Annotated in this window: 97 protein-coding genes and 2 pseudogenes (1 of these 99 only partly in view); 44 read left to right on the forward strand and 55 right to left on the reverse strand. The window is 70.9% G+C overall.

Going from position 1 to position 115343, the window contains the following annotated elements; translation table 11 throughout:
* Window positions 1–368 carry the 5' portion of a DoxX family membrane protein gene (locus DAETH_RS19885; protein ID WP_406585127.1) on the reverse strand. 253 nt of this gene lie to the left of the window's left edge, so the window shows 368 of its 621 coding nt (coding positions 1–368); it begins with the start codon at window positions 366–368; its stop codon lies beyond the left edge, outside the window.
* A gap of 280 nt (window positions 369–648) precedes the next feature.
* Between DAETH_RS19885 and DAETH_RS19890 the strand changes: the two genes are divergently transcribed.
* The 11 genes and pseudogenes from DAETH_RS19890 to DAETH_RS19940 all read left to right on the forward strand — a co-directional run.
* The gene (locus DAETH_RS19890) at window positions 649–1065 is read left to right on the forward strand and encodes a MerR family transcriptional regulator (protein ID WP_264778363.1); all 417 of its coding nucleotides are present in this window, start codon (window positions 649–651) and stop codon (window positions 1063–1065) included.
* Between the two features lie 40 nt (window positions 1066–1105).
* Window positions 1106–1576 (forward strand): putative iron-sulfur cluster-binding metallochaperone, encoded by a 471-nt coding sequence (locus DAETH_RS19895; protein WP_264778364.1) that lies wholly within the window; start codon window positions 1106–1108, stop codon window positions 1574–1576.
* An 84-nt stretch (window positions 1577–1660) separates the two neighbouring features.
* Window positions 1661–2608: an aldo/keto reductase gene (locus tag DAETH_RS19900; RefSeq protein ID WP_264778365.1), complete on the forward strand. Its 948-nt coding sequence runs from the start codon at window positions 1661–1663 to the stop codon at window positions 2606–2608.
* The gene (locus DAETH_RS19905; RefSeq protein ID WP_264778366.1) at window positions 2605–3384 is read left to right on the forward strand and encodes an SDR family oxidoreductase; all 780 of its coding nucleotides are present in this window, start codon (window positions 2605–2607) and stop codon (window positions 3382–3384) included. Before DAETH_RS19900 ends, DAETH_RS19905 begins: the two co-directional genes overlap by 4 nt.
* A 121-nt stretch (window positions 3385–3505) precedes the next feature.
* Window positions 3506–4435, forward strand: a complete 930-nt coding sequence (locus DAETH_RS19910; protein WP_264778367.1) for an NAD-dependent epimerase/dehydratase family protein — start codon at window positions 3506–3508, stop codon at window positions 4433–4435.
* A 90-nt stretch (window positions 4436–4525) separates the two neighbouring features.
* Window positions 4526–5002: a MarR family winged helix-turn-helix transcriptional regulator gene (locus DAETH_RS19915; RefSeq protein ID WP_264778368.1), complete on the forward strand. Its 477-nt coding sequence runs from the start codon at window positions 4526–4528 to the stop codon at window positions 5000–5002.
* Window positions 5003–5064: 62 nt separating this feature from the next.
* Window positions 5065–6000, forward strand: a complete 936-nt coding sequence (locus DAETH_RS19920) for a VOC family protein (RefSeq protein WP_264778369.1) — start codon at window positions 5065–5067, stop codon at window positions 5998–6000.
* Between the two features lie 24 nt (window positions 6001–6024).
* Entirely contained in the window at window positions 6025–6450 is a 426-nt protein-coding gene (locus DAETH_RS19925) for a DoxX family protein (RefSeq protein ID WP_264778370.1), read from the forward strand.
* Between the two features lie 14 nt (window positions 6451–6464).
* Entirely contained in the window at window positions 6465–7403 is a 939-nt protein-coding gene (locus DAETH_RS19930) for a VOC family protein (protein ID WP_264778371.1), read from the forward strand.
* Between the two features lie 104 nt (window positions 7404–7507).
* A complete protein-coding gene (locus DAETH_RS19935; protein ID WP_264778372.1) occupies window positions 7508–8125 on the forward strand; it encodes an NADPH-dependent FMN reductase in 618 nt (205 codons plus the stop codon).
* Window positions 8126–8466: 341 nt separating this feature from the next.
* Window positions 8467–9489, forward strand: a pseudogene (locus tag DAETH_RS19940) (LLM class flavin-dependent oxidoreductase); the annotation flags it as partial.
* Between the two features lie 205 nt (window positions 9490–9694).
* Here the strand turns inward: DAETH_RS19940 and DAETH_RS19945 are convergent.
* From DAETH_RS19945 to DAETH_RS20005, 13 genes are all read right to left on the reverse strand, one after another.
* On the reverse strand, window positions 9695–11197 hold the full coding sequence (locus tag DAETH_RS19945; protein ID WP_264778577.1) for an ISL3 family transposase: 1503 nt from the start codon (window positions 11195–11197) through the stop codon (window positions 9695–9697).
* Window positions 11198–11572: 375 nt separating this feature from the next.
* Window positions 11573–12319, reverse strand: coding sequence for an SDR family oxidoreductase (locus DAETH_RS19950; RefSeq protein WP_264778373.1), 747 nt, complete (start codon window positions 12317–12319; stop codon window positions 11573–11575).
* A complete protein-coding gene (locus DAETH_RS19955) occupies window positions 12316–13848 on the reverse strand; it encodes a carboxypeptidase M32 (protein ID WP_264778374.1) in 1533 nt (510 codons plus the stop codon). The genes DAETH_RS19950 and DAETH_RS19955 overlap by 4 nt, the downstream gene beginning before the upstream one ends.
* Complete coding sequence (locus tag DAETH_RS19960; protein ID WP_264778375.1) at window positions 13845–15230, reverse strand: dipeptidase; 1386 nt, start codon at window positions 15228–15230, stop codon at window positions 13845–13847. Before DAETH_RS19960 ends, DAETH_RS19955 begins: the two co-directional genes overlap by 4 nt.
* Window positions 15230–15994, reverse strand: coding sequence for an SDR family NAD(P)-dependent oxidoreductase (locus DAETH_RS19965; RefSeq protein WP_264778376.1), 765 nt, complete (start codon window positions 15992–15994; stop codon window positions 15230–15232). Before DAETH_RS19965 ends, DAETH_RS19960 begins: the two co-directional genes overlap by 1 nt.
* A 94-nt stretch (window positions 15995–16088) precedes the next feature.
* Window positions 16089–17111 carry a ketopantoate reductase family protein gene (locus DAETH_RS19970; RefSeq protein WP_264778377.1) on the reverse strand — a complete coding sequence of 341 codons (1023 nt, stop codon included), beginning with the start codon at window positions 17109–17111 and terminating at the stop codon, window positions 16089–16091.
* Window positions 17108–17854 carry a creatininase family protein gene (locus DAETH_RS19975; protein ID WP_264778378.1) on the reverse strand — a complete coding sequence of 249 codons (747 nt, stop codon included), beginning with the start codon at window positions 17852–17854 and terminating at the stop codon, window positions 17108–17110. The genes DAETH_RS19970 and DAETH_RS19975 overlap by 4 nt, the downstream gene beginning before the upstream one ends.
* Window positions 17844–18872 (reverse strand): GntR family transcriptional regulator, encoded by a 1029-nt coding sequence (locus DAETH_RS19980; RefSeq protein WP_264778379.1) that lies wholly within the window; start codon window positions 18870–18872, stop codon window positions 17844–17846. The genes DAETH_RS19975 and DAETH_RS19980 overlap by 11 nt, the downstream gene beginning before the upstream one ends.
* Window positions 18869–19915, reverse strand: a complete 1047-nt coding sequence (locus DAETH_RS19985; RefSeq protein WP_264778380.1) for an ABC transporter ATP-binding protein — start codon at window positions 19913–19915, stop codon at window positions 18869–18871. Before DAETH_RS19985 ends, DAETH_RS19980 begins: the two co-directional genes overlap by 4 nt.
* The gene (locus DAETH_RS19990; RefSeq protein WP_264778381.1) at window positions 19912–20910 is read right to left on the reverse strand and encodes an ABC transporter ATP-binding protein; all 999 of its coding nucleotides are present in this window, start codon (window positions 20908–20910) and stop codon (window positions 19912–19914) included. Before DAETH_RS19990 ends, DAETH_RS19985 begins: the two co-directional genes overlap by 4 nt.
* Complete coding sequence (locus DAETH_RS19995; protein ID WP_264778382.1) at window positions 20907–21773, reverse strand: ABC transporter permease; 867 nt, start codon at window positions 21771–21773, stop codon at window positions 20907–20909. The genes DAETH_RS19990 and DAETH_RS19995 overlap by 4 nt, the downstream gene beginning before the upstream one ends.
* The gene (locus DAETH_RS20000) at window positions 21766–22704 is read right to left on the reverse strand and encodes an ABC transporter permease (RefSeq protein ID WP_264778383.1); all 939 of its coding nucleotides are present in this window, start codon (window positions 22702–22704) and stop codon (window positions 21766–21768) included. Before DAETH_RS20000 ends, DAETH_RS19995 begins: the two co-directional genes overlap by 8 nt.
* Before the next feature lie 186 nt (window positions 22705–22890).
* Window positions 22891–24462 carry an ABC transporter substrate-binding protein gene (locus DAETH_RS20005; protein WP_264778384.1) on the reverse strand — a complete coding sequence of 524 codons (1572 nt, stop codon included), beginning with the start codon at window positions 24460–24462 and terminating at the stop codon, window positions 22891–22893.
* Window positions 24463–24780: 318 nt separating this feature from the next.
* On the opposite strand from DAETH_RS20005, the gene DAETH_RS20010 reads away from it, so the two are divergent.
* From DAETH_RS20010 to DAETH_RS20020, 3 genes are all read left to right on the forward strand, one after another.
* Window positions 24781–25860 carry a zinc-dependent alcohol dehydrogenase family protein gene (locus tag DAETH_RS20010; protein ID WP_264778385.1) on the forward strand — a complete coding sequence of 360 codons (1080 nt, stop codon included), beginning with the start codon at window positions 24781–24783 and terminating at the stop codon, window positions 25858–25860.
* Window positions 25861–25930: 70 nt separating this feature from the next.
* On the forward strand, window positions 25931–26686 hold the full coding sequence (locus tag DAETH_RS20015; protein WP_264778386.1) for an SDR family NAD(P)-dependent oxidoreductase: 756 nt from the start codon (window positions 25931–25933) through the stop codon (window positions 26684–26686).
* Window positions 26687–26797: 111 nt separating this feature from the next.
* The gene (locus tag DAETH_RS20020; RefSeq protein ID WP_264778387.1) at window positions 26798–28339 is read left to right on the forward strand and encodes an ATP-binding protein; all 1542 of its coding nucleotides are present in this window, start codon (window positions 26798–26800) and stop codon (window positions 28337–28339) included.
* A gap of 111 nt (window positions 28340–28450) precedes the next feature.
* On the opposite strand, the gene DAETH_RS20025 is transcribed toward DAETH_RS20020, so the two are convergent.
* Both DAETH_RS20025 and DAETH_RS20030 read right to left on the reverse strand, forming a co-directional pair.
* Window positions 28451–29593, reverse strand: a complete 1143-nt coding sequence (locus DAETH_RS20025; RefSeq protein ID WP_264778388.1) for a carboxypeptidase-like regulatory domain-containing protein — start codon at window positions 29591–29593, stop codon at window positions 28451–28453.
* A 245-nt stretch (window positions 29594–29838) separates the two neighbouring features.
* Complete coding sequence (locus DAETH_RS20030) at window positions 29839–30636, reverse strand: peptidase associated/transthyretin-like domain-containing protein (RefSeq protein WP_264778389.1); 798 nt, start codon at window positions 30634–30636, stop codon at window positions 29839–29841.
* A 626-nt stretch (window positions 30637–31262) separates the two neighbouring features.
* Between DAETH_RS20030 and DAETH_RS20035 the strand changes: the two genes are divergently transcribed.
* The 9 genes from DAETH_RS20035 to DAETH_RS20075 all read left to right on the forward strand — a co-directional run bounded on the left by DAETH_RS20035 (window position 31263) and on the right by DAETH_RS20075 (window position 42148).
* Window positions 31263–31733 carry a cupin domain-containing protein gene (locus DAETH_RS20035; protein ID WP_264778390.1) on the forward strand — a complete coding sequence of 157 codons (471 nt, stop codon included), beginning with the start codon at window positions 31263–31265 and terminating at the stop codon, window positions 31731–31733.
* 72 nt (window positions 31734–31805) lie between these two features.
* The gene (locus tag DAETH_RS20040) at window positions 31806–32288 is read left to right on the forward strand and encodes a hypothetical protein (RefSeq protein ID WP_264778391.1); all 483 of its coding nucleotides are present in this window, start codon (window positions 31806–31808) and stop codon (window positions 32286–32288) included.
* Between the two features lie 112 nt (window positions 32289–32400).
* Window positions 32401–33696 (forward strand): hypothetical protein, encoded by a 1296-nt coding sequence (locus DAETH_RS20045; RefSeq protein WP_264778392.1) that lies wholly within the window; start codon window positions 32401–32403, stop codon window positions 33694–33696.
* Between the two features lie 394 nt (window positions 33697–34090).
* Window positions 34091–37420: an ATP-binding protein gene (locus tag DAETH_RS20050; protein WP_264778393.1), complete on the forward strand. Its 3330-nt coding sequence runs from the start codon at window positions 34091–34093 to the stop codon at window positions 37418–37420.
* Between the two features lie 24 nt (window positions 37421–37444).
* A complete protein-coding gene (locus tag DAETH_RS20055; protein ID WP_264778394.1) occupies window positions 37445–39490 on the forward strand; it encodes a BTAD domain-containing putative transcriptional regulator in 2046 nt (681 codons plus the stop codon).
* Between the two features lie 78 nt (window positions 39491–39568).
* Window positions 39569–39766 (forward strand): hypothetical protein, encoded by a 198-nt coding sequence (locus tag DAETH_RS20060; protein ID WP_264778395.1) that lies wholly within the window; start codon window positions 39569–39571, stop codon window positions 39764–39766.
* Between the two features lie 184 nt (window positions 39767–39950).
* The gene (locus DAETH_RS20065) at window positions 39951–40322 is read left to right on the forward strand and encodes a hypothetical protein (RefSeq protein WP_264778396.1); all 372 of its coding nucleotides are present in this window, start codon (window positions 39951–39953) and stop codon (window positions 40320–40322) included.
* Window positions 40319–41431, forward strand: a complete 1113-nt coding sequence (locus DAETH_RS20070; RefSeq protein ID WP_264774679.1) for a transposase — start codon at window positions 40319–40321, stop codon at window positions 41429–41431. Before DAETH_RS20065 ends, DAETH_RS20070 begins: the two co-directional genes overlap by 4 nt.
* Window positions 41432–41539: 108 nt before the next feature.
* Complete coding sequence (locus DAETH_RS20075) at window positions 41540–42148, forward strand: hypothetical protein (protein ID WP_264778397.1); 609 nt, start codon at window positions 41540–41542, stop codon at window positions 42146–42148.
* Between the two features lie 1090 nt (window positions 42149–43238).
* Here the strand turns inward: DAETH_RS20075 and DAETH_RS20080 are convergent.
* The 7 genes from DAETH_RS20080 to DAETH_RS20110 all read right to left on the reverse strand — a co-directional run bounded on the left by DAETH_RS20080 (window position 43239) and on the right by DAETH_RS20110 (window position 53342).
* A complete protein-coding gene (locus tag DAETH_RS20080; RefSeq protein ID WP_264778398.1) occupies window positions 43239–44171 on the reverse strand; it encodes an NAD-dependent epimerase/dehydratase family protein in 933 nt (310 codons plus the stop codon).
* Window positions 44172–44638: 467 nt separating this feature from the next.
* Window positions 44639–44734 (reverse strand): FAD-dependent monooxygenase, encoded by a 96-nt coding sequence (locus DAETH_RS20085; RefSeq protein WP_319993765.1) that lies wholly within the window; start codon window positions 44732–44734, stop codon window positions 44639–44641.
* A gap of 52 nt (window positions 44735–44786) precedes the next feature.
* Window positions 44787–45413, reverse strand: a complete 627-nt coding sequence (locus tag DAETH_RS20090) for a TetR/AcrR family transcriptional regulator (RefSeq protein WP_264778399.1) — start codon at window positions 45411–45413, stop codon at window positions 44787–44789.
* Window positions 45414–45775: 362 nt separating this feature from the next.
* The gene (xylB, locus tag DAETH_RS20095) at window positions 45776–47257 is read right to left on the reverse strand and encodes a xylulokinase (RefSeq protein ID WP_264778400.1); all 1482 of its coding nucleotides are present in this window, start codon (window positions 47255–47257) and stop codon (window positions 45776–45778) included.
* Window positions 47254–48468 (reverse strand): xylose isomerase, encoded by a 1215-nt coding sequence (xylA, locus tag DAETH_RS20100; protein WP_264778401.1) that lies wholly within the window; start codon window positions 48466–48468, stop codon window positions 47254–47256. Before xylA ends, xylB begins: the two co-directional genes overlap by 4 nt.
* A 149-nt stretch (window positions 48469–48617) precedes the next feature.
* On the reverse strand, window positions 48618–50978 hold the full coding sequence (locus tag DAETH_RS20105) for a putative bifunctional diguanylate cyclase/phosphodiesterase (RefSeq protein WP_264778402.1): 2361 nt from the start codon (window positions 50976–50978) through the stop codon (window positions 48618–48620).
* A 90-nt stretch (window positions 50979–51068) separates the two neighbouring features.
* Window positions 51069–53342: a putative bifunctional diguanylate cyclase/phosphodiesterase gene (locus tag DAETH_RS20110; RefSeq protein WP_264778403.1), complete on the reverse strand. Its 2274-nt coding sequence runs from the start codon at window positions 53340–53342 to the stop codon at window positions 51069–51071.
* Between the two features lie 336 nt (window positions 53343–53678).
* On the opposite strand from DAETH_RS20110, the gene DAETH_RS24580 reads away from it, so the two are divergent.
* The gene (locus DAETH_RS24580) at window positions 53679–55196 is read left to right on the forward strand and encodes an HD-GYP domain-containing protein (RefSeq protein ID WP_319993762.1); all 1518 of its coding nucleotides are present in this window, start codon (window positions 53679–53681) and stop codon (window positions 55194–55196) included.
* 12 nt (window positions 55197–55208) lie between these two features.
* Here DAETH_RS24580 and DAETH_RS20125 read toward each other — a convergent pair whose 3' ends face one another.
* Window positions 55209–55976, reverse strand: a complete 768-nt coding sequence (locus tag DAETH_RS20125) for an SDR family oxidoreductase (RefSeq protein ID WP_264778404.1) — start codon at window positions 55974–55976, stop codon at window positions 55209–55211.
* A 138-nt stretch (window positions 55977–56114) separates the two neighbouring features.
* On the opposite strand from DAETH_RS20125, the gene DAETH_RS20130 reads away from it, so the two are divergent.
* Both DAETH_RS20130 and DAETH_RS20135 read left to right on the forward strand, forming a co-directional pair.
* Window positions 56115–56990 (forward strand): DNA repair protein, encoded by an 876-nt coding sequence (locus DAETH_RS20130; RefSeq protein WP_264778405.1) that lies wholly within the window; start codon window positions 56115–56117, stop codon window positions 56988–56990.
* A 73-nt stretch (window positions 56991–57063) separates the two neighbouring features.
* Window positions 57064–58098: an aminoglycoside phosphotransferase family protein gene (locus tag DAETH_RS20135; protein WP_264778406.1), complete on the forward strand. Its 1035-nt coding sequence runs from the start codon at window positions 57064–57066 to the stop codon at window positions 58096–58098.
* Window positions 58099–58214: 116 nt separating this feature from the next.
* On the opposite strand, the pseudogene DAETH_RS20140 reads toward DAETH_RS20135, so the two are convergent.
* Window positions 58215–58559: pseudogene (locus tag DAETH_RS20140) on the reverse strand (transposase); the annotation flags it as partial.
* A 150-nt stretch (window positions 58560–58709) separates the two neighbouring features.
* Window positions 58710–59621, reverse strand: a complete 912-nt coding sequence (locus DAETH_RS20145; protein ID WP_264778407.1) for an SDR family oxidoreductase — start codon at window positions 59619–59621, stop codon at window positions 58710–58712.
* Window positions 59622–59797: 176 nt separating this feature from the next.
* Here DAETH_RS20145 and DAETH_RS20150 point away from each other — a divergent pair, with 176 nt between their 5' ends.
* Window positions 59798–60397 (forward strand): TetR family transcriptional regulator, encoded by a 600-nt coding sequence (locus tag DAETH_RS20150; RefSeq protein ID WP_264778408.1) that lies wholly within the window; start codon window positions 59798–59800, stop codon window positions 60395–60397.
* Window positions 60398–60624: 227 nt separating this feature from the next.
* Window positions 60625–61410, forward strand: coding sequence for a DeoR/GlpR family DNA-binding transcription regulator (locus DAETH_RS20155; protein WP_264778409.1), 786 nt, complete (start codon window positions 60625–60627; stop codon window positions 61408–61410).
* A 471-nt stretch (window positions 61411–61881) separates the two neighbouring features.
* Here DAETH_RS20155 and DAETH_RS20160 read toward each other — a convergent pair whose 3' ends face one another.
* From DAETH_RS20160 to DAETH_RS20190, 7 genes are all read right to left on the reverse strand, one after another.
* Entirely contained in the window at window positions 61882–62511 is a 630-nt protein-coding gene (locus DAETH_RS20160) for a LutC/YkgG family protein (protein ID WP_264778410.1), read from the reverse strand.
* The gene (locus tag DAETH_RS20165) at window positions 62508–64007 is read right to left on the reverse strand and encodes a LutB/LldF family L-lactate oxidation iron-sulfur protein (protein ID WP_264778411.1); all 1500 of its coding nucleotides are present in this window, start codon (window positions 64005–64007) and stop codon (window positions 62508–62510) included. Before DAETH_RS20165 ends, DAETH_RS20160 begins: the two co-directional genes overlap by 4 nt.
* Entirely contained in the window at window positions 64004–64747 is a 744-nt protein-coding gene (locus DAETH_RS20170) for a (Fe-S)-binding protein (protein WP_264778412.1), read from the reverse strand. The genes DAETH_RS20165 and DAETH_RS20170 overlap by 4 nt, the downstream gene beginning before the upstream one ends.
* Window positions 64748–64839: 92 nt before the next feature.
* Complete coding sequence (locus DAETH_RS20175; protein ID WP_264778413.1) at window positions 64840–66336, reverse strand: rhamnulokinase; 1497 nt, start codon at window positions 66334–66336, stop codon at window positions 64840–64842.
* The gene (locus DAETH_RS20180) at window positions 66326–68410 is read right to left on the reverse strand and encodes a bifunctional aldolase/short-chain dehydrogenase (RefSeq protein WP_264778414.1); all 2085 of its coding nucleotides are present in this window, start codon (window positions 68408–68410) and stop codon (window positions 66326–66328) included. The genes DAETH_RS20175 and DAETH_RS20180 overlap by 11 nt, the downstream gene beginning before the upstream one ends.
* Before the next feature lie 49 nt (window positions 68411–68459).
* Complete coding sequence (gene rhaI, locus DAETH_RS20185) at window positions 68460–69650, reverse strand: L-rhamnose isomerase (protein WP_264778415.1); 1191 nt, start codon at window positions 69648–69650, stop codon at window positions 68460–68462.
* A gap of 79 nt (window positions 69651–69729) precedes the next feature.
* Window positions 69730–70089: a DeoR family transcriptional regulator gene (locus DAETH_RS20190; RefSeq protein ID WP_264778416.1), complete on the reverse strand. Its 360-nt coding sequence runs from the start codon at window positions 70087–70089 to the stop codon at window positions 69730–69732.
* 190 nt (window positions 70090–70279) lie between these two features.
* Here DAETH_RS20190 and DAETH_RS20195 point away from each other — a divergent pair, with 190 nt between their 5' ends.
* The 6 genes from DAETH_RS20195 to DAETH_RS20220 all read left to right on the forward strand — a co-directional run bounded on the left by DAETH_RS20195 (window position 70280) and on the right by DAETH_RS20220 (window position 76541).
* Window positions 70280–70573 carry an L-rhamnose mutarotase gene (locus DAETH_RS20195; RefSeq protein ID WP_264778417.1) on the forward strand — a complete coding sequence of 98 codons (294 nt, stop codon included), beginning with the start codon at window positions 70280–70282 and terminating at the stop codon, window positions 70571–70573.
* A complete protein-coding gene (locus tag DAETH_RS20200; protein WP_264778418.1) occupies window positions 70566–72095 on the forward strand; it encodes a sugar ABC transporter ATP-binding protein in 1530 nt (509 codons plus the stop codon). The genes DAETH_RS20195 and DAETH_RS20200 overlap by 8 nt, the downstream gene beginning before the upstream one ends.
* A complete protein-coding gene (locus DAETH_RS20205; protein WP_264778419.1) occupies window positions 72092–73117 on the forward strand; it encodes an ABC transporter permease in 1026 nt (341 codons plus the stop codon). Before DAETH_RS20200 ends, DAETH_RS20205 begins: the two co-directional genes overlap by 4 nt.
* Window positions 73114–74133 (forward strand): ABC transporter permease, encoded by a 1020-nt coding sequence (locus tag DAETH_RS20210; protein ID WP_264778420.1) that lies wholly within the window; start codon window positions 73114–73116, stop codon window positions 74131–74133. The genes DAETH_RS20205 and DAETH_RS20210 overlap by 4 nt, the downstream gene beginning before the upstream one ends.
* A gap of 79 nt (window positions 74134–74212) precedes the next feature.
* Window positions 74213–75205 carry a rhamnose ABC transporter substrate-binding protein gene (gene rhaS / locus DAETH_RS20215; RefSeq protein WP_264778421.1) on the forward strand — a complete coding sequence of 331 codons (993 nt, stop codon included), beginning with the start codon at window positions 74213–74215 and terminating at the stop codon, window positions 75203–75205.
* 202 nt (window positions 75206–75407) lie between these two features.
* Window positions 75408–76541, forward strand: a complete 1134-nt coding sequence (locus DAETH_RS20220; RefSeq protein ID WP_264778422.1) for a cytochrome P450 — start codon at window positions 75408–75410, stop codon at window positions 76539–76541.
* Here DAETH_RS20220 and DAETH_RS20225 read toward each other — a convergent pair whose 3' ends face one another.
* Genes DAETH_RS20225 through DAETH_RS20240 form a run of 4 tightly spaced genes read right to left on the reverse strand, consistent with a single transcriptional unit; the run spans window position 76542 to window position 81324 of the window.
* The gene (locus tag DAETH_RS20225; protein ID WP_264778423.1) at window positions 76542–77681 is read right to left on the reverse strand and encodes an amidohydrolase family protein; all 1140 of its coding nucleotides are present in this window, start codon (window positions 77679–77681) and stop codon (window positions 76542–76544) included.
* Entirely contained in the window at window positions 77681–79024 is a 1344-nt protein-coding gene (locus DAETH_RS20230) for a glutamine synthetase family protein (RefSeq protein ID WP_264778424.1), read from the reverse strand. Before DAETH_RS20230 ends, DAETH_RS20225 begins: the two co-directional genes overlap by 1 nt.
* Window positions 79025–80365 (reverse strand): APC family permease, encoded by a 1341-nt coding sequence (locus DAETH_RS20235; RefSeq protein ID WP_264778579.1) that lies wholly within the window; start codon window positions 80363–80365, stop codon window positions 79025–79027.
* A 44-nt stretch (window positions 80366–80409) separates the two neighbouring features.
* Window positions 80410–81324 carry an acetamidase/formamidase family protein gene (locus DAETH_RS20240; protein WP_264778425.1) on the reverse strand — a complete coding sequence of 305 codons (915 nt, stop codon included), beginning with the start codon at window positions 81322–81324 and terminating at the stop codon, window positions 80410–80412.
* Between the two features lie 240 nt (window positions 81325–81564).
* Between DAETH_RS20240 and DAETH_RS20245 the strand changes: the two genes are divergently transcribed.
* On the forward strand, window positions 81565–81774 hold the full coding sequence (locus DAETH_RS20245) for a hypothetical protein (protein WP_264778426.1): 210 nt from the start codon (window positions 81565–81567) through the stop codon (window positions 81772–81774).
* Between the two features lie 56 nt (window positions 81775–81830).
* A complete protein-coding gene (locus tag DAETH_RS20250) occupies window positions 81831–82787 on the forward strand; it encodes a tyrosine-type recombinase/integrase (RefSeq protein ID WP_264778427.1) in 957 nt (318 codons plus the stop codon).
* Window positions 82788–82820: 33 nt separating this feature from the next.
* Here DAETH_RS20250 and DAETH_RS20255 read toward each other — a convergent pair whose 3' ends face one another.
* Together DAETH_RS20255 and DAETH_RS20260 are read right to left on the reverse strand one after the other, a co-directional pair.
* Window positions 82821–83048, reverse strand: coding sequence for a hypothetical protein (locus DAETH_RS20255; RefSeq protein ID WP_264778428.1), 228 nt, complete (start codon window positions 83046–83048; stop codon window positions 82821–82823).
* Window positions 83049–83126: 78 nt separating this feature from the next.
* Window positions 83127–84491: a cytochrome P450 gene (locus DAETH_RS20260; protein ID WP_264778429.1), complete on the reverse strand. Its 1365-nt coding sequence runs from the start codon at window positions 84489–84491 to the stop codon at window positions 83127–83129.
* A gap of 291 nt (window positions 84492–84782) precedes the next feature.
* Between DAETH_RS20260 and DAETH_RS20265 the strand changes: the two genes are divergently transcribed.
* The 3 genes from DAETH_RS20265 to DAETH_RS20275 all read left to right on the forward strand — a co-directional run bounded on the left by DAETH_RS20265 (window position 84783) and on the right by DAETH_RS20275 (window position 87901).
* Window positions 84783–86231, forward strand: coding sequence for an NAD-dependent succinate-semialdehyde dehydrogenase (locus DAETH_RS20265; protein WP_264778430.1), 1449 nt, complete (start codon window positions 84783–84785; stop codon window positions 86229–86231).
* 313 nt (window positions 86232–86544) lie between these two features.
* Window positions 86545–87282 (forward strand): bacteriorhodopsin, encoded by a 738-nt coding sequence (locus DAETH_RS20270; RefSeq protein ID WP_264778431.1) that lies wholly within the window; start codon window positions 86545–86547, stop codon window positions 87280–87282.
* A 94-nt stretch (window positions 87283–87376) separates the two neighbouring features.
* Window positions 87377–87901 carry a hypothetical protein gene (locus DAETH_RS20275; protein ID WP_264778432.1) on the forward strand — a complete coding sequence of 175 codons (525 nt, stop codon included), beginning with the start codon at window positions 87377–87379 and terminating at the stop codon, window positions 87899–87901.
* A 4-nt stretch (window positions 87902–87905) separates the two neighbouring features.
* Here the strand turns inward: DAETH_RS20275 and DAETH_RS20280 are convergent, their stop codons facing one another.
* The 13 genes from DAETH_RS20280 to dinB all read right to left on the reverse strand — a co-directional run bounded on the left by DAETH_RS20280 (window position 87906) and on the right by dinB (window position 104610).
* Window positions 87906–89924, reverse strand: a complete 2019-nt coding sequence (locus tag DAETH_RS20280) for an HD domain-containing phosphohydrolase (RefSeq protein ID WP_264778433.1) — start codon at window positions 89922–89924, stop codon at window positions 87906–87908.
* A gap of 238 nt (window positions 89925–90162) precedes the next feature.
* On the reverse strand, window positions 90163–90543 hold the full coding sequence (locus DAETH_RS20285) for a type II toxin-antitoxin system VapC family toxin (protein ID WP_264778434.1): 381 nt from the start codon (window positions 90541–90543) through the stop codon (window positions 90163–90165).
* Window positions 90540–90806 (reverse strand): AbrB/MazE/SpoVT family DNA-binding domain-containing protein, encoded by a 267-nt coding sequence (locus DAETH_RS20290; RefSeq protein WP_264778435.1) that lies wholly within the window; start codon window positions 90804–90806, stop codon window positions 90540–90542. The genes DAETH_RS20285 and DAETH_RS20290 overlap by 4 nt, the downstream gene beginning before the upstream one ends.
* 230 nt (window positions 90807–91036) lie before the next feature.
* On the reverse strand, window positions 91037–94024 hold the full coding sequence (locus tag DAETH_RS20295; RefSeq protein WP_264778436.1) for an ATP-binding protein: 2988 nt from the start codon (window positions 94022–94024) through the stop codon (window positions 91037–91039).
* Between the two features lie 58 nt (window positions 94025–94082).
* Window positions 94083–96509 (reverse strand): hypothetical protein, encoded by a 2427-nt coding sequence (locus DAETH_RS20300; protein ID WP_264778437.1) that lies wholly within the window; start codon window positions 96507–96509, stop codon window positions 94083–94085.
* A 321-nt stretch (window positions 96510–96830) separates the two neighbouring features.
* The gene (locus DAETH_RS20305) at window positions 96831–97583 is read right to left on the reverse strand and encodes an ABC transporter ATP-binding protein (protein WP_264778438.1); all 753 of its coding nucleotides are present in this window, start codon (window positions 97581–97583) and stop codon (window positions 96831–96833) included.
* The gene (locus DAETH_RS20310; protein ID WP_264778439.1) at window positions 97576–98340 is read right to left on the reverse strand and encodes an ABC transporter ATP-binding protein; all 765 of its coding nucleotides are present in this window, start codon (window positions 98338–98340) and stop codon (window positions 97576–97578) included. The genes DAETH_RS20305 and DAETH_RS20310 overlap by 8 nt, the downstream gene beginning before the upstream one ends.
* Window positions 98337–99344, reverse strand: coding sequence for a branched-chain amino acid ABC transporter permease (locus DAETH_RS20315; RefSeq protein WP_264778440.1), 1008 nt, complete (start codon window positions 99342–99344; stop codon window positions 98337–98339). The genes DAETH_RS20310 and DAETH_RS20315 overlap by 4 nt, the downstream gene beginning before the upstream one ends.
* The gene (locus DAETH_RS20320; RefSeq protein WP_264778441.1) at window positions 99341–100228 is read right to left on the reverse strand and encodes a branched-chain amino acid ABC transporter permease; all 888 of its coding nucleotides are present in this window, start codon (window positions 100226–100228) and stop codon (window positions 99341–99343) included. Before DAETH_RS20320 ends, DAETH_RS20315 begins: the two co-directional genes overlap by 4 nt.
* 58 nt (window positions 100229–100286) lie before the next feature.
* Window positions 100287–101453, reverse strand: a complete 1167-nt coding sequence (locus DAETH_RS20325) for an ABC transporter substrate-binding protein (RefSeq protein ID WP_264778442.1) — start codon at window positions 101451–101453, stop codon at window positions 100287–100289.
* Between the two features lie 67 nt (window positions 101454–101520).
* Window positions 101521–102681 carry an ABC transporter substrate-binding protein gene (locus tag DAETH_RS20330; protein WP_264778443.1) on the reverse strand — a complete coding sequence of 387 codons (1161 nt, stop codon included), beginning with the start codon at window positions 102679–102681 and terminating at the stop codon, window positions 101521–101523.
* Window positions 102682–102707: 26 nt separating this feature from the next.
* On the reverse strand, window positions 102708–103373 hold the full coding sequence (locus tag DAETH_RS20335; protein ID WP_264778444.1) for a GntR family transcriptional regulator: 666 nt from the start codon (window positions 103371–103373) through the stop codon (window positions 102708–102710).
* Window positions 103374–103521: 148 nt separating this feature from the next.
* Window positions 103522–104610: a DNA polymerase IV gene (dinB, locus tag DAETH_RS20340; protein WP_264778445.1), complete on the reverse strand. Its 1089-nt coding sequence runs from the start codon at window positions 104608–104610 to the stop codon at window positions 103522–103524.
* A gap of 76 nt (window positions 104611–104686) precedes the next feature.
* On the opposite strand from dinB, the gene DAETH_RS20345 reads away from it, so the two are divergent.
* The 5 genes from DAETH_RS20345 to DAETH_RS20365 all read left to right on the forward strand — a co-directional run bounded on the left by DAETH_RS20345 (window position 104687) and on the right by DAETH_RS20365 (window position 112330).
* The gene (locus tag DAETH_RS20345) at window positions 104687–105967 is read left to right on the forward strand and encodes an FAD-binding protein (protein WP_264778446.1); all 1281 of its coding nucleotides are present in this window, start codon (window positions 104687–104689) and stop codon (window positions 105965–105967) included.
* Window positions 105968–106086: 119 nt separating this feature from the next.
* The gene (locus DAETH_RS20350; RefSeq protein WP_264778447.1) at window positions 106087–106812 is read left to right on the forward strand and encodes an alpha/beta hydrolase; all 726 of its coding nucleotides are present in this window, start codon (window positions 106087–106089) and stop codon (window positions 106810–106812) included.
* Between the two features lie 172 nt (window positions 106813–106984).
* Window positions 106985–109810: a sensor domain-containing protein gene (locus DAETH_RS20355; RefSeq protein WP_264778448.1), complete on the forward strand. Its 2826-nt coding sequence runs from the start codon at window positions 106985–106987 to the stop codon at window positions 109808–109810.
* A 207-nt stretch (window positions 109811–110017) separates the two neighbouring features.
* The gene (locus DAETH_RS20360) at window positions 110018–112003 is read left to right on the forward strand and encodes a putative bifunctional diguanylate cyclase/phosphodiesterase (protein WP_264778449.1); all 1986 of its coding nucleotides are present in this window, start codon (window positions 110018–110020) and stop codon (window positions 112001–112003) included.
* Window positions 112004–112174: 171 nt separating this feature from the next.
* On the forward strand, window positions 112175–112330 hold the full coding sequence (locus tag DAETH_RS20365; protein ID WP_264778450.1) for a hypothetical protein: 156 nt from the start codon (window positions 112175–112177) through the stop codon (window positions 112328–112330).
* 308 nt (window positions 112331–112638) lie between these two features.
* Here the strand turns inward: DAETH_RS20365 and DAETH_RS20370 are convergent, their stop codons facing one another.
* The 3 genes from DAETH_RS20370 to DAETH_RS20380 are packed head-to-tail and all read right to left on the reverse strand — an operon-like array spanning window position 112639 to window position 115239.
* On the reverse strand, window positions 112639–113154 hold the full coding sequence (locus DAETH_RS20370; RefSeq protein ID WP_264778451.1) for an IclR family transcriptional regulator: 516 nt from the start codon (window positions 113152–113154) through the stop codon (window positions 112639–112641).
* Window positions 113151–114557: a sensor histidine kinase gene (locus tag DAETH_RS20375; protein ID WP_264778452.1), complete on the reverse strand. Its 1407-nt coding sequence runs from the start codon at window positions 114555–114557 to the stop codon at window positions 113151–113153. Before DAETH_RS20375 ends, DAETH_RS20370 begins: the two co-directional genes overlap by 4 nt.
* A 13-nt stretch (window positions 114558–114570) precedes the next feature.
* Window positions 114571–115239 carry a response regulator transcription factor gene (locus DAETH_RS20380; protein ID WP_264778453.1) on the reverse strand — a complete coding sequence of 223 codons (669 nt, stop codon included), beginning with the start codon at window positions 115237–115239 and terminating at the stop codon, window positions 114571–114573.
* Window positions 115240–115343: the final 104 nt, after the last annotated feature.

Here is a 115343-nt window from a genome sequence, read left to right on the forward strand (position 1 = left end):
AGCAGCACCAGCGTCAGACGGAGCAGGCGGCCGGTGAGCAGTCCCAGACCGATGGCACACTCCCAGGTTGCCAGCACGGGAAGACTTACCTGCGGTGGAACCCAACCGAACGTCAGGAAGGAGATGGTCCGGGTCGCCAGAGCTTCCGCACTGCTGAGCCCCGGGAAGAACTTCTGCACCCCGAACCAGAAGAAGATCAGGCCGAGGGAGAGCCGCAGGAGGGTAATCCCGTGCCGGGCCCACCAGCAGACGAGATTGGCTTCCCACATGTTGAGTCGCCCGCCCAGGTCCGTCGGCCTGTCTTCCAGGGGAAGAAGATCTGGTGGCGGAACGAGGGGGAGAGATTTGATGGATGGCGTGTTCCTCATGGTGACCTCCGGGAGAACCGGGGGCCGTGCTCATCCCGAACAGCCCTCCGTGTCACTGAGGTGTAGGCGCCCCGCACCACATCAGATGTTGGACCTCCAGTTATTTAACCCTCCCTAAAGCCGGGACCCCAGACCACTGGGCCAAGGAATCCGGGTTGAACTGCGGGCTAGCCCTCTGGTGGACCATTCTGGCAACCCCTCTTCCCCACAGGGGAACCTTGGGCGCCGGACAGCATTGAGGTCATCCTGCCCGGGCCGAACAGGAACCTACACTGGGGCGGTGAGGTATGAGAGCGGTGGGGCTTCCATCGGACGGCTGGCGCAAATCACCGGGGAGACGGTCAAGACCCTGCGGTACTGGACCGATCTGGGCCTGCTGCCGTGCGAGCGGCGGGACACCGGCTACCGGGTGTATGGTCCCGATGCGACCTCCTGTGTCCGCTTCATCCGCTCGGCCCAGCAGGTCGGGTTCTCCTTGCAAGAAATCGCGCGTGTCCTGGGTGCCCAGGCCCAGGGCACCAAACCCTGCTCGGAGGTGCAGCAGGCCCTGGCAGCGCACCTGGTCGCCGTGCGCGTGCAGCTCGCCCAACTTCAGGCCCTCGAAGGCGTGCTCGTGGAGCGCCTGACCTATGCTCAGGCTCACCCGGACCCGGTGTGCGATTCCCCCGGGTGCGTGTACCTCAATCCTCAGGGCTGAAGCTTGACTCTCCCCCTGACGGGAGACTTTAGCCTGAGGCGTGGACGAGTCCTGCTGCCTTCCCACCCCACTGGAACAGGACCCGGCACGCTGTCCAGTCAGCGGTACGCCAGGCCGGATCACGCCCCTCGTCACCCTTAAAGCCCTGCTCACGCCAAGCGCGCTCGCCACCCTGGAACCGGACCAGACCTACCGCTTCTGCCCTGACCCCACCTGCGAGGTCGTGTACTACAGCCCCGCGCGGGCCTACCGCACCGCCGACCTGAAGGTCCCGGTGTACCAGAAGGACCCCGGAGATGACGTGCCCCTCTGTTACTGCTTCGGCTGGACGCGCGGGGCACTCCTGCATGCCTGGCAGATGGAAGAGGGACACGGTGTGGTCAGGGAGATCCGGGCGCACGTTCAGGCCGGTCGCTGCGGCTGTGAAGTCAACAACCCCCAGGGCTCCTGCTGCCTGGGGGATGTCAGTCGCGTGCTCAAGACCCTGGATCGGGAGCACGCCTCCTCATGAGAGACCGTACTTGGCCTTCGACGTGCTGCGGCGGCTCACCCACTTATCCAGCGAGATCGGCTTTAAGACCAGGAGGTTTCCAGCATGCACTACCGTGAACTCGGCAAGACCGGCATTCGGGTTTCAGAAGTCGGCTTCGGCGCCTGGGCCATCGGCGGCGACGCCTGGGGCCCGGTGGAGGATCAGGCCTCCACGCGCGCGATGGAACGCGCCCTCGAACTGGGCGTGAACTTCATCGATACCGCCGACGTGTACGGGAACGGCCACAGCGAGACGCTGGTGACGAAGCTTCTCAAGGGCAGGCGCGATCAGGTCGTTGTCGCCACTAAGGGCGGCCTGATGGGGCACCACCGCGACCCCAAGCGGGAACCCGTCTACGACGCGTCGGAGAAAGTCGTCCGAGCCTTCGAGGACAGCCTGAGGCGTCTGGAGACCGACTACATCGACGTGTACTTCGACCACATCTGGTGGAACGACCCCCGGGAGACCGAGGCCTTCGTCACGGCCTTCAGTCAACTCAAGCGTGAGGGCCGGGTGCGGGCGGTGGGCGTCTCTACCGATGATCCCGAGTACGTGCGGCACTTCAACCAGGGCAGGACGCTTGACGTGGTGCAACTTGATTACAGCCTGCTCAACCGCAAGGCGGAGGGGCACATCTTGCCGTACTGCCAGGAGCACGGCATCGGCGTGGTGGTGCGCGGACCGCTGCGCATGGGGATGCTCACCGGGAAGTTCTCGCAGGACACCCAGTTCCCGGACGGGGATATTCGGCGGAACTGGCCGCAGGAGGCCTGGTATCAGGAACAACTCGCGCAGGTCGAGGCGTTACGCTCCCTGGCCTCTGCCAAGCGGAGTCTGGGCCAGCTCGCCCTACGGTTCGTGCTGAACCACCCGGCGGTGTCGGTCGCCATTCCCGGCGCCAAGACCCCCGAGCAGGTCGAGCAGAACGTCGCGGCCTCCATCCGCCCACTCCTGAGCGAAGAGGACCTGCGGTTGATCGAACAAGTGACGGCAGGAGGGACCCCGGCATGAGCACGGAGAGTGGGGTGACCCCTCAGCCAGGTGCCCTGCTCGGCCAGGTCGCGCTGGTCACAGGCGCGAGCAGCGGGCTGGGCCGCGCCACCGCCCTTGGTCTGGCGCGCGGCGGCGCCGACCTGATCCTGCTCGCCCACGGCGAGGCGGACCTGCGGAAGGTGGCCGATGAAGTCCAGGCGCTCGGACGGCGTGCTGAGGTATCCGCCGTGGACCTGGCCGACAGCGCCGCCCTCCTGGATGCCGTGGGACCCGGCGTGGAGGGGCTCGGTCGCCTGGACATCCTGATCAACAACGCGGGCACCGACGTGCCCGGTCCCGTGGTGGACCTGGACGTGGAGGACTGGGACCGGGTGCTGGGCGTCAACCTGCGGGCACCCTTTCTGCTATCCAAGGTGGCGTTCGGGCACATGCAACGCGCGGGACGGAGTACCATCATCAATGTCTCGTCGGTGGCGGGCAAGCGGGGGTGGGCGGATGCGAGTGCTTACTGTACCTCAAAGTTCAGCCTCACCGGGTTCACGCAGGCGCTCGCGGCCGAGGGCAAGCCGCACGGCATCCGCGCTTCCGTGGTGTACCCGGGCGGCATGGCGACCCACTGCGGGACCTTCGACCCCAAATCACGCGGCGGGGAGCGCCAAAACACCCCTTCGCCTGCGGACGCGCTGCCTCCGGACCGGGTAGCGGACCTGCTCGTGTGGATGTGCGTAGCGCCCTCCGAACTGGTCCTCAACGAGGTGATCGTGACGCCCCTGAATGAGGTGGGGTGGCCGTGAGGGTCCCCGAGTGGGTCCTCGGCAGCTCAGGCCGTCCGACCGCACGATTCAACGGTGGTGGCGTTACCGGAGTCCTGAACAGTCCGTGGGGAGCGAGTGCAGGTTGGGGAGGCGCTAAACGATGAACGTCTTGATCACCGGTGCAGGGGGCAACTTGGGGCGAGTGCTGGCCCCCGCCCTGGCAGAGAGCGGGCATACGCCCCTGCTGATGGATTTCCGCCCTCTGAAGACTCCGTTCGCCTTCGTCCAGGGAGACGCGACCAACAAGGCGGACGTCTTTCGGGCAGCAGGAGGCATGGACGCCATCGTTCATGGGGCAGCCCTGCACGGCGTTCACCTCGCTCATCACTCCCGGGATGAGTTCTGGAAGCTGAATGTCGAAGGTACGTCCCACGTCTATGAGGCTGCGAAAGAACACGGCGTCAGGAAGGTCCTCCTGTGCAGCACCATGGGGGTCTACGGAGAGAGCGTTGTGGTCCCCGAGGACGGCTTCGCTGTCGTCACCGAGAACCTGCCCCTTCTTCCCAGGGACTTCTACGGATTGACCAAGGTGCTCTGCGAGGAGGTGGCGGGGTTCTACCAGCGTGCCCACGGCATCCAGACCATCTCGTACCGCCTGGGGATGTTCGTTCCAGAGGATTTCATTCGCTACGGCTTCCGGCTGCTCAAGGGCGGGGTGGACGACCGCGACGTGGCCCAGGCATTCCTGCTGGGGTTGCAGAACGACACCATCACCTGTGACGCGTTCAACATCATGGCGGAGGTGCCTTTTACGCGGGAACAACTCCCGGAGTGGCGAAGGGAACCGAGGGCACTGCTGGAAGCCGCTTACCCCGGTCTTTCGGCGCTGGTCGAGAAGCGCGGCGGGAACATCGACGAACTGGCGCGGATGTGGGGGGACGTGTACTGGTCCATCGAGAAGGCCAGGAACCTGCTGGGGTATCGGCCCCGGTACAACTTCCCGGAGTTCTACGCGGCCCTGAGAGAAGGACGTGAGGAGCACTATCCGTACGCGAATCTTCCCTGGTGGGGGGTCGGCCAGCCGCACTGAGCCCCATCGCCTGCACGCTGCCCCGGTGTGGCTTGCCCGATGGCCCATCCACCCTTGACGCTCGGTGTTTTAACACCTACCATAGCCGGTATGAGCGCGACGTTGCGCGAGGAGATTCAGCAACAGCGCCCCTTCCGCAGTCTGGAAGAGGAAGCGGCGCTCAACCTCTACCGCACCACCCAACTTCTCGACGACCAGAACGACGCCTTCTACCGCCAGTACGGCCTGACCTCAACGCAGTACAACGTCCTGCGTATCCTGCGCGGTGCGGGGCCGGAGGGGCTTGGCCGCAACGACATTAGGGAACGTCTCCTGAGCCGGATGCCCGATGTCACCCGCCTCCTCGACAGGATGGAGGAGGCCGGGTTGGTCAGGCGTGAACGCAGCGCCAGCGACCGCCGCTGCGTTCCCACAGTGCTCACCGGGAAGGGCAGGTCGCTGGTGGACGAGCTGGATGAGCCGGTCGCCGCCCTGAACCAGCGGCAGTTCGGGCATCTTACGCCAGGTCAGCTTTACTCCCTGATCGAGACCCTGACTCAAATTCGTTCACGATTGAATCCGGAGTAGGGTTGCCGTTTCGCTTCCCTAATAGGTGTTGTACTACCTAAGTGTTGAACAAGGAGTTGAGTATGATCAGGCCGCCGACCGTTCCCTACCGGCAACTGCCTCAAAGCCGCATCGGGGTGAACGCCCCGCACCACACCCTGCCCGGTACAATTCGCCTCGGGCTGGTCACCCTCCAGATCGCCGACCTGGGCGCCTCCCTCGACTTCTACACGCGTGTCATCGGCTTCACCCTTCACGAGCAGGGTGAAGGGGGCGGGCAGTACTTTGCTCGCCTCGGCACCCCCGACGGTCAGGTTCTGCTCGAACTCCGCGAGAAGAGGGGTGTCCGGTACGCCCCGCACCGCGGACGGCTGGGGCTCTACCACTTCGCCGTCCTGCTCCCCACCCGCGCTGACCTGGCCCGCTTCCTGCGCCACGCCCAGGGTCTCGGCGTGCACGTCGGGCAGTCCGATCACCACTACAGCGAGGCGACCTACCTCAAGGACCCGGACGGAATCAGCATCGAGGTGTACCGCGACCGTCCCCGGGACGAGTGGCGCGTCACCGAGGACGGCGAGATCGGCGGCGGCGGCGACCCCCTCGACCTGAAGGCCTTGATGGAGACTGCGGGCGACACGCCCTGGCAGGGTCTCCCCCTCGGCACCACCCTCGGGCACTTGCACTTCTATGTCGGCGACCTGGAGGGGGCCGCGCGCTTCTACCACGAGGGCCTCGGCTTCCCCAAGGTCACGTGGTCTTGGCCGGGCGCCCTGTTCCTCGGCGCGGGCGGGTATCACCACCACCTCGGCCTGAACACCTGGGCGGTGGGCTCGGCTCCCTCCGGCGAGGACGACGCCCGTCTGCTGAGCTGGGATCTGATCCTGCCCGACGACACCACCCTGCACGCCACCGCCGACAGCCTGGGACAGGCCGGTTTCCCCGGCACGCCCACCCCAGGCGGCCTGCTCGCCACCGACCCCTGGGGCATCACCGTCCGCCTCCGCACCGCCGCCCGGTAACTCACGCCCTCCCAGGAGACCACCATGACCACCCTTCCGCGCACCTCTGCCCCCAATCTCGCCCTCGGCCTGACCGTCCTGCGGGTCCTGATCGGCGTGATCTTCGTCGCGCACGGGCTCCAGAAGTTCTTCGTGTTCGGCCTCCCCGGCACGACCGGCGCCTTTACCCAGATGGGCGCCCCCCTGCCCACCCTGACCGCGCCCCTGATCAGCGCCCTCGAACTCGTGGGCGGCGCCGCGCTGATCCTCGGCCTGTTCACCCGCTTTGCCGGGGCGCTGCTCGCCGTAGACATGCTGGCGGCGATGCTGCTCGTGCATGGCAAGGTCGGCTTCTTCGCCCCGAACGGCGTGGAGTTCGTGCTGTCCCTGTTCGCCGCGAGTGTGGCCCTGGCCCTGACTGGCCCCGGTGCCTTCTCGCTCGACGCGCGGCGTGGCCCCAAGACGGCCTGAAGGAACGGACACCCATGACCAGCCCTGCTCACACGGCCACACCGGTCTCCCGCATCGACCCGAACCTGACCCTGGGAGAGGTCGCCCTGACCGTCCGCGACCCTGGCCCCATGACCCGCTTCTACGAGGTCGCGCTCGGCCTCACCCTCCTTGCCCGGGAAGGACAGGGCGCGGTCCTCGGCACGCCGGACGACCACCCGCTCGTCACGCTGGCGCACGGTCCCGCCGCGTCCCTCCCGCCGGAGAACGCGACCGGCCTGTACCACCTCGCCCTCGCGTTCCCCACCCGTCCCGACCTCGCCCGCTGGTTGAAACACGCTGCGGCCCTGGGGCTGCGGCTGGGGCAGTCCGATCACCACACACACGAGGCGTTCTACCTGAGCGACCCGGAGGGCAACGGCGTCGAGGTCTATCACGACTGGCCGCGTGAGCAGTGGCCCCTCAAGGATGGGAAATTCACCTCCTTCGACCGGAGCGCCATCGATATCCCGGGCCTGCTCGGCACTCTCGCTCCGGACGACGCGGGCTGGCAGGGCGCCCCCGTGGGGACGCGCATGGGCCACGTGCACCTCAAGATGGCCGATGCCCGCGCAACCCATGCGTTCTACGAGGGAGTGCTCGGCTTTGACATCACCGCCGACGCGATGGACGCGATCTTTGCCGGGGCGGGCGGGTATCACCACCACGTCGGGAACAATGCCTGGCACAGCCGCGGCGGGCCGCGGGCCCCCGAGGGCGCGCTCGGGCTGCGTCACGTCACCATCGAGCTGTCAAGCGTCCGGGAGTTGGAGACCGTGACCCGCAGGCTGCGGGACGCGGGGGTTCCGGTGACCGAAGACCACGCGGGCTTCCTCGTGCGTGACCCGGCGGGCAACCGGCTGCGGCTGCGGTCCGTGCCCTCGACGGTCGCCAGCGCCCTCGCCGCCAGTTCCCTGGCCCCAGAGTCCCCATGACTGAACCCAAACCCGGCTTTCTCCAGCGGCTGCTGCAACAGCTCTATGGCCGCCCGTCCGCCCCGCGACCGTCCGTCCCCCCGCCCCCACTCCAGGAGAAGACCATGACGAACCCCAGGATCGCCGTCATCATCGGCAGCACCCGCGACACCCGCTTCGCCGACAAGCCCACCGAGTGGTTCATGAAGCGCGCCTCCGCCAGGACCGACCTCGACTTCGAGGTCCTCGACCTGCGCGACTTCCCGCTGCCGCTGTTCAACGAGGTCGCCTCCAACGCCTGGGCCCCTACCCAGAATGAGGTCGGCCAGCGCTGGCAACGCAAGCTCGCCGAGTTCGACGGCTACGTCCTGATCGTCGCCGAGTACAACCACGCGCCGACCGCCGCCCTCAAGAACGCTCTCGACTACGCCTATCCCGAGTGGAACAAGAAGCCGGTGACCTTTGTGGGCTATGGGTCGGTGGGGGCGGCGCGGGCCATCGAGCACCTGCGGGGGATTGCGGTGGAGTTGCAGATGGCGCCCCTGCGGGCGGCGGTGCACATTCAGGGCGGGGACTTTTTCGCGGCGTGGCAACAGGGCAAGAGCCTGGACGAGGTGACGTACCTCGAACCCACCGTGACGGCGCTGCTCGAGGAACTGAGCTGGTGGACGAAGGCCCTCAAGACAGCCCGGGAGACGACGAGCCCGCCGCAGGAGATCCAGGTGTCCTCCTCCGGCGCGTGAGGGCCAAACCGGGACGGCTGAGGCCGGGGGTCTACTCATGCCCGCGTCCCTGGACACGCCGCAGGGCCTAAGTCGGACTGTCTCCGGGCGGGCATGGGAAAGTTTCCGTGCTTGCCCGGCCCCTTCTGGTTCAAGATCAGCAGGGACTGGGACACGCTTCTTCAGCCTCCTCACCACCGTTGAACCCGATGGGGACAAACACCGTGCATGGGCAGCGGCCCCGCCCGAACAGGCCAGGTCAGGAAGCACCGTGAGCAGGAAGCAAGAGGTGCGTCGACGGCGCCGGACACTGGCCCCATCCCCCACCCCTCGTTGGAAGCCCTAATCCCCGGAGGTACACGGTGCACGACAAACGAATCGGTTTCCTCACCTTCGGCCACTGGCAGGCGGCCCCGGGCTCACAGACCCCGACCGCCCGGGACGCCTTGCTGCAAACCGTCGAGCTGGCGGTGGTGGCGGAAGAACTCGGCCTGGACGGCGCGTTCGTCCGGGTGCATCACTTCGCGCGCCAGCTCTCGGCGCCGTTCCCGCTGCTGGCCGCCATCGCCGCGCGGACGAGCCGCATCGAGATCGGCACGGCCGTCATCGACATGCGTTACGAGAACCCCCTCGGCATGGCCGAGGAGGCCGCCGTCACGGACCTGCTGAGCGGCGGACGGCTGCAACTGGGCCTGAGCCGCGGGTCACCCGAGACGGCGTTTCACGGCTCGGAAGCGTTCGGATACGTCCCCGGTGAGGGCGAGACGGCCGCAGACCTCGCCCGGGCCAAGACGGCCCTTTTCCGCGCGGCCACCTCTGGCGCGGCCCTCGTGCATGCGGACGCGGGCGGCGTACCATCCCAGGCCCTGCTGGCCCTTCAGCCCCAGTCCCGGAGCCTGGGCGAACGCCTCTGGTGGGGCTCCGGGACCCGGCAGACCGCCACATGGGCGGGCCAGCAGGGCCTGAACCTGATGAGTTCGACGCTGCTAAGCGAGGACACCGGCATGCCCTTTGACGAACTGCAAGCCGAGCAGATCGCCGTCTTCCGCGAGGCCTGGCGAGAGGCGGGCTGGGAGCGCGAACCGCGGGTGTCCGTGAGCCGCAGCGTGCTGCCTATCGTCACGGACTTTGACCGCCAGGTGTTCGGCCGGGGCTCGACCCGGGACCAGATCGGGGAGCTGGAAGGCGTGCGGGCTCGTTTTGGCCGCAGCTACATCGGTGAGCCGGACGTGATCGCCGAGGAGCTCAGCCGGGACGCGGCGGTGCGCGAGGCGGACACGCTGCTGCTGACCGTGCCCAACCAGCTCGGCGTGGCGTACAACACCCGCCTGCTGGAGACCGTCGCCCGTGACGTGGCCCCGGCCACCGGGTGGCGCCCGACTACGCAGCGGGCGGCCCCGGGTGGGCCCGTGCTGTCGCGCCAGGACCAGGTCGCAGGAACCAGGGCCGCTGCCGGGCATCGTTCCTGCGGCGTGGAGACGGCAGCTTCCCCCCCCGACGTGAATGGCCGCGCACCTCAGCGAGAGGGTGCTGCTGATCCAGGGGGTGGTCTAAGGAAGCTGCCCAAAGGCTCTCCCGCAGCTCGTGCGATCAGGCCAGCAGGACGCTGCGCCGAAGCAACTCGAAACTCGCGCGACCATAGTGCCGCCGCTTGACCAGCTTGAGTTTCGTCACCTGCCCTTCCGTCTGCGCATTGCTCCACGACAGCGTCACAGCAGCAGAGATTGCTCCAAGATCGCGTTGCACACTGGCCGCCAGTTGTCGTATTTCCAGAATGGTCGCCGCGCCTGCCGTCTCCAACCACGCTCGGAGGTGGGGGCCATTCTCCTCCTTGACCTGCACGAAGAGCTGGCGGAATTGCTGAATCAGGGCATAGCCCTGACTCACGAGGGGGCTGTGCTCGCACAGCCCTGCACAAACTGCTGGTCTGCGGTCTGCATCCGTCAGGTCATCACGGGGGGTGGTCAGGAGCCGCGTCAACGCCGTCAGGTTGACGTCCTTGCGTCGTGCACGTGGACGAGCAGGCACAGACCGTTCCTGCAACCCCTGCTCGAGATCCAGGTGGTACCACATCCACCGAATGGGGTCGATGGAGCCCGTGTACCCCAGACTCAATAACTCCCGATGCACCCCAGCCGCCGAGTGGCCGCCCTGGTGCCACCTCTTCTCCACGTAGTCCCGGTGTTCGACGGTCAAGGGGCCCCGGCGATCCGGGCCGCCCTCGCCCCCTTTCAACCACCACCGCACTGTGGCGTACTTGACCCCGGTCTGTCGCGCGACCTGCCTGGAAGGGAGCCCCTGCTGGTCGAGCAACAACACTTCCCGGTACTGCTCCCGCCGTTTTTTCTGGCTGATCGGCATTGTTGCGGGCGGAGACGATGGGCTCGCTTCTGGGTTGGGCAGGTGGAGTTGTGCCTTGACCTGGGCGACCACCGTCATCCAGTGCTGGCGTTCGCGGAGCAGCCATTCCTGCACCACACCGCTGAGGTTGCACAGCAGGTGCCAGCGATCCGCGAGTTGCAGCGCCCGTGGCGCTGCGCGGGTGCCCGCACGGCTGTAGTCGCTGGCGCGATCCCGGGTGATGATCTCGATGCCCGGGTAGACGCTGAGCCAGTCGCGCAGCGCATCCGCGCTACGTTCCTTGATCACATCGACGACCTGGTGGCGCTCCAGGTCCACGAGGATGGTGCCGTACCGCACGCCTTTCCGTATGGCCCAGTCGTCCACTCCCAGGACCCGTGGCGTCGGATGCTGAGGGAGTGGTTGTCGTTTCATCGTGCGCAGCAACGTGTCTGGACTCGCGGACATGTGGAAGCGATCCAGCAGCACCGAGCCCGCCTCAGCCCCAACGGAGAACCCCAGGGCCACCTGGCGCTCCTGGAGACGCGCGCTGCGCTGGGCGTGCCGGGGAAAGTCGGCGCACGCTTCAGAAAAGGTCCGGGCAGCACAGCCAGGGTTGGCACACCGGAGCCGCCGGACTTTCAACTCGACCTGCACGGCGATGTCACTCCACGGGAGGTCTCGGGGGTGACGCCAGGAGTGGCCGTGAACGCGGGCACTGGGCGTTCCACAGTGTGGGCAGACCGCGGTCATTGGTTCCGCGCGGGCGTGCAAGATCAGGCCACCAGCGGTAAGGGTGACGTCGAGCAGGTGGCAACTCGACAAGGTGGAGGCCTGCCAGTCGCTCAGCAGGCTTCATGCTGCCTTGAGCAGCATGAAGCTGGGCCAGACCCGACTCACTTCAAGCTGCGGGAGAGCCCTTCGTAGCAGGCTCCTTAACTCATCCCCTGGTGGCCGTGCTCAGCGGCGGGAACCTTGACCCCGCCCTGCCGGTCGAACTGCTCACGGCGAGCGAGGAGTGACGGAACTCGCGCCCCTACCCATCACTGTAGTCGACGACGCGACCATTTGGCCCCTGCCGACCTGGCCGGACGCGGCTGACCCGGAGGCGGCCAGCGGCGCGCCCCCTCAGCCCTGCTCGAGGGGCCGGATCAGAATCTCGTTGACGTTCACCCGCTGAGGCTGCGTGACCGCGTACACGACGGCGGCGGCGATGTCCTCCGGCTCCAGCGGGGTCATCTGGGCGATGCGGCCCTCGTAGGTCGTCTTCGTCTCCCCGTGGGTGATGTGGTCGGTGAGTTCGGTGCGGACCACGCCGGGCTCGATCACGGTCACGCGGATGCCGTGCAGCCGCACCTCCTGCCGCAACCCCTCGCTGAAGCCGCCCACCCCCCACTTCGTCGCGCTGTACCCCGCCGAGGTCGGGCTGGCCCCCCGCCCCGACACCGAGGAGATATTGACGACGTGTCCGCCGCCCCGCGCCCTCATGCTGGGGATGGCCGCGTGCGTGGCGTACATCAGGCCGAGGAGATTGAGGTGGACCATCCGCCGCCAGTCCTCGGTGTCCGCATCCGTGACGGGCCCCAGGAGCATCACGCCCGCGTTGTTCACAAGGATGTCCACCCCGCCGAACGCCTGGGAGGCGTGTTCGATCACCCCCCGCGCCTGCCCCTCGTCGGACGCGTCGGCGACGACGACCTCGGCCTCGCCCCCCGCGTCCCGAATGCGCCCGGCGAGGGCTTCGAGCCGTTCCTGGCGCCGGGCCGTCAGGACGACCTTCGCCCCCTGCCCGGCCAGCGCGAGCGCCGTCGCCTCCCCGATGCCCGACGACGCGCCGGTGACGACAGCGACCTTGCCCTGAATAGACTCACTCATGCCGTTTCTCCCTGGGGGGTGAGGTGATAAAGCCCCGCGTACTTGCCGCGCAGATAGGCGAGGTAGGGGGCGGGGTCGAGGCCCTCCCCCGTGGCGCGTTCCAGCAGTTCGGTGGGGGAGTACGTCCGCCCGTGCCGGTAGACGTGCTCGGTCAGCCACTCGCGCAGGAGCCCGTATTCCCCGCGCGCCAGGTGCTCCTCCAGCCCGGGCACCCCCTTCCGCGCCGCCGCGTAGAACTGCGAGGCCATCACGTTCCCCACCGTGTACGTCGGGAAGGAGCCGAAGAGGCCCGCCGACCAGTGGATGTCCTGCAACACCCCGGAGGCGAAGTCGGGCGGCGTGACGCCCAGGTATTCCTGCACCTTCGCGTTCCACGCTTCGGGGAGGTCGCGCACGCTCAGGCTCCCCTCGATCAGGGCCATCTCCAGTTCGACGCGCAGCATGATGTGGAGGTCGTACGTCACCTCGTCCGCCTCCACCCTGATCAGGGAGGGCCGGACGCGGTTCACCGCTCGCCAGAACTCCTCAGCGGTCACGTCGGCCAGTTGTTCCGGGAAGACCTCTTGCAGACGTGGGAAATGGTGCGCCCAGAAGGCCCGCGAGCGGCCCACCCGGTTCTCCCACAGCCTCGACTGGCTCTCGTGGGTGCCGTAACTCGCGCCGCCGACCGCGTACAGCCCCAGCAGGTCCGAGGCGAGCACCGTGCGGGTGAGGGCCGGGTCGACATTCTGCTCGTACAGCGCGTGTCCCGTCTCGTGCAGGGTGCCGAAGAGGGCGCCCGGCAGGAAGTCGTGGCGGTAGCGGGTGGTGATCCGCACGTCCTGGCGGGTAAACGAAATCTCGAAGGGGTGGGCGGAGGCGTCCAGCCGTCCCCGGGTGAGGTCATACCCGAACGCCTGGGCCATTTCGAGGGCGAAGGCGCGTTGGCGGTCTTCCGGGTAGTCGCGGGTGAGGAAGTCGGCTCGCGGCTCGGGGGCGGCGCGAATCTCGTTCAGCAGGGGCAGGAGTCCCGCCCGTAGCTGTGCGAACAGCCCCCGCAACGTCCCCGCCGTCATGCCCGGCTCGTACTGCCTAACGAGGGCGTCGTAGGGGTGTTCCTCGTACCCGATGGCGTCCGCGAGGCGGCGGTTGAGGTCCACCATCCGTTCGAGTTCGGGGGCGAAGGCGGCGAAGTCGTTGTCCCCCTTGGACCGCACCCACACCGCCTGAGCGCGGTTTTTCGTTTCGGCTAGGTCTCGGGTGAGGCCCTCGGGGATGCGGGAGAGGAGGTCCACCGCCTCGCGCGTCTGCCGCACGGCGCGGGCTTGCCGGTCGTTCAAGGTTGAAAGGTTCGCCTCGGCCTCCTCCAGCGCCGTTCGCAACGCCAGGGAGGTCAGCCTTTCCTGGGCGATGGCGCTCACGGTGGCGAGTTGACTCCCCCGCGTCTCGGTCCCGCCCGGCGGCATCTGCGTTCGGGCGTCCCAGTTCAGGACGTTAATCACGCACAAAAGGTCGTTGATCTGGGCGAGTTGGGCGTTAAGTTCGTTCATACCGGGGCCACCTCCCTCACCGCGAGTTCCTGCCACAGCCGGGCCCACGCCCGCTGCCCCTCGTACAGCCGGGGAATGCGGAAGAACTCATTCGGCGCGTGGATGTCCTCGTCGCCCACGGCGAAGGAGAAGAACACCGTCTCCAGGCCGAGTTCACGCTGGAACACCTCGCAGATGGGAATGGAGCCGCCCATGCCGACTTCGAGGGGGGGCTGGCCGTAGACCTGGGTCAGCACTTTGCGGGCAGCCAGCAGGGCGGGGTGATCGGCAGGAATGCGGTACGCGCGGGCGCCGTGGTCGGAGGGGCGAACGTCGAGCGTCACGCCGGGCGGGAGGTGCGTTTCCAGGTGACGGACCACCGCCTCTGTCACCCGCTCCGGGTCCTGGTTCGCCACCAGGCGGCAGGTGATCTTGGCGTGCGCCTCGCTCGGCAACACCGTCTTGCTGCCCTCCCCGGTGTAGCCGCCCCACATCCCATTGACCTCCAGCGTCGGGTGGGTCCACAGGCGCTCCAGGGCGGAAGAACCAGCCTCGCCGAAAAGTGCGGGCGCTCCCACCTCGGCGCGGTAGGCCTCCTCGTCGAAGGGCAGGGCGCGGAGGCTCGCCCGCTCGTCGTCACTCAATTCCTGCACGTCGTCATAAAAACCGTCTACCGTTACCCGACCCCGCTCGTCGTGCAGTCCGGCGAGCAGCGAGGCCAGCGCGTGCAGCGGGTTCTGCACTGCTCCCCCGTGCCGCCCCGAGTGCAGGTCCTTGCCGGGGCCGCGCAGGGTGAGTTCGAGTCCGGCGAGGCCGCGCGAACTCACGGTCAGCGTGGGCACGTCCGCCCGCCACATCCCCCCGTCGGCGGAGAGCACCACGTCCGCGCGCAGCCGCCCCGCCTGTGCCCGCACGAACGGCGCCAGGTTGGGGCTGCCGACCTCCTCCTCGCCCTCGAAGAGGAACTTGACGTTGAGGGGGAGCGTTCCCCGCGTCTGGAAGAACGCCTCCGCCACCTGCACCGGGATCAGCAGCGGCCCCTTGTCGTCCGACACGCCGCGCCCGTGGACCCGTTCGCCCCGCACGGTCGGCGTGAAGGGCGGGCTCTGCCAGCGGTCCAGAGGGTCGGGGGGCTGCACGTCGTAGTGCCCATAGACGAGGACGGTGGGCGCATCCGGCGCCCCCAGCCACTCGGCGTAAACGACGGGATGACCGGGCGTTTCGAGGATGTCTACCGTTGAGAGTCCGGCGGTGCGGAGGCGGCCCGCGAGCCATTCAGCCGCGCGCCTCACGTCCCCCCGCCGCTCTGGATCGGTGCTCACGCTGGGGATGGAGGCGAAGGCGAGAAGGTCCGCGAGGCTCGCGTCCTTCCGCCCTTCGAGGTACGCCAGAACGTCCTCCATCACTTCCCCCCGTCCACGCTGAGCACCTGCCCGGTGATCCAGCCCGCGTACTCGGACGCGAAGAAGAGGACGGCGTGGGCGATGTCGTCGGGTGTCCCCAGTTTCTTCAACGCGATGCCCTCCACCAGCCTCCTCTGCCCCTCCTCGCCGTAGCTCCCCCACTGCCTTTCCGTCGTCGGGTTGCTCCGCACGAAGCCCGGCGCGACGTTGTTCACGGTGATGCCGAAGGGGCCGAGTTCGTGCGCGAGCTGCCGCGTCAGGCCGATCTGCGCGGCCTTCGCGCTCGCGTACGCCTGAATGCCGGTGAGGCTGACCCCCAGCCCCGCCCCGCTGGAGATGTTGACGATGCGCCCGGAGCCCCGGGCCTTCATCAGCGGCGCGGCGGCCTGCGAGAAGTAGAACGCGCCGTCCACGTTCACCCTGAAGATCGCGTGCCAGTCGTCCTCACTGATGTCTTCAAGGGGCCGTCCCACTTGGCCGAGCACGCCCCCCGCATTGTTGACGAGCACGTCCAGCCGCTCTCCCGCGCCCGCCTCCCGCACGAACTCCCGGACCATCTCGCGGTCGGCCACGTCCACCACACGCACGTTGAGCGGCAAGTTCCTTTCGAGCGCCTGCTGCTCGGTCATCGCCAAGCCGCTGCGGTTCACGTCGCAGGCCCAGACGTTCGCGCCGCGTTCGGCGAAGGCGAGGGAGATCGCCCGCCCGAAGCCGTGGGCCGCCCCGGTGACGATCACGGTCTGACCGTCGAAGCGGACGTTCATAGAGCCTCCGGAAGTTCATGTGCCGTGCGCAGGAACTTTCCGAGCAGAGCGAGCAGGAGAAAGAGGCGGGTTGCGGAGATGGACGCGATTCGCCTCACGCCCGCACCGCCATCACGGCGCGCAACTCGTCGAGGTTGGCGCTGCCGAAGTCCCGCCGCCCCTCCTCCAGGTCGTGCACGAGTTCGATCAATCGGGCGGTCAGGGGAGTCGGCACGCCCCACCGCTCCCCGAAGGCGACGATGGGGCCGAGTTGGGCGTCGGCTTCCGTGCGCCGCTTCCTCACGGCGAGGTCACGCCAGATACCGCTGTGCGTCTTGGCACTCCGCCGGTTGAAGGCCACCATGTCGTCGAGGGAACGCTGGGAGGTCTCTTCGGAGGCGCCGGGCAGGAAGGCTGTGGGATCGAAGCCGTTGAAGCTCTCCAGCCGGATCCCCCCGACAGTCGCCACCCGCAGCACCTCACGCGCGATCTCGCTGTAGAGGGCGCGGTACTCGGGCCGCGCGAGGGCGTCCGCTATGCCGTCGTTCGTGAGGGCCGTGGCGAACAGCTGCGCCCCGTAGGCGAGCTTGCTCCACAGGTAGCCGAGGATGTTGGGCGTCAGGACGGCGCCCGGCTCGAATTGCTGAAATGACGCGTACAGTTCCCGCGCCCGGTCACTCGTCTCTCCGCCGAGTTCCCCCAACACGACTGCGCCGCGCCCCCCGTAGTGGATGACGCCCGGCGAGAGGTAGTCGGCGCCGAAGTTGACGAAGCTGCCCAGCACGCGCTCCTGGCCGAAGTGTTCCGCCAGCGTGAGGGGATTGAGCCCGTTTTGCACGGAGACTACGCACCCACCGTCCGACAGGTGCGGCGCGAGGGCGACGGCAGCCCCCCCGGTGTCCTGCGCCTTGGTGCAGAGCAGCACCCGGTCCCACTGCCCTTCCAGCCGCTCGGGCGTGGCGGCGACGGCGGGCACGGTGAACTCGGTGATGGGGCCCTCGATCCGCAAGCCGCCCTTGTTCATCGCGTCCACGTGCTCCGCCGCACGGTCCACAAAGGTCACGCTATGCCCGGCTTTGACCAGATGTGCCCCGATGGTGCCGCCGATGGCTCCCGCACCCCAGACCAGCAGCCTCATTGTCGGCCTCGCCCGAAGCCGACGGGAGCAGTTGGCCGGTCCTCGCCCCAGCCGCCCTCCAGCAACTCGCGCGTCTCCTGCACGGCCACGTCCCAGATCGCGTGCATGTCCTCGTCGGGGCGCTGGTACTTGCCGCCGTAGTTGCCCTCTCCCAGGTACTCGCGCAGTTCGCGGGGAGGCAGGAGGCGCAGGCGGTCGAGGTCGGTCATGACCTTTTCCTCGTCCGGCAGCACCACGCCCTCCAGCCGCGTCCAGGGGAAGTTCTCCATCCACGAGGCATGCGAGGCATTGGGGTCGGTGGCCTGCACCTTCTCCCACACGCGCGGGGCGTTCCACCAGTTGTGGAACTTCACCCGGGCGTCTGGGTGGTCGGCCATCCACTCGCCCACGAAGCCCTGCGCGGGCGAGTTGCCGCCGTGCCCGTTCACGATCAGGATGCGGCGGAAACCTTGCTCATGCAGCCCGTCGAGGATGTCCCGCACGACGGCGAGATAGGTGCTCACCCGCAGAGTCACACTTCCCGGGTAGGCGCGGAAATACGGCGTGATCCCGTACGGCAACACGGGGAAGACGGGCACGCCCAGGGGTCCCGCAGCCTCCTGCGCCAGCTTGAAGGGCAGGATGTTGTCCACGCACAGGCTGAGGTAGGCGTGCTGCTCGGTGCTGCCCAGGGGCAGGACGCAGCGGTCGTCGCGGGTCAGGTACTCCTCGACCTGCATCCAGTTCATGCGGTCAATTTGCATCGGGGATCCTTTCTTGCTCTTGGGCGCTCAAATGCAGCCGCCGCTCCTCGATCAAGGGGAGCAGGGTCGCCTCCACCGCGCGGGGGTCGGGGACGTGGCGGTACTCGAAGGCCTGGGTGCCGCTGGGAAGCTCGGCCACCACCCGCTCCGAGCCCGTCGCGTAGACGATCACGTCGCTGCCGCGCAACAACTCGGAAAGCCCCGGGCTGTGTAGGGTGACGGCCTGAACATGGTCGATGTGCGGGGCGAAGCGGGCCACCCCCGCCCGCATGGTGGGCAGGAAGTCCTCGAAGGTGACGACCAGCCCCAGCCGCGTGAGGGGACTCAGGGCGGCGAGCGCCGTGCGGGTGAAGTCCGCCGGGATGAACTGCACCGACACCACCGGGGGCCCGCTCAGCAGGTCGCGTACCTGCGCCTCGCGGTGCCCGAGGGTGATCACGAGGTCGGCCTCCGAGACGCGTGCCGCCACCGTGTCATCAAGCAGGTCCTGCACGGTGAGGGCCTCGATGCGGTCGTGCGGCGGAAGCTGCCTGCGCAGCTCGTCCACGTAGAAGCGCGTCGCCTCTGGAAAGATGCCGACGAAGGCGAGGCGCAGGGGCCGCCCGGAGGGGCGCGGACGGCTCAGCCCCGCCCCCAGGACCTGCGCGACCTCCTCGGGAGAGAAGCCCAGCCTCTGTGCCTCCGCGAGCAGCCGCTCGACCGCCCGGTGCAGCGCCGCGAGGTCCCGCGCCGGATTGCCCTGCCCGTCCGCGACGAAGGTGCCGCGCCCGGGGTGGGTGGTGAGCAGCCCCTTTTGCCCCAGCTCCTTGTACACGCCCGCCACCGTCACGTGCGCCAGTCCCAGGTCCTGCGAGAGTTCGCGCACGGAGGGCATCTGTGCCCCGCGCGGAATCTCCCCGCAGGCCACCCCGTACTCGATCTGCCCGCGCAATTGCACCCCCACGGGCACGGAGAGCGAGCGGTCGATGTGGAAGGCGAAGCGTGGCGCCGTCTCCTGGGCAGGGGCGGAATGGTTCATCCGGCGACCTGTCCAGGACGAGGGTCGTACAGGTGGCACGCGACATACTGCCCGGGGTCCGTCTCCAGCAGCGCGGGCTTTTCCACCACACATCGGCCAAAGGCGTGCGGGCAGCGCGTGCGGAAGGGGCAGCCGCTGGGCACGTTCAGGGGGCTGGGAATCTCCCCCTCCACAGCGGGTGCGTCGGTGCGGTGCGCGGGGTCGAGCCTCGGCGCGGCGGCGAGCAGGGCCTGGGTGTAGGGGTGCCCTGGCCGCCCGAACACGTCGTCCGTCCCCGCTACCTCCACCACCGATCCGAGGTACATCACCGCGACCCGGTGCGAGAGGTGGCGGACCAGCCGCAGGTCGTGCGCGACGAACAGCACCGTCAGCCCCAGCCGCTCCTGCAACTCCAGCAGCAGGTTCACGACCTGGGCCTGCACGCTCACGTCGAGGGCGGAGACGAGTTCGTCCGCGACGAGGCACTGCGGCTCCACCGCCAGCGCGCGGGCAATCCCGATGCGCTGCCTCTGCCCACCCGAGAATTCGTGGGGGAGCCTCCCCTCCGCCTCCGGGGGCAGGCCGACGAGTTCGAGGAGTTCGCGCACCCGACCGGGAATCTCGCCCGGTGGGCGCATCCGGTGAACGCTCAGCGCCTCGCGTAACGTCTGCCCCACGGTCATGCGCGGATTGAGGGACGAGAAGGGGTCTTGGAAGATCATCTGCACCCGGCGGTTGTAGGCGCGCAATTCGGCTCCGCGCAGACGCAGCACGTCCCGCCCCTCGAAGGTGATATTCCCCCCATCCGCATCGTACAGCCGCACCAGACAGCGCGCCAGAGTGGACTTGCCGCACCCCGACTCCCCCACCAGCCCCAGCGTCTCGCCCCGCCGCACGTCGAGGTTCACGTCGTTCAGCGCCCGGACCACCCGCCTGGGCACACCGCGCAGGCGGTCGAGCGGCGAGTACGGCGCCGGGAAGAACTTGTTCAGCCCCCGCACCGTGAGGATGGCCTCGCCGGGCGCGTTCTGCTCGGCGGCGACCACGTTCTCGTAGGCCGTCACGCGCGCACCTCCGGCCTGGGCAGTTCGGCGTGGTGGACGCAGGCGCTGAAGCGGCCGGGGGCGACCTCCTCCAGCGGCGGCTCCCCGACCTGGCACTTCAGGGTCGCGTAGGTGCAGCGCGGCACGAAGGGGCATGCGTCGCCCAGCGCGAGCAGGTTGGGCGGCGCGCCCGGGATGGGCTGGAGGGGAACGCGGCGGTCTCCGCCCTCCGGCAGCGAGCGCAGCAGCCCCAGGGTGTAGGCGTGCTTCGGCGAGCGGAAGAGATCGAGAACGGGCGCGGTTTCCACCAGCTTCCCCGCGTACATCACCGCCACCCGGTCGCAGGTCTGCGCGACCACCCCGAGGTCGTGCGTGACCAGGATCAGGCTCATGCCCATCTGGTCGCGCAGCCGAAGCAGCAGCCGCAGAATCTGATCCTGGATCGTCACGTCGAGGGCAGTGGTGGGCTCGTCCGCCAGGAGCACTCTCGGCTGGGAGGCGAGCGCGATGGCGATCATGGCCCGCTGGCGCATCCCCCCTGAGAACTGGTGCGGGTAGTCGCGCAGCCGCGCGGCGGGGGCGGGAATGCCGACGAGTTCGAGGAGTTCGGCTGCCCGCTCCCGCGCCGCCCGTCCCGTCAGCCGGGCGTGCTCGCGCAGGTTCTCGCCGATCTGCTCGCCCACCGTCAGCACCGGGTTGAGGGCCGTCATCGGCTCCTGAAAGATCATGCCGATCTGCCCCCCGCGCACGTCCCGCAGCCGGGCCTCGGGGAGGGCGAGGAGATTCTGCCCGTTCCAGCGCACCTCGCCGCTCACCTGGGTGGGCGGGCGGTGCAGCCGCAGCAGGGCGCGCAGGGTCACGCTCTTGCCCGACCCCGACTCGCCGACCAGCCCCAGTACCTCGCCGGGCCGCAGGTCGAAGGACACGCCGCGCACGGCGTCGAGGGGACCGCGCGGGGTGGCGAAGCGCACCTGGAGGTCGCGCACCGAGAGCGTCGTGTCCACCGCGACCGTCATGACCGGGGCCTCAGGGCGTCCGCCAGGCCGTCGCCGATCAGGCTGAAGCCCACCCCCGCCAGCGTCAGCGCCAGGCCGGGGAAGGTGGAGACCCACCACGCGCTCGCCATGAAGTTCTTGCCGTCCGCCACCATCACGCCCCACTCGGGGGTGGGGGGCTGCGCGCCCAGGCCGAGGTAGCCCAGCGAGGCGCCGAGGAGAATACCCAGGCTCATGTCGGTCATCAGGTAGACGATGGCAGGCGTGATCGCGTTCGGCAGCAGGTGCCGCAGCAGCGTCCTGGCCGAGCTGTAGCCCATCACTCGCGCGGCCTGGGCGTACTCGGCCCTTTTTTGCGCCAGCACCTCCCCGCGCACCAGCCGCCAGTACGTCACCCACCCCACCGCGCTCACCGCGAGGTAGAGGTTGAGGAGCCCCGGCCCGAGCACCGCGACGATGGCGATGACGAGCACCAGAAAGGGAAACACGACCACGAGGTCCGCCAGCCGCCCGAACACCGCGTCCGGCCAGCCCCCCGTGAAGGCCGTCAGCGCGCCCGTCAGGCTCCCGAACACGAAGGGGAAGAGGGTGGTGAAGAGCGCGATCTGGAGGTCGATGCGCGCCCCGTACACCACCCGCGAGTACACGTCGCGCCCGAAGTTGTCGGTGCCGAAGAGGTGTGCGGCACTCGGCGGCTTGAGGATCGCCGCGTAGTCGAAGTCGGTCGGACTGTGCGTGGCGACCACGGCGGGAAACAGCGCCGCGAAGATCAGCACCCCCAGGATGGCGAGCCCCGCGAGCAGGGTGGGCCTGGGCCGCAAGCGCCCCCGGGTGGGGGAGACCGGGAGAGGAGCGGTGGCCGCCGCGTCCGCTCCCCTAAGCATGCTGCGCCCTCGGGTCGAGGCGGGCGTGCACGAGGTCGGTCAGCAGGAACACCAGCGAGACGAGCACCGCGAAGGTCAGCGTCAGGCCCTGGATCACCGGGTAGTCGCGCCCGAAAATCGCGTCCACCATCAGCCGCCCGACGCCGGGGATGGCGAACACGGTCTCCGTGATGACCGCCCCGCCGATCAGGGCGCCGATGTTCAGCCCCAGCAGCGTGACGGTGGAGATCATGGCGTTCCTGAGGACGTGCCGCGTCATGATCACCCGGCTCCTGAGTCCCTTGGCACGCGCGAAATCCACGTACTCCGCCGTCAGCACCTCGATCACCGAGGCGCGCAGGGTCCGCATGAGGACCGCCGCGAGGTTGAAGCCCAGCGTCAGGGCGGGCAGGAAGAGGGCATACAGGTGCTCCCCGAAGGTGTCCCCGTACCCGCCGATGGGAAACCACCCCAGCCGCGCCCCCAGCAGCGTGAGCAGTTGCAGGGCGATGTAGAACACCGGCAGCGAGAGGCCGACCTGAAACACCGCCCGAATCACGCCGTCCACCCAGGTGTTGCGCCGCACCGCCGCCAGCACCGCGAGCGGCACCGCGAGGAGCGCCCCGAGAACGGCCGCGTACAGGGTCAGGAACAGCGTGACGGGCAGCCGCTCGGCGATCAGGCGCAGCACCGGCACCTTGAGGCTGGTGCTGATCCCGAAGTCGCCCTGAAGCAGCCTTCCGACGAAGCGCGCGAACTGCACCGGCAGCGGCTGGTCGAGGCCGAGTTCACGCCGGGTGCGCTCGACGATCTCCGGCGTGGCCCGGTCCCCCAGGATGGCGCTCGCGGGGTCGCCCGGCAGCAGCCGCACGAGCGTGAACACCAGCACCGCCGCCAGGATCAGCGTGGGAATGATTTGCAGCAGGCGCGTGAGGACGTAGGTCCATCGCATAAAGAACCTCTGGGAGCGTGATTCGGGAGTCCGGCGCCACCTCGTTCGAGCGCCGAGCAAGAGCTTGATTCCTCCTCCTCCCTTGTGGGGGAGGTTGGGACTCGCAGAGCTGCGCAGCAGAGGGGGTAAGTGGGCAGGGCGTCCAAGAGAACCAGTCCCCTCACCTCTTCATCTCCTACCCGCCCCTCACTTCTCCAGCGACGCTGCCGTGAAGATGTTGTTCCCCAGCGGAATCTGCACGAAGCCCCGCACGTTCTTGGCGAGCGCGACCGGGTAGGGCGTCTCGTACAGGAAGACGATGGGCGCGGCGTCGTTGTAGATGGTCTGGATGCGGCGGTACTGGCCAGCGCGGTTCTGGCGGTTCGTCTCCGCCTGGCTCTGCCCGAAAAGCCGCTCGATCTCGGCGTTCCTGAAGCCGGTGTGCAGGCTCTCCACGTTGTCGTAGATGGCGAAGTAACTCGTGATCTGGCTGGGGTCGTTGATGTCGTTCGTCCACCCGGCGGTGCGCATCTGGAAGTCGTTGGCGCGGTAGCGGGCCGTCTTGGTCGCCGCGTCCACCTGCTCGATCTTGAGTCTCACGCCCACCTGCCCCCACATCTGCTGGAGGGCGGTGAGCAGCGCGAGGTCGTTGGCGCTCCCCGAGGTGGCGAGGCAGGACACCTCGAAGCCGTTTCCGTAGCCCGCCGCCTGGAGAAGCTGCCGCGCCCGCGCCGCGTTGTACGGGTAGCCCCGCTGCGGGGCGAAGAGCGGGGTGGTGGACGACATGAACGAGCGCATCGGCTTGCCCGTGCCGTACGTCACGACCTGGATCAGCGCGTCCTTGTTGGTGGCGAAGTTCAGCGCCTGCCGCACCCGCACGTCCGACAGGGGATTGGTCGCCCCGTTATTGAGCTTGGGCCGGTTGTTCATGGTGATGAAGTTGACCTGCGTGGAGGGGAACAGCTCCATGTTGATCCTGGCGTTGGCCTTCAGCTCCGCCACGCGCGACAGCGGGATGAACTCGGCGCCCTGGAGTTCCCCGGACTGCAACTTGAGGATGCGGGTGTTGTCGTCGGGGACGATCTCGAAGCGCACCGCGTCGAGGTAGGGCAGGGCCTTGCCGTCCTCGCCCTTCTGCCAGTAGTAGGGGTTGCGCTTGAGAGTCATGTACGAACCGCGCTTCCACTCGCTCAGCACGAAGGGCCCCGACCCGATGGGCTTTTCCGCGAACGCCCGGGCCTTCTCCGCGTCGTTCTTGCCGGACGCGGCGTTGAACAACTTCTGCGGCATGATCGCCGCGTTGAAGGTCGCCAGCGCCGCCGTGAGGGTGGGGTCGGGCTGCTTGAGGTTCAGGGTCACCGTGTTTCCCTGCGCCGTGACCGAATTGATCGAGGCGAGCGAGCCGTTCCACGCGCCGTTCTGCGGATTGCGCGCCCGGTCGAGGGACCACTTCACGTCGCCCGAGGTGAGCGGGCTGCCGTCCGCGAACCGCAGGCCGGGCCGCAGGGTCAGCGTCATCGTCTTGCCATCGGGGCTCAGCTTGTAGCTCGACGCGAGGCCGGGCCTGACCCGTTTGCCGTCCGGGGTGGGCTGGAGCAGCGTGTCGTACAGGTTGGTCAGGATCCAGATGTCGAGGTTGGCGTCGTTGAGCACCGGGTCGAGAAACAGCGAGTCCGCGTATCGGCCGTATACCATCGTCCCGCCGCGCGTCACGGCGAGCGAGGAGCCGAGGGTCAGGGCGGCACCGAGGGCGAGCGTCAGACGGGTGAATCGGTTCATGCGGGCCTCCACGGGAGAAGGACGGGGAAGAACGAACGCTGAGCGCACCCGGGGTGTGGCGCGGTGGAGGTGTAGGGTGTTATGCCAGACTGTAACGGTCGGCCCGGCAGTGGTCAAGCGTTCCTGCCGCCCGGCGGATAGACCGCTCAGCCCACCGGGGAGAACAACGGGAGAGCCACCCGGTCTGCGGCGTACCGCCCTCATTCGGCATAACACTTCCCCAACACTTTCCCGCCGCGCCCCTCCGGCTTGCGGCCCGAAGTCGAGGACGGGGGCCGTCTCCCCGCGCCCCGGCCCTCCCGCCGCTACAGTCTTCCCATGCAGGCCGTCCTCTACCGCGAGTTTCAGACCCGCCCCGAACTCGTCAGCGTCCCCGACCCCGCGCCTCCGGGGGACGGGGTGGTCGTGCGGGTCGGCGCCACCGGGGTGTGCCGCAGCGACTGGCACGGCTGGATGGGCCACGACCCCGACATTACCCTGCCCCACGTGCCGGGCCACGAACTCGCCGGGACGGTCGTGGAGGTCGGCCGACACGTCCGCGCGTGGCAGGTGGGCGACCGGGTGACCGTCCCCTTCGTCTCGGGCTGCGGGCGTTGCCCGGAGTGCCGCTCCGGCAACCAGCAGGTCTGCGAGCGCCAGTTCCAGCCCGGCTTCACCCACTGGGGCTCGTTCGCCGAGTACGTCGCGCTGCACCACGCCGAGGGGAACCTCGTGCGGCTGCCCGACACGCTGGACTTCGTGACGGCGGCGAGCCTGGGGTGCCGCTTCGCCACGTCCTTCCGGGCGCTCGCCTTGCAGGGCCGGGTGCGCGGCGGGGAATGGGTCGCCGTCCACGGCTGCGGCGGGGTGGGCTTATCGGCCGTCATGATCGCGGTGGCCCTCGGGGCCGGGGTGATCGCCGTGGACATTGACGACGGGAAACTGCGCCTCGCCCGGGACCTCGGCGCCACCCTGACGGTCAACGGCCGGGAGACGCCCGACGTGGCCGGGGCCGTCCGCGACCTCACCGGCGGCGGGGCCCACGTCTCGCTCGACGCGCTGGGGCACCCCGAGACCTGCGCCAACTCGGTCGCCAGCCTGCGGACGCGCGGCAGACACGTCCAGGTCGGCCTGCTCCTGGCCGGTCAGCGCCACCCGCCGATCCCGATGGACCGGGTGGTCGCCCGCGAACTGGAAATCTACGGCAGCCACGGGATGGCGGCCCACACCTATCCCGGGATGCTGGGCATGATCGAGCGCGGCGTCCTGAAACCGGAGCGCCTCGTCGGGCGGCGGATCGGCCTGGAGGACGCGGCGGACGCCCTCGTGGAGATGGACCGTTTTCCCGGGCCGGGCGTGACCGTGGTGGACCGCCTGGGCACGCGGGGCGCCGGGGCCACGGGCGTTCCCGGGAGGTAGGCCGACCCTCCACACCCGCAAGAGGGGCGGAAGTGGGGGCGGGCGGCGAGGAGGCCCCACAATAGGGGACATGCTGGATTTGACGGGCAAGGTCATTCTCGTGACGGGCGGCTCACGCGGCATCGGCGCCGCGACGGTTCGCACGCTGGCAGCGGCCGGGGCGCAGGTCATCGTGCACTACGGCCAGAGTGGGGGAGAGGCCGAGGCCATCGTGCGAGACCTCGGGGAGGACAAGGCACTCGCCCTCGGCGCCGACCTTTCCCGACCCGGGGTCGCGGTGGACCTGTTCCGGGAGGCTATCTCCTGGCGGGGCCGCATCGACGTGCTCGTGAACAACGCGGGCGTCGCCCCGAGCGTGACGGTGGACGAGCCTCTCGGCGAGTGGGCCGAGACCTGGGCGCGGACCTTGCAGGTCAACCTGATCGCCGTCGCCGACCTGTGCCGCGAGGCGATCCTGCACTTTCGCGGGCGGGGGGGCGGGATCATCGTCAACGTGGCGAGCCGGGCGGCCTTTCGCGGGGACAACCCCGACGCGATGCACTACGCGGCGTCGAAGGGGGGCGTGATCGCGCTGACCCGTTCCATCGCGCGGGGGTACGCCCGCGAGAACATCCTCGCCTACGCCGTCGCTCCTGGGTGGGTGCGCACCGACATGGCGGCGGGGTATGTGCGCGAGCACGCGGCGGACATCGCGCGGGAGATTCCGCTGGGGGACGTGGCTCCCCCGGAGGAGGTCGCCAACACGGTGGCCTTTCTGGCCTCGGGGCTGGCGCGGCACATGACGGGGGCGACCCTCGACATCAACGGCGCCTCCTACGTCCGCTAGACGCCCCGCCCCGGGTCGGCGGCGCGTCCGGGACACACCTCACCCGGGCCGGGCCCGGTACAGTGGGGTGATGTCGCCCGTTTCTCCCCGCCTGCCTCTCAGGAGCGGTTCGTGAATCCCGCGATCTCCACCGCCCCGCCGCCCTTCCAGCCGACCATCGACGCCCTGAGCGCCCACGTCGCGGTGGTGGACTCGGGCGGGTGGATCGTCGCCGTCAACCGGGCGTGGCGGCAGTTTTGCGAGGACAACGGCGGGGCGGCGGGGAGCTGCGGCGTGGGCAGCAACTACCTGGCGGTGTGCGGGGGGGAGGGGGGCGGCGAGGGCGAGGCCTGCGCGATGACGCTGGGGCTGCTCGCCGTCCTGCGCGGCGAGGTGCCGGAGTTCGTGCTGGCCTATCCATGCCACTCGCCCCGGGAGCAGCGCTGGTTTCGCGCCCGGGTGACGCCCGTGCGGGCGGAGGGGGGCCACGTCACCCACGCGGTCGTCGCCCACGAGAACATCACCGAGCGCGAGCTGGGGCTGCTCGCCCTCCAGGAGAGCGAGGCCCGCTTCCGGGCGCTGGCCGACGTGACGCCCATCGGCATGGCGGTGGGCACGCTGGACGGCGAGCTGGAGTACGTGAACGAGGCCTTCTTGCGGCTCGTCGGCGTGGAGCGCGCGGCCTACGCGGGGGGGAGGATCAACTGGCTCGACCTCACGCCCCCCGAGTGGCGGCACACTGACCGGCTCGCGGCGGCGCAGGTGGCCGAGCGCGGGGTGTCGCGGCCCTACGAGAAGGAGTACCGCCGCCCCGACGGCACCCGCGTTCCGGTGCTCCTCGCCCTGGCGGGCTACGGGGTGGGGGGGCGCGAGCGGCTGTGCGGGTACATGCTCGACCTGACCGACCGCAAGCGCGCCGAGGCCGAGCTGCGTGACCTCAACACCCGCCTGGAGGCCCTGGTGGAGCAGCGCACGGGCGAGCTGATGGACCTCAACCTCGAACTCCAGGCGTACGCGGAGGCGGTGACCCGGCAGTTGCGGGCGCCCGTCGCCCGGGTGCTCAACTTCGCCCGGCTGCTGCGGGCCGGGCTCGACGCCTCGCTGGGGGAGCGTCAGCGCCTGCACTTCGGGCACCTCCACAGCGAGGCCGAGCGCGTCGCGGGCCTGCTGGAGGACCTGCGCGAGTTCACCGCCCGCCCCGCGCCGCCCCCCCACGGGGAGGTCCCGCTGGCCGTGCTCGTGGCCCAGGTCAGAAGCGACCTGTTGCCGCTCACGCGCGGACGGCGGGTCGAGTGGCGGGTGGGCGAGCTGCCCACCGTGCGGGGCGACCCCCTGCGGCTGAGGCAGGCCGTCACGCACCTCCTGACCAACGCCCTGAAGTTCACTCGCGGACGCGAGCAGGCGCTGATCGAGGTCGGGGCGCGGCGGGAGGCGGGCGAGTGGGTGGTCCTCGTGCGCGACAACGGGGTGGGCTTCGATTCGGCGCACGCGGGCGAACTCTTCCGGGTCTTCGCCCGGCTCCACCCCGAGATGGAGGGCACCGGCGTGGGGCTGGCGAACGTCCGCCGGGTGATCCAGCAGCACGGCGGCCGGGTGGGGGCGCACGCCGAACCCGGGGCGGGGGCAACGTTCTGGGTGACCTTTCCATGCGCCCCCGGGGAGGGAGCGCCGTAGGGCGAGCCGCTGACGGTCGGGTCGCTCGAGTGGGCTCAGGCGCCGGGCCCCTTCCCCGACTGGCCGCCGTCCGGCCGCCCTGGTCGCGCGGCCCCCATCCTTTTCCGCCCCTCAGTTTTTCGGCAGGCGAATCTCCAGGAACATGTTCGGCTGGAGTGCCTGGTAGTCGCGGGTAAAGCCGCCCGTGTAGCTCATGCCCCACGGGTAGGTCTCCATCCCAGGGATACGCCGCCGGAGTTCGATGGGTCGCCCGTTCATGGTGCCCGTGACCTTGTAGGTCCCCCACATCACGTTCGCCGCGACCCAGCCCGAGCCGCTCATGACGAGCTTCGTCTGCCGCACCTTGCCGGTGGAGCCGTCCGCGAGCTTGCCGACGGGCGTGAGGGTCAGGATCACCTGCGCGGGGTCAATGTCGAAGTTGCCCGCCTCCCGCTCGACGAACACGCAGGCGAGGTTGCCGTAGGGATCGGCCTGCGAGAGGGGCTTGGGTTTGAAGGTGAAGTTGCGCACGCCGCCCACGCCGCCGGGCACGGTCTCCGGGGTCTGGGGCACGAGGGCGACACTGGCCGAGTAGCCGTCGTACCTGATGGACAGGCTGGCGGTGACGTTGAAGGTGACGGGCGCGTTGCGAACGTCGATCCTGTACCGCCCCTGCGCGTCGGTGCGGGTGATGAGGTTGCTGTTGTACCCGAGCGTGTTGTCCGCGACGACCTCGACGCCGGGCAGCGGCACGCCCTGCTCGTTCACGACCGTTCCCGTGATGAAGCCTCGCTGCGCGGTCGCGGCGCTGGACGCCCCAGGGGTCGTGTTGGAGTTGGACTGGGCCTGCGCGCTGGTGCCCGGCGCGGTGGCCGTCCTCTTCACCTCCACGAGTTCGAGCTTCACGTTCCCCGTGCCGACCCTGACAAGGGGCGCTTCCTTTTCCGCCAGCAGATTGCGGTCCACCCAGTCGCCCACGCTCACGTCCTCGTCCCCGTCGTTGTCCTGCACGGCGTAGATGGCGTAGGGCACGTCGTCGAGGTCCCTGATGGTGAAGTCCGCCCTGGCCTTCTTGCTGTCGATCACGGCGCCCTTCACGTCGTCCGAGTCGCAGTCTCCCTTCGGGCAGGCGATGATCACCGTGTCCTTGAGGGAGTGCCCGCCCGCCGCCGTGACCGTGCCGCTGATGGTGCGGGGGGCGGACGCCAGGGCCTGGCCTGCCAGGGAGAGGGTGAGGCCCAGCAGGGCGGTCAGGGTCTTGAGGGTTCGGTTCATGGGGTCCTCCGTTGCCTTCCGGCGTCCTGGGGACGTACAGGGGGCCGAATGGCTGGCGAGTGTCGTGGTGGGAACCGGCTGACGCAGGAGCGAAGTTCTGGAGGGAGACCGGGAGGCCATGCACTTCGCCCCCCGTGACTGAGGGCGCTGCAAGCGGGCCCGGATGACCGGCGGGCGTGGGCACAGGAGCTCCTGTGCCCACGCCCGCCGTGCAAACCTTCCCGCGCCCACGGCCTCCGTGGGGATCAGGGCTGCGGGGCGAGCTGGAGGTTGAAGTCGGTCATGACGCCGTACTTCGGCTCCTTGCGGAACATCAGGGTGGTCGAGGGCGCGAAGGTGTCCTCGTCCTGGCGCATCACCAGCATGTTCCGGGGAGCGCCGCCCTCGGGCAGGTAGCGGGCCGTGACGGTGTACCGGCCAATCGGCACGTCCGCGACCGTATTGCCGTCCACGAAGCGCTTCAGGGTCTCGCCCGTGCTGCCGTCCAGCAGCGGCCCGTCCGGGGTGAGGGTGAGTTCCACGTACCTGTTCTTGAAGTCGCCGTTCTTGTAGTTGCCGTACACCCACACGGTTCCGCCGTAGTATCCGCCGCCGGGCTTCTCGCCCGAGGTCTTCACAGTGAAGTTGCGGATGGCGCCCGCGTCGGTGGCAAACGACGCGGTATTGTCCACCTCCATACCCAGCTCGTAGGCGTCCCCGTTGTACACCGTCTTGAACGCGCCGCCCGCCTGCCAGGTGCCGAGCTGGTCGCGCGGCAGCGAGAGGCTGTAGCGGCCCTGTGCGTCGGTCCGGCCCAGGACGTTCATGTTGTCGTACAGCGTGTTGTCGGCCCACACTTCCACCCCGGCGAGCGGCTCCCCGGAGGCGTTTCTCACGACGCCTTTCATGGTGTACGGCGTGGGCTGGCTGGGATCGGTCGTGCCGGGATCGCTGGGCGGGTTCACAACGGGTGGCTCGGTGACCGGGCCCGTTGCGGTGGTTTCGCCGCAGGCGGCAAGCGTGGTGGCGAGGAGCAGGGCACTGACGATTCTGGCTGCATTCATGGTGTTCCTCCGGTCGTCCGCCCCTTGGGCGAACCTGGCCGGAAGGTACGGAGCCGGGGATGGCTGCGGAATGTTGAGAGCTGCTCCTGGGTGCCCGGCGGGCTCGGGTGTCCCAGCCCCAGGACGATGGAACACAGCGCCCACACGCCCTTCGGCACCCGCCGTGCCTGGAGCCGTGCGGCGGCAGTCACGCGGTGTCAGGAACGTTCGTCAACCTCTCTGGCCTCGTCCGCCTTGCCGCGCACGCCCTCATCGTCACCAGCAGCTGAGGATGAGCGCCCCTCGCTCCGTTGGCGCACAGCAGGGCGGGCGTTGTGTTGTGTACGTGGGATGCACTCCGTTACCCCATACGGCGCGGCTCGTGCAAGACTTCCGCCCGGGTGCCGTGGTCGTGCAGGCCGCCGCTGGACGGTGAAACGTCGAATGTCGTTCGACCCGGTGGGTGTGGCGTCCGGGAACGTCTGGAACGAGGAGCAGGGGCCGTAGGGGCGGGATGGTCCGGGTTCCGCCGACCTTCTGGCCCGTGCCCCGGGCCCGCTTCAGGTGGGCTGGGTCTTTCTGCCGTGCCTCCCGGCAGAGGCCCACGCGACATTCGCCAGCCATTCCGTGCCCCGTACCTTCCGGCCATGCTCGACGAGCGAAGGAGGCAGGACATGAAGGCCCACGCCACAACCCATCCCCGCATCATCCAGATTCTCGGTTCCACGATCACCCTGCACCACACGAGCGCGGACACGAACGGCGAGTGGTCCCTGCTGGAGTACGACTGCCCGGCGCAGTTCACCGGTCCACCCCCCCACATCCACGACACCTTCGAGGAGGTCTTCCACGTCCTCTCGGGCCGCCTCACGTTCACGCTCGGCGGCGAGACCACCGTGGCGGGCGCGGGTGAGACCGTTCGGGTCCCCAGGGGCGTTCCCCACACGTTCTCCAATCCCGAGGCCGAGCGGGCCCGCTTCCTCATCCTGAACACCCCGGGCGGCTTCGAGCGCTACTTCATGGAACTCGCGCCCATCGTCGCTGCCTCGCCCGTCTGGCCTCCCGAGGACCGCTCGGTGCTCGCTGGACTCGCCCACTTCGACCAGCGCCCGGCTTGAAGGTCACCTGTGAAGCCAGCCCTCCCGCCTTTTCCTGACGCCGAAGAGTTCACGCCTCCCGGGGAGACCACCATGAACCAAGCCCAGCTCGTGCCCGCCCGCCTCGCCCTCACCGTGCTCGTTTCGACCGTGGCCGTTCTGGGAGCCGCGGGTGTCTACCAGGCCTCCGCGCAGTCCTCGTCCCTTCCCCCTGCTGTGGTGGGAACGTGGAACGCCACCTTCAACGACAACGGTCAGCTTAACCCCGTGCTGCTCACCTTCCACGCCGACCGCACCCTGCTGATGTCGGGGGTGAATGGCGAGGGCTCGTCGCTCACCCTGGGGGGCTGGAGCGCGTCGCCGGACGGCGGGGTGGCCTTCGAGGCCCGCGTCCTCGGCGCCGAGAAGGGCAAGTACATGGGGTTGATTCGTCTGCGCGGCAACCTCAATGTCCACGGCGCGGCCCTGACGGGCACGATGGGCGGAGAGGCGGTCACGCCGGACGGCAAGGTCCTGTTCTCCTGGAAGGGAGAAACGATCAAAGCCCTGCGTGTGGCGCCGCCCGCCGCCGAATAACCCCCCGGAGACCGGACCCTGACTGGGAAGCGTCCCGACGCCTGGGCTGGTCTCCGATGATCGACCTGCGCGTCCACCGCCGTCCCACGACTCGCGCCCTTGAGGAAAAGCTATGCACAAGAAAATGATCGGCCTTTGGCTGCTGTCCGCTGCCCTCGTCGCCTGCAACACGCCCTCGGGCGGCAATCCCCTCCCCAATCCCCCCGCCCCCGCCCCGACCTTCCCCGCTGGCACCCCAACCGGCGAGGCCACGCGAACGACCGTCGGGCCCGAGGGCGGCACCGTCACCTCGGCGGACGGCAGGCTCAAGGTCAGCATCCCCGCCGGGGCGCTCTCGTCCCCCACCGAGATCACGGTGCAGCCCATCACGAGCACGGCCCCGAACGGTAAGGGGAGTGCGTACCGCCTGGGACCCGAGGGGACGACCTTCAAGCAACCCGTAGGACTCTCCTTCCAGTACGACGAGGCGCAGGAGAGCAGCGCCAGCGCCCTCGTCGTCGCCACGCAGGACCGTCAGGGGACGTGGCAGGCGAAGCTGGGCACCGCGCAGGACCGAGGGGCGAACACCCTCACCGTCTCCACGACCCACTTCAGCGACTGGACTTGGGCGGAGGCCTACCAGCTCGACCCGGGGCAGGCGACCGTCAAGCTAGGGCAGACCGTGAAGCTCACCCTGGTGCGCTGCGTCGCGGATGAGACCACCGGGGAGGGGGATGACCTCATCGCTCCCCTGACCAGGACGTGCGCGCCGTACACCCTGACGCCCTTCACCCGCAACTGGGCGGTGAACGGCACGGCGGGCGGGAGCGCGGCGGTGGGGACGGTGAGCAAGGATGAGGGGGACGTGTCCAGCGGGACGTACCGGGCGCCTGCGAGCAAGCCGAGCGTGAACCCCGTGGCGGTGAGCGTGGACCTCGTGCGCAACGAGACGGGCAAGAACACGTTGCGCCTGATCTCCTCCGTCCAGGTCATCGACGGTCTGGGGCCGTGCCGGGAAGTGGTGACGGGAATCTACACCTGCAAATATCAGCTCACGAAGGTGAACGGCAACAGCCTGCCATTCAACCTGCCGAAGCAGAGCCCGAATCAGGGCGACGCGCGGGACCGCCTCACCGGGGGCTACCTGCAAATCAGCGGCACAGAGGAGAACCTGCTGATCGGCGCGGCCTCGTACGAGATTCGCTACGAGTTCGACAGCAAGCCTGCGGGCACCGACCGCGAAACGCACCGCGTGCTGAACGACGTGGGCGACTCCCTCACGAACCTCCAGGGCACCGCCACCACCTTCAAGTCCATCTCGGGGGAGACGTACAAGGGCCTGATCCAGGCGGACAAGGCCAGCGCCGATAACTTTCCAATGAACACACCCGTCTTCTCCGCCCCCGTGAAGCTCGAATTCGCGCCCTGAACGAGTTCGGCGGAGGCCATCGGAGGGCGACTGCACGAGAGGTGGTCGCCCTTTGGCAACCCTCACAGACAAGCAGGAAGAGAGAGAAGGCTGGATGAACCACGAACGCCCCTTGCTTCTGAAGGGGTGTTCGCGTTCGTTCCTCACGGGTGGGTGCGGCGCCAGTCGGCGACCAAACGCAGAGACAACTCGTCGACGACGTTCTGAAGATTCTTCAGCGCGCTCCGGGAGTCAGCAATACCTATAGCCCCACTCTCCCAGACGACCCCAGCGGGTGACAGCCCTAACCTGCTCACGTTGAACGGGGTAAAGCTCCTCATCGCTGGGGGAGACCCCTGACAGGCTCCGTCCCTCCCGCTCCCTCCAGTCGTCCCCTGCTACCATCCAGGGAACGATGAACAACACGCCAACATGGCGCCTGTTCGTGCTCGGCGGGCCCCGACTCGTGGCACCGGACGGTCGGGAGACGCGGCCTGAGGGCAAGTCGCTCGCCCTCCTGGCGTACCTCGCCCTGGAGGGTCAGGCGCCCAGGTCACGCCTCGCCGGGTTGCTGTGGCCGGAACGCACCGAGACGGCGGCCAGGAACAACCTCGTCCAGCTCCTGCGCCGGATGCGCGCCGCGCACGGTGGGGCCCTCATCGTGGGTCAGGAGACGCTCTCCCTCGCACCCGGGGTTGGGGTGGACGTGTGGGACGTACTGAGGGGCACTCCCGGAGGAGCCGAGCTGCCGAGTGCTCCGCTGCTGGAGGGCGTTCGCTTTGGCGACCACCTCGACCTCGCCGACTGGCTGATCGTGCAGCGGGACCGGATCGACACGCGGCGGGCCCGGGAGACGGCACGCGCGGCGGACCGAGCCGAAGAGGCCGGGGACCTGGCGGGCGCCACCCGGCTCGCCCGGCGGGCCCTCGCCCTCGACCCCCAGTCCGAGGAGACGCACCGGCGGCTGATGCGCCTGCTGTACCTCGCGGGCCAGTCCGCCGAGGCGCTGGGAGTGTACGCGGGGTTGCGGGAGCGGCTGCGGGACGAGTTGCGCACCGAGCCCATGCCCGAAACCCGTGACCTCGCGGCGCTCATCGAACGGGGCGGCGCGTTGCCCCCGGCCCGGCCCGTGGTTCCGGTGTCCCTGGCCGCCCTGCATCCCCCCGTCCTCGCGGGCCGCGAACGCGAACTCGCCCGGATGGGGGAGGCCTGGGAGCGGGGGCAATTCATCATCGTGGCCGGGGCGCCGGGCATGGGCAAGTCGCGCCTCGCCGCCGACTTCGCGGCGAGCAGGGGGCGGGTGCTGTGGGTCGAGGCCCGCCCGGGGGATACCCTGGTCCCCTACACCACCACCATTCGCAGCCTGCGCCGGGCGCTGAGCCTGTCGGGTGCCGAGCTGCCCCTCGACCTGCGGCGGGCGGTGAGTTTCCTCCTCCCCGAACTCGCGCCCCCGGGGGAGGCACCCGCCACGACCACGGACGCGGGGCTGCACACCGCCCTCCAACACGCCTTCGGGCTCTGCCTCACCGGCGTGGACGTGTGCGTGTTCGACGACATGCAGTTCGCCGACGACGCGAGCGTCGAGGTCGGCTTCGACATGATCGGCGCCGTCTTTCCGATGGGCCAGCCGGGCGGACTCCCGCACTTCATCGCCGTGCACCGGGAGAACGAGCTGCCCCCGTACACATATGGGATTTTCGAGCGGCTGGTCGGGGCCGGGCAGGCCGAATGGCTGCGCCTCCCGCCGCTGAGCGAATCGGCCACCCGCGACCTGCTCGCCAGCCTGAGCGTCGCGCCCCAGGAGGTGGAGGGCCTCGCCCGCGCCTCGGGCGGACATCCCCTCTTCGTGCTGGAGGGGGTCAAGGCGCTCGCCAGCGGCGGCGAGTTCGGCCGCTCCGGCACCGTGCCGCCGAGGCTCGGTCAACTGATCGGCGACCGCCTCTCCCGGCTCCCGAAGATGGCCCTGCATGTCGCCCGCGCGTGCGCGGTCCTGGGGCGCGACTTTACCCCCGACCTCGTGGCGGGCCTGCTCTCGGCCCCGCTGCTCGACGTGGTGGGCGCGTGGGACGAATTGGAGGCGGCGCAGATCCTCGCGGGCGAGCGGTTTCACCATGACCTCGTGGCGGAGGCGGTGCTGGAGGGGATTCCGCCCTCGGTGCGGCGGCTGCTCCACCGCGCCGCCGCCCGTGCCCTGGAGGGCGAGAACGCCCCGCCCGCCCGGGTGGCCTGGCACTGGCGGCAGGGTGAGCAGGACCTGGAGGCCGCCCCGTGGCTCCTGCGGGCGGGCGAGGCGGCCCAGGCCTCCCTGCGCCTGCGCGAGGCGGCGGCCCACTTCGGGGAGGCGGCCCGCCTCTTGGAGGCGCAGGGCGACGGGCGCGCCTTCGGGGCGTGGCGACGCCGGGCGGAGGTCCTGAGCCTGGGCGACAACCTGGAAGCCCGGCAGTCGGCGGTGAACGACGTGCTGGAGCGGGCGGGCACCCCCACCGAGACCGCGCAGGGCTGGCTGCTCCAGGCGGGCCTCTTCTCCGCGCGGAACGAGGGCGTGCGGGCGGAGGGCGCGGTACGGCGCGGCCTCGCCGCCCTGGAGGGGCAGGACGAGCCGGAGTTGCGCGCGAATCTGCTCGGCGACCTCGGCGCGGCGCTGTGGGCGCAGGGTCGCCTGCCCGGGGCCGAGGCCGCCCTGCGCGAGGCGGTGGCGGTGCTGGAGCCCCTCGGCCCCTCCGTCGCCCTCGCCGCCAGCGGGCTGAGCAACCTCGCCGTCGTCCTCGACCACGGGGACCGCCACCGCGAGGCGGAGGGGCTGCACCGCCGGGCGGCGGGGATGCTGGAGGCGCTGGGCGACCGGGGCCACCTCGCGGTGATCCTGCGCAACCTTTCGGTCTGCCTGAGCGACCTCGGGGAGGTGAGGGCAGGTCTGGAGGCGCTGAAACGCTCCACAGCCCTGCACGAGGAAGGCACCCACGACGCCTCGGCCACGAGCCACCTCCTCCTCGGCCTCGCCCACGCGGACCTCGGGGAGTACAGGGCGGCGGTACGGCACTTCGAGCAGGTCCTCACGGGGGAACTCGATCCCAGCGGCTGGCTGCACGACTACGCGCGCGGCTGCCTCGGCGAGGTGCTGGTGTTCCTCGGGGACTTTGAGCGAGCCGGGGAATTGCTGACGCGGGCGCGGGCGGCCACCCTGCCCGGCCCCTACGCGGTCCGGGTCCACCTCGCCCTCGCCCGGCTGGCCTTCGGGCGCGGGGAGGACGATCAAGCAGCCCTCGAACAGGCTGAGACGCTGCTCGGTGAGGCGCCGCGCCCCCTCGCGCTGGGCCGGGTGCGGCTGGTGCAGGCGCTCTGGGCTGATCCTGAAGCCGCCTGCCGTGCGGCGCGCGGGGCCCTCGACCTCGCCCGCCGTCACGACCTCGGCGGCCTCGAACTCAGCGCGCACACGCGGCTGGCCGCCGCCCTGCTGCGGGCGGGTCAGGTTCGGGAAGCCCTCGACCAGGCGGCCCAGGCCGCCCACCTCCTGAACACGTTCGAACCCGCCGACCTCTCCCGCGGCGGGGTGCTGCTCACCCTGTTCGAGGCGCAGCAAGGAGCCGGAGACCCCACCGCGGAGGCGACGTTACGCCGGGCGGAGGCGTGGCTGGACTGCACGGCCCGCAAGCACGTCCCGCACGAGTTGAGGGACGCTTTCCTGGCCCACAACCCAGTCGCGCGCGGCATCCTCGTGGCGAGGGAGAGATTTTTCACAACGTAAGGTGAGAATAGATTAAAATGAGGAATGCCTGAATCTCAGACGTCCTGGCGACTGGACGTGCTCGGCCCGCCGCGCCTCACTTCGCCGGAGGGGCGGGCGCTGCCCATGGAACGCAAGACTGCCGCGCTGCTGACGTACCTCGCGCTGGAGGGGGAGGCGGGGCGCGGTCACCTCGCCGAGTTGCTGTGGTCCGAAACTCCCGTCGGGGCGGCGAGAAACAACCTCGTGCACCTGCTGCGCCGACTGAGGGAGGCGGGCGGCGCGGACCTCGTGGAGGCGGGCGAGTCGCTCGCGCTGGGGTCGGACGTTTCGGTGGACGCGCTCGACCTCCTCGAACCCGGGAAGCCGGGGGCGGGGGGCGCGCTGCTGGACGGGGTGGACTTCGACGACCTGCCCGACTTCGCCGAATGGGTCCTCGCGCAGGGCGAGCGGCTCGCGGCGGCGCAGGCGGGGCGGTACCGCGGGGAGGTCGAGCGCCTGCTCCGCGAGGGCGAGGCGGCCGACGCCGCCGCCCTCGCCGAACGCTGGACCGAACTCGACCCCGGGTCCGAGGAGGCGCACCGGGCCCTGATGCGCGCGCACTTCGACCTCGGCGACCGGGCGGCGGCGCTGCGGGCCTACCACCGCTGCAAGCACACGCTCCGTCAGGAACTCGGCGCCGAGCCCTCGCCCGAGACGCAGCGCCTCGCCCGGGACATCGACCTCGGTACGGTGGAGAGGAGCGTCCCCCGTCGTGCTGCCCGCATCCCCCTTCAGGTGCTGCGCCCGCCGACCCTGGTGGGCCGCGAGGACGTGTGGGCCCAGATGGAGGAGGCGTGGGAGAGGGGCCTGGGCATCATGATCGAGGGCGACCCCGGCTCGGGCAAGACGCGCCTCGCCCAGGACTTCCTGCGCTCGCGGGGGGACCATCAGGTCCTGTTCTTCCAGGGCCGCCCCGGGGACGCGGACGTGCCCTACGCCACGCACGCCCGCAACTACCGCCAGACCCTCGCGGCCAACCCCGACCTCGACCTGCCGGGGTGGGTGATCCGCGAACTCGCCCGGATGCTCCCCGAACTCGGGGAGGCGCCGCCTCCCATGACGACCGAGGCGGACAAGCGCCGCTTCTACGAGGCGAAGTACGAGGTCGTGCGTCTGGTGGCCGAGCGCGGACCCGTCATCATCTGCACCGACGACGTGCAGTTCATGGACGAGCCCAGCATCGAGGCGGGGGCCTACGTCGGCTCGCGCTTCTGGGGCGACACGAACACGATGCTGCGCTGCCTGTACTGCCACCGCAGCGGGGAGCTGCCGCCCTACTCGGCGGCGCTGCTCGACTCCATGTACGCGGCGGGCGTCGTCGTTCCCATTCACCTCTCGCCCCTGAGCCCGGACGCCGTCACGGCCCTGCTGACCGACCTCGACGTGCCGAACGGGGCGGGCGTGGCCGGGGAGGTCGCGCTCGCCACCCGCGGCAACGTGCAGTTCGTGCTGGAGACGGTCAAGAACATGTTCGAGCGGGGCAACACTGAGGTCCGGCTCCCCGCCTCCCAGCCCGCGGGCGTGGGCGCGATGATCGGGGAGCGCCTGTCGCGCCTCTCGGGGGGCGCCCTGCAGGCCGCGCGGGCGGCGGCGGTGCTGCGGCGCGACTTCACGCTCGAACTCGTCACCCAGACGCTCGGCACCGGTCTGCTCGACACCGTGACCGCCTGGGAGGAACTGGAAGGGGCGCAGGTCGTCTCCGGCGAGGCCTTCAGCCACGATCTCGTGCTCGAAACGGTGCTCGCGGGGATGCCGCCCACGGTGCGCCGGGTGCTCCACCGCAGCGCGGCCCGGGTCCTCGCTTCGGCGGGCGGCCACCCCGCCCGGGTGGCGGGCCACTGGGAGGACGGCGAGGACCCGAAGCAGGCCGCCCCCTGGCTGGTGAGGGCGGGCGACGCGGCGGCGGGCAGCCTGCGCTTCGCCGAGGCCCGCGAGTTTTACACCCGTGCCGAGGCCGCCTTCACGGCGTCAGGGGACGTGGCCGGGGCGGCGGCGGTGCGCGGGACCCTCGAAGCGCTGACGGCCCGCGCGGCGCAGGTCGCCTCCTGAATACACGTCATCCCCCAGCCACACCCCGCCCACTACCCTCAGACTCGCCCGCGGTCTCGCGGCGGAAAGGGGGACCATATGGAACAGGAGGAGGGCCGGGCCGAGCGGCTGGCGAACGAGGGGCGCGTGTACGTCCTGCGCGTGTGGCGCGAGCGGGAGGACCACCCCCCCGCGTGGCACGCCACGGTCCGGGAGGGCACCCACGGGGTGCGGCGGTCCTTCGCCAGCGTGGACGACTGCATCGAACACCTGTACGGGGAACTGCTGAAGCCCTGAGGAGGACGGGTGTGGCACAGGCGCATCCCGGCGGTGCGCCTTCGCTTTGTGGGAAGGCGGCGAGGGGTCCCGCTCGTGGTGTGCCCACCCCCTCCGTCCCGGGCAGGGCAACATCCTCCAGCCACGCCCTCCCCCGTACCTTTCCTCCAACGCGGTCACCCCGCGGTCCCCAGGAGGAAGACCCATGCGTACCCCACTGCTGCTCCCCGCCCTCACCCTCGCCCTCATCTCCAGCGCCCTCGCCGCCACCGGCACCCCGGCCCGATCCGCCCAACCGGTCGTCCAGGGTACGACGCAGCTCGACGGGCAACAGGCCAAGCCGGGTCAGACCTTCACCCTCGGCAAGGCCAGCCCGGTGAACTTCACCCTGCAAAGCGCGGCTTACACCACCACCCGCGTCCTGCTGGGTTCAACCGTGCTCGTGCCCAAGGTCGACGAGAAGCTCCTCGTGCTGCGCTTCACCGCGCACAACCCCAAGAAGCAGGACCTGACTGACATCTTGCAGTTGAGGGAAAGGACGTCTGGAACGCCCTTTTGGCCCCATTGTGGGGTGTGAACCCAAAAGAACAGCGTTCCAGACGGTTGTATTCTGACATCCTGCCCTGCTTTTCCCGCAAGCAGCATCGGGAGTCGTTCGAGGTCTTCCTCGACCTGCTGTTGGATGGTTCTGGTAGACCGCTACCCCAACGGGCCACCGTCAAATCTCCCTCAGCTCTCAGCCGCTTCCTCAATCACGCGGTCTGGGACACCCGGCACCTGTGCCGAGTGTTGCGTCAGCACGCCCTGGAGACGGTGCAGGACTGGTGGCGACAGCAGCCCCACCAGCGCCCTCGGCTGGAACTGCTGGTGGACCTGACCAGCCTGGAAAAGACCGGCAAGTTCAGCGAACTTGCCGACTGGGTTCACACCTTCAACAGCGTCCACGGCGTTCACCTGGTGGTGTTGTACCTGTGCTGCGGGCAGCTTCGTCTGCCCTGGGCTTTTCAAATCTGGCGGGGGAAGGGGACCCCTTCCCCCGCGCAGCTCGCGTTGAAGCTGCTCCGCACCGTTCCTTCTGCCCTGATGTCTGGAAAACGGCGTCCCCGTCTGCATGCAGACGGGGGCTTCGAGAGTGCCGAGTTTATTCGGGGCGTTCTCGCCCGTGGCCTCGACATCGTGGTCGGCGTGCGCTGCACCCGGAAACTGGAGGGTGGGCGGCAGGTCCGTGACCTGATGGTCCGGGGGAGCCTGGTCAAGCCCACAGGGCTTGACCACACCATGTGCGTCTCCTGGGTCTGGCTCTACCGCAACAAAGAGCCTGAACAACGCTTCGTGATGTCCAATCTCGATCTGGGGGGCAAGTACCTGGCTCGGCTGGGGAAGTGCCGGTGGCGGATCGAAGCCTTCTTCAAAACGGTCAAGGGACGCTTTGGGCTCGAACGCTTCGCCCAGCACAGCAAACAGGGGGTGATGCGCTGGTGGTGCCTCTCTGGGACAGCCTTCCTCCTCTGCCATCTCCAGAACCTCGATCTGCCTGTGGGGAGAGCAGGCATGTGGCCCGACTGGGGCGATCTGGCGAGAACCGTACGGTTCTCGTTCGTCCCCGATGTGCGTCGTCAAGCACTCCAACTGGAGCTGGACGCGCTCGACGCCTTCCAGCATGCACTTCCCGTCCCCTCAACCTAAATTGCAAGATGTCAGCTGACCCTGTACAACCTGAAGTTCACGGCGGTCGACCCGGGGAACGTCAACCACAGAGACGAGGGCACCTTCCTGCGTGCCGGGACGAACGAGGTGTACACGGCCAGCCTCAAGGCCGCGCAGAAGATCGAACTCGTCACGGTCATCCGCGTGCCAGCCAGCGGGGTCGTGCCGAAACTCATCGTGCAGAACGGCGACGGCGGCGTGCTGCGCTATGACCTGCGCGGCATCGTGAAGGGCGTTCCTGCTCCCTTCGCGGACCCCAAGGATGCCAGCGGCGCGACGGCTTTGAAGGACGCGCCCGCGAAACTCGGCACCTCCTACGCGCTGGGCCGCTACGACATGCGGCTGGAGAGCGTGGCCTTCTCTACCGAGCCGATGTTGAATCAGGCTGCACCCTCCGGCCAGCGGTACGTCCTCGCCACCGTCGTGATGAAAAATCTCGGCGGCAACGATGATAGCCCCTCGCACTACACCTTCCAGGGCTCCGAGCTGTTCGACGCGGACGGCGAGCCCGTGCGCTTCTGGGTGCTCGCCAGGGGCAGCCGTCCGGAGGAAGCCATCAACCGCGCGGTCAAGCCGGGCGAGGAGTACCGCGTGCGCCTGGTGTTCGTCGCGCCCGGGGGCGTGGGATTGCGCGACCTCACCCTGCGTGAACAGGGCGGCCGGGGCCTGGTCTTCGACCTCCGCAACGTGAAGTAGCTTCTTCACGCCCGCGGCCAATACCCGGAGTGCAAAGACGTCATCCTCTGGCCGCTGGCCCTCGCTCCTCTCTGGCCCGCTTCTCCCTCACGCTCCTGTTGACGGTGAAGGGTACCTGCGGCCTCGCAGAGCTGTCCCGCGTCCCTCCGGGGATGGTGCGGCGCCCCGGTCACACCGTGAGCGTGTACCACCTCACGGCTTCTCCCACGACCGGCGAGGTGGCGTGCCTGGAAGCACTGGGGGACGGAGCGGCCCTGGGCTTCCCCGTACGAGGCGGGGGCGCCCCCACCCTACCGTATGCCCCGGCTGCTTCCTGGCGTATGAGGAGGCGAAGGCGCTGGAACTGTACGGGGGGCCGCTCCTTGATGGCGTGGAGTTCAACGGTACACAGGACTTCGAGGAGTGGCGCCAGGCGCCGAGGGCCCACCTCGACGGTGGAGGCCGCGTCCATCGTGCCGTCCGGGAGGAGCTGCGCCACGGTGAACCGCGACAACGAACGGAACACGTTCCGCCAGAACGCACCGGCGACGGCCCCGTGATGCAGGGCCTGGGCGGGTTGCTCATGGGCCGACCGTGCACTCCGCCATTTGACCCGATACAATTAATACAACTCAACATCGCAATTCGACCTGTTCAGCAAAGGTGACGATCGCCCCCCTGGTTGGGCGGTCTCCACTGAGGACGGGGGCGAACTTCGAGGGTGGCAATTGAATAGAATGGTGAGAAACCCTCGCAGCCTCCTCACCATCCCTCCCGCCCCTGCTCACGGCCAAACACCAGAAGAGCGCGAGCGTTGCCCTTCCAACTCAAGCCACCCCCAGTTCCTCCGCCCGGAACAGCGACCGAAGTGAAAAGACCCGCCTGGCAAGCTGGACACTGCCCTCAAGAGGCCGGGCTCGTGACTGCCGCGTGTCAAGCAGGCGACTGGGGCCGGGCACCTCCAGGGCGTCCTATTTCGGACACCCCACCTCAGAGACGCTTGCTGCGCGACGCTCCCCAGATTTGCCTGCTGCCCTCCAGGGTTCCGGCCCGCTCTGTTCGGTCGGCGACAGGTAGCCTGACCCTCGCCCGGCCCCCCAGGCGGACACGCCTACTGTAACCCTTCCCTGAAGCCCGCCCGCCACGACGGATACCGTAACGCCCAGCCGAGTTCGCGCTTGGCCCTGGCGTTGGAAAAGCCGCGCCCCTCGGTCATCATGCTCACCGGCACGTCCCCGGCCAGCAGCCGGGCCAGCCACCCCGGGACCCGCAGCGGCGGCCTCATCCCCGCGCTCGCGGCCAGATAGGGGAGCCACTCGCGGGCGGGGGCGGGCTCGTCGTCCACGATGTTGAACACCCCCCGCGCGCGCTGCTCCACGACCAGGACGGTGGCGCTCGCCGCGTCGTCGAGATGCACCCAGGACATGTACCCCTCGCCGCTCCCGACGAGCGGATACTGCCGCCTGCGGAGGAGTTCGACCTGGTCGTCGGAGGCTCCCGGCCCGTAGAGCGCGCCGTAGCGCAGGGCCACGCCTCCGGCCCGCACCACCACGTCCTCGAGGTGGCAGATCGCGTCCGCCGACGTGCTGAAGGTCGTCCCCGTGCCCTGGTACAGCGGGTCCTGCTCGGTCTTCACCCAGCCGCCCTCGTGGACGCCGTTCCAGCCCGCGTAACTCTGCGCGACGACGTGCCCCACGCCGGTCGCTCGGGCGGCGGCCAGCAGGTGGTCCGTCCCCTCGGTGCGCAGCCGGTTGGTGGTGGCGAAATACCGGTCCCAGTGCTTCGTGTCCGGCTTCCCCGCGTGCACCCTGGAGATGCCGGTCATCTGATGCACGATCACGTCCGGCCGGGCCGCGGCCACGGCTTTGCCGACCGACTCCGCGTCCAACCCGTTCATCACGACCCCAACTGCGCCGAGCTGCCCCAGCAAGCTCAGCTTGTCCGCGCTCGTGGTCGTGGCCGTCACCTGATGGCCGCGGTCCACCAGTTGCGGGATCAGTCGCCGCCCCAGAACTCCCGCTCCACCCGCGACAAAAATCCTCATTCCTACCGCCTTTCTCATCTTGAGATGGACCACACATGCAGACCTGAATTCGGCACCAGCCTCGGCAAGCCGGGAGAAACGTCCCATCGTCCGTTCAACACCCCGGCGAAAGCCCAGTGGGCACTTCAACCTGCCCCACCCCTTCACCCCCTCCTTACTAGCTGATCGCTCGTCTAGTAAACAAATTGTAGATTCAGGGCCAGACCTGGAACAGGGACAAACGCCTGAGCGGGAGGCCAGGAGGGCCGCCGTTGCCTTCTGAAGGTCTGCGGGACAGGGAAGGCAGACCTTCAGGTGTCCCGGCTGGAACTCCGCAGGCCGCTCACCTCGCGCAGGATGAGGTCGCGGACCCCGCACAGCAGGGAAACAGGCAGGTCTGCCCCTCCGTCAGGCGAACCACTTGCGCCGTTCCGGCCCGTAGGTCTCCAGCTTGGGCGCGAAGACGATGCCGTCCTCGATGCCGAGGTTCATGCCCCGCGTCCCACGGGGAAGTGGAGATGAGCCGTGTCCCCCGCCAGGAACACCTGGCCCTGCCGCTCGGTGGCCGCCAGCCGGGCACCGATCCTGAATTTACGACCAGCACCGACGCACGGGCGTGTTCTATGTGCTCCTCCTTCAGCCGAGCGCGGCGGTCAGAAATCCCTTGAGGTGGGCCTTGCGCGCCTCCAGAAAGCCGGGGGTGTTCACGTCGAGGCCCAGCGGCGTGCCCAGGGTATTGCCGAGCAGGATGTGGGCTCCGCACAGGGCCATGACGCTCATCACAGTCTGTCGGGCATCGCTCTCTGGCCCGGCAGACCGTGACAGCAGGCCGCCCACAACCTCCACGGTGGCGCCGATAGCCTCCCACTGGCTGGGCAGGTCGTTGATCAGGGTGTTGCCCTGTAGTTGGGACCAGCCCACCAGCCGGATGAACGCAGGATGCTCGTCGAAAAACTCGAAGACGGAATCGACCAGTGCCCCGATCAGTTCCGGCCGCTCCGATTGAGGGCCGAGCCGGGCCAGGGCGCGGGGGACAACCCGCCCCACGGCCCGGTTCTGACGGTCCAGCACGGCCTGCCACAGGCCCGCCTTGGAGCCGAAGAAGTAGCTGGGCGTCGCCCGCGCTACCCCGGCGGCCTCGGCAATCTGGGAGAGCGCCGTGGCCTCGAACCCCTGCCCGGCAAACAGCGTGGTCGCCGCCTCAAGGATGGCCTCGCGGCTGCGCTCGGCATCCCGCGATTGAGCAGGTGCAGGTAGGGTCATCGTCTCCTCTCTAACTAGCTGATCAATCGTCTAGTATTAGAGCATAGAACAGGTCACCCGAGCGTGCGAGGGACAAAGGCCCCAGGGCCACCCCACCCAACTCGCCGACCTTTTCGAGATGGCTTCCTTACGAGTTCGTCGGGTAGCCTATCGGCTGCCCTCACCCCATTCTCTTCGATGTTGCCGAAACCGAGTTGTTTGGCGCAGGCAACTCCGTCGTCCGGGGCGTCGAAGGTCCGTTCGTGTGAGAAGGTGTCATTGGGGAAAGGTCGACGACTTGCCGCCCGATGGAGACCTTTTTCACTTGTATTAATTAAAAGGCAGCGGGAATTGTCGGGAATTGTGGCGCTGGCGAGACCGGGTCAGGCGTCGCGCGGCGGGCCGTAGAGGCGGCCGAAGGCCTCGCGGTGTTGCTGCCGGGCGCGGTGCGTCGGGAGGGGCGGGACGGTGGCGCCCGGCCGGGGACCCAGGGCCTGAAGGGCACCCGACAGGCCCGGAAAAAGCCCGGCGGCGGGCATCGCCAGGATGGCGGCTCCGTCGGCGGCGCCCGGTTCCCGATCCGTCCGCTTCACCGGGAGGCCCAGGGCTCCGGAGACCAGCCCCAGCCACAGGTCGCTCCGTGCCCCGCCCCCGGTGGCGAGCAGGGAGGTCACCCCGGAGAGGGGCCGCATCACGTCGAACGCGTCGCGCAGGGCGCAGGCGGTTCCCTCCAGCAGCGCCCGCGTCAGGTGTCCCCGCCCGTGCGCGAGGCTGAGCCCGGTCCAGGCACCCCGCAGATCGCCCCGCATGTGCGGGCTGCGCTCCCCGGCCAGGTAGGGCAGGAAGGTGACTCCGTCCGCCCCGTCGGGCACCCCCGCCGCCTCCGTGAGCAGGGCGTCGAAGCCGACTTCCGGGGCCAACTTGTCGCGCAGCCATTGCAGGGCTCCCGCGCAGGCGAGCGTGACCCCCAGGAGGTTGTAACCGCCGTCGGCGTGGGCGAACAGGTGGACGCGGCCCCCCGGGTCCGGGGTGGGCCCCTCAAGCGGCACGAACAGCACGCCGCTCGTGCCCAGGCTCACGCTGCCCACCTCTGGACGCTGGCTCGTCAGCCCCAGCGCGACGCCTGCCGCCGCGTTGTCCCCGCCTCCCGCCACCACGGGGAGTCTGGCGGGGAGTCCTGTCCGGGCGGCCACCTGCGCCTTCAGCCCCCCGACGATGTCCCAGGAGTTCACCACCTCGGGGAAGAGGTCGGGGGACAGGCCCAGGGCGCCCAGCACATCCTCGTCCCAGTCCTTGCGCGCGAGGTTGAGGGCCCCCACGCCGCTCGCGTCCGACGGCTCGGTCGCCATCTCCCCGGTGAGCAGAAAACCAAGGTAATCCTTGGGGAGGAGGACGTGCCGGGTGCGGGCGAAGTTCTGCGGCTCAGCCTCGCGCAGCCAGACGAGCTTGGGAAGCTGGAAGCCGGTCACAGCCCGGTTGCCGGTGCGCGCGATGAGGTCCGCGCGGGGGACGCGGCGCTCGATCTCCTCCACGGCCGCGTCCGTCCGCTGGTCGTTCCACAGCGGTGCGGGGCGGATCACCTCACCGCAGGCGTCCAGAAAGACGGCCCCGTGCATCTGGCCGCTGAGCCCCAGGGCCAGCGGGACGGCCCCGAGCTCGCCGAGTTGCCCGGAGAGGTCTGCCAGCGCGGCCAGGGTGGCGTCGGCCCAGTCCCCCGGGCGCTGCTCCGTCCAGCCGGGGCGCGGCGTCAGCAGCGGGTAACTCCGGCCCGCCTCGGCCACGACCTGCCCCTGCCGGTCCAGGGCGACCGCCTTCACCCCGCTCGTCCCCAGGTCCAGGCCCAGGGTCACGGGGAGGGCGGTCACGTCGTGACCTCGGTCTCGGGCTGGCTCGCGGTGGACGTGCCCCCCCGGACCCCCAGCAGCAACTCGACGGTGAGCTGGTCGAGCTGTTCGAGCCCCGGTCCACGCCGCCCCAGCATCTCCCGGTCGAAGCTCCGACGCTTCAGGGCCCGCGCATTCTCCGGGCTGAACTTTCCGGTCAGGCCCTGGAGTTCCTCGTCCTCCACCCGGTAGGCCGCCAGCGCCGCCTGAATCTCCGCATCCTCGCCCCACTGCCGCGCCTTTTCCCTCAGGATCAGGTACGTCCGCATGCAGCCCCGCGCGAAGGCCCACACCCCTCCCTCGTCCTCGGTCCGCAGGGCGTGGGCGTCGAAGTGCCTCGGCCCGTCATATCCCGTGTCCTCCAGCAGCTTGACGAGGAAGAAGGCGGTCTTGAGATTCTCGGCCCCAAAACGCAGGTCTTGGTCGAAGCGGCCCGGCTTCTGGTCGTTGAGGTCGATGTGGAAGAGCTTCCCGGCGTCGATGACCTGCGCCACCGCGTGCGGGAAGCTCAGGCCCGCCATCGTCTCGTGCGCGAACTCGGGGTTGAGGCCGAAGAGGTCCGGCTGGTCGAGGGTGGCGATGAAGCCCAGGGCGGAGCCGACGGTGGGCAGGAAGATGTCGCCGCGCGGCTCGTTCGGTTTGGGTTCCAGCGCGAAGCGGTAGTTGTAGCCCTGCGACCGGCTGTACTCGGCGAGGAAGTTGAGGCTGTCGCGGAACCACGACAAAGCGTCCAGAAGTTTGCCGCCCGCGTCCACCTCGGTGCCCTCGCGTCCTCCCCAGAAGACGTAGGTCTGAGCGCCCAACTCGTGGCCCAGGTCCATCGAGAGCATGGTCTTGTGCAACGCATAGGCGCGGACGCGGGCGTCGGCGGAGGTGAAGGCGCCGTCCTTGAAGGCGGGGTCGGTAAATAAGTTGGTGGTCGCCATCGGCACGACGAGGCCGTGGTCCGAGAGGGCCTGTTTGAACTCGCGGACGAGGCGGTCACGCTCGGCGGCGGCGGCGTCGATGGGGACGAGGTCGTTGTCGTGCAGGTTGACGCCGTAGGCGCCCAGCCCCGCCAGCCTCTCGACGATGGAGGGGGCGGAGAGTGGCTGGCGGGTCGGCTCGCCGAAGGGGTCGCGGCCCGGGTTGCCGACCGTCCAGAGGCCGAAGGTGAACTTGTCGGCGGGGGTGGGGGTGTAGGAGTCACTCATGGTGGATCCTCTCGGGGCGGGGTTCTCCGGGCAGGGGGCGGGCGGCAGGGCACGGGACGGTCCGGGAGTGGCCCGGCGGGGATGTGGGATGATCTTAACCGGGCACGGGCGGGAAGCCGCGCGGAAGCCGGACGGTGCTGCCGGCGCCGTTACCCCGGGGCGTCCACGGGGCGGCGCTCCTCGCCCAGCCAGGCCGGGCGGCGGCGCTCGTGGGCGCGCCACCAGCGCTCGAACTCGGCGGGGGGCAGGGGCCGGGCGAGGAGGTAGCCCTGCACGAGGTCGCAGCCCAGGGCGTGGACCCGCCCGAACTGCCAGGCCTCCTCGACGCCCTCGGCGACCACCGTGAGGCCCAGGCTGTGGGCGAGGCCCGCGACGGCCTGCACCACCCGCGCCGCGCCCGCCGGGTCGTGGCCCGCCTCGTCGAGGTCCCGCACGAAGCCCCGGTCCACCTTCAGGCTGGTGAGGGGCAGGCGGGAGAGGGAGGCGAGCGCCGACTGCCCGGTGCCGAAGTCGTCCACGGCGACCCGCACCCCCCGGTCCCCCAGCCGGGCGAGCTGGCGCGCCGCCACCGCCACGTTCCGCACCGCCAGCCGCTCGGTGATCTCCAGCTCCAGGGCCTCCGGGGGCAGGCCCGCCCCGCGCAGGGCGAGCAGGACGCGGTCGGGGAAGTCGGCCTGACCGAGCTGGGCGGGCGAGACGTTCACCGCCACCCGCAGCGTCAGGCCCCGGGCGCGCCACTCGGCCGCCTGGCGGCAGGCCTCGCGCAGCACCCACTCGCCCAGCGGGAGGATCAGCCCCAGGTCCTCGGCGACCGGGACGAAGCGGTCCGGGGGCACCTCGCCGAGCAGCGGGTGGGTCCAGCGCAGCAGGGCCTCGGCGGCCACGACCTCGCCGCGCGGACCGCACTGCGGCTGGTAGTGCAGCCTCAGCTCGCCGCGCTCCAGGGCGCCGGGGAGGCAGCGCCGGGTCTCCTGGCGGGCGCGGGCCTCGGCGCCCATCTCGGGGGTGAAGAGCTGCACCCCGTTCTTGCCGCGCAGCTTGACGTGGTACATGGCGTCGTCGGCGCGGCGCAGGAGTTCCCCCGCGCCCTGCGCGTCGTCGGGCCACACGCTCACGCCCACCGAGGCGCCCACGCTCACCCCCGCGCCCGGCAGCGCCAGGGGGGCGGTCAGGGCGTCCAGCAGCCCCCGCCCCACCGCCAGGGCCGCCCCCGCGTCCAGCCCCGGCAGCACGACCGCGAACTCGTCGCCGCTCAGGCGGGCCACCCCGGCCCCGGCGGGGGCGTGATCCCGCAGGCGGGCGGCGATCTCACGCAGGGCGGCGTCCCCGGCCGGGTGCCCCAGGGTGTCGTTGATGTGTTTGAAGCCGTCGAGGTCCACGAACAGCAGGGCCACCCGCCCCCCCGCCTCCCGCGCCCGGCGCACGGCCTCCTCCAGGCGGGCGGTCAGGGCGCGGCGGTTGGGCAACCCGGTCAGGGGGTCGTGGTGGGCGAGGTGTTCGAGCTGCGCCTCGCGGGTGCTCAGCGCGCGGTGCAGCCGGGCGTTGTCGGCGAACATCACGATCTGGCGCGCCATCACGAGCAGGGTGACGAGGGCGGTGCCCCACAGCACACCGGTCACCGCGAGCGTCTGCCGCCCGAAGAGGCTCAGCAGCAGCACGAAGGAGGCGAGCAGCGCCAGGTAGGGGGCGAGCAGGGTGAGGTTGACCTGGAGCGCCGGGGCGCGGCGGGGGGCGTCCGGCCGGGCGCGGGCCGCGAGGACGGCGGCGAAGCCCTCGACCACGAAGCTCCAGGCCCACAGCGCGTCCACCGGGTGGCCCGTCACGTAGGCGTCCGCCTGCGTCAGGTACACGAAGAGGTAGTCGCCGACGATGTTCAGCCCCAGCCCGAGGGCGAAAAGCACCTCGTGGGCGCGCAGGCGCTGGTGGCGGAACACGGCCAGGAGCAGCAGGCTGAGCAGGAAGAGGTCGAAGACCGGGTAGGCGAGCGACACCAGCCGCGAGACGAGGGACTCGCCCGTGTCCCCCGCGATTCCGGCGAGGAACAGGTGCCAGGAAAAGACGCTGACGGCCCCCACCACGATCAGGCTGTCGAGGGCCAGCCGGGCGGCGGCGAGGCCGCGCAGCGGCAGTCGGGCGAGCGCCAGGAAGGCTGCCCCCTGGAGCAGGTAGGCCACGAAGTACAGGCCGTCCGCGAAGGAGGGAAAGGGCGGCACCTTCACGATGAGTTCGAGGTAGGCCCAGGAGCCCTCCGCGAGGAAGCGCACGAGCGCGTGGGCGAGCAGCCACGCGAGGGCCAGACGCGACGCCCCCCGGCTGCGGGCGAAGAGCTGCCCGACCACCGCGAGAAACAGCCCCACGACGAGCAGGTAGTGGAGGTCCGAGTACCAGTCGCGCCACCCGGCCCCGCCCCAGCCGCGAACCAGCCACGCGCTGTGGAGCACGGCGGCCAGCACCAGCAGGGTCGACAGGGCCAGAGTGGGGCGCGCCTCGCGGGGCAGGGAGGGGACCATCAACGCCCCACTGTGCGCCACCGGGTGTGACAGGCTTCTGACGGGAGGAGGACCTTTCCCTCCAGTGAAGGAGGCGCGGGGCCCGCCGCCTCACCCCGCCGGGGCGCTCAAACGGGTCGGCGTGTCCTGCGGCCGGGGGGTGGGGCGGGCCGCGAGGTAGCCCTGGACGCGGTCGCACCCCGCCGCCCGCGCGGCGGCGAGCTGGGCCGGGGTTTCGACGCCCTCGGCGACGACCTCGAGCCGCAGCTCGTGGGCGAGGGCGCGAACCGCGCCGACCACCCGCGCGGCCGAATCCGAGGTGGTGAGCGCCGCGACCAGGGCCCGGTCGAGCTTGAGGGTGTCGAAGGGCAGCCGCAGCAGCAGATTGAGGTTGGCGGCACCCGCCCCGAAGTCGTCGAGGGCGAGCCGGACCCCCAGGTCGCGCAGGGCGCCGAACTGCCGGGCCGCCGCACCCAGGTCGCGCACGACGACCCGCTCGGTGAGTTCGAGTTCGAGGCTCCCGGGGTCGAGGTGGTGGCGGGCGAGGGCCGACTGCACGGCCGCCACGAAGCCCTCCTGGGCGAACTGCACCGGGGAGACGTTGACCGCCAGGCGCCCGAAGTCGCGCCCCTCGCGGCGCCACGCGGCCAGAACCCCGCAGGCCGCGTCGAGGACCCACGCCCCGACCGGCACGATCAACCCGGAGTCCTCGGCGGCGGCGATGAAGGTGGCGGGGGAGACGGGGGGGGCGCCGGGGGGCTGCCAGCGCAGCAGGGCCTCGAAGCCCACCCGCGCGCCGGTGCGCAGCTCGTACTGCGGCTGGTGGTGCAGGCTGAATTCCCCCCGCCCCAGGGCGGCGCGCAGGCCGTGCTCGATCAGGAGCCGCTCGCGCGCCCCCGCCTCCATCTCGGGGGCGAAGCGGCGCAGGGCGTTCTTGCCCGCGCGTTTGGCCTCGTACATCGCCAGGTCGGCGTGGTGCAGCAGGGTGGGGCCGTCGCCCCCGTCCTCGGGGCAGACGCTCACCCCGATGGAGGCCGTCACGCCCACCTCCCCCCCGCTCACCTGCAGGGAACGCCCCAGCGCGTCCGCCAGGCGCCGCGCGAGGACCTCGGCCTCGTCGTGGGTGCGGGCACTCGGGGCGAGCACCGCGAACTCGTCGCCGCCGAGCCGGGCCACCAGGTCGCCGCCCGGCACGGCGCCGCGCAGGGCGTGGGCCACCCCCACGAGCAGGTCGTCCCCCGCCGCGTGCCCGAACGAGTCGTTCACGGCCTTGAAGCCGTCGAGGTCCACGAAGAGCACGGCGAAGGGGGGCCGTTCCCCCGCGCGGGCGCGGGCGGCGGCTTCCTTCAGGGCCTCGCCGAAGGCCGCGCGGTTCGCCAGCCCGGTGAGGGCGTCGTGGTGAGCGAGCCGGGCGAGGGCCTCGGCCTGGCGCCGGGCGTGTTCGGCCTCGCGCCGGGCCCAGGCCTCGCGCGTCTGGGCGGAGAGGACCCCGACGCGCTGGCGGGCCTCCTCGCTGAGCCTCGCGCGCTCGCAGGCGTGCTGCGCCTTGAGGTGGGCGAGGGCCGCTCCCGGGTCGCCCAGCGCCTCGTGCGCCTCCACCAGCGCCCCGTGCAGCTCCTCCACCAGGCGGGGCAGCCCCAGCTCCGCCGCGTCCCCGAGCGCGCCTTCGAGGGTTTTCCTGGCCTCCGGGAGGCGCCCCTCGCGGATGAGGAGCAGGCCGAGGCGCTGGCGCTGGCGGGCCTCGGCCTTGCGGTTGCCCGTCTCCCGCGCCCGGGCGAGGGCCGCCTCGTGCCGCGCGCGGGCCTGCCCCAGGTCCCCCCGGGCGAGGTGGGCGCGGCCGAGGTGGTCGAGGGCCACGGTCTCCACCATCGCGAAGCCCACGCGCCGCGCCCCCTCCACCCCGCGCTCCAGCCACGCCAGGGCCTCCTCCAGGCGGCCCTCCTCCAGGTAGGCCACCCCCAGCCCGGTGAGGGCGGAGGCTACCCCCTGGGGGTCGGAGATCGCCCGCGCCACGTCGAGGGCCTCCTGAAAGACGAGCCGCTGCGCCTCGTGGTCGCCGAGCGAGCCGTAGAGGTTGGCGAGGCCCGCCATCGGCCGGGGCAGCCCCGCGAGGTGGCCGAGTTCGCGCAGCAGGGCGACGCTCTGCTGCTGAAACCCCAGGGCCGCCGTGTAGTCGCCGAGGCCCGCGTGGACGTGCCCGAGGTGGCTCATGGCCTCCGCCTCGATGACGCGCTCGCCCGCCGCCCGCGCGGCCTCCAGCGCCTCAGTCGCGTACCGCAGGGTGGTCGCGTAGTCGGCCGTCTGAAAGGTCTCCCAGGCGCGGCGGTTGGCCTCGCGGGCGCGGTGGGCGGCGTCGGGGGAGGCGGGGGTGGGCGGGGAGGTCACGCGCGGTCCCCACCGGCCGCCGGGGGGCGGTGCCCGGGGCGTCCCGCCGCGCCCGACCGGGAGGCGGGGCGGCGGGGGGCGCACTCGGGAACCTGGGCGCTCGGCGGCACCCCGGGACTGTAGGCCGGTGAGCCTCACAGGGCCCTTACGGCGGGACCTTAGAGGGGCGGGCCTCCCCCGGGGGCCGAGGTTCATGCGGGCCCGTTGTAAGAACACGGAAGGACGGGCCGCGCACGATGGAGGGATGGTGCCCTGGTTCCACCCGCCTCGCCTGTCCGCGCGCCGCCCGGCTGGGGCCGCTCCTCTCGCTGGCCGCCGCGCGCCGGGGGAGGGAGCGTGAGGGCCGGGGCGGGTGCGCCCCCGGAGGCGCCGGATGAGGCCGCTTCCGCCGGGTGGGGCGCGCTGCTCACCCGCTGGGCGGCGGCGTCGCGCACCCTGTCGGGCGCCGAGGCGGCGGAGGTGCCGCGCCGGCTCGGGGAGGACGCGGCCGGGCTGCTGGGGGCCACCCGGGCGGCCTACGTGTTCGGGCAGGAGGGGGAGGCCGCGCCGTGGGGGGAGGAGCGCGCGCTCGCGCTGGCCCGGCGCGCCCTGGAGACCGGCGAGGTTCAGGGGCTGCACCCGGCCTGGGGCGAGGCGCTGCTGGCGGCGCCGCTGCTCGACCCGGCCGGGGGGCACCTGGGGGCGGTGGTGGTCGCGCGCTCCCCGGCGCGGCCCTTCGGGGAGGCGGACGCGGCCCTGCTCGGCGCGCTGGCCTGCTCGGGGGCGGCGGCGCTGAGCCGCGCGCGGGCCGTTCAGGCCGCCCAGGACCGCGCCGAGGAGTTCCGGATGCTCGCCGAACTCTCGGGCGTCACCCTGGCGCACACCGAACCTGCCGCCGTCGCCCAGGCCAGCCTGGAGGCCTGCCGCACCTTCCTGGGCGCCGATCACGCCGCCTACTACGCCCCTGCCCGGCAGGTGAGCGCCGAGGTCGGCGAGGCGCCCGGCCCCTACCGGGCGATGTTGAGTGCCCAGCAGGCGCGGCGGGCTGCCGGCATGTCCTCCCGGGCCCGGCGGGGCGTGCAGGCCACCCACGCCTACCCGCAGGAACCCGACGCGCGGCCGGACCTCGTCGCGGCGGGCGTGCGCGGGGTGGTGGTGGCCCCGGTGGTGCTCGCAGACGGGGAGGTCGAGGGCGTGGTGAATCTGGTGTGGTTCCGTGACCTCCCGGCGCTGCCCAGGGCGGCGCGGGCCCTGGCCGGTCGGGCCGCCGAACTGATCGCCCGGGCGGTCGAGCGCGAGGTCCACCTGCACGCGGTGGAGGCCACGCGCGAGGGGGCGCTGCTCGCGCTGGGGCTGGCCCTGGAGGCGCGCGACCTGGAGACGAGCGGGCATACCCGGCGGGTGGTGGCGCTGGCGACCCGGCTGGGCGCGGTGTTGGGGCTGCGCGGGGACGTGCTGGAGGAGCTGCGCCAGGGCGCGTACCTGCACGACCTCGGCAAGCTGGCGGTGCCCGACGCGGTGCTGCTCAAGCCGGGCCGCCTCACCGCCGAGGAGTGGGCCACCATGCAGACGCACGCGGCGCGGGGCTTTGACCTCGCGCGCCAGATGCCCACCCTGGGCGCGGAAACCCTGCGGGTGGTGCGCCACCACCACGAGCGCTGGGACGGCGCGGGCTACCCGGACGGCCTCGCGGGCGACCAGATCTCGCTGGGAGCGCGCATCTTCGCGGTCGTGGACGTGTACGACGCCCTGACGAGCGAGCGGCCCTACAAGCGGGCGTGGAGTCCCGGCGAGGCGCTGGGCGAACTGCGCGCCCAGGCCGGGCGGCACTTCGACCCGCAGGTCGTGGAGGCCTTTCTCTCGCTCCCGGCGTGACGGGCAGGAGCGTCAGGCCAGCGTCTTGCCCCCGTTCACGGCAAGGGTCTGCCCGGTGACGAAGCTCGCTCCCGGCGAGGCGAGGTACGCGACGAGCGCGGCGACCTCCTCCGGGGTGCCCGGCCGCCCGAGCGGGACACCCCGGGTGTACGCGGCGAGCGCCTCCGGGTTCGTACCCGCGTGGCGCTCGACCGGCACCCAGCCCGGCGCGACGAGGTTGACGGTGATCCCGTCGGGCCCGAGTTCCACCGCCCACGAGCGCGTCAGCCCCACCATCGCCGCCTTCGCCGCCACGTAGTGCCCGAACTCGGGGTTGCCGAGGTCCACCACCTCGCTCCCGATGTTGACCACCCGCCCCCCCAGGGCCCGCAGGTCGGGCAGGGCCGCCTGGAGCAGGAGCAGGGGGGCCTTGACGAAGAACTCCAGTTGCCCCAGGTGGTCGCGCCAGGTCTGCCGCTCGACCGGGATGGTGGGCTGCGGGCCAGTCGCGTTGTTCACCAGGACCGCGACCGGCCCGAGTTCGGCGCGCACCTGCGCCACGCCCCCCGCCACCGCCGCCTCGTCCGTCACGTCGAAGCGCAGGGCCCGCGCCCGGCCTCCCCCCGCCACGATCTCCTGAACGGTGCGCGCGGCCCCCGCGTCGTCGTGGGCATAATTCACGGCGACGGGCCAGCCGTCACGGGCGAGACGCAGGGCCATCGCCCGGCCGAGGCCGCGAGACGCGCCCGTCACCAGGGCGCAGCCTTTGGGGGTGGAGGTGGGGGTGGCAGAGTCGGCCATGGCCGTATCCTGCCACCCGGCCGGGCGAAAGGCGAACCCTACGTGACGTAATTCTGCCACAAAGTTTCGTTACCAGCGTAAAATAGATCGAGAGCGGCCCCCGATCTTCGACCCACGCGGCCCGACAAAGGACAGACCATGACCAAGCTCAGCAAGAAAAAGGACACGCCCGCCGCCCCCCTGCACGAGGACGCCCTCGCCGCCTTCGCCGCGCTCGTGGCGACCGCCGAGGTGGAGAGCGACGTGCGCGCGCTGCGGGAGGGCGGGGCGGACGAGACCACCCTGAACGAGCAGCTCACCCGCGAGCTGGGGCTCGCCCACGACCGCTGGGGGCTGGGGCTGCTCCACCTGCGGCACGAGGCGCAGCTTGTGCGGGAGGGCGAGCGCCCCGACGTGGCGCTGCTCGTGGACGGCACGCCGCGCGCCCGCGTCTCGGAGGGGGCCCGCGCCCTGGCCGCCACCTACGCCGCCATGCAGGCCCTGGGGGCCGAGGGGCTGAGCGAGTGGGGCGTGCTGGAAGACGGGCACCGGGTCACCCTGCGCCCGGGACTCGGGCAAATTCGGGTGCTCGTCGAGGACGCCCGCGACTTCGAGACGCACTGGACGGCCGAGCGCGGCGGCGTGTGGACCCGCACCTGGCGCAAGGGCGACACCCTGGGGGTGGAGGTCCACCGCCCCGCCTCGCCCGCCACGGCCCTTGCCGACGCGGCCTGGGACGTGATCGCCTCGATCAAGGACCGCAAGTTCCAGCGCGAACTCATGGAGCGGAGCAACAGCGTGGGGATGCTCGGAGCCCTGCTGGGGGCCCGGCACAGCAGCGCGGGAGACGCCCTCGCGCAGCTTCCCGAGGCGCACTTCACGGTGAGTTCCGCCGTGATCCGCGAGACGGGGCGGGGCGCCCGCGACCCGGAGCGCTGGAAGGCCATGCTGCGCGAGGGCCAGGAGAGCCTCGACGCCCTCCAACAGGCGGGTACGAAGCGCCTCGCGGCGGTCCTGAGCGGCGGGTTGCGGTAGACCCGCCGCGCGGGGCGCCCGCCTCCTTCCTGGCGTTCGGGGGGAGACGGGCGCCTCGCCCTACGATGGGGCGATGAGTGCCGAACCCGCCCTCGACCACGCGGCGATCCTGCGCGTGCTGGGTTCGGCCTACGGGCTGGCCCCGCGCACACTGACCTTTATCCCTGGCGGCACGGCGCCCGCCTACCGCGCCGACGGGACGCACGGTCCCCTCTTCGTCAAGGTGCTGCCGAACACGGCGGCGGGGGCGGTCACGGCCGGGCGGGTCGCGGCGGAGGTGCCGCTGCTGCACGCCCTGCACCGGAGCGGCACCCTGACCCGCGTTCCCCGCCCCGTGCCCACCCTGGGCGGTGCCGACCTCACGGAGGTGGAGGGCCACCCGCTCGTCGCCTTCGGGTGGATCGGGGGAACCTCGCTGGGGGCGGGCTGGGAGGCGGCGCTCGGCGAACTCGCGCCCCTGCTCGGCCGCCTGCACGCCGGGACGGCGCGGGTCACGCGCGGGGTCTCCCGGCTGCCCGTCCCCCCGGAGGACTTCGGCCTTCCCTTCGAGGGCGGGCTGATGGAGGACCTGCGGTTCCTGCGAGACGTGCCCCGGGGGGTCCGGCCCGGGGTCCACGCCCTGCGGGGCCTCCTGCTGCCGCGCGAGGACGACCTGCGGCGGCTTCTTTCGCGGGCGCGGGCCTTCCAGGCGGCGGCCCGCGCCCGGCCCCCACCCTTCGTCCTGTGCCACACCGACGCGCACGGCGGGAACGTCATGCGGGACCCGGCGGGGGAGCTGTGGATCATCGACTGGGAGACGGCCCGGCTCGCGCCCCCCGAGCACGACCTGTGGATGTTGCACGCCCGGCTGCCCGAGGTCCTGCCCGCCTACGAGGAGGCCGTGGGGCGGGGCGTGAGGCTGGACCCGGGTGTGCTGGGCCTCTACTTCTGCCGCCGGGTGCTGGAAGACCTCGCGTTCGACGTGGACCTGATCTTGCACCACAACACGCGCCCCGAGGAGGACGAGGCCAACCTCGCGGTCGTGGAGCGGTTCGTGCTGCCCGGCCTCGACCGGGTCGAGGACGATCTGGACGGGTTGAGGCGGGCCCTCGGGGCGCGCCGTCACTGACCGCCGCGAGGAGGGGGGGGCTAAGGAAGCTGATAGGCAACGCAAAGTAAAATCTTCGCCCAGACGCCCTCAATCCCCTCTCTGTCAAACACTAAACGGGGTTGGTGCTGATCTTCGGCCCGTCGGGTGCGGAACTCCGAGAGCACCGTGTGGTCGAAGCCGGGATCAGCGAGGTCTAAGCCCTGGGCGTACTTCCAATCCAGGCGGCCCCGAACGGCGTCCGCAGCTTCACGGTCGCTGAGCCCTTCGGGAAATTGAAACACCGTGATCAGCGCGAGTCGCCACGGTGACCAGGCGGGCTGACCGCGTCTCGGAAATAAGTGGGCCAGGTCGGTGTCCTGGTACAGCGCGCCGTAAGCATCGCGGAGCCACATGATGGCGTTCCCTTTAGGGAACGCGGCGCGGGCCACCCGTGTGGTGTCTTCGGGAATCTCGCCGAGGGGTTCAGGACGCAGGCTCATGGCCCGGTGTGCATCCCCCGCTGAATTCGCCACCAGTATCCTCAGGGCGAGGGTTGTTGGGGAAGGTGGCCTCGCGTGCCGGAGCGGGTCATGCCCGGTCAACACCACGGGTTATCTCCGGCTGTTCGCTCTTGGCCCAGGCTTCGCCGTTCACGCTTTCTGCCCGGCCCCGGGGGCCATAGGCGGATCATCCACGGCGGTCAGCCACTTTGAGAGCAAGTGTTCAGACAGCCGCCACAGGCGTTCCTGCGCGGCCTCATCGTGGGCGGCCGGGTGGGCCCGCCGAGGTCTCTGGCGGTCGAAGTACCCCCCGCTCAACCCGCGCACCTCGGGCGAGGTCGCCAGATACAGACTCGTTCGCGCGCCCTGTTCGGGCGTGATGCGAAAGAGCTTGGTCAGTGAGAACACGACCTGGATGAGCCCTCCGGGGTTGTAGTTGAAGCCCGAGCGCACCGCCCCCGGATGCAGGGCGTTGCTGGTGACGCCCGTGCCGCGCAGGCGGCGGGCCAGGGCATTCGAGAACAGCACGTTCATCAGCTTGCTCTGGTTGTAGGCCGCGTAGCCGGAGTACCCCCGCCGGAATTCGGGGTCGTCCCAATGAATTCGCCCCAGGCGGTGGGCGACAGAAGAAACGTTGACTACACGGGCGTCCCCGGTTTCCGACGCGGCCGTGTGCAGCGGGTCCAGCAGCAGACGGGTGAGCAGAAAGTACGCCAGGTGGTTGAGGGCGAAGGTGTACTCGAAGCCGTCTACCGTCTCGCGGCGCTCGCCGAAGAGCCCGCCCGCGTTGTTCACCAGCACGTCGAGCCGCTTGTGCCGCGCGCGGACCTCCTGTGCCACGCGGCGCACCTCCCCCATGCTCGACAGGTCGCCCACGTACAGTTCGGCGCCCTTTCCAGTCTCGGTCCGAATCTCTTCCACCACCCGCTGACCCTTGGCGGCATTGCGGGCGGTGAGCAACACCTGGTGGCCCTGCCGGGCCAACTCGCGGGCGGTCACCCGGCCGATACCGTCGGTCGCCCCCGTGACGAGCACGATCTTCTGCAACGTGGGCGGGGTCATGCTCGCCCCTGAAAGAAGGCCTGAGACCGGGGAAGAGGGGCGCTTCTGGACATGGAACCTCCAACGTCAGCGTGAAGAGTAAACAACCAGTTGGTTGCCTGAATGTAGGGTGAGGCAGGTGATAGAGGAAGTCAACTATCTGGTTGGTTGAGTGCTGCGTTCAGTACAGTGGAGGCGTGAAGCGTGATGCCCGGGCTACCCGCCAGCGCATTCTCGGCGCCGCCACGGCAGAGTTTTCCCAGTATGGGCTGGCGGGAGCGCGCGTGGACCGCGTTGCGGCGGCGTCGGGGAGCAACAAGGCCATGATCTACGCCTACTTCGGCAGCAAGGAGGGCCTGTTCGAGGCGGTGGGCGAGGCGCTGGTCACCTGGCACCTGAACGAGGTGCCGCTCGACGCCTCCGACCTGCCGGGGTACGCCGCTCGGGTGTTCGACCGCTACCAGCAACACCCGGAACTGATGCGCCTGGTGGGCTGGGACCGGCTGGAGCGCGGCGGTGTGGGCGGTCAGGCACCGGGCATGATCGAGACCGCCCAGGGCAAGATTGAGGCCATCCGCCGGGCGCAGGAGGCGGGGTTGATCGACGGTCACTTCCCCGCCCCCATCCTGTTCGAGCTGATGCTGGCCTTGATCGAGTTGCGGGTGTACACCGCCGACTCCCAGGACGAGCGGGCCCTGACCGAGCGCCGGAACGCCGTGAGAGACGCGGTGGCTCGTCTGGTCGAGGTGAGGTCTCCTGCTCGTCCGGCTGGGACGAGCACACGCTGGGAAGAATGAGCGCCCAGGAGAGGTCGTGGACGCTGCGGCTGAGGGGATGGGGTGGCTTAACGTACTAAAATTTCCGCATCCTGTCTCAGCCCCGGCTCGGGTACGCCGAGTTGTCGCGCCACGAGGGAACTGAGCGAAAAGTCGCTCCCCGGCGGTGCGCGCACCTCATCGCGGGTGAGCCGTCCACCTGACCCCCGCCGGTGTTACTTTTTCCGGGGCCGGTGTTAGATTCAGGCATGACCTCCGACACTCCGAAGCTCGGCAGCGACCGGCAGCACCAGATCCTGCGGCGCGCGCTGGCGGAACGGGTCGTGCGGATCAAGGACCTGGCGGCCGACCTCGGGGTGCATGAGATGACCGTGCGGCGCGACCTCGACCAGCTCGCCGAGCAGGGCTACCTGGAACGCGTGCACGGCGGCGCCCGGTTGCTGGAGAAGACCAGCGAGGAACTCGCCCACCAACTGCGCGCGACCAAGAACACCGAGGCCAAGGAGGCGATGGCCCAGGCCGCCCTGGGGCTAATTCAGGACGGGGACGTGGTGGCCCTCGATGCCAGCACCACGGCCCTCGCGCTCGCCCGCATCCTGCACGCTCGTAAGGTCAGCGCCATCGTGAGCGGACTCGACGCGGCGAACGTCCTCGCCCAGAACGGTGTGCCCTTCCTGATGGTGGGGGGGAACTTCCACGCCCCCGCCCGCTCCTTCGTCGGCGCGTTCTTCCTGGACACCATCGCCCGGCTGCACCCCGACAAGGTGTTCTTCTCGGCCAAGGCGTTCTCGCCCGAGATCGGCTTCACCGACCCCCATCTGCCCGAGGTGGGGGCCAAGCAGGCGTTGATCCGCTCGGCCAGCACGGTGGTCGCGCTGCTCGACGCCTCCAAGTTCGCGCGCCGCGCCCTCGCCACCATCGCCACCCTCGATCAGGTGGACACCCTCGTCACGGATGCCGACCCGCCCAAGGACATTCGCGCCACGCTGGACGCCGCCGACCTGCAACTCATCATCGCCAGAGCCACGCCGTGAGGGCACAGGCACCAGACGTGCCTGTGGCAAAGCAGTTTGGTGGTCAGCCCCCCGGGTCGTCGGTGATGCCTCTCTACGTCGGTGGCGCTCGACGACGGGGGTTTGTCTTTCAACTTCCGCCGGAACACACCCGGTCCGCGCGCCTGCTGGGCGTCGCCGGGCTCCCGGACTTTACGGGAGAGCCCCGTGCTGGCACAGAACTTACATCGGTAGAACAAGTTGTTCCATCTTGTTGTCGAGGTGCGTTGACGGACTTGATCATCCATACGTTCGGCGTGTCTGCGGGGGCGCCCCTGCTCGGCGGCGGCGGGGGAAGCGCACCGCCAACGGTCCTGTTGCTCGGGAACGCGTCAGACCGGGATGTTTCCGGCACCGCCCCCGCTGGCGTCCATCGCGGCGACGCGGTGCCCGGCCTCGCCGAGGGACCGAATCAGTGCGCCGAGTTGCGGAAAGGGTTCGGGAAGGGCCATCTCAACCCTCCCGCACGAGAAGGATGTCGAGCACGCGGGGGCCGTGGACGCCCTCCACCCGGCTGAGTTCGATGTCGCTGGTGGCGCTCGGCCCGCTGATCCAGGTCAGGGGCCGACCGCTCAAGACGCTGCCCCGCAAGCGGGCGACGGCCTCCGGAACGTTGTCCACGACCTGATCCTCCCGCAGGACGCACACGTGGTGGTCCGGCACCAGGGTCAGCGCCCGCCGCCCCTGCCCGGGGCCGTGGTCGAGGACGACCGTGCCGGTCTCCGCCACCGCCAGCGCCGCGCCCGTGACCACCGTCTGCACCGCCGTCAGGTCCGTCACGCCGGGCTCGTCGCGGGTGACCGCGAAGCCACCGGGCAGCCACCCGGCGGGGAGGTCCTGCGGGACGGCCACCCGTTCACTTCCGCGCGCCAGGAGAAGGTCGCGCAGGGCGCCCGGCACCTCCGCCGCCGCCAGGCGCCGCACGTTCGCGCGGTACTCGGCGGCGTACTCGGCGAATTGCTCGACGATCTGCGCGCGGGGGCGGGTGGAGGGGCGGACGGGGCGGCGCTCCAGCGGCTCCTGTTCCCGGGCGCCGATGCGGTTGATGCGGGTCAGGATCTCCAGCCGCGCCTCGCCGCTCACGCTGGCCCCCTGTCCCCTCGCTGGGGGGCGAGGAGTTCGCCCTCGCTCGTCTGGGCCTGGCCGTCTGTCTCGCGGGGCTGCGGGGCGGGGCGCCCGCGCCACCACTCCCGGAAGGTCTGGGGCGGGAAGGCGGGGAGGTCGCGCGCCTCGGTCCAGCCCCCCAGCATCCCCGGCAGGGCGTGGATGGCCCCGTTCTTCACCAGGGGGCCCTGCCCGCTGCGCGCGAGCTTGATCGCCCCCTCGAAACGGTGAGGCTCGCTCATCACCCAGGCGGCGGTCTTGAAGGCGATGGCCTCGGCGCTCAGGGGCTTCTCTTCCGTGATCTTGCCGCGCAGGTACAGCAGCACCTCGGGGATGTTGATCTTCACCGGGCAGGCGTCGTAGCACGCCCCGCACAGGCTGCTCGCCCAGGGGAGGGTGTTCGCGTTCCTGTCCTCCAGGTGCAGGAGTTGCGGGGTTAGAATGGCGCCGATGGGGCCGGGGTACACGCTTCCGTAGGCGTGGCCGCCCACCCGCTCGTACACCGGGCAGACGTTCAGGCACGCCGAGCAGCGGATGCAGCGCAAGGTCTGCCGTCCCACCTCGTCCGCCAGCACGTCCGTCCGCCCGTTGTCGAGGAGGACGAGGTGGAACTCCTGCGGGCCGTCCCCGGGCGTCACGCCCGACCAGAAGGAGGTGTAGGGGTTCATGCGCTCGGCGGTGGAACTCCTCGGGAGCAGCCGCAGGAAGACCGCCATGTCCTGCCAGGTCGGCAGCACCTTCTCGATGCCCATGACGCTGACCAGGACCCCCGGCATGGTGACGCACATGCGCCCGTTGCCCTCGGACTCCACCACGCAGACCGTGCCGCTCTCGGCGACCGCGAAGTTGGCGCCCGAGACGGCCACCCTCGTCGTCAGGAACTTCTCGCGCAGGTAGAGGCGGGCGGCCTCGGCGAGTTGTTTGGGCTCGTCGGTCAGGAGTTCGGCGCCGAGCTTGCGGCGGAAGAGGTCCCGGATCTCAGCGCGGTTGCGGTGGATCGCCGGGACGAGGATGTGGCTGGGGCGGTCCTCGGCGAGTTGCACGATGAGTTCGGCGAGGTCGGTCTCGATGGCGTGGATGCCGCGCTCGGCCAGGGCCGCGTTCAGCTCGATCTCGTCGGTGGAGATGGACTTGACCTTGATGACCTCGCGGGCGCCGTGCGCGGCGGCGATGTCCGCGACGATCCCCCGCGCCTCCGCCGCGTCCCGCGCCCAGTGCACCCGGCCCCCACGGGCCTGCACGGCGGCCTCCAGGTCGAGGAGGGCGTCGGCGAGGTGCGCCATCACGTGATCCTTGAGGGCCGCGCCCTCGTCGCGCAGAGCTTCCCAGTCGGGCAGCTCCGCCACCGCCCGCAGGCGCTTCTCGCGGATGGTGGTGGTGGCGTGCCGGAGGTTGCGGCGCATCTGGGGGTTGGCGAGCGTCACCCTGGCGGCCTGCTGGAATGGCCGGGCGGGTTTGATCCCCCCGGCGCTCATGCGAACACCTCTTGCTCGGTGCTCGCCAGGATCTCGGCGAGGTGGACGGTGCGGGTGCCCGCCCGCAGGCGGCTGAGCCCCCCACCGATGTGCATCAGGCAGGAGTTGTCCCCGGCGGTGCAGGCCTCGGCCCCCGTACTCATCACGTTTTGCACCTTGTCGGCGAGCATCGCGGTGCTGGTATCGGCGTTCTTCACGCTGAAGGTGCCGCCGAACCCGCAGCACTGGTCCACGGCGGGCAGCTCGACGAGGTTCAGGCCGCGCACGTTCCGCAGCAGCCGCAACGGAGCGTCCCCCACCCGCAGAACCCGCAGGGCGTGGCAGGTCTGGTGGTAGGTGACCCGGTGCGGGTAGTACGCGCCCACGTCCTCCACCCCGAGGTGCCCCACCAGGAACTCGCTCAGCTCGAACACGCGGGGCGTCAGGGCGTTCACCTCCTCCAGCAACCGCTCGTCCCCCGCCCACTCGGCCGCCCTGGGGTAGAGGTCGCGGACCATGCCGACGCACGAGCCGCTGGGGGCGACGACGACTGAAGCGTCACGGAAGGTCCGGGCGAAGTGGCGGACGAGGTTCAGGGCGTCCTCCTGGTACCCGGAGTTGAAGTGCATCTGGCCGCAGCAGGTCTGCGCCGCGTTGAAGCGGACCGTCTGCCCCAGGCGTTCGAGGAGCCGCACGGTGGCCTCCCCGGTGCGGGGAAACATCGCGTCGTTCAGGCAGGTGATGAAGAGATCGACGATCAAGGGTCTTTACCTCTGGGGCGGTGGCGTGGCCGCTCCACGGGGGGCGGAAGTGACCACGGGGGAGGAGCTGGGGGAGGGCCGGGTATCCCACTCTAGTCCTGAGAGACGACCTCATCCGCCCTACGCCGAACAGTGAGTTCGCGGAACCGCTCGCGCTCCCCGGCGGGCACGGGGCCGCCCGGCGGGAACGTCGTCAGGGCCCCGGACGCCCGCACGACTTCCCGCACACTCCCCCTGGGAACGCTCCCGCTCGCCTCCGCCTGCACGAGCAGGTTGCCCATCAGGGTCGCCTCCACGGGTCCGGCGACGACGGTGCGGCCCGACAGGTCGGCGACGCGCCGGTTCAGGAGCCCGTTCTGCGCGCCCCCGCCCACCACGTGGACGGTGCGGATGGGCTGCCCCTGCACGGCCTCCAACTGTTCCAGCACGTCCGCCGTCCGGTGGGCGAGGCTTTCGAGCACACAGCGCACGATCTCGGCCGGGGTCCGGGGGACGGGCTGGCCGGTCTGAGCGCAGGACGCCTGCACCCGGGCGGGCATGTCGAGGCCAGGGGGGAGGAACCGGGCGTCGTCGGGGTCGATCAGGGGACCTCCCGCCGGGACGTTCCCCGCCCCCTCGTACAGCGCGGCGAAGTCGGGATTGCCCCAGGCGCGGCGGCACTCCTGCACGATCCACAGGCCCATGACGTTTTTCAACAGGCGAGTTGTGCCGTTCACCCCGGCCTCGTTTGTCAGGTTGGCGGCGCAGGCGGCGTCCGTCAGAACGGGCCCCGGCGTCTCGACCCCGACCAGACTCCACGTGCCGCTCGACACGTAGGCCCAACCCGTCTCGCCCGCCGCAGCGGGAACGGCGGCGACGGCGGAGGCGGTGTCGTGCGTGGCGGGGGCGATCACGCGGGTGCCGTGCAGGCCCGTCTCGCGCACGACCTCCGGGCTCAGCTCCCCCAGGTCGGTCCCCGGCAAGGCGATGGGCGGGAGGAAGTGGGTGGGGAGGTTGAGGGCCTCCAACAGCGAGGGCGCCCACTCCCCGGTTCTCGGTTCGAACAACTGGGTCGTACTCGCGTTCGTCCGCTCGGTCACCCGCGCGCCGCACAGCCAGAAGTGCAGGAGGTCGGGGACCATCAGGAGCGTCCGGGCCCGGGCCAGCCGCTCGGGCGGCTCGGCCGCGAGTTGGTACAGCGTGTTGAAGGGCAGGAATTGAATCCCCGTCGCCCCGTAGATCGTCCCGTCCCCGAGCCGCGCCCGCACCCGCTCCATCACGCCGCCGAGCCGCGCGCTGCGGTAGTGATGCACCCCGCCGAGGAGTTCGCCCCCGTCGTCGAGCAACCCGTAGTCCACCGCCCAGGAGTTCACGCCGACGCTGGCGACGGGGCCACGGCCGGAGGCGAGTCTCAACCCGTGCAGAATCTCGCGCCACAGCCCGAGGACGTCCCAGTACAGCCCGCCGCGCACGGGGACGCCGCCGTTGGGAAAGCGGTGCAGGATCTCGACGCTCAGCCGCCCGCCCTGCACCGTCCCCAGGGCGACCCGGCCGCTCGACGCCCCGAGGTCGACGGCGACGTGACGCGAACCCTGCCCCTCAGCGGACATAGGCGATGGGCACCCCGCCGTCCACGGTGAGGATGCCGCCCGTGGTCTTGCTCGCGGCGGGCGTGGCGAAGAAGAAGGTGGCCTCGGCGATGTCCTCGGGCAGGATGTTCACCTTGAGGGTGTTGCGCTGGCGGTAGAACTCTTCGAGCTGATCCTCCCGGATGCCGTACGTCGCCGCGCGCTCGGAGCGCCACCGGCCGTCCCAGATCGCCGAGCCCGAGAGCACGCTGTCGGGCAGGACCGAGTTCACCCGGATGCCGTGCGCCCCGCCCTCCTCCGCCAGGCAGCGGGCGAGGTGAACCTCGGCGGCCTTCGCGGCGCTGTACGCGGCGGCGTTCTTCCCGGCGGCGAGGCTGTTCTTGGAGCCGATGAAGACGAGGTTCCCGCCCGTATTCTGCGCCTTGAGCACCCTGAACGCTTCCCTTGCCACGAGGAAGTAGCCGGTGGAGAGGATGCTCTGGTTCTTGTTCCACATCTCCAGGCTGGTCTCCTCGACGGGGGCGCTGGAGGCGATGCCCGCGTTGTTCACGACGATGTCCACGCCGCCGTAGTTCAGGATGGCCCGGGTGTAGGCGGCCTGCACCTGCTCCTCGCTCGTGACGTTCATCGGGGCGCTGGTGGCCCGCCTGTAGCCGCGCTCGCCCGTGATCTCCGTGGCGACCTGCTCGCCGCCCTCGGCGTTGAGGTCCGCGATGACGACGTGGGCGCCGTCCTGGGCGAGACGACGGGCGATGGCCCGGCCGATCCCGCTCGCCGCGCCCGTCACGAGGGCGACGTGCCCCTCCAGCACCCTCGGGGCGGGCTTCTGCGCGAGTTTGTACAGTTCGAGCGGCCAGTACTCCACGGCGTAGCTCTCGGCGGCGGTGAGGGAGACGAACCCCCCGAGGGCACTCGCGCTCTTCATGACCTGGACGGCGCGGAGGTAGAGCTGGCGCGACACGTCCGCCCCCTGCGCGTCCGGGCCGCTGTTCACCATGCCCAGGCCGGGGATGAGCACCACGCGCGGGCTGGGCGTGAACATCACGTCCCCCTCGCCCCGGTTCTCCTCGAAGTAGGCGGCGTACTCGGCCTTGAAGCGTTGGACGCCCTCCTTTGCCGCCGCGATCAGTGCGTCCCTGCCCTGCTCGGGGGTCCAGTTCAGGAACAGGGGCACCCGCTTGGTGTGGACGAGGTGGTCGGGGCAGGCGGCGCCGACCTGCGAGAGCCGCGCCGCCGCCCGCGAGTTCACGAACTCCATGACCTCCGGGCTGCGGTCCACGTTAAGGATGACGGGCCGCGCCCCCTTCATCGCCCCGCGCAGGACGGGCAGCACCTCGGCGAGGAGGGCGTTCGCCTCGTCCTGAGGCACGCTCTGGACCCCCTGACCGCCGAAGGGCTGCGCCTCCCCGTGCGCGTCCAGGTACGCCTGCGCCTCCCCGATGATCCGCAGGGTGGTCTCGTAGCTCTCCTTGGACGTGTCGCCCCAGGTCACCAGGCCGTGCTTGCCCATCACGACGGCCTCCAGCCTCGGATTCTGCCGCACCGCCGCGCCGATCTGCTGTGACAGGGTGAAGCCGGGGCGGATGTAGTCTACCCAGGCCGCCCGGTCGCCGTAAATCTCGCGCATGATCTCCCGCCCGTTCGGCGTGCAGGCGATGGCGATGATCGCGTCGGGGTGGGTGTGATCGACGTGCCTGGCGGGCACGAAGGCGTGGAGCAGCGTCTCGATGCTCTGGCGGGGACGGCCGGGCTCGAAGATGGTGCGCTCCAGGTACGCCGTCATCTCCTCGTCGGTCATGCTCGGTCGGTCGAAGAGGGGCAGCACCTCGCCCAGCTTCAGGCCCGCGAAGCCCTTCTCGGTGATGGAGGCGATGTCGCTGCCGGAACCCTTCACCCACAGCACGGTCACGTCGCGGCCCAGGTGGTCTTTTTCCACGCTCTTGGTGCTCGTGTTGCCGCCGTAGATGTTGACGAGTCGGCGGTCGGAGCCGAGCAGGTGCGAGCGGTAGGTCAGCGAGGCGAGCCCGTCGCTCTGCGGCGCCTCGGCGTCGTTCCAGCAGTTGGGAATCACGGTCTTGGGCTGGGTGGTCGTCATGGGTCCTCCGGGAAAGGGGCGAGAGGGGGCGGGTTCGGGACGGGCGCGATCAGCTCTTGACGGGGAAGCCCCCACCGGCGGCGGCGGTGCCGCGCTCCGCTACGACCTTGGCCTGGTAGCCGCTCGCCCGGTGGGCGGCGATGGGGTCTTCCGGGAGGCCGTGGGAGCGCCGCCACTCGGCGAGCAGGGGGCGAACGTCGGTGCGGAAGGCGTCGGTGAAGGTGCGGTGCGCCCCCAGCACGTCCCCGGCCGCCTGTGCGGCGGCGAGGCGCTCCCGGTCGATCAGCAACGCCTTCGCGTACGCCTCCTGGCAGTTCAGGACCGAGTAGAGCATCGCCTCGACCTTGGGCTCGATGTTGTGGCTCTGGTCGATCATGTAGGCGACGTTCCGCGCGGTGGTGCGGGTGAGGTCGTCCCCCGCCCCCTCCGCCGCGACGAGTTCCGCGTAGATGCTGAACAGCTCGAAGGGGTTGGTCGTGCCCACGATCAGGTCGTCGTCCGCGTAGCGCCGGGCGTTGAAGTGGAAGCCGCCGAGCCGCCCCTCGTCGAGCAGGAAGGCCACGATCTGCTCGATATTCACGCTCTGCGCGTGGTGCCCGAGGTCCACGAGGACCTGCGCCTTCTCGCCGATGGCGAGGCAGTGGGCGTAGGCCGCCCCCCAGTCGAAGAGGTCGGTGGCGTAGAAGGCGGGCTCGAACAGCTTGTACTCGACGAGCATCCGGCTTCCCTCGGGGAGGGCGTCGTGGACGCGCCCCAGCGCCTCCCGCACCCGCCGCTTCCTCGCCCGCAGGTCGTCCTGCCCGGCGTAGTTCGTGCCGTCGGCGAACCACAGGCTGAGGTCGCGGGAGCCCGTTTGCCGCATCACCTCCACGCACTCCAGCAGGTGCCCGACGGCCCGCTCGCGGACCTCCGGATCAGGATTGGCGATGCTCCCGAACTTGTACGGGTCGTCCTGGAAGACGTTGGGGTTGATCGCGCCGAGGGTCACGCCCCGGGACTCGGCGAAGCGGCGCAACTCCGCGTAGTCCTCCACCTCGTCCCAGGGAATGTGCAGGGCGACCGAGGGGGCGATGCCGGTGAGGCGGTGGACCTCGGCGGCGTCCTCGATCTTCTCGAACACGTCGCGGGCGGCGCCGGGCGCGGCGAAGGTCTTGAAGCGGGTGCCGGAGTTGCCGTAGCCCCAGGAGGGCGTCTCGATCCGTTGTCGGTCAAGGGCCTGGAAAAGTGCGTCGGTGTTCATCGGTCCTCCTGGGTGACGAGCCTGACGTCGGCGGCACCCGGCGCCGCACGGCTGTCGGCTGGGGGCGGTCGGTCGGTGATCAGGACATCCACCTGATCGATGGTGGCGAGGGCGCGGCGGGCGAACTTGGAAGCGTCGAGCATCGCCACAACGGTGCCGCCGGAGCCGGGTCGGGATGCAAGCGGGCAATCCGGTCCTTGGCCCCGGTGTTCCGGGGGGCACGCAGTTGGTGGGCGAGTTCCTCGCTGGTCTTCTCCAGCAACCGGGCGCCGCCGTAGACCCGCTCCAGGTAGCCCTGCTCGGCGAGCTGGTCGAGGTCCCGGCGCACGGTCATCTCGTGCACCCCCGGCTCCCTGACCCGGACCACGCACTCCGCCAGGGCACGCCGCAAGATCTGGTGCTGGCGCTCGGCGCCCACCCGGAAGACCTCGGAGACCATGCGCCACTCTAACATCAGATGTGCTGAAAATGACAAGCCCTTGCAATTTTTCGGGAAGGAGTGTTAGATGTGAACAAGGACCCGAACTCAGCCGCGCACCTTCCGTGGTGCGTTCTCTCCCGCCCCGGAGGCTCCCTTGCCGTCAACGCCCACCTCCCCTGACCCGCAGCGCGTGTGCTTTCTGCTGCGTGTGAAATCCGAACATCTCGCCGAGTACCGGGCCCGCCACGCGCGGGTGTGGCCCGACATGCTCCGGGCCCTGCGCGAGACGGGCTGGCACAACTACTCGCTGTTCCTGCGGGAGGACGGCCTCCTGGTCGGCTATTTCGAGACGCCGGACCTCCGGGCGGCACAGGACGGGATGCGGGGGCGCGAGGTCAACGCGCGCTGGCAGGCCGAGATGGCGCCCTTCTTCGAGGCCCTGGACGGGAAGAACCCGGACGAGGGCTTCTTGCGGCTGGAGGAGGTGTTCCACCTTGACTGACCGGCCCATCCTGGCCCTGCACCACGCCAGCAAAGCGTTCGGGCCCGTGCGGGCGCTCGTGGACGTCAGCCTGGAACTCTTCGGCGGGGAGGCGCACGCCCTGCTCGGCGAGAACGGGGCGGGCAAGAGCACCCTGGTCAAGATTCTGGCGGGCGTCCACCGCGCCGACGGGGGAGAGCTGCTCGTGGACGGCCAGCCGCGCACCTTCCACAACCCGGCGGGGGCGCGGGACGCGGGCGTCGCCATCATCTACCAGGAGCCCACCCTCTTTCCGGACCTGACCGTCGCCGAGAACGTCCTGATGGGCCGCCAGCCGCTGCGGGGCGGGCGGATCGACCGGGCGGCCATGCTCTCCAGGGTCGGCGAGATCCTGCGGGACCTCGGCGTGCCGCTCGATCCGGGGCGCCCGGTGCGCGGGCTCTCCATCGCCGACCAGCAGATCGTGGAGATCGCCAAGGCCCTCTCTTTCCAGGCGCGCGTGCTGATCATGGACGAGCCCACCGCCGCCCTCACCGGGCAGGAGACCGAGCGGCTCTTCCGGGTCGTCCGCACCCTGCGGGCGCGCGGCGCGGCCGTGCTGTTCATCACGCACCGGCTGGAGGAGGCCTTCGCGGAGTGCCAGCGGTTCACGATCATGCGCGACGGCCGCCGGGTGAGTTCGGGCCCCGCCGCCGGGTACACCGTCGACTCGGTGGTGCGCGGCATGGTCGGGCGCGACGTCAGCGAGCTGTACCCCAAGCTCGACGTGACGCCGGGCGAGGTGGCCCTGGAGGTGCGGGACCTCACCCGGCGCGGCGTGTTCCGGGGCGTGAGCTTCGAGGTGCGCCGGGGCGAGATCGTCGGGCTCGCCGGGCTCGTCGGGGCGGGCCGCAGCGAGGTCGCCCGCGCGATCTTCGGGATCGACCCGCGCGACGGCGGGGAGGTGCGGGTGCGGGGCCGGGCGATTCCCGCCGCAGACACCCTCGCCGCCATGAGCGCGGGGATTGGCCTCGTGCCGGAGGACCGCCGCCAGCAGGGCCTGGTGATGAACCTGTCCATCGAGCGCAACGCGACCCTCGCCGTCCTGGGTCGGCTGCGGCGCGGCCTCCTCATGAACCGGGCGGCGGAGGAGCAGACCGCGAGCGACTGGACGAGCAGGCTGCGGCTCAAGGCGCACCGCCTGACCGACCCCGTGAGCACCCTGTCGGGCGGCAACCAGCAGAAGGTCGTGCTCGCCAAGTGGCTCGCCACCGGCCCCACGGTCCTGATCGTGGACGAGCCGACGCGCGGGGTGGACGTGGGCGCCAAGGCGGAGGTGCACCGCACGCTCGCCGAACTCGCCGCCGGGGGTCTCGCCGTCGTGATGATCTCCTCCGACCTGCCCGAGGTGCTCGGCATGGCCGACCGCGTCCTGGTGATGCGCGAGGGCGAGGTGGTGGGCGAGCTTGCCCGGCGGGACGCCTCCGAGGAGGCCGTGATGTACCTGGCGACCGGCCAGGGGGCGGCGGGCGTGCGGGTCGCGGTGGGGAGCGTGGCGGGATGACCGGGCTCTCGACGTCCTCCACGGCGGTGCCCGGGTCCGCCAACCTGCTGACCCGGCTGTTCCGTGCCCGGGAGGCCAGCTTGATCCTGATCCTGCTGGCCCTGATCGCGGTGACCGCCGCCGTCAACCCCCGCTTCCTGAGCGCGCAGAGCCTGCGCGACCTGGCGCTGAACGTCTCCATCGTGGCGCTCGTGGTCGTCGGGCAGACGCTCGTGCTCCTGATGAGGCACGTGGACCTCAGCGTGAGCAGCGTCCTGGGCCTGACCGCGTTCCTCTCGGGGTCGCTGTTCGTCGCCCACCCGGGGATGCCGGTCTGGCTCGCCTTCCTCGCGGGGCTGGGGATCGGGGCGGTGCTCGGGGCGGTGAACGGCCTGCTCGTCGCCTACGGTGGGGTGCCCGCGCTCGTCGCCACGCTCGGGACGCTGTACGTGTTTCGCGGGCTCGACTACGCCGTCGTCCACGGGGGGCAGATCACCGCCTCGAACCTTCCCCCGGCGTTCAGCGCCTTCGCCAGCGGCTCGGTCCTCGGCGTGCCGTCCCTCGTGCTGCTCGTCCTCGCCGTGATGGTGGGCTTCGGCGTCTACCTGCGCTCGTACCGCTCCGGGCGGGAGTACTACGCGGTCGGCTCCAACGTCGAGGCCGCCCGGCTGGCGGGGATCGACGTGGACCGCCGGGTCCTGACGGGCTTCGTCCTCTCGGGGGCCATCGCGGGGCTCGCGGGCGTGCTGTACCTCGCCCGCTTCGGGACGGTGGACGCCGCCGCCGGGACCGGCCTGGAACTCCAGGTGATCGCGGCGGCCGTCGTGGGCGGCGTGGCGATCACAGGGGGCGTGGGCACGGTCGCCGGGGCGGGCATCGGCGCCCTGCTGCTCGGCGTGATCGGCAGCGCCCTCGTCGCGCTGCGGGCCCCGGCTTTCTGGCAGCAGGCCATCCAGGGCGCGCTGCTGCTGCTCGCCATCAGCGTCGACATCGTTCTCGCACGCCGCGCCGCCCGCAGGGTGCAGGAAAGGAGCCACAGGTGAGCCTGCCGCCAAGCGCCCCGGGAAGGCCCGCCCGCAGCCCCCTGGGCTGGGACGCCACCATCATCGCCCTCGTCGTCCTGGCGCTGGGACTGGGGTCCAGGCTCTCGGACGCCTTTCTCACCGGGGCGAACCTCTCGAACCTCTCGGCAAATCTGGTGGAGGTCGCCCTGATCTCCCTCACGATGACGCTGATCATCATCGCGGCGGAGATCGACCTGTCCGTTGCGTCCACCCTCGGCGTGTGCTCCGCCCTGCTCGGCGTGCTGTGGGCCGCGCACGTCCCGATGGGGCTGGCGATTCTCCTGACCCTCGGCCTCGGGGCGCTCGCGGGCTTTTTCAACGGCTGGCTGGTGACTCGCCTGGGGCTGCCCTCGCTCGCGGTCACCATCGGCACGCTCGCCCTGTACCGGGGCCTGGCCTACGCGCTGCTGGGGGACCGGGCGGTGGCGGATTTTCCCCCCTTCTGGACCAACCTGGGGTTCGGGCTGGTTCCCGGCACGCAGATTCCGATTCCCCTCGTGGCCTTCGTGGTCCTCGCCGTCATCACCGCCGTGGCCCTGCACGCCACCCCGTTCGGGCGGTCGCTGTACGCCATCGGCGCGAACGAGGTCGCCGCGCGCTTCGCGGGGCTGCGGGTCGAACGGACCAAGCTGCTTTTGTTCATCCTCTCGGGCCTGATGAGCGCCTTCGCGGCGGTGGTGTACACCTTCCGCTTCTCCAGCGCCCGGGCGGACAACGCCGCCGGGCTCGAACTCTCCGTCATCGCGGCGGTGCTGCTGGGCGGCGTGAGCATCTTCGGCGGGCGGGGCAGCGTGGTCGGCGTGATCGCCGCCGTGTTCCTGATCGGAATCATCCAGAACGCGCTCACCCTCGCCGACGTGCCGAACGAGATTCTGACCATCGTCACCGGCCTCCTGCTGATCCTCTCGGTCCTCGGGCCGAACGTCGCCGCGCGCCTGCGGGCGGCCCGCCAGCGGCGGAGCAACCTTACCAGCCCGAAGGGAGGCGCGCCGTGAGCCCCTGACCTCGCCCGCGCACCGTCCACCCGCACCCCGCCCGCCCTTCCATCCACTCCCATTCACCCCGGAGGAACCCATGCACCACCGCAAGCTGATGCTCGCCGCCCTGACCCTGGCCCTGGGGGCCGCCGCCGCCCAGGGCACGATCAAGAAGGGCATCACCATCGCCTTCCTGCCCAAGCAGGTGAACAACCCCTACTTCACGACCGCGTGGAGGGGCGGTCAGGCCGCCATCAAGGAGTTCGCGGGCGTCGGCAAGCAGGTCGGCCCGTCGGACGCGGGCGCGAGCAGTCAGGTGAGCTACATCAACACCCTGCTCGCCCAGCGCCAGAACGCCATCGTGGTGTCCGCCAGCGACCAGAACGCGCTCGTGCCGTACCTGAAGCGCGCGATGCAGCAGGGCGTCAAGGTCGTGACCTACGACAGCGACGTGGCGGCGGGCGGGCGTAACCTCTTCGTCAGCCAGGCGAGCACGGACACCATCGGACGCGACCAGGTGAGGCTCCTCGCCAAGCAGATCGGGAACAAGGGCGAGATCGCCATCCTGTCCGCCACCCCGAACGCGACCAACCAGAACGCCTGGATCGCCGTGATGCAGGACGAGCTGAAAAAGCCCCAGTACAAGGACATAAAGCTCGTCAAGATCGCCTACGGCAACGACGACGACCAGAAGTCCTTTACCGAGATGCAGGGGCTGATGCAGGCCTACCCCAACCTCAGGGGCGTGATCTCCCCGACCACGGTGGGCATCAGCGCCGCCGCCCGCTACCTGTCGGGCAGCCCCTACAAGGGCAAGGTCGCGCTGACCGGGCTGGGCACCCCCAACCAGATGCGCGAGTTCGTGAAGAACGGGACCGTGCAGGGCTTCGCGCTGTGGAACCCGGAGGACCTCGGCTACCTCGCCTCCTACGCGGCGGCGGCCCTCGTGAGCGGGCAGATCGCGGGCAAGGAGGGCGAGAAGTTCGGCGCGGGCAAGCTCGGCCAGCGCACGGTCGGCAAGGACGGGGTGGTCATCCTGGGGCCGCTGACCGTGTTCGACAAGGGCAACATCGACAAGTTCAACTTCTGAACCCTCGCGCCCCCGCGCCCGCCGCCGTCCGGGAGTGGACGGCGGCGGCTTTCCTGCCCCCGGATGGGGAACGGGGGCCAGCGCGGCGGCACGGTCAGCCGGGCCACGAACGGCGGCGGCCCGGAGGGGTATCCCAGGGGGCCGGGAGGATGGGCCTCCCACGTACCGCCCCGACCCCTCCCCCCGAACGGAGCAAGGCCCCATGACCGTGAGCGAACCGCGTTACTCCCTCCTCGACCCCTTCCCCTGGTACGCGGCGATGCGCGAGCGTTCGCCCGTCGTGCGCGACCCCCAGAGCGGCATGTGGCTGGTCTTCCGCTACGCGGACGTGCAGCGCGTCCTGTCCGACTGGAAGAACTTCTCCTCCGAGCGGGGCCGCCCGCGCGGCGGGAATCCCGAGAGCGCGCTCTCGTCGAGCATCATCTCCACCGACCCGCCGAGGCACCGCGCCCTGCGGGCCCTGGTGGAGCAGGCCTTCACCCCGAGACAGGTGCGGGCGCTGGAGCCCCGCATCGCGGAGCTGGTGGACGAACTCCTGGGCAAGGTCGAGCGGACGGGCCGGATGGATTTCGTCCTCGACCTCGCCTATCCGCTTCCCGTCATCGTGATCGCGGAGATTCTGGGCATCCCCGCCTCCGACCGGGACGCCTTCAAACGCTGGTCGGACGCAGTGGTCACGGGCGACATGAGCGGCAGCCGCGAGATGGCGGCCTATTTCGGGCGGCTGATCGAGCGGCGGCGCGCCGACCCCGGCGAGGACCTGATCAGCGGACTGATCGCCGCGCAGGTCGAGGGCGAGCATCTCAGCACCCAGGAGTTGCTGGGCTTCTGCATCCTGCTCCTCGTGGCGGGGAACGAGACGACCACCAACCTCCTCGCCAACACCGTGCTGTGCTGGGAGGACGCGCCGGAGGCGTACGGGCGCGTCGTGGAGGACCAAAGTCTCCTTTCGACCACCATCGAGGAGTCCCTGCGTTTCCGCTCGCCGGTGCAGTCCATGTTCCGCGTGACGGCGCAGGAGGTGGACCTCGGCGGCCAGACGATCCCCGGGGGCAGCCCGGTCCTCGCCTGGATCGGTTCGGCCAACCGCGACGAGGGGCAGTTCGGGGACGCGGCCACCTTCGACCCTGCCCGCACCCAGGGCCGTCACCTCGCCTTCGGGCACGGGGTCCACTTCTGCCTGGGCGCCCCGCTCGCCCGGCTGGAGGCGAGCGTCGCGCTCTCCGCCGTGCTGGACCGCCTGCCGAACCTGCGGGTGGCGCCCGGCACCGTGCTCGACCCCATCCCCAGCCAGATCGTCTCGGGGGTCAAAAGGCTGCCGGTGACCTTCGGGTAGTCAGCCCGTCCGGTAGAGTTCCGCCGCGTTGTCGTGGAGGAGACGGCGGGCGGCCCAGCGCGCCTCCCCCGGGGAGAGGTCGCCCGCCTCCACCGTCTCCCCGAGGGCGCGGGTCAGGGTGGTTCGCCCCGCGCGGGCGGCGAGCCAGTACATCTCGGGCGTTCGCTGGGCGTCGGTGCTGAACAGCACCTTGGTCACAGGCGTGAGGTGCAGGCTCTCGTGCCAGGCGGTCACCATCCCGTGCGTGCTCGTGTAGGGGATGGTGAGCCCCACGTCCAGCCACGCCCCCGGGTACACGCTGGCGAGGTAGCCCGCCTCGCGGACGAATGGATAGCAGTGCAGCATGACGACGTTCAGGCCGCGCAACTCCGGGTCTTCGAGCAGGGCGCGCAGGTGCAGCGGGTTGGCGAGGCGCAGGTCGAGGTCGGGGTCGCCGTAGCCGGTGTGGAACTGGACGGGCAGGCCGTGCCGCAGCCCGGCGCGCAGGGCCGCGTGCAGCGTGGCGTCGAGGAGGGCCTTGCGGTTGAGGCGGGGCGTCCTGTCCGGCGGCGTCTCGCGCAGCAGGGCGTCGAGATCGCGCTGCACGTCGGGCCATTCCGGGCGTTTAACATCGAGCCCCGTGCGGTAGGCGGCGATGCTCTTGAGGGCGACGAGCCCCGGGGCCAGGGCGTCGAAGTGGGCCTCCACGCGCTTCAGGTAAGCCCTCGCGTCCGGCACCTCCCGCAGCAGCCCGGCGGCCTCGGTCTCGATGCGGGCGACCCGGCGGGTGGGAAGCAGGGTGTTCATCTGCCCCACCGTCAGCAGCCGATCCGGCCAGATGCCGTCGTCCATCAGCAGGAGGGTGATCCCAGTTTCCCGCATGAGCCGGGCGCAGAGGGCCGGGTAGTCCTGCGCCTGCCGCGCCTCACGCACGGCGTCCGGGGTGGGGTCGCAGCCGTACAACTCGGCGAGTTGCCGGATGGACCGGCGGAAGTACAGGTTGTGCGGGACGTGCCGGGCGAGGATGTCCGGGTCGGCGGACTCGGTGAAGTAAGGCTCGATGGGCTCCGCGCGCCACGGCGCCTCGGGAAACAGGCCGTGCGCGTGGTGATCGAGGATAGGGAGGCTGGCGACGTGCTCGCCCAGCGAGTCGGAGGGCATCAATACCGCTCCGCGAGGAGTTCGAGTTCCTCCCCGGGGGAGAGGGGGCTCAGCGCCTCGTGCTCCAGCCGCTTGACCGCCACGTAGGCCCGCAGCCGCGCTTCCCCGAAGGCGGCCCGCACTGCCCCGTCCGCCTCCAGCGCGTCCAGGCTCTCACTCAACGACGCGGGCAGAGGAAACATCCGGGCCGCCGCGCGCTCGGCCTCGCTCAGGAGGGCGGGGTCCACCGTCGCCTCGGGGGGCAGGGACAGGCCGCGCTCCAGGCCGTCGAGCCCCGCCGCCACCACGGCGCCGAGCGCGAGGTAGGGGTTCGCCGTGCCGTCCGCCGCCTTCACCTCGAAACGGGTGACCTGTCCTCCCTGGCGGGTCACCCGCAGGGCGGCCTCCCGGTTGCCCACCCCCCAGGCGCAGTACGCGCCCGCCCAGAAGTGGGGCTTCAAGCGGCGGTAGCCGCCCGGCAGCGGCACGGTCACGGCGGTCAGGGCCGGAAGGTGCACGAGGACGCCCGCCAGGAAGGCGCGGCCCTCGGGGCTCAGGCCGTCCGGGTCGTCCGGGTCCCCCAGCGCGTCCCCGCCCTCGGCGTCCCGCAGCCCCAGGTTGATGTGACACCCGCTTCCCGCCGCCCCCTCGGTGACCTTGGCGAGGAAACAGGCGACGAGGCCGTGCCTGTGCGCCGCCGCGCGGGCCGCCTCCCGGAAGAGAATCTGCCCGTCGGCGGCGTCCACCCCGACCCGGTAGCGCACGGTGAGTTCGATCTGGCCGGGGGCGCTCTCCGGGTAGAGGTGCTCCGGGGTCAGGCCCAGCTCCGTCAGGGCGGCGGTGAGGTCGTGCAGGAACGGGAGGTGCGCGTTGAAGGCCCCGGTCTGCGCGTACACGGTGCGGTCGGCGGGAACGAGGCGCCCCTCCGGGTCCCGGCGCAGCAGAAAGAACTCGTTCTCGAAGGCGGCGGTGAGGGTCAGGCCGTAGGCCTCCAGGCGGCCGAGTTGCCCTCGCAGGAAGTCGCGGGGGCAGTGTTCCCAGGCCCGGCCGTCCTCGCCGCGCAGGTCGCCCAGCACGAGGGCGTGCCCCGGCAGCAGGGCGGTCGTCCGCAGGGTGGTCCCGTCGGGCACGAGGCGCACCTCGCCGACCGGACTCAGGCCGCTGCCCGGCGCGAGCGCGTCGAACATCACGGGCAGGGCCATCTGCGCGGCGGCGAGGCCGATCCCGCCGGGCAGCCCCGCGTCGGGGTCCATCAACCCGACGTGTGCGGCCTTGGCGCGGATCACGTTCGCGTTGTCGCACCAGTGGACCCGCACCCACTGGACGCCCCCGGGGGCGAGGTCGGGCCAGTCGAGGTCGCGCACTCACACCTCCAGCGCCGCGCCCCGCCGCAGCACCCGGGTCAGGACGAGGTAGTAGACGATCCCGACCGCCAGCCAGCCCAGGCCGAGCAGCTTGGTCTCCGTGTTCATGGTGTACAGCACGTAGGCGATGATGACGAACCCGATACCGGGCAGCAGCAGGTGGCTGAAGTAATTCCGCGAGCCCCGCCGCACGAGGAAGTGGTAGATGACCGAGGCGTGCAGGAACAGGAAGCCCGTCAGCGCCCCGAAGTTCACGAGGTTCGTCAGCCGGGCCACGTCGTCGATAAAGGCCAGCGCGACGACGAGCGAGACGAGCACCACGATGAGGATGCTGACGTACGGCGTCTTGAAGGTCGGGTGGACCCGCGCGAGCGGCGCGGGAAGCTGGCGGTCGCGCGCCATCGCGTACAGGATGCGGCTGATCGCGGCCTGCGAGACGAGCGAGTTCGCGACTCCCCACGCGAGCGCGGTCGCCCCGGCCGTGAGCAGGGACAGCCAGCCCCCGCCCGCCACCGCCGCCGCCTCGTAAAAGGCCGTGTCGGGCGACTTGAAGGTCAGCCCCCGGCTCAGGTCGGCGGCCACCCAGGTTTGCAGGATGAAGAGGCCGCCCATCAGGAAGAGCGCGGCGAGCGTGGCGCGGCCCACCGTGTTCCGGCGGCGGTCTTTCACCTCCTCGCTGAGGGTGCTGATCGCGTCGAAGCCCAGAAAGCTCAGCGCGGCGACCGAGACGGCGGCCCCGACGAGCGCGGGCGTGACCACCCCCGGCTGGTACAGCGGCGCGAGCGTGAGGCGCCCGGCCCCCGCCCCGCTGTACAGGGCGATCAGCCCGACCAGCAGGAAGGCGAACAGCACCGTCAGCTCCAGCACCAGAAAGACCCGGTTGGTGCGGGCCGTCAGCTCCACCCCGCGCAGGTTGATGGCGGCCCCGATCAGGAGGAAGCCGACCACCCACGCCGCCCGGGGCACGCCGGGAAAGAGGGGCGAGAGGGCCGCCGCGCTCACGACGTACAGCAGGGCGGGAATCAGGATGTAGTCGAGCAGGATTAGCCACCCCGCGAAGAAGCCCGCCGCCTGCCCGATTCCGCGCTGGGCGTAGGCGTACACCGAGCCGCTCACCGGGAAGTCGCGCGACATCGCCCGGTAGCTCATCGCCGTGAAGAACATGGCGACCATGCCGATCAGGTAGGCGAGCGCCACCATCCCCTTGCTCGCGCCGAACACGTACCCGAAGATGCCGAAGGGGGCAATCGGCACCATGAAGATCATCCCGTAGACGAGCAGGTCCCAGAAGGACAGCGCCCGCCGGAGTTCCTGCCGGTACCCGAACTCCTCGACGCCCACCCGCTCGTCGGCCGGGAGGGGCGCCCCGCCCACGCCCTCGGTGCTCACGGCGTCCCCCAGATCGGCTCCACCCCGAGCTGCGCCAGAAGGTCCAGCCCCAGCTCGAAGCGGCAGGTCTTGAGGGGGTCCACGACCTGGCTGATCTGGAGGTTCCCGGCGGCGCTCAGCAGGCCGATGGCGTCCGCCCGGGAGAGGCCCGCCTCGGCCTGGAGGAACGCGCTCATATGCTTCGTCGCCAGGGTGGCGGCCTCGTCGAGCGTCAGGGCGCTGGCGACCGTGTAGAGGTGGGTGGCCGTCTGCACCATCGGCAGGGGCCAGGGGCAGGCGGGGACGACGCTTACCCGCAGGGTCACCTCGCCGGGCACCTCCAGCCCGCAGACGCTGACCTCGCCGTCACCCATCCCCGCGTGCAGGTCGCCGAGGGCCAGCAGGGCGCCCTCCACGTTCACCGGCAGGAAGAGGGTGCTCCCCGCCCGGATGACGGTGGTGTCCATGTTGCCGCCGTGGGGGCCGGGGGTGCCGTTGGGGACGGGCGTGTCTGCCGGAGCGGTTCCGATCACGCCGATCATCGGGCGTAGGGGCAGCCTCACCCCGCTCACGGTCACCTGCCCGTCCTCGACCGGGAAGACGCGGACGGTGGGGCGGTCGAGCGCGTCGCCCTCCACGCCGAGCCCCGGGCCCGTCACCATCACCGCCTGGGGACCGACCCGGATGTCGAGGATTTCGATGGCGAGGGCGTCGCCGGGCCGCGCGCCCTCCACGTAGACCGGGCCGGTCGCGGGGTTGATGCGGTTCCAGTCGAGCGCGGTGAACTCGGCCCCGGCGTCCTGAATCTGGTCCTCGAAGCAGTCGCGCGTCTGGAAGACCAGCAGACTGCCGCCCGGCACGCGCAGGGCGGGCGGGTTGGCGGGGTCCATCGCGTAGACGAGGTGGTCGCGTGGCACGGTATACGTCGTCATCCGTCTCTCCTGTCTGTGTAGAGGGAAAGGGGTGGGCCGCCGGGGTCTGCGCCGCAATATCCGCGCTCCGAATTTCGATGCGCCCTTATAGCACGTCTGCCGCGATGGAGGCCGCCTCCCGGGACCCCTGGCCCGACCTCTTCCCCGTTCATTTTTGAACTACCGATAATACCTCTTAAACCAAGAACAAACGGGGGAGAGCGGGCGGGAGCTTCGGGTATCCTGGCGACGGAGGCGAGGATGGCGACGAGGCGAGGGGGCAAGCGCGGGGGTCGAGGGCGGGGCGTGGGCGTGCCCGGGAGAAAGGGCCAGCGGCCGGACGAGCCCAGCCGTTCACCCGCGCCGAGCGAGAGTCTGGTGGGGGCCTTCGACGCCCTCGCCACGGTCGATGCCGACTTTCTCCCCGAGGGACGGCAGCAGGGCGAGGGGCAGGAGCGTGAGGCATTCTGAGTCGGCGGCGCGCGGCGGCGGGTCCCGGACCCGCCCGTGAGGAACTGGAGCCGGAGGTGTCGCTCGTTCCCCGGACCGACGCCACCGCCCCCGATCCCATCGGGCTCGTCCTCGACTCGGTCACCTCGCCGCTCACGAAGAAGGCCTACGGCAAGGCGCTCACCGACTTCCTCGCGTGGTGGGAGGCGCAGGGGCGCCCGCCGCTCTCGAAGGCGGTGGTTCAGCGGTACGTCGCGCTGCTGGTGGAGCGGGGGCTCTCGCCGTCGAGCGTGAACGTGCGGCTCGCGGCCATCCGCAAGCTCGTGCGCGAGGCGGCGGACAACGGGCTGCTGGGCGCCTTCGAGGCGGAGGCCATCGCGCGGGTGAAGGGGATCAAACGCCAGGGCCGTCGCTCGGGGACGTGGCTCAGTAAGAGCCAGGCACAGGAACTGCTGCTCGCCCCCGACGTGACGACCCTGCGCGGGCTGCGCGACCGGGCGCTGCTCGCCGTGCTGCTGGGGTGCGGGCTGCGGCGCTCGGAACTCGTGGGGTTGACCTTCGCCCACCTCGCGCGGCGCGAGGGGCGCTGGGTGGTGCTCGACCTGACGGGCAAGCACGAGCGCACCCGCACGGTGCCGATGCCGGGCTGGTGCAAGGCCGCCGTGGACGCCTGGACGCGGGCGGCCGGGCTCTCGACCGGGCACGTCTTCCGGCCGACCGCGCCGCGCGGGGAGAAGGTGCTCGCCCGCCAGCGGCTCTCGCACGAGGCCGTGGCGCTGATCGTGCGCAAGTACGGCCGCCTCCTCGGGCACGCGGACCTCACGCCCGAGGACCTGGAGGGGATCAGGCTCGCGCCCCACGACCTGCGGCGGACCTTCGCCAAGCTCGCGCACCGGGGGGGCGCCCCCATCGACCAGATTCAGCTCTCGCTGGGGCACGCGAGCGTCCAGACCACCGAGGTCTACCTGGGGGTCGAGCAGGATCTCGGCGAGGCGCCGGGGGACGTGCTGGGGCTGTCACTCAGGAGGGAGTGAGGGGCGGGTGGGAGAACCGGGGCGTCTCCCCCATTACCCCGCCCGCCGCGCGACGACCTTGAGGCCGACGACGCTGCCGGGCTGGGCCTCGCGCAGCAGCTCGGTAACCTCCCAGACCTCCTCGGCGGGGTCCTGCCAGCGCCAGAGAACCCGGTCGCCGACCCGCACCTGCCACCCGGCCCCGACGGTGATCGTGGCGAAGTGGGGGTCGTCGTGGAGCTTGCGGTGGGCGGCCTGTGGGGGCGGAGCGATTCCCGGCATGGTGGGGTCAGCCTAGGCCCGGGCCTGTCACCGCCGTGTCACATGCGGGGGCTCCCAGGCCCGCGCCCCGCCCGCCGGTCAGGCCGTCCCTGGCCCGCGCGGCTCGAAAGTCGCCCGCAGCCCGTGCCGGGGGCGCAGGGTGATCGCCGCCTCGATCTCGACCGGCGGCTCGGGCAGGACGCGCACCGCGTGGCGGCTGGCAATCGTCGCCAGGAGCAGCGGCGCCTCCATCCGGGCGAAGTTCTCGCCGATACACACGCGCGGGCCGCCGCCGAAGGGGAAAAAGGCGTAACGGGGATTGTGCTTCTCCAGGTCGCCCGCCCAGCGCTCGGGCTGGAACTCCTCCGGCACGTCGTACCACCGGGGGTCATGGTGGACGACCCACTGGCTCATGATCAGGGCGGTGCCCGCCGGGATGAAGAAGCCGCCGAGTTCCATGTCGGTCTTCGCACGGCGGCCCACCGTCCAGACGGGAGGAATCACCCGCATCGCCTCCTGGATGACCCGGTTCGTGTACGTCAGGCGGGGCAGGTCGGCCAGGGTGGGCACCCTCCCGCCGAGTTCGCGGCCCAGTTCCTCGTGCAGTCTCTTCTCGGCCTCGGGGTGGCGGGAGAGCAGCCACCACGCCCAGGTCAGGGTGTTGGCGGTCGTCTCGTGCCCGGCCATGATCAGGTTCTTGGCCTCGTCGAGGAGTTGCTGATCCGTCATCCCGCGCCGCTCGTCGTCCTGGGCGGCGAGCAGGGTCGAGAGGAGGTCGCCCCGGTCCTCCCCGCCCTGGGCCCGGCGCTCGCGGATGATGTCGGCGACGAAGCGGTCGATGCGCGAGGTGGCGTCCTGGAAGGCGGCGAAGGCCCCGGGGTTCTCCTCGCCCCCCCGCAGCGCGGTTCTGAGCACCACGTCCGCCTCGAACATGTCGTTCATCGCCCGCTCGAAGGGCTCGGCGCGCTCGCCCATCTCCAGGTCGAAGAGCGTCTTCGTGATGATGTCGAGGGTGAGGTGCATCATGTCCGAGTGCACGTCGCGCGTCTCACCGGGCCGCACGCCCTCCACGTACCTCCGCGCCGCGTCCACCATCACGGCCCCGTACGCCTGGATGCGCTCGCGGTGGAAGGCGGGCTGCACCATCCGGCGCTGCCGCAGCCAGAAGTCGCCCTCGCTGGTCACCAGGCCGTTGCCGAAGAGCAGCGTGTTGATGGGGACGTTCTGGTAGCCCTTGTCGAAGAGCCGCCCGGTCTGGACGTGGATGAACTCGATAAGTTTGGGGTCGCTCACCAGGCACATCGGGGCGCCCTGCTCGGTCCTGCCGATCAGCACCATGTCGCCGTACGCCCGGGCGAGCACGGGGAGGGTGTCGAGCGGACTCGCGGCCCCCTCGTCCCCGGGTCGGGCCTCGGGCCGGGGCGGGAGCGGCAGGGTGTGCGGGGCGGGGTGGGGCTGGGTCATGGGGCACCTCCGGGCGGCCGGGACCGCACGCCGCCTGACAGGGCCCAGTATCCGAGCCTTTGCTCGCGTTTGCAAGCGGGGCGGGAGGGCTCGGGTCGTGGGGGACGCTCCCGGTGCACGCCGGTCACGTACGGCGACGGGCACGAGCGGGGTACTCCCGGTTCCGGCTTCTGCGCCGACCTCACCATTCGGAGGGACGACCCGCTCCACACTGAGCCTCAAGACCTGCCGGAAATTCCGGTGCGTGGCGCCCTGCTGGCCCGGCCGGGCGTCCGCAGAAAGCGAGTGAGGATGACCACACTGCTCAATGATCCGGTGACCCGCAGCCGCGCGTACTTCGACAGCGAGTGGCGCTCCACCCCCAGGACCTTTTCAGTGATCCACCCCGGCACCCTGGAGAGCATCGGCGCGGTCGCCGACTGCACCCCCGAGGATGCCCGCCGCGCCATCGACGCCGCCGAGGTCGCGCTGAGGGAGTGGCGCCGGGTCAACCCGTACCAGCGCGGCAAGATCCTGCGCCGCTGGCACGACCTGATGTTCGAGCACAAGGAAGAACTCGCCCGCCTGATGACCCTGGAGATGGGCAAACCCATCACCGAGACGCGCGGCGAGGTCGGTTACGCGGCGAGCTTCGTGGAGTGGTGTGCGGAGGAGGCCGGGCGCGTCAGCGGCGAGCGGATCAGTATGCGCTTCGACCACAAGCGCGGCTTCTCGAACGCCGAGCCGGTGGGCATCGTCTACGCCGTGACCCCCTGGAACTTCCCGGCGGGCATGATCACCCGCAAGGCCGCGCCCGCCCTCGCCGCCGGGTGCGTGATGATCCTCAAGCCCGCCGAGCAGAGCCCGATGACGGCCCTGTACCTCGCCGAACTGTGGCTGGAGGCGGGCGGCCCGGCGAATACCTTCCAGGTCCTCCCCACGAGCGACGCCCCGGCCCTCACCGCCCCCTTCATGGAGGACGAACGGGTCCGCAAGCTGACCTTCACGGGCTCCACAGCGGTCGGGCGGCTGCTGTACGGGCAGGCGGCGCGGACCCTCAAGCGCGTCTCCCTCGAACTCGGCGGGCACGCGCCCTTCCTGATCTTCGCGGACGCGGACCTGGAGAGGGCCGCCCGCGAGGTGGTCGGCTCCAAGTTCCGCAACGCCGGGCAGACCTGCATCAGCACCAACCGGGTGTACGTCCAGCGCGAGGTCGCCGGGGAGTTCACCCGCATCCTGACCGAGAAGACGGCGGCCCTCAGGCTCGGCGATCCCTTGCAGGACGACACGGGCGTGGGGCCGGTCGTCGAGCAGGCGGGGCTGGACAAGGTGCGGGCGCACGTCGAGGACGCCCTGAGCCGGGGAGCGCGGGCGACGGTGGGCGGCAGCGTGAAGGAGGGCCTGTACTTCCAGCCCACCGTGCTCGCCGACGTGGCGCCGGGCAGCCTGATCCTGCGGGAGGAGACGTTCGGCCCGGTCGCGCCGGTCGTGGTCTTCGACACGGAGGAGGAGGGGCTGCGGCTGGCGAACGACTCGGAGTACGGGCTGGCCGCCTACGCCTACACCCGCGACCTCTCCCGCGCCTGGCGGGTGGCCGAGGCGCTGGAATACGGCATCGTCGGCATCAACGACGGGGTGCCGAGTGCGGCGAGCCCGCACGTCCCCTTCGGCGGGATGAAAAACAGCGGCGTGGGCCGCGAGGGCGGGCACTGGGGGCTGGAGGAGTACCTGGAGACGAAGTTCATCAGCATGGGGATTTGAGAGCGTCCCCGCAGGCCCTGCGTGAGGTGGGCGCGGGGCCTTCCTGCGGATGCCCGGGCTCAGCCCGCGACAGGGAAGGGGCGCGGCTCAACCAACGCTGTTCTGCCGGGTGCGGCGAGGCGTTCCTACCCGGTGCATGACACCCTTCGCCGCACTGAGGGTGACCATATCTCCTTTCGATCTCCTTTCGATCTCCTTTCGTCGACCGCCCGAACACCGCCGTTCCCTTCACGGAGTGTGCTGAGCTACAGGTTCAAGGAACCCGCAATTCACGCCCGCCTTCCCGGGTTGGCGCCTCCGGTACCGTCGGGCCATGAACGAGACCGTCGCGCTGTGGAACTGGATCGGGTTTGGGGGAATGCTGATCGGTGCGCTCCTGTTCTTTCCGCACACGCGCCGCCCCGTGAGCGAGTACGCGCGGCAGTCGTACCTCGGCCTGTTCCTCGTGCCCCTGATCGCGATGCTGCTGTACCTGATGCTCGCGCTGGGGCAGGGGCGCACGGAGGTCGAGGGGCGCACCGTGTCGTGGATTCGGTACGTCACGTGGATCCTCACGACGCCGCTGCTCCTCAACCAGCTCGCGCGCCTCGTGCGGGCGCCGGGCAGTTTCGTCGCGGCGCTGCTCGTGTCCAACACCCTGATGATCGGCACGGGGGCGCTGGCCGACCTGTCCCCCACTCCCCAGCGGTACGTGTGGTACGGCGTGAGCTGCGCGGCCTTCGTCGCCGTGTTCTTTCTGCTGTACTCCGACTTCACGCGCCGGGCCGGGCAGCACGGCGGCGAGGTCGAGCGGACCTTCCGGCGCCTGCGGGACGTGAACTTCATCCTGTGGCTTGGTTACCCGGTCGTGTGGATTCTGGGCACGTCCGGCGTGCGCGTGCTCGACTCGGGCCTTCAGGCGGCGCTGTACACGCTGCTCGACCTCGCCGCGAAGGTCGGCTTCGGTCTGCTGGTGCTGTCCGGCCGCGACCTCCTGGAGCGTGTCGGAACGGTCGCCACGCAGAACATGGAGTCGGGCCGCCTCGCCTCGTCGGGGGGCGGCAGCGCGTAGAAGGGTCGCCGCCCGGGGGAGGCCCTCGACCCGGAGGTTCCTCCAACCCTCCCCGAGACGCGCTGCCCCGCCGGGAAGTCTCTAGGATGTCGGCGTGACGACGACGTGGCGGGCCCATCGCCGGGTGCTGGGCGTGAGCGGCGACGTGGAGGTGCTCGCCTGCGGACACCGGGTCCCCAGGTACGAGGGGAGCGAGGGGTTCGCCCGCCTGACGGAGCGGGGGTGGCCCGCCTTCCCCCGGCTGAGGGTCTGCCCGGAGTGCCCCGCCGAGGAGACGGTGATCCCGGCGGCCTTCGCGGAGGTGCCCGCTCCCCCGGAGGCCGCCCTGTGGTGGGCGCGGCTGGGCCTGCCGGAGCGCGGCGCGTGGCTGGACCGCCTGGCTCCCGGGGAGGAGGTGCCCCTGCTGCGGTCTCGCGTGGGCCGCACTCCCCTGCCCGACCACGAGCGCGACCGGCTGGGGGAGGTGCTGCGGGCCGCCCAGGCCGAGGCGGCGGAGGTGGGGCTCACCCTGCGGGAACTGTCGAGCTGCTCGGCCGCGCCCCTCCCGGTCCTGGGCGGGTGGGCGCTGACCCGCGCCGCCGCCCGGCGCCACGAGGCCGGGCAGGCGGGGGAAGGGTGAGGGCTCAGCCCGCCTCCGCCCCCTCCCCGGCGGCCAGCACGCGCTCGAAGACGGCGACCACGCGCGGGTCGAACTGGCGCCCGGCCTGGGCGCGCAACTCGGCGAGGGCCTCCTGCGGGGTCCAGGGGGACTTGTAGGGCCGCTCGCTCGTCAGGGCGTCGTACACGTCGACCACCGTGAAGACCCGCGCGAGGAAGGGAATCGCCTCGCCCGCCAGGCCGTCTGGGTAGCCGCCGCCGTCCCAGCGCTCGTGGTGGGCGCGGATGACCTCCAGGGCGGCCTGGGGGAGGGTGCCGAGGCGGGTGGCGATCTCGAAGCCGCGCCGGGGGTGGGCCCGCATGACGGCCCACTCCTCGGGGGTGAGGCGGCCGGGCTTTTGCAAGACCGCGTCGGGCACCGCGAGCTTGCCGATGTCGTGGAGGTAGGCGCCCTGGCGCAGCTCGGCGAGCTGGCGCGGCGGGAGGTCGAGGGCGCGGCCGAGTTCGGTGGCGAGGGAGACGACCCGCTCGGTGTGGCCCGCCGTCTCCGCGTCGCGCGCCTCCAGCACGACGCCGAAGTTCAGCAGGCCCCCCTCGAAGGTGCGGCGGACCTCCTCGTCGCTCCGCTGCCGCAGCAGCAGGAAGCCCAGGTGCAGCGCCACGCCCTCCACCCCGCGCCGCACGTCCGGGGTGATCGCCCGCCACGCGGAGAAGTGGAGCAGCGCGAGCACCCCGACAGGCTGGCCGCCGTCTCCCACGGGCGTCACGACGGCGCTCCTCAGGCCCGACGCGACGAGGGCGGGCAGCGCGCGGGCGTCTCCCGGGTAGTCGGCGGTCCACACGGTCGCGCCCTGAGCGAGAGCCACCCCCGCCAGCCCCGCCCCGTACGGCACGGTGAGGTCGGGCCAGCCGGGGGGCCAACTCCACTCGCCGGGTCGGGCGTTCACGGCCTGCACCTGCAAACCCCCCGCCCCGCGCACGAGGTACACCGCCGCGTCGAAGCCCAGCCAGTCGAGCGCGAGGATAAGGCCCCCCTCCAGCACGGCCTCGGGGGTGGTGAATCTTCGCAGCACCCGGAAGAGGTCCTCGAAGCTGCCCTGCGCCGCGCCCGACGCCCGGGCCGCCGCCGCGTCCTGCTGGGCGCGCTTCTGGTCGTACATGCGCTCGTCGGCGACGGCGAGGGCACGCTCCAGCCCGTCGCCAGAGGCCAGGGGGGCGAGCCCCACCGCGAAGGGGGTGCCGTGCGGGTGGAGGTGGGCGCACGAGGCCGCCACGCGCTCGGCCACCTCGTGCCCGGCGGCCCCATTCAGCCCGGGCAGGATCGCCACGAACTCGTCGCCGCCCCAGCGGGACAGCGCGGCGCCGGGCGGCAGGCCGCGCGTCAGGGTCTGGGCGATCTCCTGGAGGAGGGCGTCCCCCGCCGAGTGGCCGCCCCGGTCGTTGGTAGCCTTGAGGCCGTTCACGTCGAACAGGAGCAGGGTGGCCTCCTGCGGCCCCACCCCCTCCCGCCAGCGCAGCAACCCGAAGCGGTTGAGCAGCCCGGTCAGGGTGTCGCGCTCGGCGGCCTGGGTGAGCGCGCCGGTTAGCCGCTCGGCCCCCCGCCGCGCCGCCGCGTTCCAGCCCAGGATCAGGGCGACGTTGAGGAACACGCACGCGAACTCCACCCACGCCTGCGCGGGCGCCCACCCGCGCCACAGCCCGGCCGCCTGCACGACGGTCAGCAGGGCGAAGGCCCCCACGGTCGTGACCTGCGCGGCCCCCACCCAGCGCGGCATGTACGCGCTGACGGCCGCCAGCCCGCCCACGAGCGCGACGAGCGGCAGCGCGAGCAGCACCCGCAACGCCGCGCCGAGGTGGTCCGGCGCCTCCCCGGCGGGCCGCAGCGCGAGGGTGAGCCCGCCCGAGAGCAGCAGCAGCGCGAGCAGCCCGCCCGCGACCCGCGCCCCCAGGCGAACATTGAGTCCCCCGCCCGGCCCGGCGGGGCCGGTTCGCAGCACGGGGTCGGAGGGGTCGATGATGGCGGGGGCAGGGGCGGAGTGGGTCATGGTGGGCGGGCGTGTTGCTCCCGACAGCGTAAGGGCGTCCCTCTCACACAAGACTGACCGCCCCGCGATGAAGACGGCCCCTGACTTGAGACGAGACGTGAGAGAAGACTATCTCCCGTGTCATCCCAACTCGACGGGCCCATCTTCCGGGCGGCGGAGAAGCTGTTGCGGGGCGCGGGTGTGGAGGAGGGGGAAGCTGCGCCCGCCTGACGGCGAGGGTCAGGTCGGTGCCGCCCCTTCAGCGGATGCTCTGCACCTCCACGCCGACGTTCAGGGCGGTCCAGGCACGGTCGGCGGTGAGGACGGGGGCGCCGAGACGCCGGGCAAGCGCGAGACAGGCCCGGTCCCCCAGGCTGAGCCCCTGGGGGCGTGTGCTGACGCGCAGTTCGGCAGTGATGAGCGCGTCCTCCTCCCCGTGGGGCTCGACGAGCAGGCCCTCGATCCGCAGGTCTCTCGCGGCGGCCCGCACGTCTCCCCCACGCTCGCCCACCTTGCTCAGCACCTCGGCGAAGTTCACGGCGCTGATCCAGGCCTCTCCCCGCAAGGCGGCGTCCACCTGGGCCGCGCCCGGCTCCTGCCTCAGCCACGCGATGACGGCGCTGGCGTCGAGGACGATCACTCCTCCGCCTCACGCCGAGCCGCCTCGCGCCTCTCCTGCAACAGCTCGTCCGTGAGGCTCACGTCCCCGGGCGCCAGCCGGGCACCCAGGGCCAGGAGGCGTGACCGCGCTTCCCCCTTGCGCTCCATGACGATGCGTTCACCGTCCAGGTACACGATGAACTCCCCGCCCTCCGCGCTGTTCAGCCTCTCCCGGATCGGCGCGGGCACAACGACACGTCCCTGGGCATTCATCCTGATGGTGTAGGCACGAGTGGCGCTCATGCTGCCACTCTAACAAGGATCGTGACACGCCCTCGCCAAACGAGGAATGAACGACAAAGGAGAGGTGGGCAGGCAGTCTCCCCTGCTCCCGGTCGAATTCCAACGCGCACGCTGCCCTTCTCCCTTCGGGAGGCGTCCGTCCTCACCCCACCCCGGTTGCCCGGTTCGCGGGGCGGCTCTCCTCGCATGGCCCGGTCCTGGACGCCCATGCGCCACCCGTCCCGGCGGGCTCAGCCCCGAGTTCGGGCCACATGCCAAGCGGCGGCCAGACGGCGGCGGCTCGGGATGTTGGTCACGAACCGCTCGCGGGCGGGCCCGTCCAACGTGCTCGCCTGACGTTCGAGCCACTGCCCGCCCTGCTCAAGCACCCCCGCCGCGCGGGCGTCACCACAGGCCCGCAAGACCTCATAACAGATCAGGTAGGCGGGAGACATGTCGTCGAGGATATTCGAGCCGCCCAGCAGGGGCAGGATGCCCTCGACCAGGGCCAGCGCCCGGCCCCGGTTGTCCCCGGCGAGCGCGACCTCTGCGAGTCCGATGTTCACGGTCAGCCGCTGCCACTCCCGGCTCTCCCGCCCGTCCCGGAGGAGCCCGTGGAGCGCCGCCTCGGCCTCCTCCAGACGGCCCAGGGCCAGCAGCGCCGAGGCTTCGGCGAAGCGGCCGGGCTCGCCTCCCCGCCGCGCCAGTTCCAGGGCCGCCGCCGGATTCCCCTCGTAGAGTTCGACCAGGGCCAACTGGGCGAACGCGTGGTGCTCATAGACCGTGTTCTGGGCGCTGCGGGCGACTTCCGCCGCCTCTTCCAGGTAGGCGCGGGCCCGGGGGTGGTTGCCCAGCATCCGCTCCAGCTCACCCAGGTTCTTGAGCACCGAGCTGGTGTTGAGGGCGCCGCCGAGCGCCCGGGAGATGTCGAGCGCCTGCCCGAAAAGCTCGCGGGCCTGGGCGAATTCCGCCTGCTCCAGGCGGATCGATCCCAGAATCAGCAGGGTCGCCGCCTCCTGAACGCGCTCCCCGATCTGCCGGTAGGCTTCCAGGGCGGCCTGAAGCGGCGCCTCGGCGGCGGCAGGACGACCCTGATTTTGCGCCAGCGCCCCCAGGGCGTAGTTGGCGTGGGCCTCACCCCAGCGGTCCCCCAGACGCCGCGCGCCCGCCAGGCCCTCTTCCAGCAACGCGGCCGCCCGGTCATCCTCCTGCAGGTTGATGGCGCACACCCCCAGGTAGCGGACGGCGATATTCTCCCCGCGCAGGTCGCCGATCTGCCGGTACAGGTCCAGGGCCTGCCGGTAGTAGTCCTGCGCCTGCCGCTTGTCCGCGCCCAGCGAGACCTGACCCAGGTGCCGCAGGGCGTCGGCCTGGGTCTGGCGGTCCCCCCCCGACTGGGCGAGTCGCAGGGCCAGCTCGTGGTGGGCTCTGGCCTCCTGACGTGAGCCCGAGCGGTACAGGGCGCGGCCCCAGGCCAGATGCGCCCCCGCCACCCGCCTCGTCAGGCCCGCCGCCCCGGCCAGGGCCACGGCCCGTTCGGCCGCCGCGACGGCGGCGGGGAAGTCGCCCGTCATATCCGCGTAGCCCGCCCTGCGCAGGGCCGCCTCACCGCGCCTGTCGTCGTCCAGCCCTGCGGCCAGCTCCTCAAACGCCTCCACGTCCCGGAGCTGGGCCTCACGCAGGCCCTGGAGGTCGAGGGTCTGCTCCCGAGCGAGCAGCAGATCGAATCGCCGCGCCGCGTCGGCCTCGGGGGTCAATTCCAGCGCCCGGGTCAGCAGGCGCTCGGCCTCGTGCGGCGCTCCCTGGCGAATCGCCTGCTCCCCGGCCTGCCGGTAGAACTCGGCGGCCCTCTCGTCCTCCCCCGCCCGGTCGTAGTGCCAGGCGAGCAGCACCGGGTCGGGGTGCTCGGCGTAAAGCTCCTCGATGGCCTGGGCCACCTCCCCGTGCAGCATCCGGCGCTCGCCCCTGCCCAGGCCGCCGTAGAGGTAATGCTGGAACAGGGCGTGGGCGAAGCGGTAGCCCGCCAGCACCCGCCGACCTGCCCGGAGGTCACCCCGCTCCTGCACCAGCCCGTGGCGCTGTTCGAGGTCCTGCGAGAGGTCGCGCAGGAGCTGACGGGGCTGCTGCCGCTGCACCCGGGCCACGACCTCGGCGGTAAAGGCCTCGCCCTCCACGCTCGCCACCCGCAGCAGCTCCTGCTGGGACGCCTCCAGGTGCCCCAGGCGCTGCTCGATGACCCCCTCCACCCGGGAGGGCAGGGTGCCGAAATCCAGGCGGGGGCCGGCCACCCAGCCCCCCGCCGGGTCCCGGATCAGGTCGCCCCGCTCCTGCAGGCTGCGCAGCAACTCGACGGTGAAGAGGGGATGCCCCTCGGTGTGCCGCAGCAGAGCCTCGCGGAAGCTGGCGCCGAGGCGGTTGGGCTCGGTGTCCAGCAGGCGGTTCACGAAGTCGCGCCCCTCGGCCTCGCCCGCCGGGAGCCGCACCCACACGTCCCCGGCGTAACGCTTGACCTCGGACAGCACCGGCTCCAGCGGGTGGCGCTCGGTCCCGCGCCGGTACAGTTCACCCTGCCGGTACGTCCCGACCAGCATCACCGAACTCGTCTCCAGACGGCGCGAGAGGTGAAAGAGGAGGTTCACGGAGGCGGCGTCCGCCCAGTGCAGGTCGTCCACCACCACCAGGAGGGGCCGCCCGGCCGCCAGCGCCCGCAGGACGTTGGCGTACTGTTCGAGGAGGTGGTCGGGCTGGACCGGGGCTTGGACGGCGAGCTTGCGCTTCGCCAGCTTCTCCAGCTCGTCGAGCCACCCCGCCTTCTGCGCCAGCGCCTTGCCCGCCTTGGCGACGAGCACGCCGCCCGGGATGATGGTCCCCACCAGGTCGGGCCCGACCTCGATCAGCACCTGGGTGGAGCGGACCAGCCAGTGACGCAGGCGTCCCCCGTCCCCGCGCTCCTCGTCCGCCGCGCGCCCGGCGACCCCGATGAGCGCGGCCAGAATCTCGCGGAAGGGCAGGTAGGGGTCGCCCGCCCCGCTCTGGGCGTTGCAGTTGCCGAAGGCCAGCACGAGGCGCTCGTCCCGGGCCTGCGCCCGGCGGGCGAACTCCTGCACCAGCATGGTCTTGCCGCTGCCCGCCTCGCCCGTGACGAAACACACCTGCCCCTGCCCCGTCAGGGCGCGGGCCAGGAAGCTCTCCAGACGCCCCACCTCGCGTTCCCGCCCCACGAACGGAGGCTCGCTCATGGCCCCGCCTTCCGGGGAACGGCCCGCGCCCGACCGCTTCCGATCCGGCTCGGACGGCTCATGCGGGACGCTCCCCCGACAGGTCCCGCTCGGAGGGAAGCAGCGAGGACCCGATGTCGTTTTCATCCAGGCAACGCTCGATGTCCTGGAGGGCCCCCAACAGGGAGACCCGGGGCTCGGAGGCGACGCGTTGGGGGCGGCGTTCCAGAAGGTACATGATCCGGTTGTGCAGCGACCACAGCAGCAGGACGAAGGGAAGCGCCCTGGGCCGGTACTCCCGCCAGGACTCGGCGTGCTCCTCCTCGTGGGGCATGAGCTGCCCCAGTTTCCTCCTGACGTTGTCCACCAGCGCCAGCCAGTCCTTGACCCGCCCGGGGTACGCCGAGCCGCGCGTGGCGGACTCCTGCGTCTTCACGCCAACCTGGGTGCGGTACTCCCGGATGAAGTCGTGGTAGCTCAGCAGGGCCGTCCTGAAGCGCTCGGGCGGCCAGGGCTCCTTCTTCGCGGTCCTCATCCCGCAGAGCCGGTCGGCGAGGATTCCCGCCACGCCGCCGCGAATGTCCCCGTCCAGGTCGGCCTTCTTCTCGCAGATCAGGGCGATGGACCGCTCGATCAGGTCGAGGGGCATCTCCAGGGTGGCATTGACGAAGTACGCCAGCACCGTCAGGTCGAAGGAGTCCACCTGGGCGGCGTCGAGGGGAACGTCGATCTTGAAGCGGCGGTTGTGTGACCGCAGGCTCTCGGCGCGCCGAACCGGGGGAGGGGGTGACGGAGCCTGCAGACCCTTCGGGCCTCCCAGGAGCTTCAGCCCTTGCAGCGTGAGGACGGCCCCGCTCTCGCCGTCCGACCGCCCGTCCGCCGTCACCTCCTCGCGGTACTCCACCCGCAGGGTGAGCAGCGCCGCCGCCTCGCCCTGGCCCAGCGTGATCGCCTCCGTCCCGCCGTGGGCGTCCCTCCAGAGGGCCACCGTGCGGTTCGGCGGGAACCCCGGGGCCCGGGACCGCTCGGCCATGCCGAGGGAGGTGACCGTCAGGACGGAGGTGCCCGGATCGTCGGCGAAGACGCTCACGTACCGCGCCGACCAGCGCTCGGCCAGTTGCGGCCCGTCCATCAGCAGCGCCACCATCAGGGTGGGTCCCACCCCGCGAATGACGTCGGAAACAGGCTCAATCTGCGCCAAGTCCTCGCAGATGAGCGGGCAGAGGGTCAGCCAACTGTTCGGGGTGAACAGGGTCAGGTGGCGCCCGGGGAGGTGGATGTCCTCCCACCAGAGCGTGGAGCCGTCGAGGACGGAGGCGAGGTTGTACTGCTTGATCTGGCGGGCGTCCAGGAGCCAGCGGTGATGTTTCGACTGGACCTGCCGGTACCAGCGCCCGAAGAAGTAGCCCGCCACATGCACTTCGTTCCTGTGCTCCCCGCGCACCCCGGCGATGACCGTCGGCACGTAGGCGTCGGCGAAATGGGTCGCCAGCTCCTCCTGGAGGGTGAGCAACTCCCCCAGGGTCAGCGCCAGCTCCGGAAACACCACCAGATGGACCCGCCGGACTTCCGCCAGCGCCTTCTCCACCAACGAGATCAGGAGCGTGGGATTGAAGGGCGTGCCGGGCTCGTACCCGAAGTGGCCGAACTTGGGGTGCAGGTGCCTCGCGCTGACGGTGCGGTCGTGCGCCCTGAAGTCGCAGGGCTCGACCTCGTAGGGCCAGGGCACCACCAGCACGTTGACGGTGTGGCGGTCCCGGCTCACCCACGGGAACGACCGCCACCGCACGTCCACCTCCGTGCGGTGGAAGGTCAGGTGGTGGGAAAACGACCGCAGGGTGAGCCCCCGCTGGGGCGTGCGGTTCTTGGGCAGCACGATGCCGAAGCGCCGGGGAAGGCGCGACAGGTTGCCCGTCGTCTCGAACAGCAGGTTGGCCGCGAGGTTCAGGGCACTTTTTCGGCCGTACCCGGCCCTGAGCGTTCCGAAAATCCGGCTCGCCTCGTCGGCGAGGGCGTGCAGCCGCAGGGTGGACCCGACCAGATGCTCCAGTTCCGCCGCCTGGGGATGAAGCCTGTCGCGTTCATGGCGCGGGTTCTCAAGCAGGACGTCGCTCTGGAGCAGTTCGAGCAGCAGCCCCCTGATCAGCGACACGGTGTCGCCACCTGACGAGTGGGGCGAACCGCCGTCTACGGGTGACGCCCTGAGACACAGCCAGTCTCCCCATTCGTGCGCTTCCTTCCAGAGCTGCCGCAGCTTCTTGGGGTCCCCGTAGTACGGGACCAGCGCGCCCCCGGATTTGGCGTCGCTGGCCTGAGGCGGGCCGACGTACTGCACGCCGTACCGGTAGTACCCGGTCGTGCCGAGAACCATCGAGGTCAGCGCGAAGACGTCCGGCGGCCAGCTCAGCCACCACTCCGCGTCACCCGGTGTTCCCAATTCCGAGACGATGTTTTTGACGGTAAACGCCGCCCGATGTTCACGTTGCCCGTACGACGAGGACTCCACGGTTTGGACTCTCCTCTGGTCATCTCCAGCACACGGGTGATCGCCACGCTTTTCTTGGGTCCTGCGAAGTGTGAGAAAGTATAACAAATTACGGTGACGTGGAGGTGACCCGTCTGGGGCAAGTCGGGCTTCCGACGCCACCGCTCCGAGCACGCTTTTCGCCGAGCGCCGTATCCCGCAACAGGCCTCTCAACCCTCGTGCTCGTTTCCCAGCGTCCTGAGCGGAGCACCGCTGGCCCAGCGGGGGTGAAGTACCCACCCCACACCCAGCAAAAGCCCCGCACCGGTCGGGCGCGGGGCAGCGACACATCCGGCTCGGTGTCAGACGCCTAAGTACGCCCGGATGATGTCGGGGTCGCCCATCAGCTCCCGGCTCGGTCCCTCCTTCACGAGGCGCCCGAGTTCGAGGACGTAGGTGCGGTCGGTGACCTTGAGGACCTGCCGCACGTTCTGCTCGACGAGGAGGACCGTCAGGCCGAGTTCGCGCAGCGAGCCGATCACGCGCATGACCTCGGACACGACGAGGGGGGCCAGACCCAGGCTCGGCTCGTCCATCAGCAGGACCTCGGGCTCGCTCATCAGGGCGCGGCCGATGGCAACCATCTGCTGCTCGCCCCCCGAGAGGGCGGCGGCGGGCGTGAGGCATTTTTCGGTCAGGCGCGGGAAGAAGTCGTAGACCTTCTGGAGGTTGGCCGCCCGGTTCGCCCGCGTGCGCGGGAGGTAGGCGCCCATCAGCAGGTTTTCCTCCACCGTCATCTGCCCGAAGAGTTGCCGCCCCATCGGCACGTGCGCCACGCCGAGGTCGGTGATCCGGTGGGGCGGCACCCCGTTGAGGTTGTGGCCCCGGTAGGTGGCCGTGCCCGCCCTGGCCCGCAGCATCCCCGACAGCACGCGCAGGATGGTGCTCTTGCCGCTGCCGTTGCCGCCCACCAGGCCGACGAGTTCGCCCTTGTCCACGTGCAGGCCGACCCCGAAGACGACCTGCACCTCGCCGTAGGCGACCTCCAGCCCCTCGGCGCTGAGCACGCGGTCACGGACGGGGGCGGGGACGGGCGCGGGCTGAACGCTAGTCATGGTCGTCTCCCAGGTACGCCCGCACCACGTCGGGGTGGGTAGCGACGGCCTGGGGGTGCCCCTCCGCCAGGAGTTCCCCGAAGGCCATGCAGATCACGTGGTCGGACAGCGACATGATCACGTGCATGATGTGCTCGACCATCACGACGCCGAGCCCGCCCTGCGCGAGCGTGCGGATCAGGGCCACCATCTCCTGCTGGGCGGGCGGGTTGAGGCCCGCGATGCTCTCGTCGAGAAAGAGCATCCGGGGCTCCAGCGCGAGCGCCTTGGCGAGTTCGAGGCGGCGGCGCCGGGCGAGGTTGAGCTGCGAGGCGGGCTGGGTCGCCCGGTCGGCGAGGCCCACCCGCTCCAGGACGGAATAGGCGCGGTCCTCCGCCACCCGCCCCCGGTGGCGCAGGAAGGCCGCCACGAGGACGTTTTCGAGCACGCTGAGGTCCTCGAAGGGCCGCTCGACCTGGAAGGTGCGGGCCATGCCCATCTTTGCCCGGGCCTGCGGCTGGACGTGGGTCACGTCGCGCCCGGCGAAGGTGACCCGCCCCGCGCTGGGGCGCACGAAGCCGGTCAGGGCGTTGAAGAGGGTAGTCTTCCCCGCCCCGTTCGGCCCGATCAGCCCCAGGATCTCGCCGGGCCGCACCGCGAGGCTGATGTTTTTCACCGCCGTCACGCCGCCGAAGCGCACGGTGACGCCCTCGGCGGTCAGGAGGGGCGCGGCGGCGGGGGCCGGATGCGGGATGAGGTCGGGGACCGTGGCCGTCATCGCGCCGTCCCCAGCTTGCGCCCGCCCCTGCGAAACAGGCCCAGGACGCCGTTCGGGGCGAAGAGCGTGACGGCGAGGATCAGCACCCCGTAGATCAGCAGGTTGGCGCTGGCGAACACGGTGCGGAAGACCTCCCCGAAGGTGGCGAGCAAGAGCGCCCCGATCACCGGCCCCTGGATGCTCGCCCGCCCGCCGATGATCGCCATCAGGGCGATCTGCACGGAGACGGGCAGTTCGAGCAGGGTGTGCGGCTCGAAGGCCTGCAGGTAGACCGCGTACAGGCTCCCGCCCAGCGCCGTGAGGGCGGCGCTGAGCATGAACGCCACGAGCTTCATCCGCGCCGGGTCGATCCCGAGCGCCCGCGCCCCGTCCTCGTCCTCGCGCACGGCCTGGAGGGCGTACCCCAGCCGCGAGCGCCGCAGGAGGTGGGTGACGAGCAGGGTGAGGGCCACGAAGGCGAGGGCGAGGCCGTACTCCACCCGGCGGTCGAAGAGGTCGAGCCCGAAGAGGGTGGGCAGCTCGGGCATGAACAGGCCCTCGGACCCGCCGGTAAATTCCTCGTTGATGGCGACGAGCCGCAGCACGAGCGCGACCGCGATGGAGGACAGCACGAAGTAGCTCCCCCGCAGCCGGAAGGTCAGCGCCCCCCACACGGCGGCGAGCAGGACGGCGAGGCCCATGCCGATCAGCGCACCCCACCACGGGGCGACCGGCCCGCCGAGGAAGGCTGGGACCCGCTCGGGCGTGGCGAGCAGCGTCATCGTGTACGCCCCCACCCCGACGAAGGCGGCGTGCCCGAGGCTGAGCTGACCGGCCCAGCCGCCGAGAATATTCCAGCTCATCGCCAGGCCCGCGAAGACCAGGGTCGAGACGCCGAAGTTCAGCGCCTTGCCGAACACGAAGGGGTAGAGCAGCATGACGGCGAGGAGGGCGAGGCTGAGCCACACGTTGCCGAAGGTCAGCGCCCGGGGCCGGGCGGCGGGCAGGGGGGCGGTGACCGTCATACGCGCTTCACCGTCCGTCCGAACAGCCCCTCGGGGCGCAGCAGCAGCACGAGCAGGAAGGCGACCAGCCCGTAGGCGTCGCGGTAGTTGTTGCTGATGTAAAAGGCTCCCAGCGACTCCACCACCCCGAGCACCAGCCCGCCCGCGATGGCGCCGGGCAGATTGCCCAGCCCGCCGAGGACGGTCACGATAAAGGCCTTCGTCGTGTAGTTCTCGCCCACGGTGGGAAAGGCGTAGAGCAGCGGCATCAGCAGCACGCCCGCGATGGCGGCGAAGGCCACCCCCAGCCCGAAGACGATGGCCTGGATGTTGGTGGTCTTGACCCCCTGCAACTCCGCCCCGAGCGGGTTCTGGGCCGTGGCGCGGATGGCGCGGCCCAGCTCGGTGCGGTAGAGCAGCAGGTTGAGCCCCGCGATGGCGAGCGCCGTCCCCAGCCCCGCGATGAGGAGGGGAATACTGACCTGCACGCCGCCGAGCTGGAAGGTGTTCGTGGCGTAGGGGACGTTGATGTTCTGCGGCTGCGCCCCGAAGGTCAGCAGCAGCGTGTTGCTGACGATCAGGCCGATGCCCAGGGTGGCGAGCATACTCCCCTCGCTCAGCCGGTCACCCAGCCGCGCCAGGACGAACCGCTGGATCACGAACCCCAGCGCGAAGCCCACGGGCGCGGCGACGAGCAGGCTGAGGTAGGGATCGAGGTTGAAGGCACGGAACAGCGCCAGCGTGATGAACATGCCGATGGCGAGAAAGTCGCCGTGCGCGAAGTTGATCACCCGCATCACCCCGAAGATCAGACTGAGGCCGGTGCCGATCAGCGCGTAGAGCCCCCCGGTGAGGAGGCCCTGCGCGAGCGTTTGCAGGAGTGCCGTGACGGCGGCTTGATCCATGTGGGCTCCAGGAGGAGGGGAGGCGAAAAAGAGGGAGGCCGACCCCCTCTTCTCCTTGCTATCGCGGCTTCGGGAACACGACCTTCCCGCGCGCCGCCGTCGCCGGGGCCACCGTGACGAACTGGCCCTTCTGAATCTGGGTGACGAGGCCGACCACGCTGTTCTGGTTCTGGTAGCCGCCGTAGGTGCGGAAGGAAACGGGGCCGAAGGCGGTGTTCAGTTTCGTCTGCGCCAGGGCCGCCCGCACCCCTTCCGGGTCGGTGCCCCCCCGCCGGATCGCGTCGGCGGCGGCGAGCATGGCGGCGTAGCTCTGAGCGGCGTGTTGAGAGGGCTCCTCGCCGTTCAGGGCCTTTTTGAGCCGGGTGTAGAGGTTCTGGGCGCCCGGGTACTTCACGTCCGGGTTCCAGACCATCGTGACGAGGTAGTTCTCGGCCGCCGCGCCCGCGCCCCTCAGGAACTCCGGCAGGGCGAAGCCGGTGGCGATGCCCGCGATCACCCTGGGGGCGAGGCCGACCTCCTTCACCTGCTTGGCGAGGGCCACGGCGTCCTCCTCGTAGGAGGCGAAGATCACCACGTCGGGATTCTGGGATTTATAGCGGTTCAGCAGCGGCCGGAAGTCGGCCAGCCCCTTGTCGTAGGTGTCCTGGGAGAGCACGGTGAAGCCGCCGCCGGGCAGGAGCTTCTTCGCGTCGCTGAGCACGCTCTTGCCGAAGGCGTCGTTGCTCGTCAGGATCACGGCCGTCCTCATGCCGCCCATCTTCCGGAGCTGCTCGATCAGGCTGCGGGTGTAGATGCTCGACTGGTTGTTGACCCGGAAGGTGTAGGCGTTGCCGGGCTTGGTGATCGTCTCGTCCACGGCCGTCGCCACGAGCAGGGGAACCTTGACCCGCGCCATGTACTGCGACAGGGGCTTGGTGATGCCCGAGGAATACGCGCCGATCACCACGGGCACGCCCGCGTTCACCAGCCGCTCAGCGGCGTTGAGCGCCTTGTTGGTGTCGCTGGCGTCGTCTTCGAGGAGGAGTTCGAGTTTCGAGCCGTTCACCCCACCCCTGGCGTTGATCTCGTCGAGGGCGACCTGAAAGCCCGCCCGCTGCATCTGCCCGAAGGTGGCGAAGCGTCCCGAGAGGCTGGTGACGGCCCCGACCTTGACCGTGCTCTGGGCCGAAGCGGCGGTCAGGGTGGCGAGGGCGACGAGGAGACTGGCGGTTTGGACTGCTCGCATGGGGACTCCTGGGGGAGGCTGGAGCGTTTGGAAGTGTCGCGGGGCGGCCGACCCACCCGCCCTCCCTTTACCGCTCGAACTTGATCTTGCGGGGCACGACCGTCTTGGGATACACGGGCACGAACGCCCCGCCCTGCACCTGCTGGGCGACCATCGCCAGCGGGTTCTGGTTGCGGAAGCCCTCGTAGTCCTTGAACTGGATCGGGCCGAAGGCGGTCTGCATGGTCAGGCCGTTGAGGGCCGCCTTCACCTTCTCGCGGTCGGTGCCCCCGGCGCGGCGGATCGCCTCGGCGGCGACGAGGACGCCCGCGTAGGCCTGGGCGGCGTGGTAGCTCGGGTCCTGACCGCCCAGCGCCTTTTTGAGTTCCACGTTGAGCTTCTGGGTGCCCGCGTAGCGCAGTTGCGGAATCCAGGCGGTCGCGGTGACGACACTCTCGGCGGCGCTCCCGGCGTCCTTCACGAACTCGGGCAGCGCGAAGCCCGCCGCGCCCCCGGCGAAGAGACGGGGCTTCACGCCGACCTCGCGGGCCTGGCGCATCAGGGCGACGGAGTCCTCGGCGTAGGAGACCATCAGGATGCCGTCGGGATTCTTGGCCTTGATGCGGTTGAGGACCGGGCGGAAGTCGGTGAGGCCCTTGTCGTACCGCTGGTCCTCAACGATGGTGATGCCGTAGCTTTTTGCGAGGTCCTGGGCGGCGTCGGCCACGCTCTTCTCGAAGGCGCCCGTCCCCGCGATGACCGCCATCGTCTTGAACTTGTTGTCACGGAAGATGTTGAGGATGACGCGGGCGTACTCGGTGGCGGGCTGGTTGAGGCGGAAGACGTAGTCGTTGCCGGGCTTGGTGATGTCGTCGCCGCTGCTCGTGACCACCAGGACGGGCACCTTCTGGCGGGCGAGGTACTGGGCCTGCGCCTTGACGAGGCTCGACGAGTACTCGTTGATCACGAGGGGCACGCCCGCGTTGACCAGCCGCTCGGCGGCGGCGAGGCCCTTGTTCACGTCCGAGGCGTTGTCCTCGATCACGAGTTCAACCTTGCGCCCGAGGATGCCGCCCTTGCGGTTGACCTCCTCGACGCCGACCTTGAAGCCCGCAAGCTGCATCTTGCCGAACTCGGCGAAGCGGCCCGTGACTGACGTGATCGCGCCGATCTTGATGGTGCCGCCGCCCTGGGCCTGGGCGGCACCGAGCAGGGTGAGGCTGAGGGTGAAGAGGGTCATTTTCCGCATGGGAACTCCTTGGGGAGAGAGTGTGTTCAGGAATGGGCGTGGTGGGTGCGGACAGCCTGCGCGACCCGGGTGAGGTGGGCCCGCATGGCGGCCTCGGCGCCGGGGCCGTCGCGCTGGCGCAGGGCGTGCTCGACGGCGCGGTGTTCCTCGTGGCTCCGGCGCAGGTGGTCGGGGTGATCGAGGAGGAGGGGCCCGGCCAGGCGCATCTCGCGGGCGAGGAGTTCGGCGTGGCGGGCCAGCCGACCGTTGCCGCAGGTCTGCACGATGATTCTGTGGAAGCGGGCGTCGAGATCCCGGAAACCCCGGGGGTCCGCCACCGCCGCCGCGCCCTGGGCGTCGAGCACCCCACGTAGAGCGGCGAGGTCGGTCCCCGTCATCCGCCCCGCCGCGAGGCAGGCCGCCAGTCCCTCGACCGCCGCGCGCAGGTCGTACAGTTCGAGCAGCCCCGGCACATCGAGCCGCGTGACCTCCACCCCCCGGCGCGAGTGCTCGACCGCCAGCCCCTCCCCCACCAGCAGCAGCACCGCCTCCCGCACAGGCGAGCGACTCACCCCGAGTTGCCGCGCGAGTTCGGGCACGCTCAGCCGGGTGCCCGGCGCGAGGTCCCCCGAGAGGATCGCGGCGCGCAGCCGCTCCCGCACGGCGTCCACGACCCGCGCGCTGGCGATGGGTTGAAGCAGCAGAGAAGGCACCTCCTCTCGCCGGGAGACCCGGCAGACGGTGGATGAAAAACTTGAGGAACGAATGAAGTGTTACATGTAACAGGCGGGCGCGCAAGGGGTGGGGGCCGGTTTCTTCCGCCTCGCCGACGATCCCCGGCTCTTGCGGGGTTGGTCCCGCTCACGTGGGGGGAGGGAAACGGAGAGGAGCCCCCCCTCGCGCCTCTGCCTCTCCCCTCCGAACCAGATTGATGACGCTCACGCCCAGGAGGCGCACGCCCTGGCCCGCCAGCAGGTCCGGGGTGAGGAGGCTCGCGGCGACCTCCGCAATCTCCCCAGCCTCGCCCAGGTGGCGGTCGACCGTCCTGCGGCGCGTGACCGGGGTCCAGTCCTCGTACCGCAGCTTCAGGACGACCGTGCGGCCCACGTAGCCGCGCTTGGAGAGGCGCGCCGCGACCTCCGCCGTAACGACCGGCAGTTCCGCCAGCAGCGCCCCCCGCGTCGTCCGGTCCTCGTCGAAGGTGTGTTCGACCCCGATGGACTGCGCCTCGCGGTGGGCCTCGACGGGCCGCTCGTCCACCCCACGCGCGAGGTCGTACAACCGGGGCGCGAGCTTGCCGCCTCCCAGCAGGGCCTGGAGGTCGGGGAGGGACCGGGCGCGCAACTCCGCCCCCGTCCCGATACCGCCCGCCCGCAGCTTCCCCGCGATCACTGGGCCGACCCCGTGGAACTCCTCGACGGGCAGGGCGGCGAGCAGGGCGTCCACCTCCCCGGGGCGGATGACCGTCAGCCCGGCGGGTTTGTGCATCCCGCTGGCGAGCTTGGCGAGGAACTTGTTCTCGGCGACTCCCGCCGAACAGGTCAGCCCCGTCTCGGCCAGGATGTCCGCCTGGATCAAGTGGGCCTTCTCTTCCGCGTCCGCCAGCGTCCGCCCCTCCCGGGTCACGTCGAGGTAGGCCTCGTCGAGCGCCAGGGGCTCGATCACGTCCGTGTAGCGCGCGAAGACCTCGTGGATTCGGACGGAGACGGCGCGGTACACCTCCATCCGCTGCGGGATGAGGACGAGCCCCGGGCAGCGGCGCAGGGCGAAGTGGACGGGCATGGCGCTCCGCACGCCGTACTTCCTCGCGACGTAGTTGGCGGTCATGACGGCCCCCTTGCGGGCGGTGGCGATCACGGCGACCGGCTCCTCCGTGAGTTCCGGCCGGTCGCGCACCTCGATGGAGGCGTAGAAGGCGTCCATGTCCACGTGCACGATCAGCCGCGTCATGGGGGCAGTGTGGCGCGGCGGGCGGGCCGGGGCGAGTGCGGGGGCTTACAGGTCTCGAGGCGGCACAATGGAGGAGATGACCCAGCCGCCGACCACGCAACCCAGAAACTGGGCCGGGAACTACACCTACCACGCGGCGAGCTGGCACCGCCCGCGAGGCGTGGAGGAGCTTCAGGCCCTCGTCGCCCGCGCGGGCCGGGTGAAGGTGTCGGGCACGCGCCACTCCTTCAACGCCGTGGCGGACACGACCGGGGCGATGCTCTCGTTGGAGCACCTGAACCGGGTCGTGGGTCTGGACACGGAGCGCGCCACGGTGACCGTGGAGGGCGGGGTGCGGTACGGGGAGCTGGGCCGCTTCCTGCACGCGCGGGGGTACGCCCTGCCCAACCTGGCCTCCCTGCCGCACATCTCGGTGGCGGGAGCCTGCGCGACGGCCACGCACGGCTCGGGCAGCCGCCTGGGCACCCTCGCCACGAGCGTCCGCGCCCTCGACGTGGTGACGGCGGACGGGAAGCTCGTCTCCCTCTCCCACGAGCGGCACGGGGAGGCGTTCGGGGGCATGGTCGTGGGGCTGGGCGGCCTCGGCGTCGTCACGGGGCTCACGCTGGAGGTCATTCCCACCTATCAGGTGCGCCAGGACCTGTACGAGGGGCTGACGTTGGAACAGGCCGAGGCCCACCTCGGGGAGATCATGTCGGCGGCGGGCAGCGTGAGCCTTTTCACCGATTGGGCGAGCGGACGCTTCCATCAGGTCTGGCTCAAGCGGCGGGTGGCGGAGGGGGACTCCCACGAACCCGGGCCCGAGTGGTTCGGCGCGACACTCGCCCCGGAGGACCGCCACCCCATCCCGGGTATTCCGGCGGTGAACTGCACGCCGCAGATGGGGGTGCCGGGGCCCTGGCACGAGCGGCTGCCGCACTTCCGGCTGGAGTACACGCCCAGCAGCGGCGAGGAACTCCAGAGCGAATATTTCGTGCCCCGCGAGCACGGTCCCGCCGCCCTGCGCGCCCTCCACGAGATCGGCGACCGTCTCGCCCCGCTCCTCCAGGTCTCCGAGGTCCGCACCGTCGCGGCGGACGAGTTGTGGATGAGCCCCTGTTTTGGGCAGGACTCCGTCGCCGTCCACTTCACCTGGCGCCCGGACGAGCGGGCGGTGAGGGACCTGCTGCCGACCCTCGAAGCCCGGCTCGCGCCGTTCGGCGTCCGCCCGCACTGGGGCAAGGTCTTCACCCTGTCGCCCGCCGACCTGCGAGCCTCGTACCCGAGGCTGCCCGACTTCCGGGACCTGCTCGCGGCGTACGACCCGCAGGGCAAGTTTCGCAACGCCTTTCTGGAGACGTACATCTTCGGCGAGTGAACGGGAGGCGGCACCCCGCCCCGAACAACCGAATCTGCCTCACCGCTCGGGCACGGGGGGAGGCGCATCATGGGGGCGATTCCACGCCCATCCTCCCTCCCTTTGCTCCCGGAGGTTCCATGCGCCACCTCGTCCTGGCCCTGTTGCTCGCCCTGTTCGCCTCGCTCGCCGCACCCGTGCAACTTCGGGCAGCCGACGGCCTCGTTCTGTACGGCGAGTTCGTCTCCCCCGCCCGGCCCCGGGGGGCGGTGCTCCTCCTGCACGCGGCGGGGCAGAACCTGCACGAGTTTGGCGGGGTCGCTCCCCGGCTCGCGCGGGAGGGGTACGCCTCGCTCGCGCTCGACGGGCGGTTCGGGGGTGAGTACGACGGGCACCGCAACCGCACGGTCGAGGGGCTGGGGGAGCGGATTCTGACCGAGGCGGACGCGCTGGGGGACCTCGACGTGGCGCTCGCCTGGCTGAGGGCGCGTTCCCCCGGGCAGCCGATCTTCGCGCTGGGCAGCGGCCAGGGCGGCGTCCTGCTCTTTCCCCTCGCGGCGCGGCACCCCGACCTCGCGGGGATTCTGGCGTTCAGCCCCCTCCCCGGCGACCTCTTCGAACTGGACGCCCTGGCGGAGGCCCGCCGGGTGCGGGTGCCCGTCTTCGTCACGAGCGGCAACGAGCCCTTCGAGATCGGGGGAGCGCGGGAACTCCTCGCGGCGGTCGGCTCGGCGCGCCGGGCGCAGTATGTCCCCCCGGGCTTCGGCCTGCGCGGGGCGGCGAACCTCGACCCGGCGAAGACGACGGAGGTGGCCGTGACCGAGGGGTACTGGGCGGCGGTGCTCCGCTTCCTGGGGTCACCGTAGGGACAGGGACATTGTTTGCGGGCACCCAGTCCTCACTTAAGTCACCCTGCGGGTAAGAGTTCTGCAAGCGTGGGGCTGTTCATTATTGAACGAGTTCTTCCGGGCGGCTGGAGTTCCAAACGGCGGCCCGGCTCCTCTCTCCCGCGTCTCTCTCCCTTCCCCAGGGGTGGCTATGTCCTCGGCACCGCACGACCTCTCCCTTCTCGGCACCCTTCCGGACACCGCCTTCGCGGCGCTGCTGGACCTCTACGTTCGCCTGACGGGAGCGCGGAGCGCGCTGCTCACGCTGACCGACGGCGAGACCTCCTGGCGGGGCGGCCAGCCACCCTGCCAGGAACCGGGCGACGGGGACCCCGGGGAGGGGACGACGCTCGCCTTCCGGCACGAGGGGCTGAGCGGGACCCTGACGCTCTGGGGAGTGGAGAACTCCCTGCCGGAGCACACGGGGACGGGGCCGCACCCCTTCGTCACCGCCCTGGGGCACGAGTGGGCGCTGTACGCGGGGCAGACGGCGCTGCAACAGGCGCACGACCAGCTCCAGGCGATGGTGCAGGCCGCACCCCTGGCCGTGTACTCTCTGACGCTGGAGGGGCTGGTCAAGCAGTGGAACGCGGCGGCGGCGCAGACCCTGGGGCTGCCGGGCGAGCGGGTGCTCGGGCGTGAGGTCGAGGACGACCGCCTGCGCAGCGCCTTCGCGGCCCTGCGGCGCAGTGTGGCGCGGGGGCAGCACCCCACCCCGCCGCAACACCTGCAACTGGAGCGCCCGGACGGCGGGCAGGTGGACGTGACGCTGACGGCCGCGCCCCTGCCCGGCGGGCTGGTGGGCACGGCGCAGGAGGTCACGCGCGAGGAGGGGCAACGGCACCAGGCCGCGCAGCAGCTCGCCCTGCTGGAATCGGTCCTCGCGCACGCGAACGATTCGGTCCTGATCACCGAGGCCGAGCCCCAGGATTTGCCGGGGCCGCGCATCGTGTACGCGAACGCGGCCTTCACCCGCACGACGGGCTACTCGCTGGAGGAGGTGCTCGGCCAGACGCCCCGCCTCCTGCACGGGCCGCGCACCGACCGCCGGGCGCTCGACAAGATCCGCGAGGCCCTGAAGAAGTGGAAGAGCGTGCAGGTCGAGGTCGTCAACTACCGCAAGGACGGCAGCGAGTTCTGGGTCGAGCTGTCCATCGCGCCCGTCGCCGACGAGACCGGCTGGTACACCCACTGGATTTCGATCCAGCGCGACATCTCCGAGCGCAAGCAGTTCGCCGAGCACCTCGACCGTGAGCGGGCCCGGGTCCTCGAACTCGCCGCGAAGAACGCGCCCCTCTCGCAGGTGCTCGCGCGGCTGGCGGGCACCCTGGAGCGGCAGTTCGAGGGGCGGCGGGCGGCGGTCGTGCTGCCCGGAGAACCGCCCGAGGTCTATACCGTCCACGGGGACGCCGAGCACGAGCGCGAGAGCTGGGGGCGGGTGGCGGCCCGCGCGGCGGAGGAGAGCTTCACCCTGCCTTTCGGCGCGGCCCCGAGGACCTGGCACGTCTGGCGGCACCCGGTTCGGAACGGCGAGGGCGAGGGGCTGGGCACCGTCCTGCTGCTCGGCAAGGACGCCGCGCCCCCCAACGCCGACGAGCGGGCCCAGCTCGACGCGGGCGCGGGGCTCGCCGCCCTGGTGATCGAGCGGTACCGGGCGAACTCGGCGCTGGAGCGGCAGGCCCTGTACGACCCGCTGACCAACCTGCCCAACCGGGTGCTGTTCGAGCGCGAACTCAAACGCACCCTGGCCGAGGCGCAGGCGGCGGGAAGACCCATCGCCGTCGGGCTGATGGACCTCGACCGCTTCAAGCTGATCAACGACACCCTGGGACACAGCGTCGGCGACGCCCTTCTCCAGCAGGTCGCCGCCCGGCTGCGGGGGGCGCTGGGGGGAGGCGACACCCTGGCGCGCATGGGCGGCGACGAGTTCCTGCTCGTGCTGGGGGGAAGCGCCACCCCGCCGGGCATCCAGGCGGCGGCCGAGAGGCTGCTCCACACCTTCACCCAGCCCTTTGGCCTCGCCGGGCACGAGGTCTTCGTGCGGCCCTCCATCGGGTTCACGGTCTTTCCCCACGCGGCGACGGCGGTCGAGCACCTGCTTCAGCAGGCCGATACCGCGATGTACCAGGCCAAGCGCCGGGGCGGCGGCTACGCCGTGTACACCCAGGGGGGCGAGGAGCGCCTGGCGGCGATCACGCTGGAAACCGCGCTCAACCGCGCCCTGGAGCGCCAGGAGTTCGTGCTGCACTACCAGCCGCAGTGGGAGGCGCGCACCGGGAGAATGGTGGGGGTCGAGGCCCTGCTGCGCTGGCAGCACCCCGAACTCGGCCTCGTGCCGCCCGCCGATTTCATTCCCCTCGCCGAGGTGACCGGGCTGATCGTGCCCATCGGGGCGTGGGTGCTGCGGCAGGCCTGCGAGCAGGCCGTGGCGTGGACCTCTTTGGCCCCCGAGTTGCGGATGTCGGTGAACCTCTCCGCCCGGCAGTTTCTGGAGCCCAACCTGATCGAGACGGTGACCTGGGCCCTCCAGACCTCGGGCCTGAGTCCGGAGCGGCTCGAACTCGAACTCACCGAGAGCATGCTGATGCAGGCGCTGGAGGCGCTGGGAACCCTGCACCGCCTCAAGGACCTGGGGGTGCGGGTGGTCGTGGACGACTTCGGCACCGGCTACTCCAACCTCGCCTACCTCAAGCAGTACCCCATCGACGGGCTCAAGATCGACCGCTCCTTCACGGCGGGCGTGGCGAGCGGCCTCCCGGCGGCCGGGCGCGACGAGGCCCTGGTGAAGGCGGTGATGAACCTCGCCGGGGCGCTCGGCCTGGAGGTCACCGTGGAGGGGGTGGAGACCCCCCCGCAGCTCGACTTCCTGCGCGAGCACGCCTGCGACTACGTGCAGGGCTACCTCACGGGACGGCCCCAGGACGCGCGGGCGCTCGGCGCCCTGCTGGAGGGGCGCCGGATCACCTCGGCCCGCTGAGGGCCACCCGGCTCCGAACGGCTCCACCTTTATCCTCGGAGGGGCCCCCGGAGTAAGCCTCCTGTGAGGCGGCCGCGCCTACCTTCACGGGGAAATACGTCCACAGTCCCAGCTTCCGCGCCCGAAAGGAAGGCATGTCCGCAGCCCACGTCTCCCCCGCCCGACCGTTCCGCCCCGCCGAGGGGCGTGGTCCCGTCCCGGTCCCCCGTGGCGACTGAGGCTGGAGTCACCCATCCCCTGCTGGAGCGGCAACTCCGGGCGCTGGGGCTGGACGAGGCCACGCCCCCGGACCCCGGGGTCTGGCGCCAGTTCCTCGCGCAGGTGGAGGGCGCCTACGCCGGGGCCGACGAGGACCGCGCTCAGGCCGCCACCGAGCGGCAGCGGGCGGCGCAGGCCGGGCAGGAGCAGAGGGCCTTTTACGAGGGCATCCTGGGGCGGCTGCCCGTGGAGGTCGCCGTGCTCGACCCCGGGGGGCGGTACCTCTTCTGCAACCGGGCGGCCATCCGCGACGACGCCATCCGGGCGTGGATCATCGGCCGCACCGACCGCGAGTACGTCGAGCACCGGGGCTTCGACCCGGGGGTGGCCCTTCGCCGCGAGGCCCGCTTCCGGGCGGCGGTCGAGGGGGGCCGTCCGGTCTCCTGGGAGGAGACGTTCACCACCCCCGGGGGCGAGCCGAGGCACCACCTGCGGCACTTCAACCCGGTGTTCGCCCCGGACGAGCGGCTGGAGATGGTCCTGGGGTACGGCCGCGACGTCACCGAGCGGCGGGCGGCGCAAGACGCCCTCCAGGCGCTGAACGGCGAACTGGAGCGGCGGGTGGGCGAGCGCACCGAGGAGCTGCGGCGGCTGAACGAGCAGCTTCAGCACGACGCCTTCCACGACGCGCTCACCGGCCTGCCGAACCGCGCGCTGCTGCGAGACCGGCTGGGGCAGGCCGTCGAGCGGTACCACCGTCGGCCGGGCAGCGGCTTCGCGGTGCTGCTCCTCGACTGCGACCGTTTCAAGGGGGTCAACGACTCGCTCGGGCACACGGCGGGGGACGCCCTGCTGGTCGAGATGGCGGGGCGGCTCAGGGAGTGTGTCCGGCCGCTCGACACGGTGGCGCGCATGGGCGGGGACGAGTTCGTGATCCTGCTGGAGGAGGTGGACCCGGGGCGGGCGCTGCGGGCCGCCGAGCGCGTTCAGCGGGCGCTGGGAACGCCGCTCTCCCTGGGAGGCCAGGACGTGCAGATGTCGGCGAGCATCGGGGTGGTCCTGGCCGACCCCGCGCACACCTGCCCGGAGGACGTGCTGCGCGACGCGGACATCGCCATGTACCGGGCCAAGGCGCGGGGCCGGGCCGGGCACCAGCTCTTCACCGCCCAGATGCGCGCCGAGGCGCTGAACCTGATTACCCTGGAGCGCGACTTGCGCCGCGCCGTGCGGGACGGGCAGCTCACGGTGGAGTACCAGCCTATCGTCGCCCTGAGCAGCGGCGAGCCGGAGGGCTTCGAGGCGCTCGTGCGCTGGTCGCACCCCACCCTGGGGCCGGTTTCCCCCGTCCAGTTCATCCCGGTCGCCGAGGAGAGCGGGCTGATCCTCGACCTCGACCGCTGGGTGCTGCGCGAGGCCTGCGTCCGGATGGAAGCCTGGCGGCGGGAGGTTCCGCACGCGGGCCCCCTCAGCCTCAGCGTGAACTTCTCCGGGCAGCAGTTCGCCCAGCCCGACCTGTGCGAGCGGGTCGAGGAGATCCTGCGCGAGACCGGCTTCGACCCACACCTGCTGCGCATCGAGATGACCGAGAGCGTCCTCGTGCAGGATTCGGAGGTCGCCCGCGCGAACTTTGGGCGCCTGCGGGCCCTGGGCATCGGGCTGCACATCGACGACTTCGGCACCGGCTACTCCTCGCTGGGCTACCTCCAGCACCACCCGGTCAACGTCATCAAGATCGACCGCTCCTTCATCACGCGCATGTCGGCCAGCGCCGAGAGCGCCGAACTCGTCCGCACGATGATCGGCATGGCCCGTCACCTCGGCCTGCGGGTGGTCGCCGAGGGCGTCGAGTCGCCGGGGCAGCTCGACGCCCTGCGCGGGCTGGGCTGCGACTACGGGCAGGGCTACCTCTTCTCCCGCCCGCTGAGCCCGGGGGCGGCCGCGCTCTTCTTGCAGGGCGCGCGTGGGCCCTCGTCCGGCCACGAGGTCACGAGTTGAGAACGCGCCGAACGCCGAAAGAAGAAAGAGGGGCGCGCTCCCCGTAAGGCTTTGGGGGGCGACAGGCCCTCGTCCTCGTCTTTGGAAACGCGGTTTCGCCCTCTCCTCGAGGGCAATTTCGGGACTGATTCCCTCTCCTCCTTTGGAGTCCCGCCGCCGCTGGGCGCGCCCATGTCTCCCGCCCTGTTCGGGAAGTTCAGCGGGGGGGGGACAGGTCGGGGGAAACTGGCTGGGAGAAGCGCGAACCGCCGGGCCACCCTGCCCGCCGGGGTCGGCCTCGGCCACGCCCCCAACCTGGGCCGGGCGAGGGATGCCTGCGGCGGCTGACGACGCGGGGAGGACGGACGCCGCGCCCGCGCATGTCGTGACGAGGCGGGCGGGTATCCCCCATGAACCCCCCTCAGGTCTTGTCCTCGCGGCGCAGGGGCGTTCGCCGCAGGGTCACCTCGCCGTCCACCAGATGCCAGTACAGCCCGCCCTCCGTCATACCCGATGCGGCGGGAGGCGGCGTCGGTGGCGGGGCGCAACCCCTCGATGAGGCGGGCCTTGTGGCGCCCGAAGCGGCGGGTGGCGCTCGACATGCTCATCGCGGCGATGGCCTCGCCGTTGAGGTCGCGGATGGGGGCGGCGACGCTTCACACGCCGGTCACCCGCTCCTCGATGGCGAGGGCGTAGCCCCGCTCGCGGGTGCGGGCGAGGTCGGAGAGGAGTTCGTCGCGGCTCGTGATCGTGTTCGGCGTGTACGCCCGCAGCGGCCCCGACGCGAAGGCGCGCTCGATGTCCGCCTGGGGCCGGTGCGCGAGGATGACCTTGCCGAGGGCGGTCGCGTGAGGGGGCAACGTGGCGCCGACGCGGGTCTCCGTCAGCGGCGGGTGGCCCTCCACCCTGTCGATGCAGATCACCTGCCCCCCGTCGAAGGCCGCCAGATGCACCGTCTCCCTCACGACCTCGGCGAGGTGCGTCATCTCCTCGCAGGCGACGGCGCGCCAGGGCGTGTGCGACATCAGCACGGCGTTGAGCGCCATCACCCGGAAGCCCAGCCGGTAGCGCCCGGTGACGAAGCGGTGCAGCAGCCCGATCTGCGTCAGCGTGGTGAGGAGCGCGTGGGCGCTCGACTTCGACATTCCCAGCGCGCGGGCGGCCTGGGTCACCCCCACCTCGGGGCTCTCGATTTTTCCAGGAGGCGTCCGGGCTCGGCCCGGTCCGTCCGGGGCAGCGTCAGGGTGGCGGTCGTGCCCTCGCCCACCCGGCTTTCCAGCGTCAGGGTGCCGCCGTGCGCCTCGGCCAGGGTGCGGGCGATACTCAGGCCGAGGCCGCTGCCGGGGGCGCTCCGGGCATCATCGACGCGGTGCAGGCGGTCGAAGACCCGCTCCAGATGTTCGGGGGGAATGCCCCGCCCCGTGTCCCGCACGGTGAGGCGCCAAGTCGCTGCCTCCGGTGCCTCGGCGCCAAGCGTCACCGTGCCCCCGGGCGGCGTGTGGTTGAGGGCGTTCTGAACGAGATTGTGCAGAACCTGGGTGACTCGCACCGGGTCGATCCAGGCAGGCGGCCCCCCGGCAGCCTGGACGGTGAGCGTCACACCCGCGTGCCCGGCTCGGTCCTCGAAGGCGGCCACCACCCCGGCGAGGAGCGCCCCGACGCTCACCTCCCGGCGGTGCAGGGTCAGGTCCCCCGCGTCGGCGAGCGACAGCAGGCGCAGGTCCCCGGTCAGGTGCAGCAGGTGCCCCGTCTGGGTGTGGAGGCGGGTCAATCTCTCGGGCGTGGGGCTCAGGGTGCCCTCCAGCATCGCCTCCAGCGTGGCGCGCATGACGCTCAGCGGCGTGGTGAGGTCGTGCGCGATGTCGGCGCTCAACTGCCGACTCGCCACCCGGCGCCTCTCCAGCTCCGCCGTCATGGCGTTGAAGGCGGCCAGCAGCTCGCCCAGCTCGTCCGGCGGACCTGCGGGAAGGGGCTGGGGCGCGCGGCCCACGGTCAGGGACCGGACTCCGCGTTGCAGGGCCCGCAGCGGCGCGAGGAGGTGGCGCGAGACGGCGGCCCCCAGCCCGGTGGCGAGCAGGGCCGCCAGTCCCACGGCCCCCAGCAGCAGCAGGGCGGTCTGCGTCAGGAACGTCTGGCTTTGCGCGTCGAGGGGTGGGAGCGTGCCCGTGGCGTACAGGTAGGCGACGGCCTTCCCGTTCACCCGGACCTCCCGCAGCCCGGCCCGCCGCGCGGCGGGGAGGACCGCCCCCGTCGGGTAACCGGGGACGCCACTCAGCACGCGAAACTCCGGGTCCAGCACCAGGAAGGGAGGCAGGGAGGTCGGCGGCGGCGGGCGACGCTCCGGCTCCAGGTTGCGCTCCTCGGGCGGCGGCTCCTGGGGTTGCAGCCCCGCCAGGGTGCCCCTCCAGCGGTAGTGTGCCCGAATGTTGTTGTCCAGTTCGCGCAGCACCTCCGCCTCCCGCAGGGCCAGGTAGGTGTGCCGGGCGTACCCGAAGGTCACCCCGGCCAGCAGCAGCAGGGCGGGCAGGCTCACCAGGGTGAAGGCGCGGACGAGCCGGGCGCGCAGGCTTCTCAAGGCCCCCTCCTCCTCACGGCACCTCCCGCAGGCGGTAGCCCACCCCGTAGACCGTCTCCAGCAACTCCGCGTCCTCACTCAACTTGGCGCGCAGGTTGCGGACGTGCACGTTGATGGTGCGCTCCGAGCCGCCCGCGTCCTCCTGGAGGTGCGTGAGCAGTTCCGCCCGGGTGAACACGCGCTGGGGACTCAGCAGCAGTAGGTGCAGCAGCTCGAACTCCACCCGGGTGAGGTGGACCACCTCGCCCCGGAGCCGGACCTCGCGGCTCCGGGCGTCGAGACTCAGCGCGCCGTGCCGGAGCGGGCCGCATTCTCCCACCGGTCGTGTGCGCCGCAGCAAGGCCTTGACCCGCGCGAGGAGTTCGGCGACCGAGAAGGGCTTGGTCACGTAGTCGTCGGCCCCCAGTTCCAGGGCGAGCACCTTGTCGGCCTCGCCCTCCCGCGCCGTCAGCATCAGGACGGGGGCGTCCGACTCGGCCCGCAGCCGCCGCAACACCTCCAGCCCGCCCAGGCCCGGCAGCATCACGTCGAGCACGATCAGGTCGGGCCCGGTGTGAAGCGCGGCCTGGAGTCCCGCGCGACCCTCCCGCGCCGACGTGACCCGGTAGCCCAACGCCCCGAAATACTCGTGCAGCAGGGCACTCATGTCCGGGTTGTCCTCGATGACGAGCAGGTGTGGCACGCGCTTCCTCCCCTTTCTGTAAGGCAGCTTACGGGGCCCTCCGGGGAGGAAGCCAGCTCACTACTCCAGTTCTGAACAAGTGTTCGGTACAACGGGGCTTCGGG

The organism is Deinococcus aetherius, from assembly GCF_025997855.1.
Taxonomy (GTDB): Bacteria; Deinococcota; Deinococci; order Deinococcales; family Deinococcaceae; genus Deinococcus; species Deinococcus aetherius.

Coding starts and splice junctions, on each gene's coding strand:
- DAETH_RS20330 (WP_264778443.1), bottom strand. CDS start 102,681: ATGCGGAAAATGACCCTCTTCACCCTCAGCCTCACCCTGCTCGGTGCC.
- DAETH_RS19935 (WP_264778372.1), top strand. CDS start 7,508: ATGACGAACCCCAGGATCGCCGTCATCATCGGCAGCACCCGCGACACC.
- DAETH_RS19905 (WP_264778366.1), top strand. CDS start 2,605: ATGAGCACGGAGAGTGGGGTGACCCCTCAGCCAGGTGCCCTGCTCGGC.
- DAETH_RS20030 (WP_264778389.1), bottom strand. CDS start 30,636: ATGAATGCAGCCAGAATCGTCAGTGCCCTGCTCCTCGCCACCACGCTT.
- DAETH_RS19945 (WP_264778577.1), bottom strand. CDS start 11,197: ATGACCGCGGTCTGCCCACACTGTGGAACGCCCAGTGCCCGCGTTCAC.
- DAETH_RS20255 (WP_264778428.1), bottom strand. CDS start 83,048: ATGCCGGGAATCGCTCCGCCCCCACAGGCCGCCCACCGCAAGCTCCAC.
- DAETH_RS20180 (WP_264778414.1), bottom strand. CDS start 68,410: ATGACGACCACCCAGCCCAAGACCGTGATTCCCAACTGCTGGAACGAC.
- DAETH_RS20295 (WP_264778436.1), bottom strand. CDS start 94,024: ATGAGCGAGCCTCCGTTCGTGGGGCGGGAACGCGAGGTGGGGCGTCTG.
- DAETH_RS19925 (WP_264778370.1), top strand. CDS start 6,025: ATGACCACCCTTCCGCGCACCTCTGCCCCCAATCTCGCCCTCGGCCTG.
- DAETH_RS20240 (WP_264778425.1), bottom strand. CDS start 81,324: ATGACGACGTATACCGTGCCACGCGACCACCTCGTCTACGCGATGGAC.
- DAETH_RS20345 (WP_264778446.1), top strand. CDS start 104,687: ATGACCCAGCCGCCGACCACGCAACCCAGAAACTGGGCCGGGAACTAC.
- DAETH_RS19965 (WP_264778376.1), bottom strand. CDS start 15,994: ATGAACGTCCGCTTCGACGGTCAGACCGTGATCGTCACCGGGGCGGCC.
- DAETH_RS20245 (WP_264778426.1), top strand. CDS start 81,565: ATGGCGACGAGGCGAGGGGGCAAGCGCGGGGGTCGAGGGCGGGGCGTG.
- DAETH_RS20060 (WP_264778395.1), top strand. CDS start 39,569: ATGGAACAGGAGGAGGGCCGGGCCGAGCGGCTGGCGAACGAGGGGCGC.
- DAETH_RS20205 (WP_264778419.1), top strand. CDS start 72,092: ATGACCGGGCTCTCGACGTCCTCCACGGCGGTGCCCGGGTCCGCCAAC.
- DAETH_RS20290 (WP_264778435.1), bottom strand. CDS start 90,806: ATGAGCGCCACTCGTGCCTACACCATCAGGATGAATGCCCAGGGACGT.
- DAETH_RS20105 (WP_264778402.1), bottom strand. CDS start 50,978: ATGGTCCCCTCCCTGCCCCGCGAGGCGCGCCCCACTCTGGCCCTGTCG.
- DAETH_RS19900 (WP_264778365.1), top strand. CDS start 1,661: ATGCACTACCGTGAACTCGGCAAGACCGGCATTCGGGTTTCAGAAGTC.
- DAETH_RS20035 (WP_264778390.1), top strand. CDS start 31,263: ATGCTCGACGAGCGAAGGAGGCAGGACATGAAGGCCCACGCCACAACC.
- xylA (WP_264778401.1), bottom strand. CDS start 48,468: ATGAGTGACTCCTACACCCCCACCCCCGCCGACAAGTTCACCTTCGGC.
- DAETH_RS19980 (WP_264778379.1), bottom strand. CDS start 18,872: ATGAACCATTCCGCCCCTGCCCAGGAGACGGCGCCACGCTTCGCCTTC.
- rhaS (WP_264778421.1), top strand. CDS start 74,213: ATGCACCACCGCAAGCTGATGCTCGCCGCCCTGACCCTGGCCCTGGGG.
- DAETH_RS19910 (WP_264778367.1), top strand. CDS start 3,506: ATGAACGTCTTGATCACCGGTGCAGGGGGCAACTTGGGGCGAGTGCTG.
- DAETH_RS20320 (WP_264778441.1), bottom strand. CDS start 100,228: ATGGATCAAGCCGCCGTCACGGCACTCCTGCAAACGCTCGCGCAGGGC.
- DAETH_RS20135 (WP_264778406.1), top strand. CDS start 57,064: ATGAGTGCCGAACCCGCCCTCGACCACGCGGCGATCCTGCGCGTGCTG.
- DAETH_RS19930 (WP_264778371.1), top strand. CDS start 6,465: ATGACCAGCCCTGCTCACACGGCCACACCGGTCTCCCGCATCGACCCG.
- DAETH_RS20220 (WP_264778422.1), top strand. CDS start 75,408: ATGACCGTGAGCGAACCGCGTTACTCCCTCCTCGACCCCTTCCCCTGG.
- DAETH_RS20045 (WP_264778392.1), top strand. CDS start 32,401: ATGCACAAGAAAATGATCGGCCTTTGGCTGCTGTCCGCTGCCCTCGTC.
- DAETH_RS20090 (WP_264778399.1), bottom strand. CDS start 45,413: ATGACCCTACCTGCACCTGCTCAATCGCGGGATGCCGAGCGCAGCCGC.
- DAETH_RS19920 (WP_264778369.1), top strand. CDS start 5,065: ATGATCAGGCCGCCGACCGTTCCCTACCGGCAACTGCCTCAAAGCCGC.
- DAETH_RS20155 (WP_264778409.1), top strand. CDS start 60,625: ATGACCTCCGACACTCCGAAGCTCGGCAGCGACCGGCAGCACCAGATC.
- DAETH_RS20055 (WP_264778394.1), top strand. CDS start 37,445: ATGCCTGAATCTCAGACGTCCTGGCGACTGGACGTGCTCGGCCCGCCG.
- dinB (WP_264778445.1), bottom strand. CDS start 104,610: ATGACGCGGCTGATCGTGCACGTGGACATGGACGCCTTCTACGCCTCC.
- DAETH_RS20015 (WP_264778386.1), top strand. CDS start 25,931: ATGCTGGATTTGACGGGCAAGGTCATTCTCGTGACGGGCGGCTCACGC.
- DAETH_RS20145 (WP_264778407.1), bottom strand. CDS start 59,621: ATGACCCCGCCCACGTTGCAGAAGATCGTGCTCGTCACGGGGGCGACC.
- DAETH_RS20315 (WP_264778440.1), bottom strand. CDS start 99,344: ATGACGGTCACCGCCCCCCTGCCCGCCGCCCGGCCCCGGGCGCTGACC.
- DAETH_RS19955 (WP_264778374.1), bottom strand. CDS start 13,848: ATGAACGAACTTAACGCCCAACTCGCCCAGATCAACGACCTTTTGTGC.
- DAETH_RS20225 (WP_264778423.1), bottom strand. CDS start 77,681: ATGCCCTCCGACTCGCTGGGCGAGCACGTCGCCAGCCTCCCTATCCTC.
- DAETH_RS20190 (WP_264778416.1), bottom strand. CDS start 70,089: ATGGTCTCCGAGGTCTTCCGGGTGGGCGCCGAGCGCCAGCACCAGATC.
- DAETH_RS19915 (WP_264778368.1), top strand. CDS start 4,526: ATGAGCGCGACGTTGCGCGAGGAGATTCAGCAACAGCGCCCCTTCCGC.
- DAETH_RS20050 (WP_264778393.1), top strand. CDS start 34,091: ATGAACAACACGCCAACATGGCGCCTGTTCGTGCTCGGCGGGCCCCGA.
- DAETH_RS20000 (WP_264778383.1), bottom strand. CDS start 22,704: ATGCGATGGACCTACGTCCTCACGCGCCTGCTGCAAATCATTCCCACG.
- DAETH_RS20365 (WP_264778450.1), top strand. CDS start 112,175: ATGTCTCCCGCCCTGTTCGGGAAGTTCAGCGGGGGGGGGACAGGTCGG.
- DAETH_RS20165 (WP_264778411.1), bottom strand. CDS start 64,007: ATGAGCGCCGGGGGGATCAAACCCGCCCGGCCATTCCAGCAGGCCGCC.
- DAETH_RS20010 (WP_264778385.1), top strand. CDS start 24,781: ATGCAGGCCGTCCTCTACCGCGAGTTTCAGACCCGCCCCGAACTCGTC.
- DAETH_RS20310 (WP_264778439.1), bottom strand. CDS start 98,340: ATGACGGCCACGGTCCCCGACCTCATCCCGCATCCGGCCCCCGCCGCC.
- DAETH_RS20025 (WP_264778388.1), bottom strand. CDS start 29,593: ATGAACCGAACCCTCAAGACCCTGACCGCCCTGCTGGGCCTCACCCTC.
- DAETH_RS19960 (WP_264778375.1), bottom strand. CDS start 15,230: ATGGAGGACGTTCTGGCGTACCTCGAAGGGCGGAAGGACGCGAGCCTC.
- DAETH_RS20325 (WP_264778442.1), bottom strand. CDS start 101,453: ATGCGAGCAGTCCAAACCGCCAGTCTCCTCGTCGCCCTCGCCACCCTG.
- DAETH_RS20260 (WP_264778429.1), bottom strand. CDS start 84,491: ATGACCCAGCCCCACCCCGCCCCGCACACCCTGCCGCTCCCGCCCCGG.
- DAETH_RS20130 (WP_264778405.1), top strand. CDS start 56,115: ATGACCAAGCTCAGCAAGAAAAAGGACACGCCCGCCGCCCCCCTGCAC.
- DAETH_RS20040 (WP_264778391.1), top strand. CDS start 31,806: ATGAACCAAGCCCAGCTCGTGCCCGCCCGCCTCGCCCTCACCGTGCTC.
- DAETH_RS19975 (WP_264778378.1), bottom strand. CDS start 17,854: ATGCAAATTGACCGCATGAACTGGATGCAGGTCGAGGAGTACCTGACC.
- DAETH_RS20065 (WP_264778396.1), top strand. CDS start 39,951: ATGCGTACCCCACTGCTGCTCCCCGCCCTCACCCTCGCCCTCATCTCC.
- DAETH_RS20355 (WP_264778448.1), top strand. CDS start 106,985: ATGTCCTCGGCACCGCACGACCTCTCCCTTCTCGGCACCCTTCCGGAC.
- DAETH_RS20280 (WP_264778433.1), bottom strand. CDS start 89,924: ATGACCCACTCCGCCCCTGCCCCCGCCATCATCGACCCCTCCGACCCC.
- DAETH_RS19990 (WP_264778381.1), bottom strand. CDS start 20,910: ATGACGGTCGCGGTGGACACGACGCTCTCGGTGCGCGACCTCCAGGTG.
- DAETH_RS20265 (WP_264778430.1), top strand. CDS start 84,783: ATGACCACACTGCTCAATGATCCGGTGACCCGCAGCCGCGCGTACTTC.
- DAETH_RS19970 (WP_264778377.1), bottom strand. CDS start 17,111: ATGAGGCTGCTGGTCTGGGGTGCGGGAGCCATCGGCGGCACCATCGGG.
- DAETH_RS20005 (WP_264778384.1), bottom strand. CDS start 24,462: ATGAACCGATTCACCCGTCTGACGCTCGCCCTCGGTGCCGCCCTGACC.
- DAETH_RS20305 (WP_264778438.1), bottom strand. CDS start 97,583: ATGACTAGCGTTCAGCCCGCGCCCGTCCCCGCCCCCGTCCGTGACCGC.
- DAETH_RS20270 (WP_264778431.1), top strand. CDS start 86,545: ATGAACGAGACCGTCGCGCTGTGGAACTGGATCGGGTTTGGGGGAATG.
- DAETH_RS20125 (WP_264778404.1), bottom strand. CDS start 55,976: ATGGCCGACTCTGCCACCCCCACCTCCACCCCCAAAGGCTGCGCCCTG.
- DAETH_RS19995 (WP_264778382.1), bottom strand. CDS start 21,773: ATGCTTAGGGGAGCGGACGCGGCGGCCACCGCTCCTCTCCCGGTCTCC.
- rhaI (WP_264778415.1), bottom strand. CDS start 69,650: ATGAACACCGACGCACTTTTCCAGGCCCTTGACCGACAACGGATCGAG.
- DAETH_RS19950 (WP_264778373.1), bottom strand. CDS start 12,319: ATGAGTGAGTCTATTCAGGGCAAGGTCGCTGTCGTCACCGGCGCGTCG.
- DAETH_RS20080 (WP_264778398.1), bottom strand. CDS start 44,171: ATGAGGATTTTTGTCGCGGGTGGAGCGGGAGTTCTGGGGCGGCGACTG.
- DAETH_RS20175 (WP_264778413.1), bottom strand. CDS start 66,336: ATGTCCGCTGAGGGGCAGGGTTCGCGTCACGTCGCCGTCGACCTCGGG.
- DAETH_RS20350 (WP_264778447.1), top strand. CDS start 106,087: ATGCGCCACCTCGTCCTGGCCCTGTTGCTCGCCCTGTTCGCCTCGCTC.